The following is a 104539-nucleotide window of genomic DNA, read 5'->3' on the forward strand; positions in this document are numbered from 1 at the left end:
AGACGACTGGGTTGATAGGCCGGATATGGAAGCCCTGTGAGGGGTGGAGTTGACCGGTACTAATAGGCCGAGGGCTTGTCCTCAGACGCTCGCGTTCACTGTGTGGTTCCCGGGTAGCGAACAGCTATCGCCGGCGAACAAGTAACACCACTTTCAACTGAAAAGTGTGTTCGCTGAATACCCGATAGGGTTTCGGTGGTCATAGCATGAGGGAAACGCCCGGTTACATTCCGAACCCGGAAGCTAAGCCTCATAGCGCCGATGGTACTGCAGGGGGGACCCTGTGGGAGAGTAGGACGCCGCCGAACAATTCTTCAATAGGCCGAGGCCCCAGCGATTCGCTGGGGCCTCGGCCTTTTTTGTTGAGCATCAGGCGGACACGCTACGGCCGGCGGACGGCGCGGTCGGACACCCGGACGCGGTGTTCTGCCGCATGCCGGACAATGGACATGGACAAGGCGGACGTTCCGGACCCCGATGGGGGCGGAGGCGTCCGGATCTCGCGCGCTGGTGTCGGTGGAACGGCAGTGGCGCCTCTCGAACTCGCAGTGTGCAGAAGCAGAAGGAGTCACCAGCATGTCGAACCCGCCCCAGGACCGTCCCGAGCGCCGTAACGACGGCGGCCGGGGGTACGAGCCCAGGTCGCGCGGGGGCTGGTCGAACGACCGCGGCCCGCGTCGTGACGACCGTGGCGAAGGCGGCGGCTACCGGGGTCGTGACGACCGCGGTGACCGCGGTGGTGACCGTGGAGGGTTCCGTTCGCGCGACGACCGGCCTTCGTACGGTGGTGGCGGCGGCGGTGGTTACCGCGGCCGTGACGACCGTCCGCAGGGCGGCAGTGGCGGTGGCGGTGGCTACCGTTCGCGCGACGACCGGCCTTCGTACGGTGGTGGTGGCGGTGGTGGTTACCGCGGCCGTGACGACCGTCCTCAGGGTGGGGACCGTGGCGGCTTCCGTGGCCGTGACGACCGTCCGCAGAGCAGCGGCGGTGGCTACCGCGGCCGTGACGACCGTCCGCAGGGCGGCGGCGGTGGCTACCGTGGGCGGGACGACCGTCCGCAGGGTGGCGGCTACCGTCCGCGCGAGGAGCGGTCGTTCGATGACCGTCCGCAGCGCAGTGGTGGCTTCGAGCGTCGCGACGACCGTCCGCAGGGTGGGGACCGTGGCGGCTTCCGTGGCCGCGACGACCGTCCGCAGCGCAGTGGCGGGTACGAGCGTCGGGATGACCGTCCGCAGCGCAGTGGTGGCTTCGAGCGTCGGGATGACCGTCCGCAGGGCGGTGGGTTCCGTCCGCGTGAGGACCGGCCGTCCTACGGTCGGGACCGCGACGAGCGTTCGCAGGGCGGCTACGACCGTCCGCAGCGCAGTGGCGGGTACGAGCGCCGCGATGACCGTCCGCAGCGCAGTGGTGGCTTCGAGCGGCGGGACGACCGTCCGCAGGGCGGGGACCGTGGCGGCTTCCGTGGCCGGGACGACCGTCCGCAGCGCAGTGGCGGCTTCGAGCGGCGGGATGACCGTCCGCAGGGCGGTGGGTTCCGTCCGCGTGAGGACCGGCCGTCCTACGGTCGGGACCGCGACGAGCGGGGCGGCTACGACCGTCCGCAGCGCAGTGGCGGGTACGAGCGCCGTGACGACCGTCCGCAGGGTGGGGACCGTGGCGGCTTCCGTCCGCGCGAGGACCGGCCGTCGTACGGTCGGGACCGCGACGACCGCCCGCAGGGCTTCCGTGGGCGGGACGACCGTCCGCAGCGCAGTGGTGGCTTCGAGCGCCGCGACGACCGTCCGCAGGGCGGGGGCTTCCGTGGTGGGCGGGACGACCGGGGTGGGTTCCGTGGCGGGCGGGACGACCGTGGTGGCTTCCGTGGTGGGCGGGACGACCGGCCGCGCGGGGGCGGGTACGACCGGGACCGTGGTGGGTACGACGAGCGGCGGCAGGAGCCGGTGAAGCGGCTGCCGATCCCGGACGACGTGACCGGGTTCGAGATCGACGCGGACGTCAAGCAGGACCTGAAGAGCCTGCCGAAGACGCTGGCGGACGACGTGGCGCGCAACCTGGTGATGGTGGCGCGGCTGCTCGACAGCGAGCCGGAGGAGGCCTACAACTACTCGCGGGTCGCGCTGCGGCTGGCCTCGCGAGTGGCGAGCGTGCGCGAGGCGGCCGGGTTCGCCTCGTACATGACGCAGCGGTACGCGGAGGCGCTGACCGAGTTCCGGGCGGCGAAGCGGATGACCGGGCGGGTCGACCTGTGGCCGGTGATGGCGGACTGCGAGCGCGGTCTGGGCCGGCCGGAGCGGGCGCTGGCGATGGCCGGTGAGCCCGAGGTGAAGCAGCTGGACAAGGCCGGTCAGGTCGAGATGCGGCTGGTCGCGGCCGGTGCCCGGGCGGACCTGGAGCAGTTCGACGCGGCCGTGGTGACGCTGCAGAGCCCGGAGCTGGCGTCCTCGGCGATCCACCCGTGGACGGCGCGGCTGCGCTACGCGTACGCCGACGCGCTGATCGCGGCGGGTCGGGCGGACGAGGCCCGGGAGTGGTTCGTGAAGGCCGTGGAGGCGGACACGGACGGGTCGACCAACGCGGCCGAGCGGCTGGCGGAGATCGACGGCGTGGAGTTCACCGACGCGCTGGACGAGGAGTCCGAGGACGGGGACGGGGACGGGGGCGCGGAGGCCGTGGAGCCCGTGCGCCGTCAGATCGACAAGGACGACGTCGGCGACGACCGGATGATCTTCGAGGACGAGGAGGACGTCGAGGAGTTCTACGACGAGGACGACCTCGAGATCGACGAGGACTACGACGAGGACTCGTTCGAGGAGCAGCCGAAGCAGGGCTGACGAACAGGTCTGACGAGCAGGTCTGACGAGTAGCTGAGGAAGGCCCCCGTTCCGGGTAGGAGCGGGGGCCTTCTTTCGTGGGTCGGCGGGTGGTTCAGCCGAGTTCGAGGGAGCGCAGGACCAGTCCGGTGGCCGGTTTCGGGCCGAAGGAGGTGGACTTGCGGGGCATGGTGACGCCCTGTTCGGCGAGGCGGCGCACGACGCGCTCCTCGACGGGGTGGAGCAGGACGGCGGTGCCGCCGGTGCGGGCGGCTTCGCGGACGGCGGCCTCGGCGGAGTGCAGGTAGCCGATGTGCTCGGGGCTGTCGGGGACGTGCCAGGTGCGGTCGAGCAGGACGGAGTGCAGGACGGTGGCGTCCAGGCGGCGCCACTCCTCGGGACGGTCGGTGCGGACGGCGGCGGCGAGGGTGGCCTCGTCGGGGCCGGTGAGGAGGTGGAAGCGGCCGTCCCCGGCGGTGAGGACGAAGGAGTTGCCGGGGGCGCGGTGGGCCTCGGCGAGGGCGTGCAGGGCGTCGGGGAGGGCGCCGGGCAGCTCGGTGACCCGCCAGGCGGCGGGGTCGAGGGCGGCGAGCGCGGCGGCCGGCGGGAGGCGCTGCAGGACGCGGTGGATGGCGCGGACCCGCAGCGGGTAGCGGTCGGTGTCGACGAGCAGGACCAGGCCGCGGTCCCAGGGGCTGCGGGGCAGGTGGCGGTGCTCGCGCTGCAGCCGCAGGTACATCTCCCAGCGGTGGTGGCCGTCGGCGATCAGGGCGCGGCAGGTGGCGAGGTCACGGGTGACGGTGGCCAGGTCGGCGGGGTCGGTGAGGGCCCACAGGCGGTGGTGGGTGCCGTCGCTGGTGGTGGTGGCGAGCAGCGGGTCGGTGGCGGCGGCGCGTTCGATGACTTCGGCGGCGGGGCCTTGGCCGCGGTAGGTGAGCAGCAGCGGTTCGAGGTTGGCCCGGGTGGTGCGCATCAGGCCGACCCGGTCCGCGACGGGCTTGGGCATGACGTCCTCGTGCGGGAGGACGACGCCCGCTTCGGGGCCGCTGACGGCGAGGGCGCCGATCAGGCCGCGCTGGAGGGTGCCGGAGGGGGTGCGCTGCTCGTAGACGTACAGGGCGGGGCGCGGGTCGGCGGCCAGGACGCCCTGCTGGCGCCAGTCGCGGAGCAGGCGGGCGGCGTGCCGGTAGCGGGTGTCGCGGTCGGGGCGGTCGCCGGCGTCCTCGGGTTCGGGGCGGGGGAGGATCAGCCGGACGATGTTGTGCGGGTCCGCGGTCTCCAGGTCCAGGCGCCGCCCGGGGTCGACCACGTCGTACGGCGGGGAGGTGACCGCGGCCAGGTCGCCGACCCGGTGCGGGTCGTAGCGCAGGCCGCGGAACGGGGACAGGGAGAGCCCTGCGGTGGCGACGTGCCCGGGGTCTCCGGGGCCGCCCGAGGGCTCGTTGCCGGTTTCGGCACGAGGGGCGCTCATTCTGGGCATGTTAGCCGGGTAGTCCTTGTTGGGAGATCGCGACGAGGACGGACGGCCGGGCCAGGGGCGCCGGGCGGGGCGAGCAGGGAAGCGGGGTAGCGGCGATGGGCGACCGGGCGTACGAGGGCGGCGGTGCGGGCGGGACCGGGGGCGGCGGGGCGCCGGGCGGCGGTGTGTACGACTGGTACCGGCGCGGGGTGCGGCTGCTGGAGGAGAAGCACCCGGCGGCGGCGGTGCAGCTGCTGGCGCGGGCCGCGGAGGCGGAGCCGGGGTCGGGCTCGATCCGGGAGGCGCTGGCGCGGGCGCAGTTCGACGCGGGGCAGTACGGGCAGGCGCTGGAGAGCTTCCGGGCGGTGGCGGAGGCCGACCCGTCGGACGACTACGCGCAGTTCGGGTGGGGGGTGTCGGCGGCCCGGCTGGGCGACTTCGAGACCTCGGCGGAGCACCTGGCGCTGGCGGTGGCGATGCAGCCGGGCAACCGGCACTACCAGGCGGCGCTGCGGCAGACCAGGGCGACGCTGGCGGCCCGGGCGGGGGCGTACGGCCCGCTGCTGCCGGGGGCGCCCGGGTACCTGGCGCCGCCGGAGGACCCGGCGCCATAGGGTGGCGGTGTCCGTGCGGTGCGGGGTGACCCGGGCCGGGGACTTCGAGACTTCGAGGTGACGAGGGTGGAGCAGCGATGACGGAGAACGCCGCGGCGGTGCGGAAGGTGCCGGGGGCCAGTGCGGTGGCGCTGACGGAGGCGTACGACACGGCGCTGCTGGACCTGGACGGGGTGGTGTACGCCGGGCCGCACGCGATCGTCCACGCGGTGGAGTCGCTGGAGCGGGCGCGGGCGGCCGGGATGCGGCTGGCGTACGTCACGAACAACGCGTCGCGGCCGCCGCGGGTGGTGGCGGAGCACCTGACGGAGCTGGGCGTGCCCGCCGAGCCCGCGGACGTGATCAACTCGGCGCAGGCGGCGGCGCGGCTGGTGGCGGAGAAGGTGCCGGCCGGGTCGCGGGTGCTGGTGGTCGGCGGGGCGGGGTTGGTGGAGGCGCTGGAGGAGCGCGGGCTGGTGCCGGTGCGCTCGCTGGAGGACGACCCGGCGGCGGTGGCCCAGGGCTACGACCCGTCGGTGGGCTGGACGGACCTGGCGGAGGCCGCGTACGCGGTGGGCCGGGGGCTGCCGTGGGTGGCGTCGAACACCGACCTGTCGATCCCGACGGCGCGCGGCGTCGCGCCGGGCAACGGGACGCTGGTGGCGGCGGTGCAGGCGGCGACCGGCGTGGTGCCGGAGGTGGCGGGCAAGCCGCTGCCGCCGATGCACCGGGAGACGGTGCTGCGGACGGGCGCGAAGCGTCCGCTGGTGGTCGGGGACCGGCTGGACACCGACATCGAGGGCGCGTTCAACGGCGGGGTGGACTCGCTGCTGGTGTTCACCGGCATCGCCACGCCCGAGCAGGTACTGGCCGCCGCGCCGGAGCACCGCCCGACGTACCTGGCGGAGGACCTGCGGGGCCTGCTGGAGGCGCAGCCCGAGGTGGCGGCGCTGGGCGGCGGCCGGTTCGGCTGCGGCGGCTGGACGGCGGCCGCGGACGGCGGTGTGCTGGCGCTGGACGGCGCGGGCACCCGGATCGACGCGCTGCGGGCGCTGTGCGCGGCGGCCTGGACGTGGGCGGACGCGCACGACGGCGCCGCGGACTCGGCGAAGGCGCTGGCGGGGCTGCCCGCGGCGGGCTGAGGGCCAGCGGTCGGTTGACGGGTGGGGCGGGGCGGGGCGGGTAACCCCCGGAGCGACTCGAATGCGGTGCGGGGGCTTCGTCGCTCTCGGCGGACGATGCCGTGCGGCTGATGGCGGGGGAGTTGGCGGGTCGGCCGGTGCCGCCGGATTCGGTGCACCAGGCCGGTCTGCTGAGCGGCGCCCGGCTCTTCGCCTGGACGCGGACGGACGGTCGGCGCTGCCTGGGCGCGTCCGGGCCGGGGGCGTTCGGCTGCCTGGGCGCGTCCGGGCCGGGGGCGTTCGGCTGCCTGCACGCGGCTGCCAACCCGGCCGGGCGAGGGGCTCAGAGCAGGGTGCGCAGGCGCAGCAGGTCGCGGAAGCTCGCGTCGAGCTTGAGGCGGCCGGTGGCCCAGGCGGTGGGGAAGGCGAGTCGGCCGTCGACCAGGGCGACCAGGTCGTCGCCGGTGGTGGTGAGCCTGATGTCGGCCTTGGCGGCGGGCGGGCCGGGGGCGTCGGTGATGCCGGTGAGCCGCCCGTCGGTGAGGCGGCCGGTGAAGGTCAGGTCGAGGTCGGTGAGGTGGCAGCTGAGGGAGCGGTCGAGGGCGGCCGCCTTGCGGACGTCGCCGCCCGCGGCCGCGAGGTTGCGGCTGAGCTGTTCCAGCGCGGTGCGGCACTCCTCGGTGGTGGCCATGTGTGCGGCTTGCTCCCGTCGGTGGTCGTTCGACGCTCCACGCTAGCGCAGCACCGTACGGTGGCGGCCGGGAACGGGTAGCGTCGGTGCGGGAAGCCGTGCGGACGACCGGTCGGAGCGCCGGTCGCAGAGGAGGCAGACGGATGCTGCAGGACGCGGTGCGGGGCGTGCGGGGCGTGCTGGTGGCGGCGGCGGAGATCGCCGAGGAGGCGGGCCGCCGGGTGCTGGACACGGCCGGGGGGCTGATCCAGCAGGGCGGTGAACTGCCGCCCGGCGTCGAGCAGTTGCGCGTCCTCGCCGGGGAGGTGGTGACGGCCGGACGGGCCGGGGTCGACCTGGTGGCCGGGGTGGCCCGGGGCGAGGTGGAGCGGGTGTTCGAGAAGGTCGGCGACCAGGTGGTGAAGGTCGGCGTCGTCCTGAGCTTCCTGGAGTCGAAGCTCCGGGAGGTCGAGGAGCCGGTCCTCGCCGAGGAGCCCGAGGAGGAGCCGGAGGAGCGCCCCGTGGTGCGTCCGGCGGCCCGGGCCCAGGGCCTGTTCGACGCGGGCTGGGACGCGGAACCGGACAGCCCGGAGGAGGGCCTGGCGGAGGGCTTGGTGGAGCCGGAGAGCCTCCTGCGGCCGGAGGACGCCTCGGCGGCCCGGGGGCGGAAGGCGGCGACGGCCCGCAGGACGGCGGCCCGCAAGCAGGCGGCCGGTTCGGCGTCGGACGTGCAGAAGGCCGCAGCGCGACAGGCCCCGGCGGCGGACGGCGAGAGCGCGGCGGACGGTGCGCCCGCGGGCCCGCGACGGGCCCCGGCCCGCAAGGCGGCGGCCCGCAAGGGCGCGGCGGCCAAGCAGGCGACGGCGAAGCGTTCGGTGCCGCGGAAGTCCGTTGCCGGGGCGGCGGCGCCCTCGCCGCGGGCGGTGGCGAAGAAGGTGGCTGAGAAGAAGGCGGCCGGGGAGGAGCTCCCCGTGCAGTCGTCGGCTCCGGCCGGGGCGTCCCCCAGCGCGCCGCTGCCCGCCAAGAAGGCGCCCGCGAAGAAGGCGACGGCGAAGCGTTCGGTGCCGCGGAAGTCCGTTGCCGGGGCGGCGGCGCCCTCGCCGCGGGCGGTGGCGAAGAAGGTGGCTGAGAAGAAGGCGGCCGGGGAGGAGCTCCCCGTGCAGCCGTCGGCCCCGGCCGAGGCGTTCCCGAGCGCGCCGCTGCCCGCCAAGAAGTCGGCCGCGAAGAAGGCGACCGCGAGGAAGGCGACCGCGAGGAAGGCGACCGCGCGCAAGGCGACCGCGGAGGGCGCGGCGGAGCCCGGGGCGGGTGGTGGCGGTGAGTGAGGGGGCCGAGGGGGTCGTCCGTACGGGCGTGGCCGAGGTGGACGGGGCGCTGGACCGGCTGGGGGAGGCGGACGGGGTAGGGGCGGAGCGGTGCGTCGAGGTGTACGAAGATGTCCATGCGCGGCTCGCCGCGACGCTCGCGGCGTTGGACCGCGGGTGAGGTCCGTCCGATGTGGGAGCTGACGTAGCAGTGGCAGTGGCACGACGCCGTCTGGACGCGGAGCTGGTGCGCCGCAAGTTGGCCCGTTCGCGGGAGCACGCGAGCGAGTTGATCGCGGCGGGCCGGGTGACGGTGGGCGGGGCGGTGGCGACGAAGCCCGCGACGCAGGTGGAGACCGCGGCGGCGGTGGTGGTCGCCAAGGACGACGCGGACCCGGAGTACGTGTCGCGCGGCGGGCACAAGCTGGCGGGCGCGTTCGCGGCGTTCGTGCCGCAGGGCCTGGTGGTGGAGGGCCGCCGGGCGCTGGACGCGGGCGCGTCGACCGGCGGGTTCACCGACGTGCTGCTGCGCGCCGGGGCGGCGCACGTGCTGGCGGTGGACGTCGGCTACGGGCAGTTGGCCTGGTCGTTGCAGAGCGACGAGCGGGTGACGGTGATGGACCGCACCAACGTGCGGGAGCTGACGCCGGAGCTGATCGGCGGGGAGCCGGTCGACCTGGTGGTGGGCGACCTGTCGTTCATCTCGCTGGGCCTGGTGCTGCCCGCGCTGGCGGGCTGCGCGGCGCCGGACGCGGACCTGGTGCTGATGGTGAAGCCGCAGTTCGAGATCGGCAAGGAGCGGCTGGGTTCGGGCGGGGTGGTGCGCTCGCCGGAGCTGCGGGCGGAGACGATCCGGCAGGTCGCGGGGCAGGCCTGGGCGGTGGGCCTGGGGGTGCGGGCGGTGACGGCGTCGCCGCTGCCGGGGCCGTCGGGGAACGTGGAGTACTTCCTGTGGCTGCGCCGGGACGCGGAACCGCTGGATCCGGCGGCGGCGGACCGGGCCGTGGCCGAGGGCCCCAAGTAGGGTACTTGGCAGGCGTCCGGGCGTTGCGCAGACTGGCAGGTCGTGGCCGGGTCGCGGTGGCCCGGCGGGCGTAGGGAGAGGGCAGCGGGGAATGAGCGATCGTCGAACGGTCTTCCTGATCGCGCACACCGGCCGGGACGCTGCGCTGCGCAGCGTCGAGGGCCTGGTGGACGGCCTGCTGCGGGCGGGGATCCGGATCCGGCTGCTGGAGGCCGAGGCGGTGGGCCTGGACCTGCCGGACGGGGTGGAGCTGGTGCCCGGCGGGCACGGCGCGGCGGACGGCTGCGAGCTGATCCTGGTCGCGGGCGGGGACGGCACGCTGCTGCGCGGCGCCGAGCTGGCCCGCGAGTCGGGGCTGCCGATGCTCGGGATCAACCTGGGCCGGGTGGGTTTCCTCGCCGAGGCGGAGCGCGACGACCTGGCGACGGTGGTCGACCGGGTGGTGGCCGCCGACTACGAGGTCGAGGAGCGGATGACCATCGACGTGCTGGTGCGCACCAACGGTGACGTGCTGCACGAGGACTGGGCGCTGAACGAGGCCTCGGTGGAGAAGGCCTCCCGGGAGCGGATGCTGGAGGTGGTCACCGAGGTGGACGGCCGTCCGGTGTCGAACTTCGGCTGCGACGGGGTGGTGCTGTCCACGCCGACGGGCTCCACGGCGTACGCGTTCTCCGGGGGCGGGCCGGTGGTGTGGCCGGAGGTGGAGGCGCTGCTGATGGTGCCGATCAGTGCGCACGCGCTGTTCGCCCGCCCGCTGGTGACCTCGCCGGACTCGGTGCTGGCGGTGGAGGTGCAGCCGAAGACCCCGCACGGGGTGCTGTGGTGCGACGGCCGCCGCTCGGTCGAGCTCCCGGCCGGGGCGCGGGTGGAGGTGCGCCGCGGCAAGACCCCGGTGCGGCTGGCCCGGCTGCACCGGGCCCCGTTCACGGACCGGCTGGTCGCCAAGTTCGCGCTGCCGGTGACGGGTTGGCGCGGGCGCTCGGCGCACTGACGCGGTAGGAGCGGCCGGTCAGAGCGCGGCGGGGGCCGGGTCGTCGCCCGAGAGGCGTTCGGTGCGGGCCAGGGCGGCGGCCCCGGCGATCCGCCGCAGCGCGTCGGGGACGTGCGCGGCGGGCAGGGTGAGCGGCAGCCGCAGGTGCTCCTCGAAGGCGCCGTCGACGCCGAACCGGGCGCCGGAGGCGATCCGGACGCCGGTGCGCTCCCCGGCCCGGGCCAGCGCGGTGGTGGGCAGGCCGGGGGTGGCGGCCCACAGCGCGAGGCCGCCGGGCGGCGTGGTGGACCGCCAGCGGGGGAAGTGCCGGGGCAGCTCGCGGGCGAACGCCTCGGCGGTGGCCCGCAGCGCCGCGTGCCGTTCGGCCCGGATCGCGGGCAGGTGGTCGGTCAGCAGCCGGGCCGCGATTAGCTGGTCGAGGACGGGCGTGCCGAGGTCGTACAGCGCCCGGTCGGCGGCCAGCTTGCGCACCAGCGAGGGCTGGGCGCGCAGCCAGCCGATCCGCAGGCCGGGCCAGAGGATCTTGCCGGCCGAGCCGACGGTGATCACCTGGGCGTCCCGGTCGAGCGCGGCCAGCGGCCGGGGCAGGTCGCGTTCCGCGACGCCCCAGCCGAGTTCGGCGCAGGTCTCGTCGGCGATCACGGTGGTGCCCGCGGCCCGGGCGTGGGCGAGCAGGGCGCGGCGCTGCTCCTCGTCGACCAGCGCGCCGGTGGGGTTCTGGAAGTCGGGGATGACGGAGGCCAGCCGGGGCGCGGCGCCGCGCAGCACCCGCTGCCACTGGGCGAGGTCCCAGCCGGTGGGCCCGCCCCCGTCGCCGTCGTGCAGCGGGACGGGCACCAGGCGGGCCCCGGCGCGGTCCAGGGCGCGCAGCGTGTTGGCGTAGCTGGGGGCCTCGACGGCGACCCGGTCGCCGCGCGAGAGCAGCGCCTGGTGGGCCAGGTGCAGGGCGCTCATCGCCCCGGTGGTGACCAGCACCTGTTCGGGGCCGGTGGGCAGGCCGCGCTCGGTGTAGCGGCGGGCGACGGCCTCGCGCAGCACCGGCAGCCCGGTCGGGTAGTTGCCGTGCCCGCCGGTGTACGCGGGCAGCTGGGCGACGGCGTGCGCGGCGGCCTCGGCGAGCTGGGCGGGGGCGGTGGGCGCGGCCAGGCCGAGGTCGAGGACGGCGCCCTGCTCGGGGGAGACGGGGTGCAGCGCGTCGGCGGGCGGCGCGGTGCCCTCGGGCAGGGCCGTCCAGGAGCCCGCGCCGCGCCGCGAGCGCAGGTAGCCGTCGGCGCGCAGGGCCTCGTACGCGGCGGCGACGGTGGTGCGGGAGAGGTGGAGCTCGGCGGCGAGCTCGCGTTCGGCGGGCAGTCGGGTGCCGACCGGGAGGCGGCCGTCGGCGACCAGCCGGGAGAGCTGGGCGGCCAGGGCGCGGTAGGCGGGGCGGCGACCGTCGGTGGCGGGCAGTTGGCGGGCGAGGGCGTGCGGGGTGAGGGTGCTGTGCCACTCGGACATCGCGAATCGGTCCACCTGGTTCGGATTGGCCCTTTCGGGCCGCGTTTTGGACTGCCCATAGTGGCGTGCAGTGCCGGAGAACGGCAAGCACCACACGAGAAGAGGTCCACCCGATGGCGGTCAGCCTGTCCCCGTCCCCGCTCCCGACCCGCACGGCCCCCGTCGCCGACGCGCCCCGCCGACTGCCCCGCCGCCTCTCCCAGCTCGCCGTCGGCCTGGTGCTGTACGGCGTCTCGATGGGCCTGGTGCTGCGCTCCTCGCTCGGCGGCAACCCGTGGGACGTCCTCCACCAGGGCCTGGCCCGGCACGCCCACCTCAGCGTCGGCGCCTGGGTGACGCTGGTGGGCGCGCTGGTGCTGCTGCTGTGGATCCCGCTGCGGCAGAGGCCCGGCGTCGGCACGGTCGGCAACGTGCTCGTCCTCGGCGTCGCCATGGACGCCACCCTCTCCGTCGTCCCGCACCTGCACGCCCTCGCCGTCCGCGTCCCGCTGCTGGCCGCGGGCATCCTGCTCAACGCCCTCGCCACCGGCCTGTACATCGGCGCCCGGCTCGGCCCCGGCCCCCGCGACGGCCTGATGACCGGCCTGCACCGGCGCACCGGCCGCTCCGTGCGGCTGATCCGCACCTGCATCGAGTTGACCGTCCTGACCGCCGGCATCGCCCTCGGCGGCACCTTCGGCCTCGGGACGATCGCGTACGCGCTGGCCATCGGCCCGCTGGTGCAGTTCCTCCTGCCGCGGCTGACCGTGCCCGGCGGAGCGGCCCGGCACTGACCCGGAACCGGGGGCGGGGCCGCCACTCAGGTGGGAAACGGGGGCGGTCGTCGCAAAGCGACGGTGGAACCTCGTAAGGTCGTCTCCGTGTTGGACGAGATGCGGATACGGGATCTGGGTGTCATCGACGATGCGGTGGTCGAACTGGCCCCCGGCTTCACCGCCGTCACCGGCGAGACCGGCGCGGGCAAGACCATGGTGGTGACCAGCCTGGGCCTGCTGCTCGGCGGCCGGGCCGACCCGGCGCTGGTGCGCAACGGCTCCGAACGGGCCGTGGTGGAGGGGAGGTTGACGCTCGACCCGAACTCGCCGGTGGTCGCGCGGGCGCTGGAGGCGGGTGCGGAGCTGGACGACGGCGAGCTGCTGGTCAGCCGCACCGTCTCCGCCGAGGGTCGCTCCCGGGCGCACGTCGGCGGCCGGTCGGTGCCGGTCGGGCTGCTCGCCGAGCTCGGCGAGGACCTGATCGCCGTGCACGGCCAGACCGACCAGCAGCGCCTGCTGCGCCCCTCCCGGCAGCGCGCCGCGCTGGACCGGTACGCGGGCGAGGCCGTCGCCGAGCCGCTGGCCCGCTACCGCGAGGTGTACCGGCAGCTGCGCGAGGTCTCCGCGACGTTGGAGGAGCTGACCACCCGGGCCCGCGAGCGCGCCCAGGAAGCGGACCTGCTGCGCTTCGGCCTGGAGGAGATCGCCGCCGCCGAGCCGGTCGCCGGGGAGGACGCCGAGCTGGCCGTCGAGGCCGAGCGGCTCGGCCACGCCGACGCGCTCTCCTCCGCCGCCACGCTCGCGCACGCCGCCCTCGCGGGCGACCCGGCCGACCCGGAGGCCGTCGACGCGGGCACCCTGCTCGCCCAGGCCCGCCGCGCCGTCGACGCCGTCCGCCACCACGACGAGCGCCTGGCGGCCCTCGCCGACCGGCTCGGCGAGTGCGGCTACCTGCTCGCCGACGTCGCCGGGGACCTCGCCGGGTACGCCGACGACCTGGACGCCGACCCGGTCCGGCTGGCCGCCGTCGAGGACCGCCGGGCCGTGCTGGCCCACCTGGTGCGCAAGTACGGGGGCAGCGAGGGCACCCTCGCCGAGGTGATCGCCTGGGCCGAGGCCGGCTCGGTGCGGCTGCTGGAGCTCGACGGCGACGACGAGCGGATCGACGAACTCGGCGCCCGGGAGACCGAGTTGCGCGCCCAACTGGCCGACCTGGCGGCCGAGGTCTCGCAGGCCAGGCACGCCGCCGCCGACAAGTTCGCCGCCGCGGTCTCCGACGAGCTCGCCGAACTCGCCATGCCGCACGCCCGGGTGACCTTCGCGATCAGCCAGGTCGACGACCTGGCGGGCATCGAACTGGAGGGCCGCAGCGTCGCCTACGGCCCGCACGGCGTCGACGAGGTCGAGGTGCTGCTGGCCCCGCACCCCGGCGCCCAGCCCCGCCCGATCGCCAAGGGCGCCTCCGGCGGCGAACTGTCGCGCGTCATGCTGGCCGTCGAGGTGGTGTTCGCGGGCGCCGACCCCGTCCCCACCTACCTGTTCGACGAGGTCGACGCGGGCGTCGGCGGCAAGGCCGCGGTCGAGATCGGCCGCCGCCTGGCCAAACTCGCCCGCAGCGCCCAGGTGGTGGTGGTCACCCACCTCCCGCAGGTCGCCGCGTTCGCGGACCGGCACCTGGTGGTGGAGAAGACCAACGACGGCACCGTCACCCGCAGCGGCGTCAAGACCCTCGACGACGAGCAGCGGGTGCGCGAACTGTCGCGGATGCTCGCCGGGTTGGAGGACTCCGAGCTCGGCCGGGCCCACGCCGAGGAGCTGCTGGAAGCCGCCCGCACCGCCCGGGCCCGCTGACCCGCCGGACGGGTCGGCACCGTCGCGGGCGACGCGCCCGCGACGGTGCCGACTGTCCAAGAGGCGGACCGACCTGGCATCGTGGCGAGCGGACACCAGCTGACAACGAGTCGGAGCGAGATACAGACGTGGACCATTCCGCCGCCCGGGCCGCCGCGGCCCCCCAGTTGCACGTGGTGCTGGTCCTGGCCGCCGCGACCGGCGGCATCGGCGCCCACGTGCGCTCCCTGACCAGGGGCCTGGTCGCGCACGGCGTCTCGGTCACGGTCTGCGCGCCCGAGGGCACCGACCGGCTGTTCGGGTTCTCGGCGGCCGGGGCCCGCCTGCACACCGTCGACATCACCCCGACCTCCGGCGCCCGCAGCGACGCCACCGCGATCGGCGAACTGCGCCGCGCCTTCACCGGCGCCGACGTCGTGCACGCCCACGGCCTGCGGGCCGGGCTGCTGTCCGACCTGGCGCTGCGCACCGCGGGCCGCTTCCCCGGCATCCGCCCCGAGACGCCGCTGGTGGTCACCTCGCACCACGCGCTGCTCACCACCGGGCTCGACCGCCGCCTGCAGCGCCTGATGGAGCGCCGGGTGGTGCGGGCCGCCGACCTGCTCCTCGGCGCCTCCTCCGACCTGGTCGCCCGGGCCCGCGAGCTCGGCGCCACCGACGCCCGCCTCGGCCCGGTCGCCGCCCCGCCGATGCCGCCCGGCACCCTGGACCGGGAGGCCGCCCGCAAGGCGCTGCCCGGCGGCGACGACGGCCGCCCGGTGGTGCTGGCGATCGGCCGGCTCGTCCCGCAGAAGTGCTTCGGGCTGCTGCTCGACGCCGCCGGGCACTTCGCCGCGCCCGGCGCCCCCGCCCCGCGCGTCCTGCTGGCCGGGGACGGCCCCGAGCGGCAGGGCCTGCGCGAGCGGATCGCCGCCGAGCGGTTGCCCGTCGAACTCCTCGGCTACCGCTCCGACATCCCGGACCTGCTGGCCGCCGCCGACCTGGTGGTGCTCTCCTCCCGCTGGGAGGCCCGCTCGCTGGTCGCCCAGGAGGCGATGCGGGCCGGCGTCCCGGTGGTGGCCACCGCGGTGGGCGGCGTGCCCGAACTGGTCGGCGACGCCGCCGTGCTGGTGCCCTTCGCCGATCCGCGGGCGCTGGGCGGCGCCGTCCGCGAACTGCTCGCCGACCCGGCCCGGCGGGCCGAGCTCGCCGCGGCGGGCCGGGCCCAGGCCCGCACCTGGCCGGACGAGGCGGCGACCGTCGCCCAGGTGCTGTCCATCTACGACGAACTGGTGCAGCGCCGGGGCTGAGCCCCCGGGAGAGCCGGAACCCTAGGAGAGGTTGAGGCCGCCCGCCGCGGTCAGCCGCAGCGCGGTGTCGATGAGGGGGACGTGGCTGAAGGCCTGCGGGAAGTTGCCGACCTGGCGGCGGGCCCGCGGGTCCCACTCCTCGGCGAGCAGGCCCAGGTCGTTGCGGAGCGCCAGCAGCCGTTCGAACAGCTCGCGGGCCTCGCCGACCCGGCCGATCATCGCCAGGTCGTCGGCCAGCCAGAACGAGCAGGCCAGGAACGCGCCCTCGTGCCCGGAGAGGCCGTCGACGTTGTTGCCGTCCTCGTCGTGCGTCGGGTAGCGCAGCACGAAGCCGTCCTCGGTGGCGAGTTCGCGCTGGATCGCCTCGATGGTGCCGATGACCCGCTTGTCGTCCGGCGGCAGGAAGCCGACCTGGGGGATCAGCAGCAGCGAGGCGTCGAGTTCCTGGCCGCCGTAGTACTGGGTGAAGGTGTTGCGCTGCGGGTCGTAGCCGCGGGCGCACACGTCGGCGTGGATCTCGGCGCGCAGCTTCGTCCAGCGCTCGACCAGGTCGGTCGGCGGGTCCTCGCTCTGGGCCAGCAGCTTGAGGGTGCGGTCGACGGCGACCCAGGCCATCACCTTGGAGTGGACGAAGTGCCGGCGCGGTCCGCGGACCTCCCAGATGCCCTCGTCGGGGTTGCGCCAGTGGTCCTCCAGGTACTCGATCAGGCGCAGTTGCAGCTGGTGGGCGTGGTCGTGCCGGGACAGGCCGGACATGGTGGCGAGGTGGAGTGCTTCGACGACCTCGCCGTAGACGTCGAGCTGGAGCTGCCCGGCGGCGCCGTTGCCGATCCGGACCGGGCGGGAGTCCTCGTAGCCGGGCAGCCAGTCGAGTTCGGACTCGGTGAGTTCGCGCTCCCCGGCGATGCCGTACATGATCTGCAGGTTCTCCGGGTCGCCGGCCACCGCGCGCAGCAGCCACTCGCGCCAGGCGCGGGCCTCCTCGCGGTAGCCGGTGCGCAGGAGCGAGGAGAGGGTGATGGCGGCGTCGCGCAGCCAGGTGTAGCGGTAGTCCCAGTTGCGTTCGCCGCCGAGGTCCTCGGGCAGCGAGGTGGTGGGGGCGGCGACGATGCCGCCGGTGGGGGCGTAGGTGAGCGCCTTGAGGGTGATCAGCGAGCGGACCACGGCCTCCCGGTAGGGGCCCTGGTAGGTGCACTGGGCGACCCAGTCGCGCCAGAACCGCTCGGTGGAGGCGAGCGCGCCCTCGGCGTCCGGCGGGGCCGGGGCGGGTTCGTGCGAGGCCTTCCAGGTCAGCCCGAAGGCGATCCGCTCGCCGGCGGTGACGGTGAAGTCCGCGTACGTGGTCAGGTCGCGCCCGTAGGTCTCGGCCCGGCCGTCCAGCCACACCGAGTCGGGCCCGGCCACGGCGACGGTGCGGTGCCCGACCTCGGGGTGCTCGACCCGGTGCACCCAGGGGACGATCCGGCCGTAGCTGAAGCGCATCCGCACCGCCGAGCGCATCCGGACGGTGCCGGCCACGCCCTCGACGATCCGGATCATCTGCGGCACGTCGGGCGTGCCGAGCAGGTGGCGCGGCGGCATGAGGTCGATCACCCGGACGGTGCCGCCCTGGGTGTCCCACTCCTGTTCCAGGATCAGCGAGTCGCCCCGGTAGCGGCGCCGGTCGCAGGGCAGCGCGGGCGCGGCGGCGGTGACCGGCGGGACCCGCAGCTCCCCGGTGTCCAGCAGAGCCGAACGGGGCTCGGGCGCGGGCGGCGGCGGCTCGACCGGCGTGGCCGGGCCGATCCGCCAGAAGCCGTGCTCGTCGGTGCCCAGCAGCCCCGCGAACACCGCGGGGGAGTCGAACCGGGGCAGGCACAGCCAGTCGACCGCGCCGTCCCGGCTGACCAGCGCCGCGGTCTGCATGTCCCCGATCAGCGCGTAGTCCTCGATGCGACCGGCCATGGTTCTCCGTTCCGTGCGGGCCCCGCGGCGGACGGTGCGCACAGGGTCGGGCGAGGATGTCGACGTTTGAGCAGAATACGTCGATTCGGGTGGTTGGGGCGTGCGCACGCGCCCCCGGCGCCCGCCCGCGCGCGCCGGGCACCGGTCCGGGAAACCCCCGTCCGAGCAGCCCCGATGCGCCGTCCGGCCGACCCGCCCGGGGCCGGAGCACCCGGACGCGGGCGAGCAGTCGCCGGGGCACTGATACGCTGGTATCCCGTGGAACTGGTGGGAACGAGGGCCGGGAGCCCCTCCACCGGCGTCACCCTCCGACACGCGACCCACGGGAGCCCCCTCTTGGCACAGCCCCATTCCGGCAAGTCGGCCAACGGCCGTGCCGTGACGACCAAGCACCTCTTCGTCACCGGGGGTGTCGCCTCTTCGCTCGGCAAGGGCCTCACCGCCTCCAGCCTCGGCGCGCTGCTCAAGGCCCGCGGCCTGCGGGTGACGATGCAGAAGCTCGACCCGTACCTCAACGTGGACCCGGGCACCATGAACCCGTTCCAGCACGGTGAGGTCTTCGTCACCGACGACGGCGCCGAGACCGACCTCGACATCGGCCACTACGAGCGCTTCCTCGACACCAACCTGCACGGTTCGGCGAACGTCACCACCGGCCAGGTCTACTCCACCGTGATCGCCAAGGAGCGGCGCGGCGAGTACCTCGGCGACACCGTCCAGGTCATCCCGCACATCACCAACGAGATCAAGTCCCGGATCCGCCGGATGGCGACCGAGGACGTCGACGTGGTCATCACCGAGGTCGGCGGCACCGTCGGCGACATCGAGTCGCTGCCGTTCCTGGAGGCCGTCCGCCAGGTCCGCCACGAGGTCGGCCGGGACAACGTCTTCTTCGTGCACGTCTCGCTGCTGCCGTACATCGGCCCGTCCGGCGAGCTGAAGACCAAGCCCACCCAGCACTCGGTGGCCGCGCTGCGCAACATCGGCATCCAGCCCGACGCGATCGTGCTGCGCGCCGACCGCGAGGTGCCGCAGGCCATCAAGCGCAAGATCTCGCTGATGTGCGACGTCGACGAGGAGGCCGTGGTCGCCGCGATCGACGCCAAGTCGATCTACGACATCCCCAAGGTGCTGCACGGCGAGGGCCTGGACGCGTACGTGGTGCGCCGCCTGGACCTGCCGTTCCGCGACGTGGACTGGACGGTCTGGGACGACCTGCTGCGCCGCGTCCACGAGCCGCAGCACGAGGTCAAGGTCGCCCTGGTCGGCAAGTACATCGACCTGCCGGACGCCTACCTCTCGGTCACCGAGGCGCTGCGGGCCGGCGGCTTCGCCAACAACGCCCGGGTGCAGATCAAGTGGGTCACCTCGGACGACTGCGTCACCCCCGAGGGCGCGCAGGAGCAGCTCGGCGACGTGGACGCGGTCTGCATCCCCGGTGGCTTCGGCGACCGCGGCGTGGACGGCAAGGTCGCCGCGATCACCTACGCCCGCGAGAACAAGGTGCCGCTGCTGGGCCTGTGCCTGGGCCTGCAGTGCGTGGTCATCGAGGCCGCCCGCAACCTGGCCGGGCTGCCGGAGGCCAACTCCACCGAGTTCGACCCCGCCGCGAAGTACCCGGTCGTCTCGACCATGGCCGAGCAGCTGGCCATCGTCGACGGCAAGGGCGACCTGGGCGGCACCATGCGCCTGGGCCTGTACCCGGCGAAGCTCGCCGAGGGCTCCATCGTGCGCGAGGTCTACGGCGGCGAGCAGTACGTCGAGGAGCGCCACCGCCACCGCTACGAGGTCAACAACGCCTACCGCGCCGACCTGGAGAAGACCGGCCTGCAGTTCTCCGGCCTCTCCCCGAAGGGCGACCTGGTCGAGTACGTCGAGTACCCGCGCGAGGTCCACCCCTACCTGGTCGCCACCCAGGCCCACCCCGAGCTGAAGTCCCGCCCGACCCGCCCGCACCCGCTGTTCGCGGGCCTGGTCGCGGCGGCGATCGACCGCAAGGTCGGCTGAGGCCCCTTCGCAGTGACGCAGTGACCGAACGCCCGTCGGGATCCTCCCGGCGGGCGCTTCGGCGTGTCGCGGGGCGGGCGTCCGGTAGATTGTGTCTATCTGACGAGAAGGGGTGGTGCCCGGTGGCCGGGATTCACGACGTGGCCGAGGAGTGGGACGTCCGGGACGGGAGCACGCCCTTCCGGGGCAAGGTGACCGGCGTGCGCAGCGAGCAGGTCCTGATGCCGGACGGGAAGTGGGCCCAGCGCGACTACCAGCTGCACCCCGGGTCGGTCGCGGTGCTCGCCCTCGACGGGGAGGGCCGGGTGCTGACCCTGCGCCAGTACCGGCACCCCGTCCGGCACCGGCTCTGGGAGCTCCCGGCGGGGCTGCTCGACGTTCCCGGCGAGAACCCGCTGCACGCGGCGCAGCGGGAGCTCTTCGAGGAGGCCCACTGCAAGGCCGGGCAGTGGCGCGTGCTGGTCGACTTCTACACCTCGCCCGGCGGGAGCGACGAGGCGGTGCGGATCTTCCTGGCGACGGACCTGTCGGAGGCGGACGGCGAACGCTACGCGGCGCACGGCGAGGAGCTGGAGCTGGAGGCGGCCTGGGTGCCGCGGGAGGAACTGGTCCGGCTGATCCTGGCGGGTGACCTCCACAACCCGACCCTGGTCACCGGGGTCCTGGCCCTCAGCGCGGCCGGGGGGGAGCTGGACGCGCTGCGGCCCGCGGACGCGGAGTGGCCGGCCCGGCCGTACTGAGAGGGCTGCGCGCTTCGGGAGTCGCACGTCAGCGAGGTCGCGGGATAGTGCAAGACACTGTCCTGCGTCGCGATCCGGCTGCGGGGGATCGGTTGGCCGCGCCGTTCCCCGCGCCCCCGTCTGCGCCATCCCGGTTGGGCCGGCAAGGTGATTCGGCCGTTGGTCATACCGGGGCGTCTCGGCGGGGCGGGGTGGGCGAACTACGCTTCGCGGACAGGGCCCGGTGGGCGGGTCCGGGGCGCTGGGCGACGGGTCGGGAGTGGCGCTGGTGGCGAGGAAGACGGCGGCGGTGGCCGAGGCGGCCGGGATCTTCGACGCGCTGCCCGCGGGTGCCCGGCCGTTCGCGGGGCGGGGCGGGGAGCTGGCGGCGCTGACCGTCGCGGCGGGGCGGCCCGCGCAGGGGCGCGGGCGGTTGCTGGTGCTGGCGGGGCGGCCGGGTTCGGGCCGCACCGCGCTGGCGGTGCGCTGGGCGCGGTCGGTGGCCGGGGACTACCCGGACGGGCTGCTGTACGCGCGGCTGTCGGCGCCCGACGGCGGCCGGGTGGGGGCCGGGCGGGCGGCGCGGGTGCTGCTGGACCAGCTGGGGGAGCGGCCGGGGGCGGCGCTGCTGCCGGGCGCGGCGGAGGAGGACCCGGCGTGCGAGGCGCTGCGGGAGGCGCTGGGGCAGCGCAGGGCGCTGGTGCTGCTGGACGACGTCAAGGACGCCGGGCAGGTGTGGCCGCTGCTGGCGGAGAAGAGCTCCTCGCTGCTGCTGGCGACCACCTCGGGGCCGCTGATGGGCATCGACGGGATCGACCCGGTCATCCTCGGCGGGATGGACCACCGGGCGGCGGTGGAGCTGCTGGGCGAGCTGGTCGGCGGGACGCGGATCTCCTGCGACCCGGTCGGCGCCGCGGACCTCGCCGAGGCGTGCGCCCACCGTCCGGCCGCGCTGCGGCTGGTCGCGGGCTGGCTGCGCACCGAGCCCCGGCTGGCGGTGACCGACGCGGCGGCCCGGCTGCACGCCGTCCCGCCGCCCGCGCCGGTGGTGGTGGAGGGGCCGACGCGGCCGACCGACCCGCAGCGGGAGACGGTGCCGGTGGTGGAGGGCGACCCGCTGCGCGGGGCGTTCGAGCTGGCGTACCGGCGGCTGCCCGCGGCCCGGGCCCGGCTGCTGCGGCTGTGCACGCTGGCGCCCGGCCAGCAGGTGGACCTGCGCACCGCCTCGGCGCTGGTGGGCTGCCCGGCCCCGGAGGCGGGGGCCTCGCTGGCGGCGCTGGCCGAGCTGGAGCTGCTGGAGCGCGAACCGGACGCCGCGGACGGCACCGAGCGCTACCGCGTCCCGGGGCGGCTGTACGGGCGGCTGGTGGAGCTGCGCGGGGAGCTGGACCGGCCGTCCGAGGTGGAGCTGGCCCGGGCCCGGTTGCTGGAGCGGCTGGTGCGGCTGGTCGACTCGGCGCGGCTGCTGCTGGACCCGGCGGCCAGCCCCAACCCGGACCCGCTGCCGGGGCCGCTGCGGCTGCGCACCGCCGCGCACGCCGAGGGCTGGCTGCTGGGGGAGCGCGAGCAGCTGCTGGCCGCGGTCGCCGACGCGGTCGGGCAGGGCGACCTGGACGGGTCGGCGGGCCGCCTGGTGGCCGCCCTGCTGCGCGCGCTGCCGCTGACCGGCGAGGCCGCGCCCGCGGACCTGCACGCCCTGCACGAGTCGGTGCTGAAGGTCGCCGAGCGGCAGGGCAACCCGCGCCGGGCCGCGGCCGCGCTGCTGAACCTGGGCGACCTGCAGGCCGCCGCCGGGCGGTGGGAGCAGGCGGGCGAGCGCTACCGCCGCGCGGTGGACCTGGCCCGGCGGGCGGGCGACGAGGCGGGCTGCGCCCGGGCGCTGGAGGGCGTGGGGCACGGCCACCGGGCGCTCGGCGACCCGCTGCGCGCCGCCGACGCGTACGGGCGGGCGCTGGCGCTGCGGCAGGGGCTGGGCGACCAGGCGGCCGAGGCCCGGCTGCTGGTGCGGCTGGCCGAGGCGCACGCCGGGCTGCGGCGCTTCGAGGAGGCGCTGCGGGAGTACCGCTCGGCGGCCGCGGTGCTGCGCCGGGCGGGCGACGCGGCGGGCGAGCGGGAGGTCGCGGCGCTGGCGGCGAGGCTGCAGCGGCACCTCGGCCGGGAGGGCCTGCGTCCGCTTTCGGAGTAGTGTCGTATCTGCGGAGTTCGCCCAGCAATGTGGCCTCGGAGCGCGTGCAAGCCTACGAACCTGCCAATGGGCCCGAGTGATTTGGTCACTTTGGAAGGCTGACACGCCGACTTGGCTTCATTACACTCGAACTCAGTCGCGCATAGATCTATGCACCGGCATGTCCGTTGTGCCCTCCGTGTGCGTCGCCGCCGGTCTTCCCCGGTAGGTATTCCCCATGGCAAGAGGACGTGTTAGCCGTGAAGGTCGGCATCCCCCGCGAGGTCAAGAACCACGAGTACCGCGTGGCCATCACGCCCGCCGGCGTGCATGAGCTGGTCCGCAACGGACACGAGGTCGTCATCGAGGACAACGCCGGTGTCGGCTCCTCGATCCCCAACGAGGAGTACGTGGCCGCCGGTGCGACCATCCTCCCCACCGCCGACGAGGTGTGGGCCGCGGCCGACATGATCCTCAAGGTGAAGGAGCCCATCGCCTCCGAGTACCACCGGCTGCGCAAGGGCCAGACCCTCTTCACCTACCTGCACCTGGCCGCCGACCGGGCCGGCACCGACGCGCTGCTGGCCTCCGGCACCACCGCCATCGCCTACGAGACGGTCCAGCTGTCCAACGGCGCGCTGCCGCTGCTGGCCCCGATGTCCGAGGTCGCGGGCCGGCTGGCCCCGCAGGTCGGCTCCTACCACCTGATGCGCCCGGCCGGCGGCCGCGGCGTGCTGCCCGGCGGCGTGCCCGGCACCCACCCGGCCAAGGCGGTCGTCATCGGCGGCGGCGTCTCCGGCTGGCACGCGGCCACCATCGCCATCGGCATGGGCTACGACGTGACCCTGCTCGACCGCGACATCAACAAGCTGCGCGAGGCCGACAAGATCTTCGGCACCAAGGTCAAGGCGATCGTCTCCAACTCCTTCGAGCTGGAGAAGGCCGTCGTCGAGGCCGACCTGGTGATCGGCGCCGTGCTGATCCCGGGCGCCAAGGCCCCCAAGCTGGTCACCAACGAGCTGGTCGCCAAGATGAAGCCGGGCTCCGTGCTCGTCGACATCGCCATCGACCAGGGCGGCTGCTTCGAGGACTCGCACCCGACCACGCACGCCGAGCCGACCTTCCAGGTCCACAACTCGGTCTTCTACTGCGTGGCCAACATGCCGGGCGCCGTCCCGAACACCTCCACCTACGCGCTCACCAACGCGACCCTGCCGTACGTGGTCGAGCTGGCGAACCGGGGCTGGAAGGAGGCGCTGCGCCGCGACGCCGCGCTCGCCAAGGGCCTGAACGTGCACGAGGGCCAGATCACCTTCCCGGCCGTCGCCGAGGCCTTCGGCCTGGAGTCGGTCTCCCTGGAGAGCGTGCTCGCCTGACACCTCCTCACCGCTGTCGCCCCCGGCCGTCCTTCCCCTTCGCGCCGGGGGCTTCGGCATGCCCGCGCGGGCGGGCGGGTACCGCCCGGGTGACCTCCGCCGGTCAATTCCGGTGCGGTTTGTCACCCGCTCTGTCGACAAGGACACCTGACGGGCCCTCACGGCCCGCTGCCCGCGCGGAAACGTTAGGGTCGTGTCTTGACACGGGGTGGGTGAACGGCCGACACAAGCGGCCCACTACCGTGGATTGTGTTGCTGCCAATGCCCGAAACGGCCTAGAGTCGCAAAACGTTGGCATGCTGCCACGCTGACGAATCGACATAGAGTCCTGGATGTCCAAGGAGGTAAGACGACTTGTGAATGAGTCGACATTTGCTCCCGGGGGTGGTCAGCCAGGACTGGCGGAGCTCTCCGCCGGGCAGCCGAACGAGGAGGCCCGGCAGGCCACGGTGGGCGCGCAGGAGGTCGGCTCGGTCGCGGTCCGCACCTTCGAGGCGCGCCAGAGCGCGGCAGCCGCCGCCACCGACTACGACGCCGACTTCGCGGCGTACGGACTGGCCTACAACGAACTCGGCTACGGGCCCTACGACGACCCGGACGCCGAGTACGAGCCCGACCCCGAGTACGCCGCCACCCTGGCCCCCGACGCGGCCCGCCAGCGCCGCGAGCGGGTCGGCCCGACCGGCCGCCCGCTGCCGTACTTCCCGATCCCCGCGCCGCTCGCCGAGCACGGCCCCGCGCAGATCATCGCGATGTGCAACCAGAAGGGCGGCGTCGGCAAGACCACCTCCACCATCAACCTGGGCGCGGCGCTCGCCGAGTACGGCCGCCGGGTGCTGCTGGTGGACTTCGACCCGCAGGGCGCGCTCTCGGTCGGCCTCGGCGTCAACCCGATGGAGCTGGACGTCACCGTCTACAACCTGCTCATGGAGCGGGGCCTGACGGCCGACGAGGTGCTGCTGAAGACCGCCGTCCCCGGCATGGACCTGCTGCCCTCCAACATCGACCTGTCGGCCGCCGAGGTGCAGCTGGTCAGCGAGGTCGCCCGCGAGTCGGCGCTGGCCCGCGCGCTCAAGCCGCTGCTGCCCGACTACGACTACGTCATCATCGACTGCCAGCCCTCGCTGGGCCTGCTCACCGTCAACGCGCTGACCGCCGCGCACAGCGTGATCGTCCCGCTGGAGTGCGAGTTCTTCGCGCTGCGCGGCGTCGCGCTGCTCACCGAGACCATCGAGAAGGTCTGCGAGCGGCTCAACCCCGACCTGCGGCTGGACGGCATCCTGGCCACCATGTACGACTCGCGCACGGTGCACTCGCGCGAGGTGCTGGCCCGGGTCGTCGAGGCGTTCGGCGAGCACGTCTTCCACACCGTCATCGGCCGGACCGTCCGGTTCCCGGAGACCACGGTGGCCGGTGAGCCGATCACCACCTACGCCACCAACTCGGTCGGCGCCGCCGCCTACCGCCAGCTCGCCAGGGAGGTGCTCGACCGGTGCCGCCCCGCCGAGTGAGCCTTCCGGGGGCCGACGAACTGTTCCGGGCAACCGGCGGAATGGCCCTGTCGCCCTCGCTCGCGCGCAACGGCAACGGCAACGGCTCCGGCAGCGCCCCCGGCCCCGCCCCCACCGGGCAGGAGCCCTCCGGGGACGGCCCGGGAGCCGCCCCCGCGCCGCGCACCGCCGACGTGCCGGCCGCCAGGCCGGAGGCCGCCCCGGCGGCCCCTGCGGGGCGCGCGGAGGACCCCGCAGAGGCCCGCCGACCGGCCGCGGCCACGGTGCGCGGCCGCGGACGGGCCCGGCGGCCCTCCGGGCGGGAGCGGCACGACGAGAAGATCACCGTGTACGTGTCCGCCGAGGAGCTGATGGACCTGGAGCACGCCCGCCTGGTGCTGCGCGGCGAGCACGGCCTGGCCGTCGACCGCGGGCGGGTCGTCCGCGAGGCGATCTCGGTGGTCCTGGCGGACCTCGAGCAGCGCGGCGAGGCGTCGATCCTCGTGCGGAGGCTGCGGGGCCGCTGAGCGGACGGGGCCCGGGCGCGCGTTTCCCCGCGATCCCGGCCGCGCCGGTCTGCCAGAATGGTCCGTCATGGCGTTCCAGGTCCGGTTGGAGAACTTCGAGGGGCCGTTCGACCTGCTGCTGGGGCTGATCGCCAAGCACAAGCTGGACGTCACCGAGGTGGCGCTGTCCAAGGTCACCGACGAGTTCGTCGCGCACATCAGGGCGATGGGCCCGGAGTGGGACCTGGACGCGGCGACCGAGTTCCTGGTGGTCGCGGCCACCCTGCTGGACCTCAAGGCGGCCCGGCTGCTGCCGGTCGCCGAGGTCGAGGACGAGGAGGACCTGGCGCTGCTGGAGGCGCGCGACCTGCTGTTCGCGCGGCTGCTGCAGTACCGGGCGTACAAGAAGGTCGCGGCGCTGTTCGCGGAGCGCTGGGAGGCCGAGGCGCTGCGGCGGCCGCGGACCGTCGCGCTGGAGCCGCAGCACGCGCTGCTGCTGCCCGAGGTGGTGCTGTCGATCGGCCCGGAGCGGTTCGCGCAGCTCGCCGCCCGGGCGTTCGCGCCCAAACCGAAGCCGGTGGTGTACGTGGACCACATCCACACGCCGCCGGTGAGCGTGCGCGAGCAGGCCGAGCTGGTGGCGCGGCGGCTGGGCGAGCTCGGCGAGGCCACCTTCGGGCAGCTGGTCGCGGACGCCGAGAACGCGCTGGTGGTGGTGGCCCGGTTCCTGGCGCTGCTGGAGCTGTACCGGGAGAGGGCGCTGGACTTCGAGCAGCCGCGGGCCCTGGAGGAGCTGGTGGTGCGCTGGACCGCCGCCTCGGGGCAGCGGGTCGAGGTGACCGACGAGTTCGACCGCCCGGCGGGCGGGGAAGGCGGTGCGCGATGACGGAGCGGCCCGCGCGCAGGGCCCTGGGCCTGCCGGGAGCCCCCCGGCCCGGCGAGTGGCAGGAGTCGGCGTACCCGGACGGGGAGCGCGTCGAACCGGTGGAGCGGGTCCTGGCGCTGCCCGACGGCCCTCCGGGCGAACCGTCCGGCGGGCTGCCGCTGCGGGCGGCGCTGGAGGCGGTGCTGATGGTCGCCGACGAGCCGGTCGCGGAGGCCGGGCTGGCCGGGGTGCTGGACGCCTCCAAGGACGAAGTGGCGGCCGTGCTAAGGGAGTTGGCGGACGAGTACACCGCGCAGGGGCGCGGTTTCGAGCTCCGGCAGGTGGCCGGGGGGTGGCGGTTCTACAGCCGCGCGGAGTGCGCGGAGGCGGTCGAGCGCTTCGTCCTGGACGGCCAGCAGGCCCGGCTGACGCAGGCCGCGCTGGAGACGCTGGCGGTGGTCGCGTACCGGCAGCCGGTGTCGCGTGGGAGGGTTTCCGCGGTCCGTGGTGTGAACTGCGACGGCGTGATGCGTACCCTGGTACAGCGAGGACTGGTCGAAGAAGCCGGCACCGAGCCCGAGACCGGAGCGATCCTGTATCGGACGACGAACTACTTCCTGGAACGGATGGGGCTGCGCGGCCTGGACGAGCTGCCGGAGCTCGCGCCCTTCCTGCCCGAGGTCGACGACGTGGAAGCGGAGTCCCTGGAGGGCACGATGATCGCGCAGGCGGTCGCCGCCGCACAGGAAGGGCCGAGGCCGAACCAGGCCGACCAGACGGATATCGACGTACGGACATTTTGATGCGTAGCAGTGGCAACGGTGGCAACGGCAGGAACAGCGGCGGCCAGGGCCGGGGCGGGCAGGGCGGCCGAGGCGGTCAGCAGGGCGGGGGCCGGGGCGGATCGTCGTCCTACGGCAGCGGCAGCGGCGGCGGCCAGGGCGGCCGGGGCGGGCAGTCCTCGCGCGGCGGCTCGGGCTCGTACGGCGGCGGCCAGGGCGGCCGCGGCGGCTCGGGCTCCTCGTACGGCGGCGGGCAGTCCTCGCGCGGCGGGACGGGCTCCGGCTCGGGCTCGTTCGGGCGCGGTGGCGAGCGGCGCGAGGAGCGGCGGCCGCTGCGTCCGGAGGAGCGCCGGTACGACCGTCCCGAGTACGGCGGCGGGCCGAACGCGACGCCCGGGCGCGGGGCGTACGACTCCCGCAAGCCCGGGGCGGCGCCCCGGCCGCGGCGGGAGGGGCAGGGCGCGCCCGGCGACCCGCGGCGCCAGCCGCAGCGCTCCCGGGAGCTGCAGGGCCGGATCGAGGACCGGGTGCTGGCCCGGCACGAGGGCCCCGGCAAGGAGGTCGGCGAGGACGGCGAGCGCCTGCAGAAGGTGCTGGCGCGGGCCGGCATGGGCAGCCGCCGGGCCTGCGAGGAGCTGATCGCGCAGGGCCGGGTCGACGTCAACGGCGAGACCGTGATGGAGCAGGGCCGCCGGGTCGACCCGGTGAAGGACGAGATCAAGGTCGACGGCCTGACCGTCGCCACCCAGTCGTACCTGTTCTTCGCGCTGAACAAGCCGGCCGGCGTGGTCTCCACCATGGAGGACCCCGAGGGCCGGCAGTGCCTGGGCGACTACGTGACCAACCGGGAGACCCGGCTGTTCCACGTCGGCCGCCTGGACACCGAGACCGAGGGCATCATCCTGCTCACCAACCACGGCGAGCTGGCCCACCGCCTCACCCACCCCCGGTACGGCGTCACCAAGACCTACCTGGCCGCGATCCAGGGCCCGCTGCCGCGCGACCTCGGCCGGACGCTCGCCAAGGGCGTCGAGCTGGAGGACGGCTGGGCCCGCGCCGACAGCTTCAAGGTGGTCTCCAACCTCGGCAAGAACTACCTGGTCGAGGTGACCCTGCACGAGGGCCGCAAGCACATCGTGCGCCGCCTGATGGCCGAGGTCGGCTTCCCGGTCGACAAGCTGGTGCGCACCGCGTTCGGCCCGATCACGCTGGGCGACCAGAAGTCGGGCTGGCTGCGCCGCCTGACCAACCCCGAGGTCGGCACCCTGATGCGCGAGGTCGGCCTGTAGCAGCCGCCCCCCGGAGCCCGTCCGCCGCACCCCGGCGGGCGGGCTCCGGTGCGTGTACGGACGGGCCGCCGCCGGGGCTTGACATGTGAGGCGCACCGCACGGCCTTGCTATCGTTCCGCCCGGTGGCAGAAGATTGCCACCGAAGTTCGCCCCGGCGCGTGGCGGAAGTGCGCCACCGCGTCAGGTCACAGGGCGGCGGCGGGGGAAGGAACCACCACCATGCTGGACGCATTCACCGTGCTGGGCCTCGGGCTGCCCGACGGCCAGGTGTACGCCGCGCTGGTCGTCGCGCCGCAGTCCACCGCCGAGGAGCTGGCGGAGCACTGCGGGCTGACCCTGGAGCAGTGCCGCGCGGCCCTGGACCGGCTCGCCGAGCAGGGCATGGCCACTCGCGCCCCGGTCGACCGGGAGCGCTACCTGTCGGTCGCCCCCGACGTCGCCATCGGCACCCTGATCGGCCACCGCGAGGCCGAGCTGCGCTCCGCCCGCGCCGAGATGCACCGGCTGATGGACGCCTTCCGCGAGGCCTCCCGCTACACCGACCCGGCGCACTCGGTCGAGGTCCTCACCGGCGGCGAGGCCATCGCCCAGCGGCTGGAGCACCTGATCGAGTCCAGCCAGTACCAGATCCGCGGCTTCGACTGCCCGCCCTACGTGCAGGACCCCACGGTCGAGCAGCCCCGGCAGCGGGCCAAGCTCAAGTCCGGGGTGCGGATCCGCACCGTCTTCGACAAGGAGGCGATCGCCTGGCCCGGGCGGCTGGAGCAGGAGATCCTCACCGGCGTCGAGGACGGCGAGGAGGCCCGGGTCCGCCCGGTGCTGCCGATGAAGATGATGATGGCCGACGACAAGATGGCGATCATCCCGATCAGCGTCGGCGACAGCGTCCTGGACGCCGCCTACGTGATCCACCCCTCCGCGCTGCTGCAGGCCCTGGACGCGCTGTTCGAGGCCGAGTGGGAGCGCGCCGTGCCGCTGCAGACCGTTCTCGGCGACGGCGAGGGCCCCGGGCCGGACGCCGACCACCTCAAGCTGATCGGCCTGCTCGCCGCCGGGCTCACCGACGAGTCGATCGCCCGCTCGCTCGGCTGGAGCGCCCGCACCACCCAGCGCCGCCTGCAGGGCCTGATGCGCGAACTCGGCGCCACCACCCGCTTCCAGGCCGGTATGGCCGCCCGCGAGCGCGGCTGGCTCTGAGCGGTGCCCCCGGGCCCCGGCCCTGACGTGCCGTCACGGGGCCCGGGGGCACCACCAGGGCCCCGCCGTCAGCTCCAGGGCCGCAGGGCCGCCCAGCGCCCGTCCGGGCCGCGCTCCACCTTCTCCAGGCCCAGCACGGCCGTCCGGTTCAGCCGCCCGTAGATGTGCGGGAACAGCACCCCCTCGGTGGCGCCCGGGGGCGGCCCGCCGGTGGCCGCCTCCCACTTCACCATCGGCTCGACCAGCCGCTCCTCGATCAGCAGTGCCATCAGCGGCTCCGGCGCGTCCCGGAAGAACAGGTTGGCCACCGCCAGCGCCGTCCGCTCGTCCGGCGAGCAGTGCAGGAAGCCCTCGGTCAGCAGGGACGCGGCGGTGTACGGCCGGCCCGGGTCGCGCAGCCAGTCGTCCAGCGGGGCGAGATGGTAGATCATGGCTCCTTTGTACCCTCCGTGGGTCGGGCGGCGGGGCCAAGGGCGCGGCTCACAGGCCCGCCACCTTCGCCGTCGCCGCGATCTCGTACACCAGCGTCACCGTCCGGCGGCCGCCCGGTGGCAGCGGGACCTCCCAGCGGGCGATGCCCTCCGCGTCGAGCTCGTCCGGGGGCGGGGAGCAGTGTTCCTTGCGCAGCCGGACCTGGACCGCCGACACCTCCGAGACCGGGATGCGCTCGCGGACCGTCACGACCCGGTCGGCGTCCTCGCCCGGGGCGGAGAAGCGCGACAGGTGCAGGCGCACCGTGCGGGTCACCAGCGTCCGCTGGCCGGCCAGGCCCGCGCCCTCGCGGCGCTCGTCCGACTCCCGGACCACCCGCAGGCCGTCCGAGGAGCCGAAGGCCAGCCGCACCGGGGCGCCCGCCGCGGTGAACTCCAGGGTGCCCCGGCCGGTGTAGCCCGAGCCGCGGACCAGGTCCACCGGGCCCGCCAGCAGGACGTGGCCCGCCGCGTTGCGGAAGTGCACCACCTCCGTCACCGCCTCGGACAGCTCCGGCGCCGCCGCGAACTCGCTGCGCGCCGCCGTCTCGAACGCGCTCACCGGCACCCGGTGCGCCCGGCCGTCCGCGGCCACCGACACCGGGCCGTCCACCCGTAGCACCCGCACCTCGCCGCCGTCGTCCACGCCCGGCAGGCCCGGCTCCAGCGGGCCGACGTCGGACACCGCCTGCTCGCGCAGCTCCACCTCCACCGTCCGCTTCTCCTGCGCCGAGCGCTCCCGCAGCACCAGCCGGTCCTCGACCAGCGCCGGGGGCTCGCCCGCCAGCGCCGACCGCGCCGTCGACAGCGTCAGCCGCACCCCCGACCAGTCCTCGCCGGTGCGCTGCCACACCACCGCGTCGCTCTCCAGCCGCAGCGTGCCGCCGACCAGCTCCGCCCGGTACGCCGGACGCCACAGCGCGCACGCCGTCAGGTGGCCCACCCGGGCCAGGAACCGGCCCGCGCGGGCGCACTCCACCGACAGCTCCACGAACGCCAGCAGCTCGGCCGGCTCCCGCTCCGCGAGGTCCAGCGCCTCCTCGGCCCGCGCCAGCTCCTCCGCCAGCTCCGCCGAACGCCGCCGCGAGGCCCGCAGCCGCTCGCCGCACGACTCGCGCTCCGCGTCCACCCGGTCCAGCTCGCGCGACCAGCGGGCCTGCTCCAGCTCGCCGCAGCCCGCGCCCTCGCCGATCTCCCGCAGCAGGTCCGCCGCCAACTGGCCCAGCAGCGCCAGCCTGGCCTGCAGCCGCTCCTGGCGGGCCGACTCGGCCAGGTGCTCGCGCTCCAGGCCGTGCACCCGGCGGCGCAGCTCCGAATCGTCCGGCCCCGGCGGCAGCGGCGCGGCCGGCTGCCAGGACCGCACCAGCCGCACGTCCAGCACCTTCGCCGCGTCCGTCGGCGCGCCCTCCCCGTCCAGCACCGCCGCGTGCAGCGTGCGGTCCACCGCCAGCGCCGTCACCGGGCCCAGCCGCAGCCGGTGCACGCCCGGCGCCAGCTCCAGCTCCGCCGTCCGCTCCAGCTGCGCCCGGTCCTCCAGGCACGTCACCGCGGTCACCGGGAGGGGGAAAGTCTCCTCGTACACGTTCAACTCCTCCGATTCCCGCCGACCACGGCCTTGGCGGCCGGGATCCGGATCACGTAACCGCCCGTCAGCTCCACCGAACCACCCGGCGGCACCACCACCCGCCGCAGCCGCGCCGAGGACGGCACCGCCTCGGACGGCTCCGCGGGCGGCGACCAGCCCGGCCGCTCCTCGATCCGCACCTCCGGGTCGCCCGAGACCGGGACCCGCTCGCGGACCTCCACCGACGCCTCGTGCGGCAGCCGGTTCACCAGCTCGATCCGCACCGCGTGCTCCAGCACCGTCGTCGAGTTCAGCACCCCCGACGTCGACTCCCGCACCTCGACGTGCCGCGCCACCCGCAGCTCCTCCGCCCGGCCCAGGCCCAACTCCCGCACCCCGCCCGGCGCCAGCGTCGGCAGCCCCGCCGTCAGCAGGAAGTCACCGTCCACCGACACCTCCACCGGGCCGGCCAGCAGCGCGTGCGCCGTCGCGTTCGACAGCTCCAGCACCGCGTACACCGCCTCCTCCACCGACGGCACGCACACGTAGCTCGTGCGCACCCCCACCGGCAGCTCCGCCACCGTCACCGTGTGCCACACCCCGTCCGAGGGCACGTCCGCGGGCGCCCGGGCGTCGAAGCGGTGGTCGAACGAACCCGCCGACGCCCGCGGCCAGGACCCGTACCGCGGCAGCGGCAACCGGCCCACCTCCTCCGCCCCGCGCAGCGCACCGTCCGGGCGGGACGGCGACGGCTCCGGGAACAGCCGGCCCCGGCGCGGCGGCTCCTGCTCCGGGCCCGCCAGCACCAGCGCCGCGTAGTCCAACTGGTCGGACGACGGGCGCGGGTCCGCCGCGGGCGGGGGCGGTACGGCGCCCGGCGGTGGGGCGAACCCCGGCGGCGGGGCGAACCCCGGCGGGGCGAACGCCGCGCCGCGCGGCGCGGCCGAACCGTACGCGGCTCCCGGCGGCACCGAGCCCGGCGGCGGGGGAGCGGCGGCGGCCGCCGGCATCGGCGCGGCGGCCATCGGCGGGGCCTGCGGGACGAAGGGCGCGGCCGGGGATCCCGGAGCGCCGCCCGCGCGGGCCGCGCGCGCGACGGGCCGCGCCGGGCCCGCGGCCACCGCCACCGGCAGCGGCGGCGGCTCCGGTTTCGACCGCTGCGCGTCCTCCCAGCCGTCGAACAGCCCCGCCAGGCCCGCCGGTTGCGCCCGCCACCCCGACGGCGCGGGCGCCGGCTGGCGGCGGCCGATCCGCAGCGAGGTCAGCTCCGGCAGCCCGCCCCGGCCCACCAGGCTCGCCGTCGACAGCGCCAACCGCACCCCCGACCAGTCCTCGCCCGTGCGCTGCGCCACCGACGCCCGCAGCACCAGCCGCGCCGAACGCTCGCCCCGGCGGTGCGCCAACTGGTACGTCGGCACCCACACCGCGCCCGGCACCGCGTACTCCACCTCCAGCTCCACCGGGCCCTCGCCGCGCACCGTCAACTCCGCGCAGGCCCCCGTCTCCACCCCGCCCGGCCGCTCGGCGCTCGACCCGGCCCGCACCCGGGCCGCCGCCACCTCGAAGGCGTGCTCCGCCAGCCGCAGCTGCTGGGACAGCTCCACCGAGCGCTCCTGCAGCACCTCCAGCCGGGCGTCCACGAACTCCGCCAGCGCCAGCACCGCGTCCGCCGGAGCCCGCCGGTGCCCGTCCTCCCGGCGCCGCTGCGGCGGCACCGCGCGCAGCGCCACCACCTCGGCGATCCGGGCCCGCAGGCGGTCCCGGCGCTCCTCCAGCGCCTCGACCTCGTCCTGTAGCTCGCTCAACTCCCGATCCCAGGAAGGGCGTTCGTCAGGAGTACGGACCCGCGCCGGGTAGCCCAGCCGGGCCTCGGCGACCCGCCCCGCCCCCGACAGCACCCGCACCCGCAGCGAGCCCTCCGCGGCCAGCCGCGGCAGCCCCGCCACCCGCACCCGGCCGTCCGCCGGGAGCACGCCCGACGCCCGGCGACGGCACACCGCGCCCACCGCGTGCACCACCACCGAGTCCAACCTCGACTCCCACACCGCCCGCTGCCCCGCCACCTGGCCCCCTTCGCCACGGCCCGCTCCCCGGACCCGGGCGCCCAGTCTGCACCCAACCGCCGCCACCACACCCGGATTTCCGCTGCGCGTCGGCCCCGCGGCCCGCCCGTTCCCCGCGCCCGGGCGGTGTGCGGGGGAGCGCGCGCGTACGAGAGGATGGGCCCAGCAGTCGCGAACCGCACCCGGGAGACGAGAAGCCGCCATGCGCACAGCCGCCGTCATCGGCACCGGACTGATCGGCACCTCCGCCGCGCTCGCCCTCACCCGCCGCGGGATAAGCGTCCACCTGGAGGACGCCGACGCCGACGCCGCCCGCACCGCCGCCTCCCTCGGCGCGGGCACCACCGAACCCGCCGACGCCCCCGTCGACCTGGCCGTCATCGCCGTCCCCCCGGCCCTGGTCGGCAAGGTGCTCGCGGACTGCCAGCGGCGCGGCCTCGCCCGCTGCTACACCGACGTCGCCAGCGTCAAGGCCGGGCCGCGCAACGAGATCACCGCCCTCGGGCTCGACACCGCGCACTACATCGGCTCCCACCCGATGGCCGGACGCGAACGCTCCGGGCCGCTCGCCGCCACCGCCGACCTGTTCGAGGGGCGGCCCTGGGTGCTCACGCCCACCGCCGACACCGACACCGAGACGCTCAACGCCGCGCTCGAGCTCGTCGCGCTGTGCGGGGCCATGCCGATCGTGATGGACGCCGCCGACCACGACCGGGCCGTCGCGCTCGTCTCGCACGCCCCGCAACTGCTCTCCTCGCTCGTCGCCGCCCGGCTGGAGCACGCCGAGGAGACCGCCGTCCGGCTCTCCGGGCAGGGCGTGCGCGACGTCACCCGCATCGCCGCCTCCAACCCCGCGATGTGGATCGACATCCTCTCCGCCAACGCGGGCGTCGTCGCCGACGTCCTGGACGACCTCGCCACCGACCTCGCCGCGACCGTCGCCGCGCTGCGGGCCCTGCAGGCGGCCGACGAGAACACCCGCCGCGAGGGCGCGGCGGGCATCGAAGCGGTCATGCGCCGCGGCAACACCGGCCAGGCCCGCATCCCCGGCAAGCACGGGGCTCCGCCCACCCGCTACGAGACGGTCACCGTCGTCCTCGGCGACCAGCCCGGCGAGCTCGGCCGCCTCTTCGGCGAGGTCGGCGCGCTGGGGGTGAACATCGAGGACGTGATGATCGAGCACTCGACGGGGCAGCAGGTCGGTCACGTGCAACTCGCTGTCGCTCCGGCGGCGGCGCGGGGGTTGGCGGCGGGGTTGCGGGAGCGGGGGTGGGGGGTTCGGGAGTAGGCGGGGGGCCGCTGCGCGGGGCTCGGGGCGGGGGTGCGGGCGGGGGCGATCTTGTGGGGGATCGGGGGTGGGCGGGCGTCCATTAACCTTGAGGGTGAGTCGTTGTGCCGTGAGAGAGAGGTTCGCCCCGTGGACAGTGTCGACCGAGCGTCGAGCGGCCCGGTCGTCGTCGCCATCGACGGACCTTCGGGGTCCGGGAAGTCGACCGTGTCGCGGGCGGTGGCCGCGCGGCTGGGGTTGAGCTTCCTGGACACCGGCGCGATGTACCGGGCGATGACCTGGTGGATGCTCGCCAACGGGGTGGACGTCGAGGACGCGGAGGCGGTGGCGATCGCCTGCGGGAAGCCGGTGATCGTGTCCGGGACGGACGCCGAGGGGCCGACCATAACGGTGGACGGGCGGGACGTGTCCGGCCCGATCCGCGGGCCCGAGGTGACCGGGAAGGTGAGCGCGGTGGCGGCCGTTCCGGCGGTGCGGGCGCGGCTGGTGGAGTTGCAGCGCGGCTGCGCCTCGCACGCCGGGCGCGGCATCGTCGCCGAGGGCCGGGACATGGGCTCCGTGGTGTTCCCGGACGCCACCGTGAAGGTGTTCCTGACCGCGTCCGAGCGGGCCCGGGCCGAGCGCCGGGCCGCGGAGCTGCGGGCGAAGGGCGTCGACGAGGCGACCATCACCGCGATGGCCGCCGACCTGGCCCGCCGGGACGCCGCGGACTCCTCGCGGGAGACCGCCCCGCTGACCCAGGCCGCCGACGCGGTCCTGGTGGACACCAGCGAACTCAGCCTCGACCAGGTGATCGACACGATTGCCGCCCTGGTGGAGGAGAAGGCCGGCCTGACCGCCGTCTGAGGCGCGCAGGCGGCAACGAGAGCGACAACGCACGTCCGACCGCGCGAGATCCGCGCGGTTCGCGCTGCCCCCGGGGCAGGTACGCACGGCACGCCCCTGGGAAGGGCCGGGCCGGGAAACGGAAAACGGAACATGAGCAACGACACCACCGCCCACCACGGCGAGCTGGGTGACGCCGAGTACGCCGAGTTCATGGCGCTGGCCGCCGAGGAGGGCTTCGACGGCGCCGAGATCGACGCCGAGCTGGAGGGCCACGGCCCGCTGCCGGTGCTGGCCGTCGTCGGCCGCCCGAACGTCGGCAAGTCGACCCTGGTCAACCGCATCATCGGCCGCCGCGAGGCGGTCGTCGAGGACCGTCCGGGCGTGACCCGCGACCGGGTCAGCTACGAGGCGATGTGGGCCGGGCGCCGGTTCAAGGTCCTCGACACCGGCGGCTGGGAGATCGACGTCCTCGGCCTGGACGCGATGGTCGCCGGGCAGGCCGAGCTCGGCATCGAGCAGGCCGACGCGGTGCTGTTCGTGGTGGACGCCAAGGTCGGCGCCACCGACACCGAGGACGCCCTGGTCCGGCTGATCCGCCGCTCCGGCAAGCCCGTGGTGCTGTGCGCCAACAAGGTCGACGGCCCGTCCACCGAGGCGGAGGCCGCGTACCTGTGGTCGCTCGGCCTGGGCGAGCCGTACCCCGTCTCGGCGCTGCACGGCCGCGGCTCCGGAGACCTGCTGGACGCGGTGCTGAAGGTGCTGCCGGAGGCGCCGCCGCAGCTGTTCGGCGACGGGCAGGCGCCCGGCGGTCCGCGCCGCGTCGCGCTGATCGGCCGGCCGAACGTCGGCAAGTCGAGCCTGCTGAACAAGGTCGCCGGTGAGGACCGGGTGGTCGTCAACGAGCTGGCCGGCACCACCCGCGACCCGGTCGACGAGCTGATCGAACTCGGCGGCAAGACCTGGAAGTTCATCGACACCGCCGGTATCCGCCGCCGCGTCCACCTGACCGCGGGCGCGGACTTCTACGCCTCGCTGCGGACCTCCGCGGCGCTGGACAAGGCTGAGGTCGCGGTCGTCCTGGTCGACGCCAGCGAGCCCCTCGCCGAGCAGGACACCCGGATCATCTCGATGGCCGTCGAGGCCGGGCGCGCCGTGGTCATCGCCTACAACAAGTGGGACCAGCTGGACGAGGAGCGCCGCTTCTACCTGGAGCGCGAGATCGAGCGCGACCTGGTGCAGGTGCAGTGGGCCCCCCGGGTGAACGTCTCGGCGAAGACCGGTCGGCACATGGAGAAGCTCGTCCCGGCGATCGAGACCGCGCTGGCCGGCTGGGAGACCCGCATCCCCACCGCCCGGCTGAACGCCTTCCTGGGCGAGCTGGTGGCGGCGCACCCGCACCCGATCCGCGGCGGCAAGCAGCCGCGCATCCTGTTCGGCACCCAGGCGGGCATCCGTCCGCCGCGGTTCGTGCTGTTCGCGTCCGGCTTCCTGGAGGCGGGCTACCGCCGCTTCGTCGAGCGCCGCCTGCGCGAGGAGTTCGGCTTCGTGGGGACCCCGATCTCGATCTCGGTCCGGGTCCGCGAGAAGCGCTCCAAGAAGAAGTAGCGGGGGAAGTGACGAGGAGGGGCCGCGGACACCGTCCGCGGCCCCTCCTCGCGTCCCCGCCGTCAGGCGTCCCGGCCCGGGGGCAGCGACAGCACCGAGCGGTGCCGCCCGCCCGCGGTGCCGCCGCCCGGGGTGCCCAGGTAGCCGGTGGCGACCCAGCCCTGGCCGTTGGCCTGGGTGGTGGAGCTCTGCGCGGGCATGAACTGGGGCGCGCCCGCGGCCTGCCCGGCGTACGTCTCGAAGGACTGGTGCTGCTGCGGGTGACCGGACGCCTGGGGCTGCGGTTCGCGGACCGCGAAGCCGGTGAACTTCATCCCCTCCTCGCCGGAGCGGTCGCCGGGCAGCGCCCGGAACATCCGGCGGTACTCGGAGTACAGCGTGTCGTAGATGGGGGTGGTCGACACCGGGTGCTCGGCGTCGTACGACGGGCGCATGTTCGGGATCGACCGGCCGGCGCCGCCGGGGCCGGACTGGACGGAGGGACGGCCGGGGGACGCGAGGTCGTAGCTGTACACGTAGGAGCCAACGAGCGAGACCGGTTTGGGATGCGGGGGCGCGGCCCCCAGTCCTATGCCGGTGGTGGTGCTGGTGTCCTGGTCAACGGCCGTCCGGGCGGGCGGGACGGTGGGCGGGGCGGACGGCGGGTCGGGGGCGTGCCCGACGGTGGCGGGGTCGTTCACGGGATCGGTCATCGGCGCGTCCCCGCTCAGGTGCCGGCCAGCGGGAGCATCCCGGCGGCGAGCAGGCCGCGGGCCGCGGCCCGGTCCATGGCGATCCGCAGCAGGTCCTCGCGGGGCTGGCGGCCGATGGTGCCGGCCGGGACCGCGTACATGATCACCTCGGACTTGCGGGCCGCCGCGGCCCGCCAGCCCGGGGTGACCTGGAGCGGCTGGTGGGCCTGCCACCAGGCGGCCGAGCCGCCGGTCGCCGAGGGCTGCAGGATCGCGTGCAACTGCCCCATCGCCATCAGCACCGACCAGCCCGCCCGCGGCCGGGCCGGGGCCTGGTTGACGTCCTGGACGATCTGGAAGCCGTGCTCGGTCAGCAGCGAGAGGAACTCGTCCTCGCCGAGGGCGCTGCCCGGGCGGCCGACCGGCCCGGTCGGCTCGACCACCAGCGCGGCGTGCTGGGTGTCGCCGCACAGCACGATCCCGCAGGTCACGCCGAGCACCGCGGGCTGCGGCTGGCCGGGCGGGGCGGTCGGCGGGGCGGTGATCGGCTCCGGGATGGTCACCTCCACCGCCGGTTCCGGCACGGCCGGCACGGGTGCCGAGGCCTGGGCGGGCACCGCGGCGTCCGCGCCCTGGCTGATCGACTCGACGGCGCCGCGCAGTTGCTGCTCGTCCACCGGCACCACCTGGGACGGCACGCAGCGGGCGTGCGCGAAGGCCAGCACCGCGGTCTCCTCGCCGACGAACAGGACGGTGCTGGTGGGCTCGTGCAGCGAGTCGCCCGGTTGTCGGCAGGAGGTGCAGTCGTACGCGTCGGGCGCGTGGGCGCCCGCGAGCAGGCTCTCGGCCTCGTCGTCGCCGATCTCGGCGCGTACGTCCTCGCTCACCTCAAGCATGCGCGGCACTGATGACTCCTCGTTCGCCCTGGCGTTGCGGGCGCTCGTTCCGGTCCCCCCGGGCGGGACGTCCCGGGTGCGCGGCGCGGGGAGCGCCGACCGCCATTACCAACGGGAGGTTGTGGCTGGGGTCACGGGTGAGCGGCCGGGCGACGGGATTTGTGCGACTCCTGATCGCTTTCCGTGTGCGGAGGATCGCATTCCGTCGACGCTGTGCCCGACCTCACACGGGACAAACTGTGACCGGGGCCATATTCTCATATGGTTTGATCTTGGAAGAAGCGGATGAATCGGACATTTCTTTTCGATTCTCGTGATCGATACCGCCGGTAACGCTGCTTTGACCTGGGACGACCAGAAAGTGTTTGGCGCTGGGGAGTCCGAATCGTAGGTTTTTGCCCGGTGCATCGAGCACCTCCCGGGTTCACCCCCGACGCACGGCCCACCTCCGGCTCACCCCGGAACGCGGGCCCTGCGCCCACCGGCGCGACGGCAGCCAGCCGCCGCCGGGGATGCGGACAGGTGGCCGGGGCGGCAAGCGGCACGTCCGACACGTGCACGGCCCGCCCACCGGACTTGGCGAGCGAACACGGCCCAGCTGGGGCCTGGTTCCGCCTGCCCATCCCGGGAATGTCGAGAGGAATCTCATGACCTTCCGTAACGAGACCGCCGCTGCCACCACCGCCCCCAAGCGCAACCGCGTCCGCGCGGCTGTCGTCGGCGGCGCCCTGCTCGCCGTCCCGGTGGCCGGCCTCGTCACGGCCAACTCGGCCTCCGCCGCGGACGTCTCCACCTGGGACAAGGTCGCGATGTGCGAGTCGACCGGCAACTGGTCGATCAACACGGGCAACGGCTTCTACGGCGGCCTGCAGTTCACCTCCTCCACCTGGGCCGCCTTCGGCGGCACCGCCTACGCTCCGCAGGCCAACCTGGCCACCAAGGCGCAGCAGATCGCGGTCGCCGAGAAGGTGCTCGCCTCCCAGGGCCCCGGCGCCTGGCCCGTCTGCTCCGTCCAGGCCGGTCTGACCAAGGGCGGCGCCCCGGCGCAGGTCGACACCTCCTCGTCGTCCGGCAGCTCGACCTCCTCCTCGAAGTCGACCTCGTCCTCGAAGTCGACCACCACCTCGAAGTCGACCTCCTCGAAGTCGACCACCACCTCGGACGACACCGCCAAGGCGTCCCGCTCCGAGTCCCGCGCCCAGGCCCCCAAGGCCGCCGCGCAGGAGGCCCCGAAGCAGACCTGGAAGAACAAGTCCGCTGCGGCGACCGGCACCAACACCTCCGGTGGCAGCTACACCGTGAAGTCCGGCGACACCCTGTCCAAGATCGCGGACAGCCTGGGCGTCGACTGGCACACCCTGTACAGCAACAACTCCGGTGTCGTCGGTGGCGACCCGGACCTGATCTACCCGGGCCAGGTCCTGTCGGTCTGACCCACCCACGGAAGCACCGCTTCCCGGGATCGCCCGTCGATCCCACCCTGTCGGCGTGAAGCCGCCGCCCCCGGCCGTGGGGCGGCGGCTTCCGCCGTTCCCGGAGCGGGGCCGTTCCGGACCCGGGGCGGTCCGGGGCCCGAGGCCGTCGCGGGGGCGCCACCCGCTCGGCGGCGTCCGGAGGGTGGGGCGGCGGGCACCGTGCGTAGCGTCGGGGGATGCGGATACCTCGCTCGTACGGACGGGGGCTGGCCGTGCTCGGCCTGCTGCTCCCCGCCGCCGTCGCCCTGACCGCCGGTACGCCCGCCGCCGCCCGCCAGAGCACGTCCGACCTGGTGTGGGACCGGCTCGCCGACTGCGAGAGCGACGGCGACTGGCAGGCCGACACCGGGAACGGCTACTACGGCGGCCTGCAGATCTGGCCGCCCACCTGGCGCGAGGCCGGGGGCCTGCGCTACGCCGACCGGCCCGACCACGCGGGCCGGCGCCAGCAGATCACCGTCGGCGAGGAGATCCTGCGCCTCCAGGGCTGGCAGGCCTGGGGCGGGTGCGCGCGGGAGATCGGGATGCTGTAGTCGGGCCGCCCCGGCCACCGGTCACCAGACGCGCCCCTCCGGGAGGGCGGACAGCTCCGGGGCGGACAGGTGCGGGACGGCGAACGGGGTCGCCGCCGGGTCGTCCCGGGGGCCGTCGGCCCACAGGACGAAGCGCAGGAGCTCCCAGCGGGCCGGGTCGAGGGCCAGGACGGCGGTGTGCGCACCGGGGCGGCGGGCCAGTTCGCGCAGCTGCTCCACCTCGCCGTCCACGTGCGCGGCCAGGCCCGCCGGGTCCTGCGTCACGGGGACGGGGGTCAGGCGGCGGGTCGCGACGGGCGGGGCGGGGACGGCGGCGCGGGCCGGGCCGGAGAAGTGCGCGAGGACCGTCCAGTGGTGGACGGTCGGGCGCCCGAAGTCCCGGACGATGTTCTCGAAGCCGCCGCCGCCGACCAGGAAACGGGCCGCCGCGCCGTCCGAGCGCCACACGTAGAACGGCGCGTACTGGTTGACCGGCGAGCCGTCCGCGCCGCGCTCGCGCAGCAGCCAGGCCTTGAAGCCCAGCCCCGGGCGGTCGTCCAGGAGCGGGGCGCCCGCCTCGATCCGGCGGCGGATCACGTCGAGGTCGTAGTCGGCGGGCAGGGTGATCTCGTACTGCTTGGCGAGCACGGGCCGTCCTTCGGGGAGGTGTCGGGGGGTGTCAGCGGGTCGGGGGGAGGAGGGCGAGCAGGCCGGTGACCGCCTGGTCGAACGGGCCGGGGTCGCCCGCCGCGCGGGCCAGCACGTAGCCGCCCTGCAGGACGGCGACCACGGTCGCGGCCGTGTCGGACGGGTCGAGGGAGGGCGGCAGCTCCCCGTTCGCCCGCCCCTCCGCCAGCACCTCCGCGAGCCGCCCGCGCAGCCAGCCGAGGGTCTGCTCGACCGGGGCGCGCAGCACCGGGTCGGCCATCACCTCCGGGTCCTGGGTCAGCCGCCCGACCGGGCAGCCGCGCAGCACGTCGCGCTCGCGGCGCAGGTACGCGGCGATCCGCTCGACCGCCGTGCCCGGGCCGGACAGCAGTCCGTCGGCGCGGGCGCGCAGCTCCCCGGCGGTGCGGGTGATGGCGGCGAGGGCGAGGTCGGGCTTGCCCGCGAAGTGGTGGTACATGCTGCCCTGCCCGGCGCCCGCGCGCTGCTGGATGGCCTTCGGGCTGGTGCCGGTGTAGCCGCGCTCCCAGAGGAGTTCGCGGGTGGCTTCGACGAGGCGGTCGGCGGTGGTGGCGTTCGCGTTCGGGGTCACGGCGGCACTGTACATACCAGTAGGTACAGTCGGGAAGCGGGGTGACGGGCGGTCAGGGGGGGGTTCGGATCCGGGAGGCGCTCAGGCGGCGGCGGGTTCGCCGCGGGCGGCCCGGACGGCCGGGGCGACGGCGGAGGGCAGCGCGGCGGACGGGTAGCGGTGCAGCAGGGCGGCGGTGACCGCGTCCGGGTCGACCGGCTTGCCGAGTTCGGTGGTGAACGCCCGCAGGTAGTCGCCGGTCCAGGCGATCGGGTCGGGGGCCGCGGCGTCCTCGGGCACGGGGGTGGTCAGGTGGCGGTGGCCCGGGACGGCGAGCAGCGGCTCCAGCGCCGCCATCTCGTCCAGCAGGTCGATCCACGCCTCGCGCTGCGGGGCCAGCGGGGTCGCGGCCAGCCACGGGTGCACGTTCAGCCAGAGCAGCGGGCCGCCGAGCAGCGTCCGGCTGCGGTGCTCCCACAGGTAGTGCAGGTCGGGCAGCCCCAGGGACGCCCCGCGCAGCTCCAGCCGGTGGTCCTCCAGTTCGACGGCGCCACCCTCCAGCGGCTCCAGCGCGACCAGGCGGGACGGGAGTTCGTCCCCGAGACCGGCCCACGCGGCGCGGACCGCGAGGTGCTCGCGCTCGATCCGGTCGCGGACCGGGGCCGGGGCGAGGAAACGGGCCTCCGGGAACGCGTCGCGCAGCACCTCCGCCGCCAGCCAGCAGTCCGGCGCGTGGTGGGGCACCAGGACGGCGCTCAGCCGCCGCCCCGAACGCTCGACCTCCCGGACCAGCCGCCGCCCGTCCGAGAGCCGCAGCCCCGTACCGACCAGCACCGAGCGGTACTGCCCGAGCACCAGCACCGCGGACTTGTGCAGGGAGGACGCGGGAAGGTCGACCACGCGGAACTCCAGCGGATGCATCGGGCAACCTCCTCCGGGCGGGGACACCCCCACACCAGGGTCCGACGGGAGGGCGGTGGGCGCATGTGGGGGAGGGGAGGCGCCTGCGGCGGGCTGGGGTGTGGGAGGTGGGTGGCAGCATGGGGGGATGCGTGGTGGCGGGGTGTTCGTCGGGGAGTTGTTCGGGCGCGGGCGTGAGGAGCCCGCGGACGGTGTCGTGCTGCTGCCGGAGTGGCTGTCGGCCGGGGAGCAGCGGGAGCTGGTCGCGGCGTGCCGGGAGTGGGCGCGGCCGCCGGCGGGGATGCGGGGGGTGGTGCTGCCCGGGGGCGGGGTGATGTCGGTGCGGACGGTGTGCCTGGGGTGGCACTGGTACCCGTACGGCTACGCGCGCACCGTGGTGGACGGGGACGGGGCGCCGGTGAAGCCGTTCCCGGAGTGGTTGGGGGAGTTGGCGCGGCGGGCGGTGGCGGAGGCGTACGGGGAGCGGGTGGGCGAGGTGGCGGGGGCGGCGGGGTTCGCGCCGGACGTCGCGCTGGTGAACCACTACCCGCACGGGGCGCGGATGGGGCTGCACCAGGACCGGGAGGAGCGGGTGGACGCGCCGGTGGTGTCGCTGTCGCTGGGGGACGAGTGCGTGTTCCGGCTGGGGAACGCGGAGGGGCGGGGGCGGCCGTGGACGGACCTGCGGCTGTGCAGCGGTGACCTGCTGGTGTTCGGCGGGGAGAGCCGGTTCGCGTACCACGGGGTGGTGCGGACGCTGCCGGGCACGGCCGATCCGGAGCTGGGGCTGACCGGGCGGCTGAACGTCACCGTCCGGCAGTCGGGGCTGGGATAGTCGGGGCCCGCGTGCCGGAGGGCGGGAATGCCCGGCGGGCGCGGAGACTTGTGCTGGACGGACGAGGCGTTCGGCGGCACACCCCTGCCCGTCGGCCGTCCGCCCGGACGTTCGGAGAGGGAGCGATACATGGGAACCCCCGTCGACCAGCTCGTCGACCTGCTCGACCTGGAACGGATCGAGCTGAACATCTTCCGCGGCCGCAGTCCGGAGGAGTCGCTGCAGCGCACCTTCGGCGGGCAGGTGGCCGGGCAGGCGCTGGTCGCCGCGGGCCGGACGGTCGAGGAGGACCGGCCGGTGCACTCGCTGCACGCGTACTTCCTGCGCCCCGGCGTCCCCGGCGTGCCGATCGTCTACCAGGTCGAACGGACCAGGGACGGTCGTTCGTTCACCACCCGCCGGGTGCTCGCCATCCAGGGCGGGCGGACGATCTTCGCGCTCACCGCCGACTTCCACCGGCCCGAGCCCGGCGGCATCGAGCACCAGTTCCCGATGCCGGACGTCCCCGACCCGGAGAGCCTGCCCAGCGCGCTGGACGAGGTCGGCGCCCGGCTCGGCGAGCTGCCCCCGTTCATCAGCCGCCGCCAGCCCTTCGACATCCGCTACGTGGACCGGCTGAAGTGGACGCGCGAGGAGCTCGACGGCGTCGAGGCCCGCAGCGGCGTGTGGCTGCGCACCAACGGCGCGCTGCCCGACGACCCGCTGATCCACGTCTGCGCGCTCACCTACGCCAGCGACATGACGCTGCTGGACGCCGTCCGCGCCCCCGTCGAACCGCTGTGGGGCGAACGGAACTTCGACATGGCCTCGCTGGACCACGCGATGTGGTTCCACCGCCCGTTCCGCGCCGACGACTGGCTGCTCTACCGGCAGGAGTCGCCGATCGCGCACGGCGCGCGCGGCCTGGCCCGCGGCGAGATCTACGACCGCCAGGGGCAGTTGGTGGTCTCGGTGATGCAGGAGGGACTGTTCCGCCCGCTCGCCCGACCCTGAACGGGCCCGCGGGGCACGGGGGTGGTGACCTGACCGAGCCACCGGCGGAAGTGGCCGGAGAACAGAGCGACTTGGGAGGCAGACCGATGACCGACACCGCAGCCGAAGCCTGGCAGCGCTGGACGGAGGCCCGGAGCGCCGCGGTCGGCGCGCCGCACGGACCGCTGGCCCTGACCGGCACCCACTGGCTGGAGCCCGCCCCCGCCGAGATCCCCGGCCTGCCCGGCCGCTGGTGGGCCGAGGACGGCGCGGTCTGCGCCGAACTGCGCACCGGGGACGGCGTCCACGTCGAGGGCGAGGGGGCGGGCCGCGAGGCGACCGGCCGCCTCGCGCTGCGCCCCGACACCGACCGGCACCCGCAGAACGCCGTCCTGGGCGACAAGCGGCTGGTCCCGATCGAGCGGGAGGGCGAACTCGCCCTGCGGGTCTTCGACCCCGACGCCCCCGCCCGCGCCGCGTTCGCGGGCATCTCGGTCTACCCGTACGCCCCCGACTGGGCGGTGCCCGCCGTGTTCACCCCCTTCGCGGACGGCGCGCAGGCCCTGCTGGTGGAGAACGCCGACGGCAGGGCCCGCCCGCTCACCGTCGCCGGGCAGGTCGCGTTCACCCTGGCCGGGCGGCCGCACACGCTCACCGTCAGCGGCACCGGTGCGCCCGACGGCTCGGCCGGGCCGCTCAGCGGCGTCATCGCGGACGGCACCAGCGGCCGGGAGACGTACCGCTTCCGCTTCCTCACGCTGCCCGCGCCGGACGCCGACGGGCACACCGTGCTCGACTTCAACCGGGCGTTCCTGCCGCCCTGCGCGTTCGCCGACCACTTCATCTGCCCGTTCCCGCCGCCCGGCAACCGGCTGGAGATCGCCGTGGAGGCGGGGGAGCGGCAGGTGGTCACGGTGTGACCGAGGCCGGTGGCGCGCGGCCGTCCGGTTTCTGAGAGCGCTCTCCGGGCGGAGCGGCGGGCGGCTAGGCTGCTCGCAGCAGGAACGCGATCACGTGCGTGCGGCTGTGCGCGCGGACGGTGGAGAGGAGCCCCGGGTGACCGAGTCCGAAGCGGGAACGGGCGGGCGTCCGACCCTGGAGTCGGTGGCCGAACTGGCCGGCGTCTCCCGGGCCACCGCCTCCCGGGTGGTCAACGGCGGCGCGGGCGTACGGGCGGCGCTGCGCGAGAAGGTCGAACGGGCCGTCGCGGAACTCGGCTACGTCCCCAACCTGGCCGCCCGCACCCTGGTCACCCGGCGCAACCGGGCGATCGCCGTGGTCATCGCCGAACCGGAGGCGCGGTTCTTCTCCGACCCGTTCTTCGCCCAGCACCTGCGCGGCATCAGCCGCGAACTGGCCGCCGCCGACAACCAGATGGTGCTGCTGCTGGCCGAGGACGAGCGGGACCACGAGCGGATCGGCCGCTACCTGTCCGGCGGCCACGTCGACGGCGTCCTGCTGTTCTCGCTGCACCGCTCCGACCCCACCCCCGAGACGGTGCACCGCCTCGGCCTGCCCTTCGTCATCGGCGGCCGCCCCGGCTGGCCCGGCGCAGAGTCCGACCGCGACCTGGTCTACGTCGACAACGACAACCGCGGCGGCGCCCGGCTCGCCGTCCAGCACCTGCGCTCCATCGGCCGCGAGCGCATCGCCACCATCACCGGCCCGCTCGACCAGACCTCCTCCATCGACCGCCTCGACGGCTACCGCGACCTGCTCCCCGACGGGGACGAGGACCTGATCGCGGTCGGCGACTTCACCGCCGACGGCGGCATCCGGGGCATGAGCGAGCTCCTCGCCAGGCGACCGGACCTGGACGCGGTGTTCGTGGCCTCCGACGTGATGGCCTCCGGCGCGATCCGGGTGCTGCGGGCGGCCGGGCGGCGGGTGCCGGAGGACGTCGCGGTGGTGGGCTTCGACGACGTCGAGTCGGTCGCGGCCTGGACGGAGCCGAGGCTGACCACGATCCGGCAGGAGATCGAGGAGATGGGGCGGTTGATGACGCGGCTGCTGCTGCGACGGCTCAACGACCCGGGGGCGTCGGCGCCGTCGTCGGTGATCATTCCGACCCACCTGGTGGTGCGGGAGTCGGCCTGAGCGGCTGTCGCTCGATCGCGTTCGGTGATCGCGGGGTCGAGTCCGCCCTCCCGGTCGGGCGGGCACCGAAGCGGATGATCGGAAACGGCTCGGGTCCTTGTCGGCGGGCGAGGCCTTCACCGGGAGGGGGCTTCACCGGGGAGGGGGCTTCACCGGGCAGGCGGGGTCCTCTCCGGGGCCGCCTGATCCGCCTCGGCGGTCCTGGCCGCCTCGGCTGCCTCCCGGAAGCTGACGACCGCCTCGCCGTTCTCCCGCGCCCATGCGGTGAGCATCCTGATGGGCTCCTCCAGGGTTCGCCCGAGATCGGTCAGGCAGTACTCCACGCGCGGCGGCGCCTCGGCGTACGCGTGCCGCTCGACGAGCCCGTTCGCCTGGAGCCGGCGCAGCGTCTGGGTCAGGACCTTGCGCGAGATGCCGCCGCTCAGCTCGACCAGCTCGCCGTGGCGCAACGGGCCGTCGGTCAGCGCGAAGAGCGTGACCATGGACCACTTGCTGGCGATGATCTCCATGGCCAGGAGAGCGGGACAGTCGGCGAGGAAGACGATTCCGGGGCGCAGGCTCATGGCCCCGAAGGTTACCTGGAGGTACCTGACGGCCGCCTATCGTCGTCGAGGTGCGCACGTCTTCTGCCCGCATCTCGCATGATTGAGGTTTCAGCCGTGTTCGTCTCCCTTGTCGTCGTCACCGTGTTCATGTCGGCGCTCCTCCTGGTGTCGGCCGGGGCCAAGTCCCTGCGGACGCGCCACATCACCGAGCAGATGTCGACGCTCGGGGTGCCGCAGAGCATGATGGCCCTCCTGATCGGCGCTCAGATCGCGGGCGCGGCAGGTGCGGTCGCCGGACTCCGGTGGGCGCCCGTCGGGATCGCCGCCGCGATCGGCCTGACGCTCTACTTCGCCGGGGCGGTCGCCTCCCACCTGCGCGTCGGCGACTTCAAGGGCGCGCCCCCGGCGGCGGTCCTCACCGTGGTCTCCGTCGCCCTGATCGTGCTGCGCGCCGCCACCCTCTGACGGCGGGTGGCGCCGGGCCCGCGGGTGGGCTGCGGCTGCCGGTGGGCTGCGGCTGCCGGTGGGCGCGTTCAGCCGTCGGGGTGCCGGAAGTGGGCCAGGACGGCGTCCAGGGCGGCCCGTCCGGCCGGGCCCCAGGTGGGTTTGCCGCCCGGGAGGCCGTGCAGGCCCGCGTGGCCGATGCCGAGCAGGACCAGGGCGCGCAGGACGGCCCAGCCGCGGGCGCGGCGGACGGTGGCCGCGGTGGCGTCCCGCTGCCCGGCGGGCTGGGCGGCGCGCCAGCGGTCGAGGCAGTGGCGGTCGGCGCCGGGCGGGAGGAGCAGCCAGGCGGCGGAGAGGTCGCAGGCGGGGTCGCCGGTGCCGAGGGAGTCGAAGTCGACGATCCCGCCGAGCGCGCCGTCGACCACCACGACGTTCGCCGGGTGCAGGTCGGAGTGCAGCCACACCGGCGGGCCGCTCCAGGCGGGGGCGGCCAGCGCGTCCGTCCACACCGCCCGCAGCTCCTCGGCGCGGACGCCGGGGGCGAGGGCGTGCAGGGTCCGCTCGAACTCGGCGATCCGGCGTTCGACGTCGGCGGCGAGCGGGGCGAGCGGGCCGCAGCGCGGGGTGGTGGCGGGCGCGTCGGCGGGGGCCGGGCGGTGCAGGGCCAGCAGGAAGTCGGCGAGGGCCTCGGCGGAGCGCGGCCCGTGCTCGGGGGCGACCGGGGCGTGGTCGGCGGGCTCGCCGGGCACCCAGGAGAACACCGCCCACGGGTACGGGTACCCGGCGCCCGGCAGGCCGTCGCGCCGAGGCACCGGGACGGGCAGCGGCAGGCGCGGCGCCAACTCGGGCAACCAGCGGGTCTCGTTGGCCAGGCAGGCGGGCGTGTGCCTGTCCCGGGGGAGCCGGACGGCGTGCTCCTCGCCGAGCCGCCACATCCGGTTGCCCCAGCCGCCCTCGACCCGGCGCAGCGTCAACTCGGCGAGATCCGGGTGCTGTTCGCGGAGCAGGGCGCGCACGGTGTCGGCGTCGACGTCGAGTCGGCCGTCGGGGTGGTGGGCGGGGGCCTGGGCGGGCGGTGCCGTGTCCATCGGTGCCGACCCTACGCCCCCCGCGGCGGGCGGGCGGTTCCTAGGGCGGTTCTGTTGGTGGACAGTCGGTGACGCGGTAACTGACGGCCGGATCAGGGAAGTTCGCCCAGTGCAGGCTGCCGGGGGCGGCGCCGGGCAGCAGGGCGCCCCGGTGGCGGTGGCGGTGCGGTGGCGGTCGCGGTGGCGGTCGCGGCAGGGGTGCGGATCGACTTCCCGGCGGACCACCGGCGCTACGCGGAGGTCCACGCGGGGCGGGTCGTCTTCGTGGGCGGCCCGTGCCGCTCTGGAGCCCGGCCGCGTTGTGAGGGCGGCCCGCCCGGCCGCGCGGCGGACGTGTCGGGTTCCGCTGCGGGCCGGGCGGGCCGGTGGGAGGGGCGGGTCAGTCGAAGGGGATCCGCAGCACGGAGGCGCTGCCCTGGGACTGCGTGGCGCCGGTGCGCAGTTGGGCCGTGGCGTTGCCGAGGGCGGGCCAGACCTCGACCTTGACGGTGCCGTTGCTCAGGTTGGTGAGCGGGGCGCCGGTGCTGGCCTGCAGGCCCGCGGCGGCCGCGCCGTAGCGCTCCCAGCCGGGGACGGGGTCGGTGGCGAAGTAGCGGTAGGTCTCGGTCCGGTCGATGGTGCCGTTGCCGTCGAAGTCGTAGGAGACGCGGGCCTGTTGGGCGAGGGCGACGGTGGAGCCCGCGTCCACGTACAGGTCGAAGTCGGTGCTGCCGCCGGGGCGGAGGGTGCCGGTGAGGTGGCCGATGGTGTACGTCAGCGGCTGGTAGGGCGTGCCGTCGTGGTTGGCGCCGCCGCCGGAGGCGATGGTGCTGCTGGTCGCGCCGCTGCCGTAGGCGGTGGTGAGGGCGCCGTCGGGCTGCAGGTAGAGGGTGTTGGCGCGGGTCTGCGGGGCGGTGGAGGAGGCCGAGGGGGAGGGGGACGCGGAGGCGGACGCGGACGGGGACGGGGACGGAGAGGCGGACGGGGAGGGCGAGTTGGTGGCGCCGCCGGTGCCGCCGTCGGGCTTGGTGCCGCGTTCGGAGGCGGTGGAGCGGGCCGGGACGGTCAGGGTGTAGCCGTCGGAGAAGCGCACGGTGCGGGCGGCGGTGGTGTAGTTGTGCGCCACGTGGGTGCGGGTGGTGCCGTTGACGAAGACCGCGGCGGTGGGGGTGTCGGCGGTGGTCGCCGGGTCCAGGGTGCCGAGGGTCGCCAGGTTGTAGATCCAGTGGTAGGTGTGGGCCTTGGACTCGCCCTCCTCGGGGGTGTAGCCGCCGTTCCCGGCGTCCCAATCGGCCTTCGCCGCAGCCGGGTTGGTGAGGGCCTCGGCCTCCCACAGCAGGTCGCGCCAGTCGGTGAACGCGCCGCCGTTGTTGGCCTTCAGCTCGGCCAGGTTGGCGGCCAGGTCGTCCTTGCGGCGGGCCAGGTAGAGCGAACCCGAGGTGACGGGGAGGAAGTTGATGCCGTGGATCATGCCGGGCGCGGCCGTCCACCAGGTGGAGTAGGCGGCGCCGGAGCCCCAGACCATGCCGACGGTGGAGTGCTGGAAGGAGGACGGGAAGACCTGGTGGTCGGCGTCGAACCAGTTCTGCTGAACGGAGTTGGCCTCGGTGGTGTACAGGTAGACGCCGAGGTCGCGCAGCGAGGTGTCGCCGGTCGCGGCGCCGAACAGCAGCAGTCCGGCGCTGAAGTTCAGCGACTCCGAGGAGGACTCCTCGTTGTTGCCCGCGGCGAACCCGGCGTGGCCGGAGGCCCAGCCGTGGCCCTCGTACGGGTCGAAGTTGCGCAGCCAGGGGAATCGGGCGTCGGTGCGGTCGGTGTTGGCGGCGTCCTTGGCCAGCAGCTTGACCATGCCGCCCCACTGGCTGTCCGCCGCCCAGGCGGTGTCGTAGCGGGCGACGGTGGCGGCGGCCTGCACGAAGTAGCCGTAGTGGAAGTGGTGGTCGTTGAGTTCGGCGTCGGTGCCGTAGGAGGCCGGGTAGCCGATCAGGGTCTTCCAGGTGGAGTCGTACGCGAAGCCGGGTGAGCCGGTGCCCGCGAACCAGGTCTGCAGCTTGCCCTTCATCAGCCCGAGCAGCTTGTCGCGGGCCGCGGTGTCACCCAACTGGTCGACGATGGGCACCAGTTGGGCCATCCGGCCGAGCGCCTTGCCGACCCAGTAGGTGTCGGTGGCGCCGTTGAACGGGTCGCTCGCGTCGGAGACCTGGTGCAGGGAGGCGTCCAGCGCGGCGCGGTCGTACGCACCGGCGTCGGGCAGCGAGGGCAGCACGCCGGTGACGGTCTGCACGGTGGAGAAGGACGAGCCCTGGCGGACCTTCATGGGGCCGCGCGGCGAGACGTAGCCCAGCGTCGTGAGGGCGTCCGGGGTGGCCTGCCACTGCTGCGGGTAGAGCGCGAGCAGGGTGCCGGTGCCGGTGCCCTCCTGGGCGGTGGTGGTGGCGGTGAAGGTGGTGGTGAGCCTGCCCGCGGCCTGGTCGTAGCTCCAGCCGACCTTGGTGTCGGTGACGAAGTTGTAGGCGTAGCCGCGGAACTGCGCCAGGTCGGCGGTGGAGGGCAGCAGGGCGACCGAGTAGTAGTCCTTGCTGCCGAGGTTCGCGGTCAGGGTGGTGCCGTTGACGCTCCAGCTGCTGCCGGTGGGCGCGAACAGGCCGTAGTTGTGGCCGCCCACGGTGATGCCGAGCACGCTGCCCTGGTTGCTGAAGACGGTGGGCGCCGAGGCGGTGGTGACCTGCGCGGCGCCGCCGGTGGCGTGCGCGTACACGTACGGCAGGCCGTGGCCGACGGTGGCGCTGAAGGTGTGCGCGCCGTCCGCCCAGTACGGGGTGACCGTCCAGTCGGACCAGCCGTCGACCTTGGTGTCGGGGGAGTTCAGGCCGGCCACGCCGAGGGTGAGGTCCCGGGTGTGGGTGTAGTCGTACTGGCGGCCGTCGGAGGTGACGGTCGGCGCGGTGGGGTAGCCGACCTCCAGGCCCGCGGCCTGGGCCTTGAAGGTCATCGGGTGGGCGTAGAGGTTCTCCGAGTACGGGTTGCCCGCGTAGCGCTGGTAGATCAGCGAGGACCACCAGTCGTTGGTCGGGGCGGCCTGCCCGGCCATCCGCGCGGTGACCTTGGGGGTGACCGGCGCGCCGTCGGAGTTGCTCGGGCCGACCGTGCCGGCCGGGCGGGTGTCGGTGTAGCCGCCGAGCCCGACCCGGACGGTGGCGGCGGAGGCGCTGCCGGCGCCCAGGGCCGCCGTCAGCGTGGCCGCGGCGGCCAGCGCCAGGGTGGTCAGGGCGGTCGTGGGACCGCGCAGGGAGCGGAGCTTCATGATCGTGTCCACCTTGAGTGGGGGCGGGTGGGGCCTTATGAGAGCGCTCTCAGCCAGCGGACCGTATTGGTGGGCCCGAAGGGGTGTCAACCGCCCCGACACAGACTGATGCGTTCAGGAAACGAAAGCCCAGGTCGGCATCGCTCGGAGATTACGTTCAGGTTTCGAGGGCTTGACGGGCGAACTTCCGCCCCGGCAGTCTCTCGGCATCGGTTGAGAGCGCTCTCAGAAATTGGGCGTCCGCCGGTCGGCACCGTTTCCTCTTCTGCACTCCACCCACGCTCCCGCCCCGCCTGGAGGCATTCGCATGGCTACCCCGAGAGTCCGCCGCTCCACCGCTGTCCTGGGCAGCACCGTCCTCGCCACCGCGCTCCTGCTCAGCGCCTGCAGCTCCGGCGGCAGCGGGTCCAAGGACTCCGCCGACGGCAAGGTGACCATCACAGTGGACCTGTTCGGCACCTTCGGGTTCAAGGAGGCCGGGCTCTACGACGAGTACATGAAGCTCCACCCGAACGTCACCATCAAGCAGACCGACACCCAGGACGAGGGCCAGTACTGGCAGGCGCTGCAGACCAAGCTCGCGGGCGGCGGCGGCCTCGCCGACATCCAGGGCCTGGAGGTCGGCCGGGTGGCCAGTGTGGTGCAGAAGCAGGCCGACAAGTTCACCGACCTCAAGACCCTCGGCATCGGCGACGTCAACGACGGCCTGGTCGCCTGGAAGGGCGCCGCGGTCAAGACCGCGGACGGCAAGGTCCTCGGCGCGGGCACCGACATCGGTCCCGAGGCGATCTGCTACCGCACCGACCTGTTCAAGGCCGCCGGGCTGCCCACCGACCGCACCGAGCTCGCGCAGAAGTGGTCCACCTGGCAGGGCTACCTCGACCTCGGCAAGCAGTACGCCGCCAAGGCCGAGGCGGGCAACGCCTGGACCGACAGCGCCGCGGGCATGTTCACCGCCGAGGTCGGCCAGCAGAAGGTCCGCTACTCCGACGAGTCCGGCAAGGCCGTGTACGACAGCAGCCCGGCCGTGAAGACCGCGTGGACCGACGCCACCGCGCTCGTCGCCGACGGCCTGTCCGCCAAGCTCGCCCAGTGGACCCCCGAGTGGAACAAGGCCTTCTCCACCGGCAAGTTCGCCACCCTCTCCTGCCCCGCCTGGATGATCGGCTACATCAAGGGCCAGGCCGGCGACGCGGGCGCGGGCAAGTGGGACATCGCCCCCGGCCCCGGCAAGACCGGCAACTGGGGCGGCTCCTACCTGACCGTCCCGCGCACCGCCAAGCACCCCAAGGAGGCCGCCGAGCTGATCAAGTGGCTGACCGCCAAGGAGCAGCAGGCCACCCTCTTCACCAAGCAGGGCTCCTTCCCGTCCTCGACGGGCGCGCAGCAGACCATCAAGGACGTCACCGACCCGTACTTCAACAACGCGCCGATCGGCCAGATCTTCAGCGAGTCGGCCAACGCGATGCCCGCCCAGGTGCTCGGCACCGACGACGGCGTGATCGGCAAGGCGTTCACCGACGCCCTCGGCGAGGTCGAGCGCACCGGCACCGCGGCCGACACCGCCTGGAAGCACGCCCTGGACAACGTCAAGAAGGCCAACGGCAACTGACGGACCGTCAGCTCAGGTAGTCAACCCGGGCAGCCCGCCCCCGCCGTCCCCGTGGCGGCGGGGCCGGGCGGCCCCCGTCGAAGGACCCCGCCCATGGCCCTCAGCTCCACCGCCCGGCTGCCCGCCGCGAAGCCCGGCGGACCCGCCCGGCCCGCCGAGCGGCCCGGCCGACTGCGCCGCCGGATCGCCCCGTACGGCTTCCTCGCCCCGTTCTTCGGGCTGTTCGCCGCGTTCGGGCTCTTCCCGCTGCTGTACACCGCCTGGGTGTCGCTGCACCGGGTCGAGCTGCAGACCTCCGACCGGATGGACTGGCTCGGCCTCCAGAACTACAGCCGCCTGCTGTCCGACCCGTTCTTCTGGAACGCGCTGCGCAACACCTTCACCATCGGCGTGCTCTCCACCGTCCCGCAGCTGCTGATGGCCCTGGGCCTGGCCCACCTGCTCAACTACAAGCTCCGCGGCCGTACCTTCTTCCGCGTCGCGATGCTGATGCCGTACGCCACCTCGGTCGCCGCCGCGACCCTGGTCTTCGCCCAACTCTTCGGACGCGACTACGGGTTGATCAACTGGGTGCTCAGCAGCATCGGGTTGAACCCGGTCGACTGGCAGGCCGACACCTGGGCCTCCCAGTTCGGCGTCTCCGCGATCGTCACCTGGCGCTGGACCGGCTACAACGCCCTGATCTACCTGGCCGGAATGCAGTCCATTCCCGGCGAGCTGTACGAGTCCGCGGCCGTCGACGGTGCCTCGCGCTGGCAGCAGTTCCGGCACGTCACCATCCCCGGGCTGCGCCCCACCATCGTCTTCACCGTGGTCGTCTCCACCATCGGCGCGACCCAGCTGTTCGGCGAACCCCTGCTGTACGAGGGCAACTCCGGCGGCGGCATCTCGCACCAGTACCAGACCCTCGGCCTGTACCTGTACGAGCAGGGCTGGACGTTCTTCCACCTCGGTCGGGCCGCGGCCGTGGCCTGGGTGATGTTCCTGCTGATCGTGCTGCTCGCCCTGCTCAACGCGGCGATCGCCGCCCGCCGCAACCGTACGGACCGGTGACCCGATGACCCACGCGACCACCCAGGTACTCGACAAGTCCGTTGCGGCGCAGCGCAGTTCCCCGCGCAGTTCCCCGCGCAAGGCGCGCTCCCCGCTGCACGGCGGGCCGCTGGCCTACGCGGTGCTGATCGGCGCCACCCTGCTCGCCGTCTTCCCGTTCTACTGGACGCTGGTCGCCGCCAGCCGCTCCAACTCCGAACTCAGCGCCGCCACACCCGCGTTGACCCCCGGCCCGAACCTGTTCCACAACATCGGCGAAGCCCTGCAGCAGGCCGAGATCGGCAAGGCGCTGCTCAACTCGCTGATCGTGGCGAGCGTGGTCACCGCCGGAGTGGTGCTCTCCTCCACCCTCGCCGGGTTCGCCTTCGCCAAGCTGCGCTTCCGCGGCCGCGGCGCGCTGCTCGCGCTCACCGTGGGCACCATGATGATCCCGCCGCAGCTCGGCGTGATCCCGCTGTTCATGGTGATCGTCAAGCTCGACCTGCAGAACAAGCTGCCCTCGGTGATCCTGCCCTCGCTGGTCTCCGCGTTCGGCGTCTTCTTCATGCGCCAGTACCTGGTGCAGGCGCTGCCGGACGAACTCGTCGAAGCCGGACGGATGGACGGCGCCTCGCTGCTGCGGATCTTCCGCTCCGTCGTGCTGCCCGTCGCCCGCCCCGGCATGGCCGTGCTCGGCATGCTGACCTTCATGGCCACCTGGAACGACTTCTTCTGGCCGATCGTCGCCCTCAGCTCCCAGAACCCCACCGTCCAGGTCGCGTTGAAGTCGCTCGGCCAGGGCTACGTCCCCGACCAGTCCGTGGTGATGGCCGGCACCCTGATCGGCACCCTGCCCGTCCTGGTGGTGTTCGGCCTGCTCGGCCGGCAGATCGTCGGCGGCATCATGCAGGGCGCGGTCAAGGGCTGACGCGCCGTGGCGCCCGATGGGATGACACACCCTCAACTCGTTTGGATGGAACGCGACATGACCGTCGAGACTCTTCCCGTGACCACTTCCGCCCCCGCCCCCGCCCGCTTCCCGGCCGGATTCGTCTGGGGCGCCGCCACCGCCGCGTACCAGATCGAGGGCGCCGCCGACCAGGACGGCCGCACCCCGTCCATCTGGGACACCTTCGCCCGCCGCCCCGGCGCCGTCCGCAACGGCGACACCGGCGACATCGCCGCCGACCACTACCACCGCTACCGCGAGGACGTCGCCCTGATGTCCGAACTCGGCCTGCGCGCCTACCGGTTCTCGCTCGCCTGGCCGCGCGTCCAGCCCGGTGGCCGCGGCCCCGCCAACGAGGCCGGACTCGACTTCTACGACCGCCTGGTCGACGAACTCCTCGGCGCCGGGATCACCCCCGTCGCCACCCTCTACCACTGGGACCTGCCCCAGGAGTTGGAGGACGCGGGCGGCTGGACCGACCGCGGGACCGCGTACCGCTTCGCCGAGTACGCGGGCATCGCCGCCCGCCGCCTCGGCGACCGCATCCCCACCTGGACCACCCTCAACGAGCCCTGGTGCAGCGCCTTCCTCGGCTACGGCAACGGCGTCCACGCCCCCGGCCGCACCGACCACGCCGCCGCCCTGGCCGCCCACCACCACCTGCTGCTGGCCCACGGCCTCGGCACCGCCGCGCTGCGCGCCGAACTCCCCGACACCGCACAGGTCTCGCTCACCCTCAACCTGGCCGCCGTCCGCCCGCTGTCCACCGACCCCGCCGACCTCGACGCCGCCCGCCGGATCGACGGCCTCGCCAACCGGATCTTCCTCGACCCGGTGTTCCGCGGCAGCTACCCCGAGGACGTCCTCGCCGACACCGCTCACGTCACCGACTGGTCCTTCGTCCACGACGGCGACCTCGCCGAGATCTCCCGCCCCGTCGACTCGCTGGGCATCAACTACTACACGCCCACCGTCGTCGCCGCCGAGGAGCACGCGGAGGCCGCCGAGGACGGCCCGCGCGGCGACGGCCACCAGGGCGGCAGCCCCTGGCCCGCCGACCAGGGCATCCGCTTCCTGCCCGCCCCCGGCACCCGCACCGCCATGGGCTGGCCGGTCGACGCCGACGGCCTGTACGAACTCCTCACCCGGCTGCGCGACGACCTGCCCGGCGTCCCGCTGCTGGTCACCGAGAACGGCGCCGCCTACGAGGACTACACCGACCCCAGCGGCGCCGTCCACGACCCCGAGCGGATCGACTACCTGCACGCCCACCTCGCCGCCGTGCACCGCGCCATCGCCGACGGCGCCCCCGTCCGTGGCTACTTCCTGTGGTCGCTGCTCGACAACTACGAATGGGCGTACGGCTACAGCAAGCGCTTCGGCATCGTGCACGTGGACTTCGCCAGCCAGCGCCGCACCCCCAAGGACAGCGCGCACTGGTACGCCCGGGTGATCCGGGACGGGGCGCTGCCGCAGTAGCGGCCGGCCGCCGGGGCGGCGGGGGCGGGGGAGCGGGTGGGCGCTACGCTCTGCTCCCTGATCGAGGGGAAAAGAGGGGGCGGGCATGGGGTTCCTGGCCGAACGCAGGGCCCGGCAGGCCCGGAACAGGGCGGTGCTCGCGGTCGTCGAGGCGAGGCACCGGGCCGGACAGGAGATCGACCGGCTCATGGCCGAGGGCCGCGCCCAGCGCCGGGAGCGTGCCTGGGACGCCGCCGCCACCACCCTGGCCGGGGCCGTCCGGCTCGGCACCGAACAGCTCGGCCCGGACGACCCGAACACCCTGCTCGCCCAGGTCGAGTACGGCCGCACCCTGTCGCTGCTACGCCGCTGGGCGGAGGCCGAACGGGTGCTCCGGACGGCCGTGGACGCCGCCGCCCCGCACTCCGACCGTCTCCGGCAGGACCTCCGGCTCGACGCGCTCGCCGCCCTCGGTACCGTCCTGGTGCGGAGCGAACGGTACGCCGAAGCGGTCGCCGTCCTGGAGGAACACCGGGAACTGGCCCGGCAGTCGGACTGCGACCTGACCGGGAGCCTGACCGCCGAGGACCTGGCGGACGCCTACCTCGGTCTCGGCCGGGAGGCGGAGGCCGTCCGGCTCTACGCCGACACCGCCGCGCACCGGGAGGCGGAAGCGGGTACGAGGGCGGGCACGGGCATGGGCACGGGCACGGGGACGGGCGTTGGGCGGTCCGACGCCGCCGTCCTGCGGCTGCGCGGCAAACTGGCCCGGGCCCTGCTCCGGCTCGGACACCTGGCCCAGGCCGAGCGGGCGGCCCGCGCCGTCCTCAGGGCCGCCGCCGACAACCCGGCGGCGGTCAGCCGCTGGTCCGCCGCGGCCGTCCTCGCCCAGGCGCTCGTGCAGCAGGACCGGGCCGCCGAGGGCGAGGCCGTCGCCCGGGAGGCGATCGCCGAATGGCGGCGGGCCAGGGGGCCGGAGCGCAAGCTCCACGCCCGGCTCGGGCACGTTCTCGCGGAGGCCCTCAACGCCCAGCAACGCCACCAGGAGGCGCTGGAACTGGCCCTCGAACACCTCGCCGCCGGGGCTGCGGCTGCTGCGGCTGCGACGGGCGCGGCGGGTGGTGCGGAAGGCGCTGCGAGCGGGGAGCCCGGTGCTGCCACGGCGTTCCGGTGCGACCTGGCCGCCGCCCAGCTCGGACTGGGCCGCCCCGAGGAGGCCCTGCGGGCCGTCGAGCCGTTCCTCGCCCACTGCCGGGCCGAACGGCACCCGCACGACTACACCGCGCTCGTTGCCGAGACCCTGTACGGCCGCGTCCTGGCGGCGCTCGGTCGCACCGCCGAGGCCCGGGACGTCCTCGCCGCCGGCGCCGCCGGCTGGCGCGAGCGGTACGGACCGGAACACGTCCGGACGCGGCAGGCGGAGCGTGAACTCGCCGCCGTGACCGGGGAGTCGGCCCCCTGAACGTTCCCGCGCCCCGGAGGCTCCCGGGGTGCGGGGCGGTTCAGGCGGTGCCGGGGCGTGGGTGATTCCGGGGTGCGGGGCGGGTCAGGCTCCGGTCGGCGGGGCCTCGAACGTGGTGGCGAACTCCGCGGCGAACGCGGCGAACGAGCGTGCCGGGCGGCCGGTCAGCTTCTCCACGTCCGGGCTGACGTCCGCGGCCCGGCCCGCCGCGTAGTAGCCGTACAGCTCGACCAGGCCCTCCGCGTTCCACCGCGGGTACCCGGCGCCGACCAGCGCCTCCAGCGCCTGCTCCGGGCTCGGCGACACGTACCGCACCGGGTGGCCGACCGTCTCCGCCAGGACCTCCGCCAGCGCGGCGTGGGTCAGCGAGTCGGGGCCGGTCAGCGCGTACACCGCGCCCTGGTGGCCGTCCTCGACCAGGACCGCCACCGCGGCCGCCGCGACGTCCCGGGCGTCCACGTACGAGACCGCGCCCCGGCCGCCCGGCACCGCGAGGACGCCCGTGCGGACCGAGGCCGCCATGCCCAGGAAGTTCTGGAAGAAACCGTTCGGCGTCAGCACCGTCCACGGCAGGCCGCTGGCCCGCAGGTGCGCGAAACCGGCCACGTGCGCGTCCACGAAGCGCGCCCCGGTCGGTTCGCCGTCCGCGCCCGCCGCCGCGTGCAGCACCACCCGCGGCCGACCGCCCGAGCGCACCGCCGCGTCGATCACGTTCCGCTCGTGCTCCACCATCGCCGACTGCGCGGCCACCAGCAGGTACACCGTCTCCGCGCCCGCCAGCGCCGCGTCCAGCGAGGCCGGGTCGGCGAAGTCCGCGACCACCGCCTCGACCCCGGCGTCCCACCCGGCCGGCACCGAGGCCGCGTCCCGGACCAGCGCCCGCACCGGCACCCCGCGCTCCCGCAGGCCGCCGACCACCGCCGAGCCCACCGTCCCGGTCGCACCCGTCACCACGATCATGAACTTCTCCCTGATTCTTCCGCCCCGCCTGCTGACGCGGCGTCAGATCAAAGATCCGGTCAACCCGCCCCGTGATCAAGGCCGTTCCGGCACACAATCCAGTAGCCGTACTCATCGATTAGCCGAGGCCGGGACGGGCCGGGGCGACCGGACCGAACGAACCCGGGGGTGCAACGCCGGTGGAACTCACCGAGATCGAGACCTTCCTCGCCCTGGCCGAGGAACTCCACTTCGGGCGCACCGCCGAACGGCTGCACCTGTCCCAGTCCCGGGTCAGCCAACTCATCCGCTCCCTCGAACGGCGCATCGGCGCACCGCTGTTCACCCGCACCAGTCGCCGCGTCGCGCTCACCCCGCTCGGCGCCCACGCCCACCGCACCCTCGGCGAGGCCCACCGCGGCCTGCGCCGCAGCTACGACGAGGCCGTGGCCATCGCCCGCGGCGTCACCGGCACCCTGCGCCTGGGGTTCCTGGGCTGCCTCAACGGGCCGCCGCTCACCGACACCGTCGCCGCCTTCACCCGCCGCCACCCCGCCTGCCGGGTCGACGTCACCGAAGTGCCCTGGGCCGCCCCGTACGCCGGGCTGCTGAGCGGCGAGGTCGACCTGCTGCTCACCCTGCTGCCGGTCGACGAGCCGGGCCTCGCCGTCGGCGCCGTGCTGGTCTCCCACCCGCGGGTGCTCGCCCTGCGCGCCGACCACCCGCTCGCGGCCCGGAGCGGGATCGACGTCGAGGAACTCGCCGACTGGCCCGTCCTCGACTGCCCCGCCGAGGCCCCCGACACCCTCCGGCACGCCGCCACCCCGCCGTTCACCCCGCGCGGCCGCAGTTGGCCGACCTGTTCGACCGGGCGGTGTTCCCGGCTGCGGCGGAGCCCTGCACGGCGGCGCACCGGCTGCCCGGCGAGTGGTCCGAGTGACGTCCGACTCCCTTGCGGTGCAGCGGAGTTGGCCGGTCCGGAAAATGTGGTGACGGCGGTGGCGGGACGTCCCTAGACTCTGCTCGCTGGAGAACGCCCGGGCCGATCGGCTGACGGGCGCACCGTGATGTGGAGAGGGAGGGACCAGTCGTGCGTGGCACCGCTGCTGTCGTTCCCCCGTCGCGGTTCGAGGTGATCCTGGTGTCCCGGGCGGGCCGGTGCCCGCTGCGCGGCCGGCACCGGTAGGAGCTGCGAGCTCCCGTTCGACCCCGTGAACCTTCCCGTTCCACGCGCTGTTCCACCTGCTGCTCCACCTGCTGTTCCGTGCGCCGTTCGGTGCGCCGTTCGGTGTGCCGTTCGGTGCGTCGGGCGCCCCGGTGGTGGCGGTGCGCGTGCTGCGGGCGGGTGCGGTGAGGCCGGCGGTCGTCGCTCGTGGCGCCGTGAATCGCGCCGCCGATTCCAGGAGCGAACTCCGAAGGGCCACGGGCCATGCGTACCGACCTCGTCACCACTGCTGTCACCACGACCACCGCCACTTCCGCCGCCACCACTTCCGCGATCGGCGTGGTCCGCAACCTGGGCATCCTGGCCCACGTGGACGCCGGCAAGACCACCGTCACCGAGCGGGTCCTCTTCCTGACCGGGGAGACCCACAAGCGCGGCGAGGTCCACGACGGCACCACCGTCACCGACTTCGACCCGCAGGAGCGCGACCGCGGCATCACCATCTTCGCCGCGGCCGTCAGCTGCCAGTGGGACGGCCACCAGCTCAACCTGATCGACACCCCCGGCCACGTCGACTTCGCGGACGAGGTGGAGCGCTCGCTGCGGGTGCTGGACGGAGCGGTGGCCGTGTTCGACGCGGTCGCGGGGGTCGAGCCGCAGAGCGAGTCGGTGTGGCGGCAGGCGGACCGGCACGGCGTGCCGCGGATCGCGTTCGTCAACAAGATGGACCGGCCCGGCGCCGACCTGGACGCCGCCGTCGCCTCCATCCGGGAGAAGCTCCACCCGGCGCCGCTGGCCGTGCAGTTGCCGATCGGCCGGGAGGGCGGGTTCGCGGGCGTGGTCGACCTGGTCGAGCTGCGCGCACTGACCTGGCCGGACGGTGCCGCGCCCGGCGAAGGCGTCCAAGTCGGCGAGATTCCAGAGGAGTTGGCGGCGGAGGCGACCCGGCGGCGACAGGCCCTGGCGGAGGCGGTGGCCGAGCTGCACCCCGCCGCGCTGGAGGAGTACTGCGCCACGGGCACCCTCGCGTCCGGCACCCTCACCGCTGCGCTGCGCCAACTCACCGGCAGCGGACAGGCGGTGGTGGTGCTGTGCGGCTCGGCGTACCGCAACCGCGGCATCGAGCCGCTGCTGGACGCGGTGACCGCGTACCTGCCGTCGCCGCTGGACGTCCCGCCGGTGCGCGGGGAGTTCGACGGGGCACCGCAGGAGCGGGCCGCCGACGCGCGACAACCGTTCGCCGCCCTGGTGTTCAAGGTCTCCGCGGGCACCACCGGTCGGCTCAGCAGCCTGCGGATCTACTCCGGCACGCTACGGAAGGGGGACACCGTGCTCGACGCGCGCACCGGCCGCACCGAGCGGATCGGCCGGATCCTGCGGGTGCAGGCCGACCGGCACACCGAGACCGACACCGCGGTGGCCGGGGACATCGTCGCCGTGGTCGGCGCGAAGGGCGCCAAGGTCGGCACCACGCTGTGCGCCCCGTACGCCCCGCTGGTGCTGGAACCGGCCGTCTCCGCCGACCCGGTGGTGACCGTCGCGGTCGAGGCCCGCCGCTCGGTGGACGGCGACCGGCTGGCCGCCGCCCTGGCCCGGCTCACCGAGGAGGACCCGTCCCTGGTGGTCGGCAGCGACCCGGAGAGCGGGCAGCGGACGCTGTCCGGCATGGGCGAACTGCACCTGGAGGTCGCGGTGGAGAAGCTGCGCCGCGCCGGTCTGGAGGTCGCCGTCGGACGGCCGAAGGTCGCCTACCGGGAGACCCTCTCCACAGAGGTCACCGGGCTCGTCCTGCGGCACGTCAAGCAGGACGGCGGCTCCGGCCAGTTCGCGCACGTCGTGGTCGACGTCGCCCCGCTCGGCGAACCCGGGACGGACGGCTTCGAGTTCCGCTCCACCGTCACCGGCGGACGGGTGCCGCAGGAGTTCGTGCAGGCCGTCGAGGCGGGCTGCCGGGACGCCCTCGCGGACGGCCCGCTCGGGCACCCGGTCACCGGCGTGCGGGTCACCCTCACCGACGGGGCGACCCACGTCAAGGACTCCTCCGACCTGGCGTTCCGCACCGCCGGACGGCTCGCCCTGCGCGAGGCGCTGCGGCGCGGCGGCCCGCTGCTGCTGGAGCCCGTCGTCGAGCTGGTCGCGACGGTGCCGCCGGACGGCGTCGGCGGCGTCCTCGGTGACCTGTCCGCCCGCCGGGGCCGGGTGCACGGCTCCGAGCCGCGCGGTGGCAGCGCGGTGCTGACGGCGACCGTCCCGTTGGCCGAACTCTTCGGCTACGCGGGCACGTTGCGCAGTCGCACGCAGGGCCGGGGCACCTTCACCACCCGGCCCGCCGGGTACGCCCCGGCGCTGCGGGCGCAGCAGTAGCGGTCCGGCGCCGTTGGCGCGCAGCGGTAGCGGCTCCGGTCGGGGCCCCGTTCCGCCTCTTCGGTGGGGCGGGGTCCCGACCCCGGCCCCGGTGTTGGCTTGGTGCTGGTGCTGGTGCTGGTGCTGGTGCTGGCCCGGTGCCGGTACCAGCCCGGTGCCGGTCCGGCGCCGGGTTAGCGCAGCCAGCCGCGTTCGGCGGCGCGGGCGCCGGCCTGGAAGCGACTGCGGGCGCCGAGCACCTCCAGTGCCTCGGCGGTCAGCCGTCGGACGGTGCGTTCGGAGACGCCGAGCTTCCGGGCCGCGACCACGTCGGTGTCGCCCTGCTGGAGGATCCGCAGCAGGGCGTAGTGCTGCGCCGTCATGCCGTTCAGGTCGCGCCCCCTGGGGTGGCAGAGCGGTGCGGCGCTGTGCCACAGACCGTCGAACAGCGCGCACAGGGCGGCGACCGGCCCGCGTCCGTGCAGCACGGTGGCGGTGTCGGCGCGCTCGGGGTCGAGCGGCAGCAGGACGGTCTCCCGGTCCAGCACGACCAGGCGCAGCGGCAGGGCGGGTGCGGTGCGGACCTGTCCGCCGAGCCCGACCAGGCGGCGGGCGTACTCCACGGTGGGCGGGTGGCGGCGTACCGCGTCGACGAACAGGGTGCGCAACTCGACGCCGCGGGTCAGCAGTTCGGCGGCCAGCGACTCGTCCGGCAGGCCTGCCGCCGGTGTGTCCGGTTCATCCCGCGCGTTCGGTGCGTTCGGTGCGTTCGGTGCGTTCGTCGGCCCGGCGTCGGGGGAGAGGACCAGGGCCTGGGAGGAGGTTCCCGCGCCGAGTTCGGCCAGGCGGTCGCGGATCGCGTCCGCCCCGATCAGGTGTTCCGTCCTGGTGTGGTGGCGTTCGGCCGCGGCCTCGGCGCGCAGTTGGCCGAAGGCGGCCCGGGCCTGCTCGAACTCCTGGCGCTGGGACAGCAGTTCGGCCTCGCGGCGGGCCAGCAGGGCGGCCAGGCCGAGTTCCGGCACCACCGGGTGGAGGTGTGACGGGTCCTCCCGGGACGGCCGGAGAAGTCCGAGGCCGGTCAATTCGGTGCGGGAGGAGCGCAGTTGGTCCGGCACCAGGCCGAGGCGGGCGGTCAGTTCGGCGTCCGTGGCCCGGGGGGTGCGCAGGAGTTCACGGTACAGCCGGTCGGCCGGATCGCTCAGGCCGAACGCCTGGAGGGCGACGGGCATCTCAGCCGACGCCAGGGGTGCGGCGGCCGGAGCAGGTCACCGTGTGCATCGCCGCCGTTCCTCCGTCCGCCCGCGCCACCGTTCGACCGTTCGACCGGCCTGGGGTAGGTCTAGACCATTGAGGCGCCTGGTGTCAAAGGGTGCGGCCTGCGGCCGGTGCTCCTGGCCGGAACCGGCGGTGCAGGGTTCGGACACCGTCGGCCCTGGCGGACGGGGCGGCGAGACGTCGAAGGTGGTGGGCGCGGCCCGCCGCCGGGCGCCGGAGGGGTTGAAGTGGCTTCGCCGGAACGGGGATCGGCCTCGGACGGGGGAGTGGTGTCCCGGCCCGGACGGTGCTGGGCCGTCCGGGCCGGGACGTCGGCGGGGTGGTCAGTAGGTGAGCAGGCCCGGGTCGGAGAGCGACGGGGCGCCGGTCTCGACGTGCCCGGCCAGGCGGCGGACGAAGTCGGCGCTCTGGTCGGAGGTGACGGTCAGGTCGTACCAGCGGCGGCAGGTGGAGAGGTCGACGGTCAGGGTCGCGGTGCCGCCGCGGCGGACGGTGACGGTCTGCGGGGCCCCGGCGTAGGCGTTGGTGACGGTGAGGGCGGCGTCGGCCCCGGCCGGGTTGGTGAAGGTCAGGACGAGGTTGCCGGTGGCGGCGTCGTGCCGGGCGGTGACCTCGGGCCCGGCGGTCTTGCCCGGGTTGCGGAAGCGGCGCAGGAAGCCGTTCGGGCCGAACACGGTGAGGTCGGTGACGCCCTTGGAGTAACTGGTGTTCCAGGCGTCGGAGACCGACTTCCCGGCCTCGGCGGTGTACGTCCACGGGCCGTCGGTGCGGTTCGCCGAGGTGACCAGGAACTGGGCGCCCGCGGCCGGTCCGCCACTGAACGCGAGGGCGTACTTGCCGGTCGACACGTCGGCCGAACCGTCCACGTACGGCGCGTACTTGAGCGGACGGGTCGGCTTGGCCCCGGCCTCCTGCCGCGGCATGGTGCCGGTCGCGGGCGGGGCCGGGACGTAGTCGGGGTGCCGGTTGTGGTCGGCGGGCAGGTAGGCGGCGGTGGACGGCAGCGCGGCCGGGGCGGGGTTGCTCGCCGTGAAGTCGAAGGCGGAGGTGAGGTCGCCGCAGATGGCGCGCCGCCAGGGGGAGATGTGCGGTTCGGTGACGCCGAAGCGCTGCTCGATGAAGCGGATGATCGAGGTGTGGTCGAAGGTCTCCGAACAGGTGTAGCCGCCGGTGCTCCACGGCGAGACCACCAGCATCGGCACCCGCTGACCGAGGCCGTACGGCCCGGCCGCGTAACTCGCGTTGCCCGCGAAGCAATCGGCACCGGTGGCGACCGTGGACAGGCCCTGGGCGGCGGAGGCGGGCGGGAACGGCGGCACCACGTGGTCGAAGAAGCCGTCGTTCTCGTCGTAGGTGATGAACAGCGCGGTGCGGGCCCACACGTCCGGGTTCGCGGTGAGCGCGTCCAGCACCTGCGAGACGTACCAGGCGCCGTAGTTCGCGGGCCAGTTGGGGTGCTCGGTGTACGCCTCGGGGGCGACGATCCAGGAGACCTGCGGCAGCGTCCCGGCCGCGACGTCGCGGCGCAACTGGTCGAACAGCCCGTCGCCCGCCTTGGCGTTCGTGCCGGTGCGGGCCTTCTCGTACAGCGCGTCGCCGGGCTTGGCGTTGCGATAACTGTTGAAGTAGAGCAGGGAGTTGTCGCCGTAGTTGCCGCGGTGGGCGTCGCTGATCCAGCCCCAGGAACCGGCCGCGTCCAGGCCGTCGCCGATGTCCTGGTAGATCCGCCAGGAGACGCCGGCCGCCTCCAGCCGCTCCGGGTAGGTCGTCCAGGAGTAGCCCGCCTCCTGGTTGCCCAGCACCGGCCCGCCGCCGGTCGCGTCGTTGCCGGTGTAGCCCGTCCACATGTAGTAGCGGTTCGGGTCGGTGGAGCCGATGAACGAGCAGTGGTAGGCGTCGCACAGCGTGAACGCGTCGGCCAGCGCGTAGTGGAACGGGATGTCCTGCCGGGTCAGGTACGCCATCGTGGTCGCGGTCTTGGCCGGTACCCACTGGTCGTACCTGCCGCCGTTGAACGCCTTGTGGCCGCCCGCCCAGTCGTGGTTGAGGTCCTGGACGAACTGCATCCCGAGGTCGTTCACCTGCGGTCGGAACGGCAGGATCTCCTTCTTCGAGGCGTTGGCCTGGTACCAGACCGGCTTCCCGCTCGGCAGCGTCACCGGCCGCGGGTCGCCGAAGCCGCGCACCCCCTTCATCGCGCCGAAGTAGTGGTCGAAGGACCGGTTCTCCTGCATCAGCACCACGATGTGCTGCACGTCCTGGATGGTGCCCGTGCTGCCCTGCGGGGCGATCGACGCGGCCCGCGCGATGCTGGGCGCCAACGCCGAGAACGCCAGGCTCGCACCGGCCAGTTGGAGGAAACGACGCCGGTTCGGTTCGGCAGTAGCCATGGGTGACACGACCTCTACGGGTGAGGGGCGGACGGAGGGTGCCCCTCAGGACAGCGCGCCCGGGGTACCGCCCGTCGTCCCGCCCGTGACCGACCGGCGTACGGCGGACGAACGCATCGAGTTGTTCGGACAAGTCCACCAAGTCCACGCGGTTCGGACGCACGTGGTGCGGACGGACCGACCCGCGTCCGGGCGGCGGCGTCGACCGCGTGCGGCCCGCGGACCCGGCGCCGGGCGGGCGGTCGCCGGGCGGGCGGTCGCCGGAGCGGCCCCGGCCCGGTCACCAGTGGCGGGCCGCAGCCAGCAGGCGCTCCCGTACGGCGGCGAGGTGCGGGTTCGGCGCGGGCTCCGAGCGGTGCACCAGGTACGCGGTGTTGATCGGCGGGTCGTCCGGCAGCAGGAGCGGGACGAGCGCTCCGGAGGCCAACGCCTCCCGGCACAGGTAGGCGGGCAGGACGCTCCAGCCCGCCCCGGCCACCACCGCCGCGCGCACCGCCCGCAGGTCGGGCACCGTGACCGCCGCCCGGGCGTGCAGTCGGCGACCGAACACGTGCCGCCAGTAGCGCCGGACGATCGGCAGGTCCTCGGCGTAACTGACCAGGGGCAGCCGGGGGAGCGCGTCGGCCAGCTCCTCGGCGGAGCCCTTCGGCGTGTCCGCGGCCGTGTCCGTGGCCGTGCTCGTGGCCATGCTCGTGGTGGTGCCCGTGGTCGACGGGCGGGCCGGCCAACCGGGTGCGGCGAGCAGCACGAACTCCTCGTCGGCGAGCGGGGCGGCGGTCAACGCCCGGCCGGTCGGGCGGCGGGTGGAGATTACCAAGTCGTGGCGCCCGGAACGGAGTTCGTCCAGCAGCGGATCGGTCAGCCCGGAGGTCACCCGCAGCCGCACCCCGGCCGCGACCAGCGGTGCGAGGGCGGGCAGCACCAGCGTCCCGAGCAGTTCCGCGGGCCCGGCCAGGTGCACCGGTTCGGCCGCCGGTCGCCGCTCCGTCGCGTCCGCCAGCCGGTCCAGCGGTTCGGCGACCCGTGCGGCCAACTCGTCCGCCGCGGGCAGCGCCGTCGCCCCGCGGGCCTGCCGCTCGAACAGCTCCCGCCCGTGGCGTCGCTCCAGCGCGCGGACCTGGGCGGTCACCGTCGACTGCGACAGGCCGAGCCGCCGGGCGGCGGCGGTGAACGAGCCCAGGCGGTACACCGCGAGGAAGGTGCGCAACTGGTTGAGGTCCGGCGGCTCGGCGGCGGGCGACGTGGGTCCGGCCGCGGCACGCGGCGGGTGGGCGTTCATCGGGCGAGCGTACCGGCGGTGGGCGGATGATCGAGCCATCGGAGAACCGATGGCCGACATCGGTGCGCCCATTGGCTGCCGATGGCCCGGTCGTCCTACGGTCGGATCGCAAGCACGAAGCAGCCCGCCTCCGGAGAAGAGCGACATGTCGAAGATCCTGTTCGTGATGACCGGCGCCGACCACTGGACCCTGGCCGACGGCACCAAGCACCCCACCGGCTACTGGGCCGAGGAGGCGGTCACCCCGTACCGCATCCTGCGCGGGGCCGGCCACGACATCACCGTCGCCACGCCCGGCGGCGTCGTCCCGCCGGTCGACCGGGGCAGCCTGGAGCCCGGCGCCAACGGCGGTGCCGAGCAGGCGCGCGAGGTCGCGGACGGACTGGCCGTGATGACCGAGCTCGACCACCCGCTGGCCGTCGCCGACGTCGACCTCGACGACTACGACGCCGTCTTCTACCCCGGCGGCCACGGCCCGATGGAGGACCTCGCCCGGGACGCCGACTCCGGCCGCCTGCTCACCCGGGCCCTGGCCACCGGCAAGCCCCTCGCCGTGGTCTGCCACGGGGCCGCAGCACTGCTCGCCGCCGTCGACCCCGCCACCGGCCGCAACGCCTTCGCCGGACGTCGCGTCGCCGCCTTCACTGACGAGGAGGAGACCCTGGCCGGTCTCGCCGACCGTGCCGAGTGGCTCCTGCAGACCCGCCTGACCGAAGCGGGCCTCACCGTCGACGCCGGTGCCCCCTGGGCCCCGCACGTCGTCGTCGACGGCCGCCTGGTCACCGGGCAGAACCCGGCCTCCTCGGCCTCCCTGGCGCAGGAGCTGCTGCAGCAGCTGGGGTGAGACCGGGCCGGGGCGGCCGCCCGCCCGATCCCGGTGGTCGGCGTGCTGCCGGTGCACCACCGCCCGTTCGCCCGTTCGCCCGTTCGTCCGTTCGTCCGTTCGTCCGTCCGTCCGGTTGCCGACGCCGAGGTCTCAGGCGGCGGTGATCGGGCGGACGGTGGCGTGCGCGGCGGTGCGGGCGGCGGTGTGGGTGGTGACGAGGTGGCGCAGGGCGCGGTCGGTGGCGGGGTCGGCGGGGGTGAGGGTGAAGAGGTGGTGGGGGCCGGTGGTGAGGATGTCGTAGTGGAGGCGGAGCTCGCCCGCCTCGGGGTGGTGGACGCGCTTGGTGCCGGTGGAGCGTTCGAGCACGGTGTGGTCGTCCCACCAGAGGGTGAACTCCCGGCTGTGGGCGCGGAGTTCGTCGAGCAGGGCGGCCAGCCGGGGGTCGTCGGGGTGACGGGCGGCGGCGGTGCGGAGGTGGCCGACGGTTTCGCGGGCGACGCGGGACCAGTCGAGCTGGGCGGCGCGGGTGGCCGGGTCGCGGAAGAGCATGCGGGCGGTGTTGGCGGTGGGCCCGGTGCCGAACCCGGGGCCGAACAGGGCGCGGGCGGCCGGGTTGTGGGCCAGCACGTCGAGCCGGTGGTCGGTCAGGTAGGAGGGGAACAGCGGTATGCCGTCCAGGAGTTGGCGCAGCGACGGACGGACGTCGGCAGGCTGCCGGGAGCCGCCCGCGGGGAGGACCGGGGTCTCCCCGCGGGCGAGCAGGTGCAGGTGCCGGTGCTCGTCGGGGGTGAGGTGCAGCGCCTCGGCGATGGCGTCCAGGACGGCGGTGCCCGGGGTGCCGACCCGCCCCTGTTCCAGGCGTACGTACCACTCGACGCTCACGGCGGCGAGCTGGGCGACCTCCTGGCGGCGCAGCCCCGGGGTGCGGCGACGCGGCCCGCGCGGCAGTCCGGCCTCCTCGGGCTGCAGGCGGGCACGCTTGGCCCGGAGGAAGGCGGCCAGCTCGGCCTGGCGGGGCGGTACGTGCTCGGTCATGCTCCCGATCATCGGTGCGGGTCGGGTCGACCGTCCAGCGCCGAGACTGGTACGCCGAGTGCCAGCATCCGGAAGGTCTCCCCGGGGCGCGGGCGGCGGGCGAGGGTTGGTCTCGCACACCAGAACGCACCAGACGCACGCCAGAGTGCGCCCGATGCACGCCAGATCCGACGACCGGCTGGGAGATCCGCGCCATGTCACGTTCCGCCCGCACCACCGCCGCTTCCCCTTCCTCTTCCCCTTCCTCCGCTGTGCTGCGGTCGCGGCCGTTGCGCGCTGCGGCTGTCCTGCTGTCCGCCGCAACTGCCTTGACCCTGCTGGGAGTCGGCGATTCGAGTGCCCGAGTCCGTGGCGAGGCGCGGGACTTCGGGAGGGTCTCGGTCCGGGCCGGGATCCCGAACGGGGTGGAGCAGTTCACCGTGACCAGCCCCGATCTGGTCAACGGCCGCTTCCCGGAAGCGAACTGGGCGAACTCGTTCGGCTGCGACGGCGGCAACCAGCCGTTGCGGCTGGAGTGGCACGGCGCCCCGGCCGGGGTGAAGAGCTTCGCCGTCACCATGTTCGACCCGGACGCGCCGACCGGCTCCGGCTTCTGGCACTGGCTGGTGTGGGACGTGCCCGCCACCGCCACCGGCCTGCCGCAGGCCCCGGCGACCGGTACGGTGGTCGGCGCCAACGCCGCTGGCGCGCAAGGCTACTTGGGCCCGTGCCCGCCGGTCGGCGACCGTACCCACCGCTACCGGATCACCGTCTACGCCCTGGACACGCCGAGCCTGGCGCTGCCCGCCGCCACGCCGCCGACCGTCACCGCGTTCACGATGGGCGGCCACGTCATCGGCTACGCGCAGACCACGGCTTCGGCGGCTCGCTGAACGTGACTGGATCGGTCAACTCGTCCGGGAAGGGCCTCAGTTGATGGTGGTGAGGCGCAGGCCGCCGTCGGTCTCCAGGACGGTGCCGGTGAGGTTGCGGTTGGTCGCGGCGAGCACGACCGCCTCGGCGACGTCCTCTGCGGAGGCGATCCGGCGGGTCGGCAACTGGGCGGCGGTCTGGGCGAAGTAGGCCTCCCGGGCGTCCTGCGGCAGGCCGCTCCACCACGGGGTGTCGACCAGCCCGGGGGAGACGGCGTTGATCCGGCGCGGGGCCAGCTCCACGGCCAGCGGTCGGATCATCGCCTCCAGGGCCCCGTTCACCGCGGCCAGCCCGGCGGTGCCCGGCATGCCGGTGCGTGCCGAGATCGCGGTGACCAGGGTGACCGATCCGTCCTCGGACAGGTGCGGCAGCGCGGCCTGCACCGTGGTCAACTGCCCCCAGAACTTGGCATCGAAGGCGCCGCGCAGGACGCCGAGGTCGAGCTCGGCGAACGGCCCCGCGCCCTCGGCGCCGCTCAGTGCGACCACCAGCCAGTCCAAGGTGCCGATGGTGTCCAGGACTTCGGTGATCTGCTCGCGGTCACCGCCGTCCGCCCGGTGCCCGATCAGCTCCGGGTCGCTCACCGCGAGCGCCTCCAGGCGCTCCTTGCTGCGGCCCGCCACGTGCACCACGGCACCCTGGGCGCGCAGTTGGCGGGCGGTGGCCAGTCCGATGCCGGAAGTGCCGCCGACGACCAGTGCAGTGCGCTTGCTCATGTGTGCTTCTCTCCAAGCGGTCCATCGGTGTGCGTTCGTCGATCCGGCGAGTCGGCGGAACACAATTTCGAACCGCAACGTCTCGTCTCGAATTAAGGTAGCGTGGTCGCCGTGATCGAGCAAGCGAACCGAGGACCGGCCGAGTCGGCCGGCGAGACGCCAACTCCCGCGCGACCGGGGCGCCGGCGCAGTGAGGAGAGCCGCCGCGCGATCCTCGCCGCCGCGTACGAGCTGCTCGGTGAGGCCGGGTACGCCCGCCTCACCGTCGAGGGCATCGCCGCCCGGGCCGGCGCCGGCAAGCAGACCGTCTACCGGTGGTGGCCCGGCAAGGCCGACGTCCTGCTCGAAGCCGTCACCGTGCACGCCCGCCAGCACATACCCCTGCCCGACACCGGCGACCACGCCGCCGACCTGCACGCCTTCCTCGCCGCCACCTTCGCCGCCGCCACCCCGACCACCGGCGACGCCCTGCGCGCCCTGATGGCCGAGGCCCAGATCGACCCCGCCTTCGGCGAGCGCTTCCGCGACACCCTGCTGAACCCCCGCCGCGAAGCGCTCGGCACCCTGCTCGCCCGCGCCCACGCCGCCGACGCCCTCGCCCCCCAGCTCACCCCCGCCACCGCCGTCGACCTCGCCTTCGGCCTCCTGTGGTACCGGCTGCTCGCCACCCGCGAACCCCTCGACGAGCGGCTCGCCGCGCTCCTCACCCGCACCCTGCTGCGGGCCTGAGCCGCCGGGGTGCCGCCTGCCGCCCGCGGGGTGTCGCCCGTGGAGCGGCGGCGGGGCGTCGGGGCGGGGCCGGGCGTCGGTGCGGAGTGTTGCCGGGGGATGTCCACCCGCACCCCGCCCGCACGGGCGTCGAACGGCTGAACGAGCATGGCGGGGTGCCCACCGAAACACCCTCCCGCCCGTCCCCGCCGTCCCGACCCGCCCCGACCGGGCTGCGCCGCCTCACCCGCGGCGCCTTCGCCGACCTCACCCCGCTGCGGGAGAGCCCCGACTACCGGCGGCTCTGGTTCGGGCAGACCGTCTCCTCGATCGGCCAGCAGATGACCGCCCTCGCGGTCGGCATCCAGGTCTTCGCCCTCACCGGCTCCACCTTCCTCACCGGAGTGGTCGGCATCTGCTCGCTGGTGCCGCTGGTCGTCTTCGGCCTCTACGGCGGCGCCATCGCCGACCGCGTCGACCGCCGCCGCCTCGGCCTGATCGGCTCCGGCGGCCTCGCCGCCGTCTCCGCCCTGCTCGCCGCCCAGGCCCTGCTCGACCTCGGCTCGGTCGCCCTGCTCTACGTCGCCGTCGCCCTCCAGGGCGGCTTCTTCGCGGTCAGCTCGCCCGCCCGTTCCTCGATGATCCCGCGCCTCGTCCCGCGCGAGCAGCTGCCCGCCGCCAACGCGCTCAACACCATCGGCATGAACCTCGGCCAGACCGTCGGCCCGCTCCTCGGCGGCGTCGCCGTCGCCGCGTACGGTGCGCAGAGCGCCTACCTGATCGACACCGCCGCCTTCGCCGCCACCCTCTACGCGATGTGGCGCCTGCCCGCGATGCGTCCGCAGACCACCACCGGCAAGCGGGCCACCGTCCTCGACGGCCTGCGCTTCCTGCACGGCCAGCCCAACCTGCGGACCTCCTTCGCCGCCGACCTCGCCGCCATGATCTTCGGCCTCCCGCGCGCCCTCTTCCCCGCGATCGTCCTCCCCTTCTACGGCGGCGACGCCGGCACCGTCGGCCTGCTCGCCGCCGCCCCCGCCGTCGGCGCCCTCGCCGGCGGCCTCTTCTCCGGCTGGATCGGCCGCATCCACCGCCACGGCGTCGCCGTCCTCACCTCCGTCGCCGCCTGGGGCCTCGCCATCGCCGCCTTCGGCGTCGTCCACAACCTCCCGCTCGGCCTGCTCCTGCTCGCCGCGGCGGGCTGCGCCGACACCGTCTCGATGATCTTCCGCAACACGATGATGCAGGTCGCCGCCCCCGACGAGATGCGCGGACGCCTCCAGGGCGTCTTCATCGTCGTCGTCGCCGGCGGCCCCCGCCTCGGCGACTTCGAATCCGGCACCGTCGCGGCCCTCACCAGCCCCACCGTCTCCATCCTCACCGGCGGCCTCGCCTGCGTCGCCGCCGTCCTCTACCTCGCCGTCCGCCGCCCCGCCTTCCTCCGCTACGACGCCCGCCACCCCACCCCCTGACCGCCCCCGGCCCCGCCCACCCGCCACACCCCCGAAACCTGGCAGCGAGCACCCCCCGACGTGCTGTATTGTTTTCCACGTCGCCGAGAGATCGGGGGCAAGGTCAGAAAGCCAGGAGCCCGCCAGGGCCACCCGGCAGACGACCACGGGACGTGGCGCAGCTTGGTAGCGCACTTGACTGGGGGTCAAGGGGTCGCAGGTTCAAATCCTGTCGTCCCGACTTGCATCACTGCAGGTCAGAGGCCGTTTCCACTGGATGGTGGAGACGGCCTTCGTGGTTGGTGGTCGCAGTGTGGTCGTGAACGATCGTTCACGTCGTCCTCGGAAGGTACTGCCTGCATTTGGGAGTGTCTCAGGGCGGTCGGCCTGTCTCTCATTGGCGAGCCGCGCGGGGCTGGCAGGTCGTTCGGACGCGGTTTGGTGTCGGAGCGAGGTTGGTTTTCCTGCTGGCAGGCATGCCTGTGAGACCCGCGGCATCCGTCTGTGAGTGGTTGCTCGAGTGGGGCGTCAGCTGTGGACCGGATGACCGGTGTTCTGTGCGTCCCTGGCCTGGGACGTGGCTGTAGCGCCGTCAGGCGGCGTGACTGAAGAGCGGGTTCGCTGCCGGGCCGCTGAGGTCGAAGGGATCAAGGCCGCGCGTGCGGGCTTCGATGAGGCAGAGTCTGGCTTCGATGGTGTGAACTGCGGCCATCGCGACGTCCCAGGTCAGGTGCTGTAGATGTTCGCGGTGGTGGAGAGGGTGGAGTGCCGCAGGGTCTTGGAGATGACGGCCATGGGGACGTTACCTTCCAGGGCGAGGGTGGCGGCGAGGTGTCGCAGGTCGTGGATGGTGACGTGGGGGAGTCCGGCCTGCTTGCGCAGTTCGTGGAAGCGCCGACGGACCGCGGCCGGGTGGAGGGGCTTGCCGTCCGCGCCCTGGAAGACGTGGCCGTTGATGGTGGCGGTGCTCCGGTCCATGGCTCGCTGGAGGGCTGCGGCGACGCGCTCCGACAGGGGTACCCAGTTGCGGCTCTTCTTCGTCTTTGGTGCGGTCAGGACGAGTTCGTGGTTGTCGATCGCGGAGAGGGTGTGGCGGATGTACATGACGCGGTCGTCGATCCGGACGCAGGGACGTTGAAGCCCGAGTGCCTCGCCCAGCCGTAGCCCGGTTCCGATGATGGTCTCGAAGAGGTCGGCGAAGGCAGGGTCGACGTTGCGGCAGCGGGCGAGGAAGTCAACGGCCTGCTCCGCGCTCCAGGGCACGCGCTCGTCGGCGCGGGGCCGGCGCATGGGCAGGGGCTGAGCCGCGTTGAAGGGGAGCCGGTGGGTGCGGACGGCGGTGCCCAGGGCGCTGGAGAGCGTGGCCAGGCAGTGGTAGACGGCCTGGCGGCCGCGGCCGGATTCGAGCTGCTCGTGCGCGTAGGCGGCGATGTGGTCGTGGGCGAGTTCCTCCAGGCGCAGCTTGCCGAACACGGGGATCAACTCGCAGAGCACATAGGTGCGGTAGCGGGCGTACGTGGTGGGCTTGAGCAGGAACTCCATCGACTTCAGCCACTTGGTCAGGTAGGCGGCCACCGTCTCGTGCGGGTCGGCGTCGAAACCCAGCTGGCGGCCCTCGAGGAAGCGTCGCAGCGCGCTCTCGGCGGCGAAGCCGTCCTCGAAACCGCCGCGCCGTACCGTGCGCCTGCGACCGCCGAGCGAGGGAATGTCCACGGCGAAGGTCCACGTGCCGTGCCCCTCCTCGACCAGGTGCGGGCATCCGGCGCCGAGCTGACGCCGAGCCGCGTCACGGCATCCGCACCGACGGTAGACCCGGCCCCGCCGCCGCCCCGAACTGCGCATTTTCGCTTGCCTCCTGCGGTCCTGATTTCTCGATCAGCCCGCGAGGCTACAGATTCCACGTCTGGATGGCCGACTGCGACCACCATGCGATCACCAATGCGGAATTCGTGACCTGACCTGCGACTTCCGGTGAGTACCCGCACCTGGACTTGATGGCTGCACCTCGCGCAGCACGGCACGGTGCCTGGCAGGTCAACGCTGACGCCCTGGCCGTTTCCCGTTACGCTGCGTTGTCGGCGTTGGTACAGCGCTGCCAGGCGTCAGCGTTCCGTATGGGCCCGAGCCCATCTGGAGCCACGCCTCGATCTGGTCGAGCCATCGAACAAGCAGTCGTTGGCGGCTATGACGCCACCATCACCAGTGTGGGAATGGAGAGGAGTGGGCGAGGCAGACTCCGACGGTCAACGATTCGATATTGATATTGCCCAGTCTGAAATGGCTCGCTCGTTGTAGCGCCACGCGAGGTTGTCTACCTTCACTTCTCGCGCCAGCAATCGCACATCGGCGATCGCCGCCCACCATTGCACAGTTGTGTTCGTGATCGAGCAGCCTGTGCGACAGTGAAAGCTTCCGCGGCTCGGTCTTCGCCCTGATGGGGGACACGCTGATACTGGATCTTCTTGATCCGGAGGAAGCGAGAACACCGCCGATGGTGATGAAGGACTACTCGGACGAGTTCAGGGCCGATGTAGTGGCCCCGTACAAGTTCACGCTCGGAGCGACGTACAAGGACATTGCCGCGGCCCTCGGCATCAACAGGGCGACGCTGCGTTAGTGGGTGCTGCGGGCCTGCGAATGCCGCGGCGTCGTCTCCACCGTCCCCAGGTCGGGTGGGAAGGCGGCGGCCCTGGCAGGACAGTCGGCCGTGTCCGCCGATCCGGCCGAGCGGATCCGGTAGCTGGAGGCCCGTGTGGCCGAGCTCGAGGCTAACGAGCGGAAGCTGGCCACCGAGCGGGGCGTCCTGCGCAGGGCGGCCAAGTATTTCGCCGGCGAGACGAACTGGTGAGCCCCTAGTCAGCCGTGGGCCGTCTCGGCCTCGTCGTCCGGCGTCGTGGATAGTCCGGCCGCGTCGGCGAGGTCTGGGTCCTCCCCGATCTGGTCTCCGGCAGATGTGTCCGACTCCTCGTTCAAAGTCCGGTCGCCGTCGGCGAGTGTCGGGAGGACGTATGCCTGGGCCAGCCCCGCGAGGTGGAGGGGGAGGGGGAGAGACAGAGCGGCGGCGTAATCCGGGGCCTGGCGGAGCTGGTGCATGGCAAGGGCCAGCGCCTCGGGGTCGTCGGACTTTTCCAGTACGGGGGCCGCGGAATCGTCGTCCTCGTGGCAGCCCAGTACCGCGATCTCCACCAGCGTCGGGTTCCAGGCGCTGGTGCCCGCCTGCGAGGTGAGGTTGCCTGCCGCGTTGACCCGGGTGGCAAGGCGGTCGAGTGCGGGGGAGATCGCATGGGTTCCGGGACGTTCGGTGGTGCTGTAGAAGACCCGCTCTCGCGACGAAGCCCTTTCCCCGTAACGCTGTTGGGGATTCTGTGCCCAGAAGCCGGCTGGCTGCCCATGAGGCTTGCCCGGGTCGGCCAGGCCCCACCACTGGGCGCTCTCGCGACCGCCGCACCCGCGCACGCGTACGAGGCGGAGTTCGTCGTCCAGTCGGCCTGCCGGGGCGTGGCCGGGCTTGATCAGGTCACGTTCGGTCTGGCCGTCTTGGAGCCATGGCCAGTGCAGTCGGCTGTTCTGAGCATGGGTGATCAGTGCGGTGGGTTGCCCGCGGAGGGAGTGCAGCACGCGTTGGAGGAATGCCGCAGTCTCCCTGCGCTGTTGGGCGAGGTTACTGCGCCACTGCTTGCCGGTGATCCGAGGGGCATCGGCACGTGTGTCATCGTCTGAAGTCTCGGGTTCCGTGAACGTTTCGGGGCCGATCTCCGCCTGTTTCACCAGACCGAGGAGGAACTGCGGGTAGGGCACCCATTCCCCCGCGGTGTCATCCCAGCCGCGTACGGCTGCAAGGCCTTCCCCTGCCGGGAGCGGGGTGACGAGGACGGCCACAGGCAGGTGCTTGGGCAACCGGGTCGGGCCGTCCTTGCGACGTTTCACCATCCACACTGCCGCGTATTGCAGTGAGTCCGGAAGATCCTCACCGAGAGTGTGCTGGGGCAGGACGCGGACACCGAGCTGGCGCAGTCCGTCGAGCCACGAGCTGTACGTGCGGTGGTCGAGGCTTTCCGCATTGTCGATCTGCCGATCGGTGGACGGGGTGACGACGAACTGAGTCAGCAGGCCTGCGTCGGCACACCCGAGGCGGATGGCGAACTTGGGGTCCGTCGACGCCGGGCGGAATGTACTGCGGTGCGCGACTTCCACGAGGGCGAGTTCGGGGCGGGAGGGTTCCGCGCCGTCCGCGCGGAGCCAGGCGCGCAGGGCACGGCGCCGTTCGGCGACTGCAGTCGCGAGCGCCGCGCCTTTGCCCTTGACCGCCGGGTCGGGCACGAGTCGGTCGCCCAGTCCGTCGGCGAGGGGCAGGCAGCGCAGCCGGAGTGTGACCTCCGCCGTCCGCCACTCCAGGACGACCGGTGCTCCGGGTGTGGCCTCGTCGAAGTCCCGGTCCGTGACGTGGGCGGCACTGGCGCCGCCGTCGCCGTCGAGGCCCAAGGCCTTGGCGAACTGTTCCACCGCCTCGCCGCGTACCTCGGGCGACTGCCACAGCAGCCGGGCCTCCACCACGGGCGGGCCGGCCTGCTCCGCGCCGGGGGAGGCGATCCGGGCCTGCGCCGCGAGTGCCACGCGCCGTGCCTGGGTCTCGCGGAGCAGCTCGGCCTTCTTGGCCTCGTCGGTCCTGGGCTTGGGCCGCCGGTTCTCCGGCGCGCCGATGCCCTTGCCGCGTCCGCGCGTGAGGTCGGGTACCCGGGCCAGTGTTTCAGGAAGGGCCTGCTCGGCCCATTCGGTGAGCTGTGCCCGCTGGTTGGGCATGAAGCCGCTGCCGATCTCGTGCTTGCCCATCCTGGTGCTGTGGACCACGGCTGCGCGGACGCCGCGGCCCTCGCCGATCCAGGAGACCGGTTCGGTGAGTAGCTGTTCGGGGTCGGGGAAGTTGCCAGCGAGGCTGAGTCCGCGCAGGATGCCGGCGGTGTCGTTCTCCGACCATACGAAGGTGTCGGCGGCCCGGTCGCGGCGCAGGCGTGCCAGCGCGTAGCGCTCGGTGGCCGGTGCGCCGGGCAGCCAGGGGATGGTGGGCCGCAGGTAGACGGTAGTGGCCTCTCGGTAGGGCAGGTTGAGGTGTTTGGTGGTGGTCCGAGGGTGGGTCGCCCAGCGGCGTACACCCCAGTGCAGGTGGAGGCGCGGCCTAGGGTCGAACGGCGTGGTGTGCAGGGAGATGTTCAGAAGGACGGAGAACCACCACTCCTTGCGTTTGACGGTCCGGCACAGGGGCTGCGACATGAGTTCCGCGCCTTGGTCGCGAGGCCCGCGGGGCAGTGCCCGGAACCGCAGCTCCCCGCCCTCGAACGGGAAGGGGTCGAGGGTCAGGATGCGGCGTGCCAGGGCGTCGGTGGCGAGTTGGAACTGGCGCGGTTCCGGGGCGGCAGTGCCGCCCCGGGTGGTCGGGGTGGTGAGCAGTTCGACGCCGCTGACCGGCTGCCACTTGGGCAGGTTCTGCTTCAGCTCGGTGCTGCTCGCGAGCAACAGCGAGCGGAATCGGGGATCCTGTGCGGAGTCCTTGGGACCGAGGGTACGCAGCCAGGCGTCGAGGAGTTGCTGCATGGAACGGCCCGGGAGGGGGTCGGGCGCCGAGGCCGGTACATACATCCAGAAGTCCTCGGTGGCCCGCGGCCCCGGTTCCACGGGGATCCGCGGCCGGGGGCGGACGATCACGTCGGGGGCGAGGGTCTGGAGCACACCGTCGAGTCGGCGGGTGGGCAGCGTCGGCTGCCGCTTCTCCTCGTCCCGCCCGTGGTTGTGCAGTTCGAGGAGTCCGGCGTGCCAGTGTTCGGGGAAAGGGAGTGCGTGGAAGTCCTCGGTCCAGGGGGTGCCCTCCTCGGCCAGGTGGTACGCGGATCGGCGGATGTTCTTGTACATGTAGGTTCTCCCTGCGATGTCCGTACGTGGCGGGTGCGGTTGCCCGCTAAAGTGCTGCCCAGGGCGGTGGTTGGCGTGCTTCAGTCGACCGATCGCGGGCCGGGTGACGTCCCCATGGCGCACAGTGCTTCGTACAGCGGGTGGTAGAGCAGCTTGACGAGTGCGGCGTCGGCGGGATCGGTGCGCGCGCCGTACCCGACGGTGCCAGTGTCCGTGTCGGTGTGCGCGAAGTACGGCGCCAGAACGTCCCGTAGCCTAACCAGCAGCCCGGGGTCGCCTGCGCGGCGTGGACGCCGGTTCTGGCCGGTGAAGGGCGCCTGTGCCTCGGCGAGTCGCGGTGCGAAGGCCGCGTCGACGAACACGACGCGGGCGGGTACGCCACCGCGGACGAGGCGCCCGATGACCTGCCAGATGGTGACGAGCTGGTCCCAGACGAAGGACTTCTTCTCGTCATCGGAGAGCGAGGAGTAGATGTAGGGCCGTGACAGCACGTGCCGCCACACGCCGCGCGCGGTGGTCCTGAAAGCACTGCCTGCCGCGTTCAGGTCCCCGGCCTGGGTGACCATGTCGCTGAACGTCCTTTCGCCCGGTAGCTTCAGCTGACCGCGTACGAACCGCGTCGCCCAGTCGTTGATGGCGAAGACCGCCAGGGAGAGGTCGTCAGGGCGGGGGTGCGGACGGACCAGGAAGAACACCGTTCCGAACGCCGCGACCTTCTCCTCGCCGGGCCGTTGGGGGGCGGTGAGGATGTTGTGTCCTCGTTCCACGGCGAGGAGGGGCGCCACGAGCAGTTCGGCGTCCAGGTCGTCGGCGAAGGACGCGAGGTCCCCACGTCGGACCGCTCCCGCCCCTGATCCCGTGCCCGGCGCCTGGCTCCCCGTCGGCGCCGCCCCGTCGACGGCGGCCTCCAGTTCGGCGTCGTCGGCGACCAGAACGCGTACCCGGCCATGCCAGCGCGGGATCTCGTTCAGGGCTGTGGCGGCCACCTTGGCTTCCGTGTAGCTGCCCACCAGAAGCAGAGCACGCTTGCGGCGCTGGTCGGGGATTCGGGCGAGTTCGCTCTGGAGAGGGGAGGAGTTGCCGTCGCTCCGGGACCGAGCGAGCCGGTCGATCATCAGGCGCAGGACATCCTCGCGCTGGTCGGGGTCCTGGCCGGAGAGCCGGATCGGCTGTCCGGCGGCGTCGTAGAGGAACTCGGTGCGGAACACGGTCTCCCGGATGGCGGCGAGAGCCTTGCGCTGCGGTTTCAGTACGGCACGGACGGGGGCGAGGACATGGGCCCGGGTAGAGGTGCCGGCCCAACTGGTGCCCGACATCAGCAGCACGTGTGGGCCTGCCTTGCCAAGGCCTGGGTCGGCGCCGAGCTGGGGAAGACCCAGGAGCAGTTCCCGGCCCACGCCCGCGCAACGGAAGAAGCGCAGGGTGCCGGTGCGGTGCCCGTCCTTGTCGCGGGCGGCGGCCCGTTCGTCCACCAGGTACTGGAAGCCCAGGACGTTACCCATGGGCGCTTCGGGCAGCAGTGGCGCGTAGTCGAGGGGCGGGCGGCGGGTCAGTTCGTGGGCCGCGGAGTCCAGCCGTAGCGCTGCCTCCACCTGGGGCCACAAGAACGTCACCCGGTCCAGGCGTTGGTGCAGGGCGGCGAGGACGAGGGTGAACTCCAGGCGCCGTGCGTTGATTTCCCGCCACTCCGCGGTGAGTGGTACGTCCTCGGGGGCCGGCTTCTTGCCTCGCTCGGCGGCGGGCACGGGGCGCTGTTCCGGGCCCGGCGCTCCGACGAGGAAGGAGTCGAGGAGCGCGCGGACACGGCGCCGTGTCTGTTTCTCGTCGAGGGTGTGCAGGACGTCGTGGGCGAGGGCAGTGAGCTCGTCGGCGGGTGTTCCATAGGGGCCGCGTCCGCCGAGCGGATCGTCGCGGAACGTGTCGAAGAACCCGGTGATCTCCGTGCGTCGCTGCGCCCAAGGAGCGTCGGGGACAGGGGAGTCGCCATCGGCCCCCAGCCCTTCCTCATCCTCGTAGAGTGCGCTCTCGTCCTCGATGTCCCCTTCGCTCGTGCTGTCCGGTCGCCCGGAGGCCTGGCCTCGCGTCAGCGGGTACCAGGCGTGCAGCAGCTTCTCCTGGAGTGTCCATGCACTGAAGTAGTCGATCTGCGCCCAGTCCCGCATTGCTCCGTCGTCGATGAGCATGGCGTACAGCCGGTCCGCGGCGGAACCAACGACGTCCAGGGCGGCGGACCACCGTTCCACGTCCTGGTCGGAGAGCTGCAGCCGTCCCTGCCGGGCGAGTTCGGCGATCTCGTGGGTCTGCAACTGGTCGAGCCAGGAGTCGGAGACACCGGTGGTGACGAGGGTGGCCGACGGGGCGAACATCTGGTCGAGCTGCATCTGTACGCGGTCGGCCTCGTCGACGACGACGATGTCGCTGCGCAGGCAGGCCAGCTCCAGATAGCGCAGGCGCTCGGCGTTGAGCTGACGCGGAACTGCGGTCTGGACGAGACTGGCCGGGTTGGCCACCCAGATCAGCGCGTCCACGAGGTCACGCGCGGCGGAGTGTCGGGGGCAGACGCTCCACAGCGGGCAGGCGTGCGGGATGCCCAGGTCCTCTTCGTCGGCCTCCGTGTTGTCCGTGGCGCCCTCCCTGTCGACGGCGCCTCGGGCTCGTTCGAGCTCGCGTACCGCCCGCTCGGCTGCGGGCTCCTCTGCGGTCTCCTGGCGCCGAGCGGGGTGAAGGGCACCGCACGGCGCGTCGGTGTAGCGCAGCGGCTCGGACGTGTCGAGTGCGCGCAGGGCGTCCAGCGGGCAGGCGGTGCTGAGGTGGGCGAAGACGGGTTCGGTGTGAGCCAGCAGGGAGTGTTCTCCCCGTGCGGCGAGTCTGCGGTGCAGCCGCTGGGTATGCTGGGGCCGCGTCGTGCCCCCCTGTACCAGGGCGGCGCTCAGGCCGAGCGTGCGGAACAGCTCGGTTAGCGTCAGCTGTTCGGCCACATCGCCGACGACGAGAGTGATGCGCAGACCGTTGTGGTAGGCCCAGACAGCGAGCAGGGTCATCAAGGTCGACTTGCCGGCGCCGACCATACCGACGAGGTGGGTGAGCCGGTCGAGCGGTAGCGCGGACGCGGCTTCGAAGGCTGTCCCGTCCGGGGTACGGGTGTCGAGGTCGAGCTGGGCGAGACGCTGCTCCCAGTTCCCCGCCTTCAGCCCCCGCCGCTGCTCCTCCGCGTCCATCCACCGTGCGAGGTCAGCCAGTTCGTCGAGTGGCACGTCGAGGAGGCCAGCGGTGGCCGGGCGTTCGGCGGTGAGGGGGTGGCCGGGGAAGGGGTCCCGCACGAGATCGGCGGGGACCGTGACGGAAGTGCGCCGGTGGCGGCGGTCCATGAAGCGGTGTTCGCCCGCCTCCGCCGGGGGAAGGACCTTCGTGGCGAAGCCGGGGAGGTTCGCGAGCGCGTCGTCGTAGGTGGTGAAGCGGTCGGCCGCCACCTTGAGGGGGACCCGATGGGCGGGCTCCCCGGCCGCCGGGACGCGGTACGCACGCAGCCGTTCGGGCAGTTCCAGGTAGGCGTCCAGGCTCTGCTGCCACATCCGGCCGCGGCGCATCGGCCAGAGCAGGTGTCGGGCCGCGGCCAGCGCGACCTGTTCGGTGGTGCCAGTGGGGAGCTTCGAGGCCCGCGCGAAGGCGAGACCGTAGCCGCCGAGGAGCGTCCACGCCCCGTCGGCAGCGTGACCGGGCGCCACGGTCTCCATCAGCCGCAGAGCGAGCTCGACCTGGCAGAGCAGAGCGGGCCGGGTCCCGGCGTGTTCTTCGGGCCAAGGCCTCAGTGCGGCGACGACCGGCTGGTACCAGCTGCTGCGGTCACGCATGGTCTGCTCCCTTCTTCCCGGCGCCGTCGGTCGCCGCCGTCTGACTTTCGGACCGGGACGACGCCGTGCGGGCCCGGTCGTGCTCCCTTGCTGGAGGCACGGTGTGCAGGGGCGCGATGGACGCGTCCGGCCCGCGTTCTCCGGATAGCCGCAGCCGCGCGGTCCGTTTCAGCTGTTCGTCCGTCAGCAGCCGCAGACCGCACGCCCCCGGGCCCCGCTCCCTGGCATACATGGCCAGGTAGTCGCGGCGGGCACGCACCCGGAATGCGGGCACCACCCAACAGGCTTCGTCGTACGGAGGCTCCGGGCGGACGGCCGTAGCGGCGCGTCCGAGGAAGGCGGGGTTTGCCCAGTCCTTGACGTCGACGGCCCACACGTGACCGTCGGGGAAGGTGATGCGAAGGTCGTAGGCGTCGAAGCCGGGCCACATCTCGACGGTGAGGCCCAAGGCGCGTAGCTCGTCCTCCAGGGAGACCTCGGCGCGTCCGGGCCCGGTGACGAACTGCCTCAGAGGTTTCCGCAGTTGACGCAGCTCGCCCACGTCCGACGCGACGAGTTCCCGGCCGTGCGGCGGGGGACCCTGGTGCCGGCACTGGTCGCGCTCACACCACCACTCGGTGTCGGACACCGGATGGAGCAGGGTCAGGCAGCGGTGACAGCACAGGTACGCGCCGTCCCGGCGGAACCCGAGGGGGACGGGGGCGTAGATCTCCTCGATGAGGAAGCGCACGGGATCGAGGAAGAGGTCGGTGCTCACCTCGGCCCAGTCCGCTTCGGTGAGGACGGGCCGATTCACCAGGAGGCGACGGAAGGCCGTGTACGACTCGGGTGACGACACAGTCCGGCAGGCGCGCAGGGCCTCATGGATCACCAGGCGGTCGTACTGCCGTCCGGTGCTGTCCCCATATCCCCGCACGGCGAGCTCGTGGCAGAGCTGCGTGGGCTCTCCGGAATCCTCGTCGATCATCCGGTCTGCGGTGTCGAACAGGTCCGCGGGCAGCTGGTCGAGGGGCCAGCTACCCAAGGGGCGGGCGCGGGCCCAGCGCATCATCTCGGGCACCCCAGCCGGGGGCTTGGCGCCGCTGCGCAAGCACTGGAGTACCAGGGCATCCAGGGCCCGCTGCGCGCCGGCGGGGTAGGGCAGGGTGAAGGAGTCAAGGCGGTCGACGGCCGCCAGGTGCAGGACGGCGGTGGCCACGTCCCGCAGGAGGACGACATCGGGGTTGGACAGCCAGTCCGGTACGAGCTGTCGGTCAGGCATGGGGCGGGGCGTCTCCTCGCGGCGAGGTCTGCGTGTCGGGGCTCGACGGGCGCGGATGGTCAATGACGTAGGCGGTGCCGGGCCGACACCACGTCCGGGCCTGACAACCGTGGCAGTGGCGTCCGGTCCTCGGTTCGTAGGTGGTGTCGTCCAGGAGTGGCTGGGCGAGTTCGGCGATGACGGCCCGGGCTTCGTCGACGATCTCGGCGCGGCCGGGGTCGATGGGTTCGAGTCGACTCTCCCCACGGACCTCACGCAGATGCTCCAGTTCGACCCAGGTGCGGCGCGGGTCGTCGCCTAGCGCGCCCGCGTGGAACAGCAGGACACCGAGGGCGAGTTGGGGATAGGTGCGGAGCAGGGAATCGCGTTCCCACAGCGGCCGGGCCGACGTCTTGGTCTCGCGCCAGATCCACCGGCCGCGGTGGGTGTACACCAGGTCGGGTACAGCAAGGACGACGATGTCGAGTTCTGGCACGTAGGCCGTGACCCGATGCTGTACGAGCACCTGCTCGTCGGCGTCAAGTCCGTTGAGGGGGCACAGCACCCGATGTTCCGCGAGCATCCCGGCAGCCTCGCGTGCGGAGGTGTTGTCGAGTCCGGCCCTGGCCCGTACCGCCGTCGGGTCGGGGATCTCGCGGTCCCGGCAGCCGCGTACCGGGCGTTCGGCGTGCTCTGCGTCGAGCCAGGCGTCGACGGCTCTGCCGCGCCGTGCCCCCCGGTCCTCGGCCGAGAGGTCGTTGAGGTGCAGTCGTCGTACCAGGTGGTACTGGGCGGGGCACTCGGCGTGCAGCCGCAGGTCCCAGACGGAGACGGAGCGGCGCTCGCGTGCGAGAGCCGGAGGGCGCCCGCCCCACAACCGCGGGGTGCGCTTCAGATCCGTGCAGCCGGCGATGGCCTTGCAGTCGACACAGCTCTCCCCGGGCCGCACGCCGGGTTCGGTGGCAGCCGTGACGAAGGCAGGCGCAGCGTCGGTCCTGAACCGCTGTCTCGCCTCGTCGGGGCCTTCGGAGAGCAGCTCCTCCACGGACCCGTCGGCGCACCCGACGTCGAAGACACGGACCAATTCGGGCAGGCAGGTGCTCTCGGTCGCGGTGGGCGGGGGCTGGGCGCGTTGTTTGCGGCGAGGCGTGGGTGCGCCGAAGGCCATCACCTGTGCCACAGCCCCGAGTTCCGCATCGGGACGGTCGGTCTTGGCTCGGCCGATGGAAGGCAGCCACAGGTCGCGCACCCTTCCGTCGGAGGAGGCGTACATGCGGCCCCAGAGGGTGTGCTCGTACTGCCGGGCGCCACGCGCATCGGGAGCGTCCGTGCGGTAAGTGCGCCACGTCCATGGCTGCTTCACCGGCTTGGTCGGAGGCAGCCCGGCCTCGACGGCGGCTGCCTGTTCGCGGGTACGGGCGGCAACGTAGCGCTCCAGGGCGTGGGCGGTCCAGGCCAGGTGAGCGGGGTGGACTGGGGCGCCCCATCCCCGGAAGGGACCGCGGGTGCCCCGGAGTTCCTCGCGCACCCGCTCCACGGACCACCCGTCGTGTTCCAGTAGGTCGAGGGCGGTGAAGAGCGGGCCGAACCCGAACCCCTCGCGGGGTGGCCGCCGGAACGGCACGGCCGGATCGGCGATAAGCAGGGGCCGCATCGCGGTGCGTCGGTGGGTGGGACAGGCCGCGTCGTCGGGTCGGGCCATCCGGGGGCTCGCCCTGATCAACCAGTCGTGGCCGATGACGCCGGGTGGGTTCTGCATGGTTACCCCGTGGCAGGCGGTGTGGGCAGAAGGGGGCCCAGAGCAACGGGAGTCCGGGGACATCCGGGCACCACTCGAGCATGGCACAAAATTGTGAACTGAGTCAATGGACGGATCGTTCCTAGAGGCTTTCACGATACGATGGTGGGTCATATGCGCAGTGCGAAGGGGCGCGGTGGTGGACGCGGATACGTACAAGCCCGGCGTGGGTGATCTGGTTGACGAGCGCTACGAGTTGAAGGACTCCCTGGGCAAGGGAGGGATGGCCCAGGTCTGGCGGGCCCGAGAGGTGTCCGGGGGGCGGGAGGTGGCGGTGAAGTTCCTGCGCCACGACTCCGAGGCCCTGTACTGCCTCGACCCGTATGAGCGTGAGGTCGAACTCGTTGTCAGGAATGCCCGGTTCCGGCGCGAGGCCAACCTCCTGGGCACGCTCGACCACCCGGGCATCACCGAACTGTACGGGAGCGGATCGCACCGGGGTGTCCCCTACATCGCCATGCGCCTGGTGACCGGAGTGAGTGTGCGGACCTTCCTCGACGAGCACAGCCCGCTCCCTCTGGCCACGGCGGTCGCCGTCGCGATTCAGGTGGCAGGGGCATTGGCCTGTGCACACACGCTCCCGGTCGTGCACCGAGACCTCAAGCCCGCGAACATCATGATCGATGAAGAGGGGTGGGCCGTCCTCATCGACTTTGGCATCGCCAAGCCGTTGCACGCTGACGCCACCCGTTACACGGCACACGGTTCGACACTTGGCACCCGCGGCTATCTGGCACCGGAGCAACTCCTGGAACGCGAGCCCACCACGCGAACGGATGTCTACTGCTTCGGCTGCATCTTCTACGAACTCCTCACCGGGCGGCCCCCGTTCCCGCTCGGCGCGGAGTCCGGCCTGACCGACAAACACCTCCACGAGGAGCCGCTGCCACCGAGCACGTACGCCGCGGGCATCCCGGAGCCGATCGACGATCTGGTGCTGCGCATGCTCGCCAAGAAGCCCGAGCAGCGCCCGGCTGTTGACGAGGTCCTGGAAGTCCTTGACCCGTTCGCCCCAGGGGTTGGCGATCCCGAGCCCCGGCCCCGCACACACCCCGACCCCACCGCCCCCATGCGTCGGCCGCGGGACCGGGCTGCTCGTCCGCGCCCGGTCGCTCTCACGCTGCCTGTCGCGTCCGCACCAGCAGATGAGTGGCTGGACGCCCGCGTCGTGGAACAGCTCTGCGCGCAGGCCGAATCGGAGATCGCGACCGGCGAGCCGGGCGACGCGATCAACCGCTTGCACGGTCTGACAGAACGGGTCCGTGAGGAGTGGGGTGAGCGGCGGCCTCTGGTGCGTCGCGTGTGGCAGGGGGCTGCGGACGGATTCCGCCTCTCCGGAAATTTCGGCGCTGCGGCCCGCCTCTACCGGGCCGTCGACGACGGTCTCATTCATGGGGACGGCCCGGCCGAGCGGGCCAATCGCGCGCTGATTCGGCTGCGCATGGCTGAGTGTCGACTCGCCTTCGGGGAACTGGAGGCGGTCATCGCGGCGGTCGACACGGCGGGCCGCACCGCCGCTGGCCTGCCACCGGAACTCGCGGCTCGTGTTGAGGCCGTACGCCGCGCGGTCGACACCCAGCTCACGGCGCGCCTAGCCGAGCCCAGGTGAAGGGATGCGTGACGCCGACTGGTGTGGGCGAGCCGATGTGCTACGCCTTGTTGGCTAGCCGTCCCGCCGCCAGCTCGTCGCCGAGGTCGCGGACGAGGTTCGTGCCGAGGTCGGCTGCGCGACGCAAGAGCCGTTCGAAGGCGGTGAGTTCGCGGAACGCCTCTCCGTAGCGCCGCTGTTCTTCGAGGGGGATCTGGCGAATCTGGAGACGGCGGACGTCGATGCGGGAGGAACTCGTGGTGTGGGTGCCGGCCTGCCGGGCATTGGCGGGAGCCCGCAGCGAACCGGCGAGGAACCAAGCGTCGAGCTGTTCGGGCTGTACTCGCACGGCATGCAGTTGGGGGCCGAGGGCGGTCGGGGGCCCCTCGTGGACCCAGGCGGAGAAGGCACGGGCGACGCCTACCACCACGATGTCCCCGGGTTCGGCGATGACGGCCTCGCTGGCCGCCGCGGTGCCGGGAGCGAGCCAGCTGCGGGGTTCGCCGTCCACCAGAAGATCGGGGACGGTGAGGAGGGGGATGCCGTCGTCGGACGGCGGGCCGGCGTGGATCGACTCCTCCGGCGGCTGCTGGCCGCCGCGCAGGGTGAGCGCCCCGGCCCGGGCGAGCTCGGCGACTGTGGTTGCCGTCGGTGTGTCCGCGTCGGCCGTGGCGAGGTCGAGCGCCGCGAGCAGCCTGGCCGACTTGTTCAGGTTCGCGGTGAGCCCGGTGAAATCCCGCCAGGATTCGGCCAGTCGGAGTGCCGTGTCTGCCGGGGGTGGAGCAATGTGGCGTCCAGGGGTGAGGTCGACCTCGTCGTTGAGGAGTTCGATGACGGGCACCTGTCGTACGTAGGCAGGGGCCTGTGGGGAGTCCGCCTCTTCGACGGCCTCGCGCACAAAAGCGCTGATCGCCGCCCAGTCGGGTGTCCACTTCTCCTCCGGGTCCCGGGGGAAGCGCGAGGCTGCGTCGGCGACCAGCAGCCGATCGCCCACCGGTGTGCCTTCCCCGTGGACGGGCATCCGCAGCACCCACAGATGCAAGGAGACGCTGTGCGGTGCGGCGCAGCCCGGCGGCAACGCGACGACGGCCCGCAGTTGCCCGGTGCGCAGCAGCGAGGCGCGGATGCGGCGGCCGGCTTTCCTGGCCGCGACGGCGGGCGGCAGCAGCAGTACCGCGGCGCCGCCGGGCCGCAGCTGGGCCAGGCAATGTTGGACCCAGGCGAGTTCGGGCTCGGTGCGCGGCGGAAGGCCGTGACTCCAGCGGGCGTCGGTGGCCAACTCCTCGTATCCCCAGTCCCGTTCGTTGAAGGGCGGGTTGCACAGGACGATGTCGGCGGGGGTGCCGGAGAACGGGTCGTCGCGTAGGGAGTCAGCAGCCCGTACGGAGACCTGCGCGCACTCCTTCTCCCTGTGGCCGTCGATTTCGGCGAGGGCCATGCGGGAGTCCGCCAGCGAAGCGAGGACGGCGTCCCGATCACTGCCGAGCAGGGTGAGCGCCTCGGCGCCGGATGCCCTCGCGGCGTCGGCCGCGGCTAGGAGGAGATGCCCGGGGCCGCAAGCAGGATCCATGGCCGTGGTGCCACCGGAGCCGCCTAGGCTGTCGCCCGCCAGGCCGTTGGCCGCCCTGAGGGCGAGTTGCGCCATGAGGGATGCCAGCGGTTCCGGGGTCGTGGCGATCTGGCGCACATGGACGTCGAGCCAGCGGCGCAGCAGAAACGCGAATGTTTCCGTGCCTCCCTCACGCTGGCCGAGATCCACGGCCCGTTCGATCAGCTCCCGTGTGTCGGCACGGTTCTCTTCGCCTGCGTCGCTCACGCGCCCGGAGAGGAGCCGTCCTACCTCGGCGATCGCGGCCCCGGTCTCATCCCGCCCGCCGAGCGCCTCGAAACCGGGCCAGAGCCATTCCCTCTCGGCGGACTTCTTCAACTTCTTGTTGTCGCGCAGCCAGTCCTCGATGTCGGTCAAGGAGAACTGCGGATTGGTGTCGGTGCCGGCGATCCGCTCGGGGAAAGACGGGTGCCGCCGCCGCCAGTTGCTCACCGCGGCTCGTCCCACACCCGCAAGGCGGGCGATTTCGGCCAAGGTCACCGGTACGGCGCGCGACGTGGGCATCTTTACTCCCAGGGCCTTTCTGGTGGAGGGAGGGCTTTCCCCGGTCATGGGTGTGTGATCAAGCCACCCTTCCTTCGAACTGCATCGGCCAGCGTACATGACCATTGACTTTGTTCACAGATGTGCCATTGCGGGTTTGGCGGCCTATGTTGCGTTCTGGCCAGCCAGGTGTGCGGGTCAGCGCGGCGGCTGGCTGTGCTGCCCTGGTGTTGCCTCCGTCTGCCCAGGTCGGCCGCTCCGCCCCGATGTTGCCCATGCCCGCACAGGCCGGGCCTCGGGTCCCATCGGGTGGGTGAACGGCCGCAGCGGGTCCACTTCGGCCCACGGGACGAGTGCCTGTTCGGGGGCGCGGTGCTCGGGTAGCCACGCGGCGAGACGCCGCCACACCTCGCCGGCGTGGGCGGGGCGCTCGTCGGGGTTCTTGGCCAACAATTGGAGCACCAGGTTCTCCAGGTCGGAGGGGATGCCTGCACGGAGCCTGCCGGGCGGTACGGGCGGCTGCTCAAGGATCATGCCGGGCAACATCAGTTCGGACTCGTGCGTGAAGACCGGTTCGCCCGTCAGCATCGCGTACAGCAGACAGCCCAGCGCGTACAGATCGGTGCGAGGGTCGACTGGCTTGCCCTGCACCTGTTCCGGTGCCATGCACTCCAGGCTGCCGGGGCGCTCGCCGGTCGTGGTGAGGCCTGTGGTGCTCGGGTCGAGGAAGGCGGCGACGCCGAAGTCCAGGACCTTGACCACGCCGTCCGTGCGGATCACGACGTTGCTGCCCTTGAGGTCGCGGTGCACGACCTCGCGAGCGTGCACCGAGCCGAGGACGGAGGCGATCTGGACGCCGACCGACGCGATCTCCTCGATGGGGAGCGGGCCCTCCTCGGCGATCCGGTCGTCGAGCGGTGGTCCGATCACGTACTGCATGACGAGAAAACGGGTACCGTTCTCCTCGCCGAGGTCGTAGACGGTGGCGAGGCCCGCATGGTCGAGTCGCGCGACGGCCTGCGCCTCCCTGCGGAACCTTTCGGCGTCGCGGGCGCGCTGCTCCATCGTGAGTCCCGGATCGACGTTCATGGTCTTCAACGCCACGTCGCGACCAAGGTTTTCGTCGTGGGCTAGCCAGACGACTCCCATGCCGCCCCGGCCGATGAGGCGCTTGATCCGGTAGCGACCGGCGATCAGTGTTCCGGTGTCCATTCGCGCTGCGGCCCGTCCCCTCCGTGCCCTGCCGTGCCCTGCCCGGGCTGATGTCGAGAAGAGTGTGACACGGTGGTGCTTCGAATTGCCGCCCGCGCGCTGTTTTATTCGTTGACTTAGTTCACAATCTCTTGCTCTAATGGGATCAAGGCGGGGCGGTCCGTCCAATGCGCCTCACCCGCTACGGTGATGCGTGGATTAGGTCGGGAGCTAGTGAGGATCACGTGGACGTCTTCGAGGTGCATCGTCGGCTCATCCGGGACTACAAGGAATACACATCCGGATCGGTAGTGATCGACGACCCGCGGATCGGCGAGAAGGTGTCCAAGTCCCTTGCCGACGGCGACCAGTGGCCCGACCCCTGGCTCTCGCTCAACCCGAGCTTCGCGAGCGGCGGCACCGTCGACCACCTCGCCGACGACCTCGGCCTCCTCCATCCCGAGTGCAAGCGGATCTTCCGCACCGGCAAGGACAAGCGGGACGCGACGATCCGTCCCATCCGCTTCCACCAGCACCAGCGCGACGCCATCGAGGCCGCCGACTCGAAGGACTCGTACGTCCTGACGACCGGCACCGGCTCCGGAAAGAGCCTCGGCTACATCGTGCCCATCGTCAGCCGGATCCTGAGCGAGAAGCGGCCTGGAGACCCCCCGAGCATCAAGGCGATCATTGTCTACCCGATGAACGCGCTGGCCAACAGCCAGCGGGGCGAGCTGAGGAAGTTTCTCACCGACGGATACGGCGCGGGCAACGAGCCCGTCACGTACGCCCGTTACACCGGCCAGGAGAAGCAGTCCGAGAAGGACGCGGTCCTCGACACCCCCCCGGACATCCTGCTCACCAACTACGTGATGCTGGAGCTCATGCTCACCCGCCCCGAGGAGCGCAAGCGTCTCATCGGCCGGGCCAAGGGCCTGCGCTTCCTCGTCCTGGACGAACTGCACACCTACCGCGGCCGTCAGGGCGCCGATGTCGCCCTGCTGGTCCGGCGCGTGCGCGAGGCCTGCGAGTCGCCCGCCCTGCAGTGCGTCGGCACCTCCGCCACCATGTCCACCAAAGGCACCCCCGCCGCCCGCCGCCGTGAGGTCGCCGAGGTTGCTTCCACCCTGTTCGACACGGAGATCTCCCCAGACCGGGTGGTGGGCGAGACCCTGGTCCGCGCGACCGGCGACACGACCCCCACATGTGCCGAACTCGCCGCCCGCGTAATGGAGAACAACCCTCCGCTGGAGTACGACGCACTCAAGGCCGACCCTCTGGCCCACTGGGTCGAGACCGCCTTCGGCCTCACCGAGACCACCGACGAGGACGGCACCCGCTTGCTGGTGCGCGCCAAGCCCACCACCGTGGAGCTCGCCGCGCGCGTCCTACGCGAGGACGCCTTCGACATCCCGCGCGACGCGCCCGAGGACGAGCTGTACACCGCCTGCGCCAAGGCCATCCGGTCCACCCTCCGGGCCGGCACACAGGTCCGCGACGCCGACGACCGCGCGCTGTTCGCGTTCCGTCTCCACCAGTTCCTCTCCAAGGGTGGCTCGGCGTACGTCTCCCTGGAGCCGGCGGACAGCCGCCACATCACCCGCACCTACCAGCAGCGGGTGCCCGGAGAGCCGGAGAAGCTCCTGCTGCCGCTGTCCTTCTGCCGCGAGTGCGGCCAGGAGTACCTCACCGTGGCCCGCGAGCAGAGCAACGACGGCACGGTCTCCTTCCGCACCCGTGAGGACGCGGACGACGAGCAGGGCTACCTCTACCTCTCGGCCGCCAACCCCTGGCCCGAGCGTGTCGCCGACGCGATCGACCAGCGCCGCTTCCCCGACAGCTGGCTCACCCTCGACCCGAAGAAGGGCACGCCCGTCCTCACCGCGAGCCGCAAGAAGCGCGCCCCACAGCCCGTGTGGGTGAGGCCCGACGGCACGGCGGTGAACAAGGACGGGGACGGCCTCTACGCCGCCTACGTGCCCGCCCCGTTCCTGTTCTGCCTTGAATGCGGGGTCAGCTACGAGGAGGTGCGGGAGCGGGATTTCGCCAAGCTGATGACGCTCGACCAAGAGGGCCGGTCTACAGCCACGTCTGTCGTCAGCGCTTCCATCGTGCGCCACCTGAAGAGCCTGCCGGAGAAGGAACTCGACGAAGACGCGCGCAAGTTGCTCACCTTCGTCGACAACCGGCAGGACGCCAGCCTGCAGTCCGGTCACTTCAACGACTTCGTGATGGTCACCCAGCTGCGGGGTGCGCTGTACCGCGCGATGCTGAAGGCGGGGGATAAGGGACTGCGCTGGAAGCGGCTGGGCGAGGAGGTCGTCGAGGCCATGGGGCTGGCCTCGCACGAGTACGCCAACAACCCCACCGAAGTCGAGGCGCTCGCCGAGGAGACGCGGGACGCGCTGGCCCAGGTGGTCGAGTACCGGCTCTTCCTGGATCTGGAGCGCGGTTGGCGGGTGACCATGCCCAACCTGGAGCAGACCGGTCTGCTCGGGCTGGAGTACGCGGGGCTTGACCAGATCGCCGAGGACGAGGAGCGCTGGCAGCGGGCGGCAGGGCCGCTGCGCACCGCCACTCCCGCCACCCGGCTCGATCTCGCCCGGGTCCTCATGGACGAGCTGCGCCGCCAGCGGGCCGTGGACACCCCGTACTTCACCGAGGCGAAGTTCAACGAGCTGCGAAAGGAGTCGGCGAAGCTCAACGACGCCTGGGGGATCGCCGACACCGAGGCGGCCCCTCCCACACCGACCGTCGCCCTGCCGCGCGTGGGGCGGCCTGATCGCAGCCGCAGCGAGAAGAACCTCACCGGCCGCGGCGCTTTCGGCCGCCACGTCCGCAAGCCGGAGACCTTCCCGCACTGGAGCTACGACCTCTCCCTCGACGACGCCCAGGACGTGATCCGCGACCTGTTGGAGGTCCTCGCCGACGGAGGTGTCCTTAGCCGTATCACCCAGGGTCGGGGCGAGGACCCCGGCTACCAGATCCACCACCCGGTGATCCGCTGGCACGCCCGCGACGACGACCACGGCGCGGTGGACCGGCTGCGCCGCACCTACCGCACCGGCCGGGGCCCCCGCGTCAACGCCTTCTTCAAGGGGCTCTACAAGGAGGTCGCGTCCACCTTCGCCGGATTGCACGCCGCCGAGCACACCGCCCAGGTCCACCCCGACGTCCGCGAGGAACGGGAGAAAATGTTCAGCAAGGGGCTGCCGCTGCCCCTGCTGTATTGCTCGCCCACGATGGAACTCGGCGTCGATATTGCCAGCCTCAACGCCGTCAACCTCCGCAACGTCCCGCCGACCCCCGCGAACTACGCCCAGCGCTCGGGCCGCGCGGGCCGCTCGGGCCAGCCCGCGCTGGTCACCACGTATTGCGCGACCGGCAACAGCCATGACCAGTACTACTTCACCCGCTCCGACCAGATGGTCGCGGGCACCGTCGCCGCGCCCCGCCTCGACCTGGCCAACGAGGACCTGCTCGCCTCGCACGTGCACGCCATCTGGCTCGCCGAGACCCGCCTGGAACTCGGCCGCACCATGACCAAGATCCTCGACACCGACGGCAAGACCCCCTCGCTGGAGCTGCTGCCCGGGGTGCGAGCGCAGATCGGCGGCCCGGCCGCCCAGCAGCGCGCCCTCCTGCGGGCCCGCACCGTACTTGCGGGTTGCGTCGACGCCCTGCGCGAGACGTCCTGGTGGTACGAGCAGTGGCTGGAGGACACCGTTGCCAAGGCCCCCGGCCGTTTCGACGAGAAGTGCGGACGCTGGCGGAACCTCTACCGCAAGGCCCTGGAGGAGCGGGAGATCCAGCACAACAACATCCGCAACCGCACGGCGACCGGCCGCTCCCAGGCTCAAGCCGTCCGCCGCCGCGCCCAGGCGGAGAACCAGATCGCCCTTCTGGAGAACAGGCAGGGAGGCGAGCGCACGGTGCTGTCCGACTTCTACCCGTACCGCTACTTCGCCTCCGAGGGCTTCCTGCCCGGCTACTCCTTCCCCCGGCTGCCGCTCGCCGCGTACATCCCTGGCACCGGCCGCACCAGCCGCGGTTACGATGGCGACTACCTCCAGCGGTCCCGGTTCATCGCTATCCGCGAGTTCGGGCCGGGCGCGCTGATCTACCACGAGGGCAGCCGGTTCAAGGTGGACCGGGTGCAGCTGCCGCCGGACACCAGCGGCGAACTGACCACCGAGAGTGCCAAGGTGTGCCAGGGCTGCGGCTATCTGTCCCCCGAGGAGCGGCGCGAGGACACCTGCCTGGGCTGCGGCACATCGTACGGCGACCCCCGGACCGGGCTGCTGCACCTGCACACCGTCTTCACCCACCGGCGCGACCGGATCTCCTCCGACGAGGAGGAGCGCCAGCGCACGGGCTACGCGGTGGAGATCTCCTACCGTTTCAAGCAGCACGAGGACGGCCGGGACGGTTCGCTGCGCGCCGAGGCGAAGGCCGCGACCGACCGCCTCCTCGCCGAACTGGTCTACGGCGACAGCGCCACCGTCCGGCTCACCAACCTGGGCTACCGTCGCTCGGTCGCCAAGGGCGACATCGGCTTCTGGCTCGACCCGGTCACCGGCCAGTGGCTGGCCGGCTCCACCGGCAGGCCGAGCGCGAGCACGCCCGGCCGGGAGAGCCCGGTGGAAGACGAGGGCCTCGCCGACGCGGAGAAGGTCGTGCGCAAGATCCCCGTCATCCCGTACGTCCAGGACACCCGCAACATCCTCGTCCTTAAGCTCGCAGCCCCCGTCGACAAGGACACCGCGATCACTCTCCAGTACGCGCTGGAGCGGGGCATCGAGGCCGAGTTCCAGCTGGAGGACTCCGAGCTGGACACCGAGGAGCTGCCGCCGCATGACGGGCCCCGCGAGCGGCTGCTGTTCATCGAGAGCGCCGAGGGTGGCGCGGGCGTCCTGCGCCGCCTCCAGGCCGAACCCGACGCGCTCGCCCGCGCCGCCCGCCGGGCCCTGAAGATCGCGCACTTCGACCAGGTCGGACGCGACCGGGGAGCCGAGAAGCGCAATGGCGACCCGTGCGAGAAGGGCTGCTACGACTGCCTGCTTTCCTTCGGCAACCAGCGCCACCACCGGATGATCGACCGCCACCTGGTGAAGCAGCTGCTGATGGACTTCGCGGGTGGCGAGGTCGGCTCCAGCCATGCGGGCCGCAGCCGCGACGAGCAGGCCGACGCGCTCATCGAGGGCGCCGACTCCTCCCTGGAGGAGCGGTTCGTCGCCTACCTCAGGACCCACGGCCACCGCCTGCCCGACCACCAGCAGGTCAGGCTGAGCGCGGCCCTGTCCAAGCCGGACTTCGTCTACGACACCTCCTTCGGCCCCGTCGCGGTCTTCGTCGACGGCCCGCACCATGACCACGCGGAGACAACCCTCCGCGACGAGGAGGCCGCGGAACGGCTGAAGGAGATCGGCTGGGAGGTCATCCGCATCCGCTACGACGACGACTGGTCGAAGGTCGTCGCCGACTACCCTTCTGTGTTCGGTGAAGCACGCCGCTGACTTCGGGGAGGGGCAGACCCCATCGGCCTGCCCCTCCCACGGCCCGCCGACGAGCGGTCCGGCCACCGCCCCGGCCGACCCGCCCGAACGTCCCCTCCACTGCCCCGACCCCGGAAGGCCCGCATGACCACCGCCGCCCAGCCGACCCGGCAGTACGCCGTCGGCTCCCTCGTCCACGCCCGGGGCCGCGAGTGGGTCGTGCTACCGGACTCCACTCCCGACCTCCTCGTCTTGCGCCCGCTCGGCGGCGCCGACGACGACATCGCGGGCGTTCTGCCCGGCCTGGAGACCGTCGTTCCCGCCACCTTTGCCCCGCCCACTCCCTCCGACCTCGGCGACCAGCAGGCGGCCGGGTTGCTGCGCACCGCCCTGCGCATCGGCTTTCGCTCCGGCGCGGGCCCCTTCCGGTCGCTCGCCTCGATCGCCGTCGACCCCCGCCCGTACCAGCTTGTGCCGCTGTTGATGGCGCTGCGCCAGGACACCGTACGGCTGCTGATCGCCGACGACGTCGGCATCGGCAAGACGGTGGAGGCCGGGCTGATCGCCGCCGAGCTGCTGGCGCAGGGTGATGCCCGAGGCCTGGTCGTGTTGTGCTCGCCCGCCCTGGCCGAGCAGTGGCGGGCCGAGCTGTACGGCAAGTTCGGCGTCGACGCCCGTCTCGTGCTGCCCTCCACGATCGGCCGTCTGGAGCGCGAGACCCCGTACGGCCAGTCGGTGTTCCGCCCCGACGGCGCGTACGTCGTCTCCACCGACTTCATCAAGTCCCCCCGCCACCGGGAGGACTTCCTGCGGAACTGCCCCGACCTGGTGATCGTCGACGAGGCGCACTCCTGCGTCTCCGACACTACGGTCGGCGCGTCCGCCCGCTCCTCCCAGCAGCGGTACGCGCTGCTGCGGGCCCTCGCCGACCGGACCGACCGCCACCTCCTCCTCGTGACGGCCACTCCGCACAGCGGCAAGGAAGAGCCCTTCCGCCGCCTGATCGGTCTGCTCGACGACCGTCTGGCCGCCGCTCCCCTCGACACCGACGCGGGCCGCAGGCTGCTCGCCGAGTTCTTCGTGCAGCGCCGCCGCGCCGACATCCGTGAGGACTTCCAGGACGGCGCGCACTTCCCGTCCTCCCGGGACACCGCCGAGACCGCCTACACCCTGCACCGCGACTACAAGAAGCTCCTCGACGAGGTCCTGTCCTACGCCCGCGAGACCGTACGCGCGGCCGACGGCGCCCTCCAGCAGCGTCAGCGCTGGTGGTCGACCCTCGCCCTGCTGCGCACGCTGTCCTCCTCCCCGGCCGCTGCCGTGCAGTCTCTGAACACGCGCGCCGGCGTCGAGGAGGCGGACACCCCCGCCGAGGCGGACCGCACCGGAGAGCGCACCGTCTCGGACCCGGCCGACAGCTCGACCCCCGAGTCCGCGGACGCCGTACCGGGCACCCGCCTCCCCGCGGACACCGGTGCCGAGGTCGACGGCGAGGCCGACAACGGGGAGAAGGCCCGTCTGGTCTCGATGGCCGAATCGGCCAAGAAGCTCTACGGCCCGACCCGCGACGCCAAACTGAAGAAGCTGATCACCACCGTCTCCGACCTCCTCGACAAGGACTACCGGCCCATCGTCTTCTGCCGCTACATCGCGACCGCCGACTACGTGGCCGACCACCTCAAAAAAATCCTCAACAAGAAGGGCACCGAACACCCGGTCGCGGTCGCCTCCGTCACCGGCGAACTCTCGCCCGACCAGCGCGTCACCCGCATCGCCGAGCTGACCGGCGCCGACGAGGAGGGCAACCTCGCGCCGGAGCGCCGCGTGCTGGTCGCCACCGACTGCCTGTCCGAGGGCGTCAACCTCCAGGAGTCCTTCGACGCCGTCGTCCACTACGACCTCGCGTGGAACCCGACCCGCCACGAACAGCGCGAGGGTCGCGTGGACCGCTTCGGCCAGCGCACCGACGTCGTCAAGGCGCTCACTCTCTACGGCGCCGACAACCCCGTCGACGGCATCGTCCTCAACGTCCTGCTTCGCAAGCACGAGCGGATCCGCCGCGTCACCGGCATCTCCGTGCCCGTGCCGCAGGAGTCCGAGAGCGCCATGCAGGCCGTGTTCGAGGGCCTGATCCTGCGCGGCGAGCGGCCAGCGTACGAGCAGGAGGGGCTGTTCGCGCAGGAGGAGGTGGCCGAGCAGCTGGAGATCGCCTGGCAGTCCTCCGCCGAGCGGGAGAAGCGCTACCGCTCCCGGTACGCCCAGCTCACCATCAAGAAGGCCGAGGTGGCGGCCGAGGTCGACGAGGTCCGTGCCGCGCTCGGCACCGGCGAGGAGGTGCGGGACTTCACACGCCGCGCCCTGGGAGCCCTGCGCGGCATGCCCGCACCCACGAAGCAGGGCGGCTTCACCGTGCACACCGACGCCCTCCCGCAGGGCCTGCGCGACACCGTCTCGCACGCGCTCGGCCCCCGCCACCCCCGCCCGGTCGTCTTCCACGACGCCCCCAGCGCCCCGCGTGGCGAGGCCGCCCTCACCCGCACGGACCCGGTGGTCGCCGCCGTCGCCCGCTTCGTCCTGGACGCGGCCCTAGACGACGCCGGCAAGGTCCCGGAGTGGCAGCGCCCGGCGCGCCGTTGCGGAGTCATCCGTACGAAGGCCGTGGAGCGGAACACCACGCTCCTACTGGTGCGCCATCGCTTCCAGCTGAACCTGCCCGCCCGCGACGGCTCGGTGCGCGAGCAGCTCGCCGAGGACGCCCGAGTGGTCGCTTACCGCGGCAGGCCCGACGCCCCCGAGTGGCTTCCGGAGGATGAGGCCGTGGCCCTCCTCGAAGCCCGCGCCACACAGAACACCGACCCGAAGTTCGCCACCGAGCACATCGCCGAGATCCTGACCGCCCTCTCCGCGATCATGCCCGAACTGCGAGACCAGTCGGCCGAGTTGGGTCGCAACCTGGAGGCCTCGCACCGCAGGGTCCGCACCGCCTCCCGCGCCCGTCTCGCCGGCCTGAAGGTCGTCCCCCAGGGCGACCCGGACATCCTGGGCGTGTACCACTACCGCCCGGCCCCGACGTTCTCCCAGGGAGTGGGCGCATGAGCACCGCCAGAACCCTCGTCACCGACACCGTCGCCACCGTCGGCGGCCTCCTGCCATACGACCTCCTGGTCCGGATCAAGGAGGGCAAGGAGCAGACCGGCTCCAAGCCCGCCGACTACCGCCTGTACGCCAAGGGCGACTCGGTACGGGACGCCGCCGAGCGCTCCTGGGGCTATCTGCGCGGCGTGTGGGCCGCCTACCAGGACGCCCTGGCCCGCGACGGCGCCGACGCCGACCCCGGCGTGCACGCGGCCGGGGTCACCACCGAGCGCTGGCTGCTGCCCCTCTTCGAGCAGCTCGGCTTCGGCGCCCTCGCCCCCGTCCCCGCGCCCGGCCTGCCCTCCCACGACGGCGAGAAGGACTTCGAGGTCAGCCACCGCTGGGCGTACGTCCCCGTCCATCTCACCGGCTGGAACGTTCCCCTCGACACGCGTACCACTGAACTGGCCAAGCAGGCCCCCCAGTCGATGGTGCAGGAGTACCTCAACCGCTCGGCGGACTCCACCCTCTGGGGCGTCCTCTCCAACGGCCGCCAGCTGCGCCTGCTGCGGGAGTCCGCCTCCCTCACCGGTGCCGCCTTCATCGAGTTCGACCTCCAGGCGATCTTCGACGGCGACCGCTCCGACGACTTCGTCCTCCTGTGGCGCCTGCTGCACCGCACCCGCTTCGAGCCCCGCGCCGAGGGCGAGCCGGCCGCGACCTGCCCCCTGGAGAAGTGGCGTACCGAGGCCATCGACAGCGGCACCCGCGCCCTGAAGGAACTCCGCAAGGGCGTCGAGAAGGCCCTGACCGTGATCGGCACGGGCCTCATCGCCCACCCCGACAACGCCGGCCTACGCGACGCCCTGCGCACCCGCGACAAGAACGTCCGCGACGACCTCCACCCGGCCCTGCTGCGCCTCGCCTACCGCCTGCTGTTCCTCTTCGTCACCGAGGACCGCGACCTGCTCCTGCACCCCGACGCCACCGAGAAGGCACGCGAGACGTACGAGAAGTACTTCTCTACGGCCCGCCTGCGCCGCGTCGCCCGCCGCACCGGCACCCTTCACGGCGACCAGTGGCAGGCGCTGCGGCTGGTCATCAAGGGCCTCGGTACCCCCGGTGGCCGCCCCGAACTCGGACTCCCGGCGCTGGGCGGCCTTTTCGAGCCCACGGCCACGGACGCGATCCTGGACGGCCTTAGCCTGTCCAACCAGTCCCTGTACGAGGCCGTACATGCCCTGTCCGAGGTGTACGACGCCAAGCTGGGCCGCCCTCGCAAGGTCGACTACCGCCACCTCGGCGCCGACGAGCTCGGCTCGGTGTACGAGTCCCTGCTCGAACTGGAGCCGCGCCTCGGCGAGGGCAACGAGTACGTACTGGCCAAGCTGGACGGCAACGACCGCAAGACCTCCGGCTCCTACTACACCCCGTCCCCCCTCATCGACTGCCTCCTCGACTCCGCGCTCGACCCGGTCATCGAGCAGGCCGTCCGCTCCGGTACGACGAAGAAGGAGCGCGAGGACGCGCTGCTCGCTCTGACGGTGTGCGACCCAGCCTGCGGTTCCGGCCACTTCCTGGTCGCCGCCGCTCGCCGTATCGCCCGCCGCCTCGCCGAGATCCGCACGGACGATCCCGAACCGAACGCTGAGGACGTACGGCACGCGCTGCGTGATGTCATCGCGCGGTGCGTGTACGGCGTCGACCTCAACAAGATGGCCGTGGAGCTGGCCAAGGTGTCCCTGTGGATCGAGGCGATGGAGCCGGGCCGGCCCCTCACCTTCCTCGACGCCCACATCAAGCACGGCAACGGGTTGCTGGGCACGACCCCGAAGTTGCTGGCTGAGGGCCTGCCGGACGACGCGTTCAAGCCGCTGGAGGGCGACGAGCCAAAGCACGTCACCGATCTGAGGAAGCGCAACACCGCGGAGCGGACGGCGTGGAAGGTCGCGCTGCGCCACGGGGTGAACCAGGACGCGCTGTTCGCGGAGGAGGAAGTGCTGGCCGAGTCCAACGTGGAGTTCGGTGAGAAGGTCTCGGCAATCACGGGCACGAACTCGCAGGAGCTGGAGGACGTCCGGAACCAGGCCAAGGCGTATCGGGAGCTGACCACCTCCCCGGACTACATCCGGGCACTTGAGCTGGCCGACGCGTGGTGCGCGGCGTTCGTCTGGAAGAAGACGAAGACAGCGACGCCGCCCGCGCTGACCACGAAGTCCCTGCTGACTCTGCACTCCGAGGACGGCGGCGCGAGCCTGCCGGACGGCACGGTGGAGGAGGTCGTCCGGCTGCGGGAGGAGTACCACTTCTTCCACTGGCACCTGGAGTTCCCAGAGGTGTTCCGGGTTCCGGCAGATGCGAAGGCGCCGGGAGTGGACGAGCGGACCGGGTGGAAAGGCGGGTTCAGCTGTGTGCTGGGGAATCCGCCGTGGGAGACCCTTGAGTTCAAGACGGAGGAGTACTTCGCCACTGTCGCCCCGGAGATTGCCAAGGCCGCGAACCAGGCGGCACGGCAGACCCTGATTGGCAAGCTCGCCGAGAGCGAGGACGAGGCGGACCGGGAGCTGCACGCCGAGTACATCGCCGACAAGCGGCTGTCCGACGGCTTCGCTCATCTCGCGCGCTGGTCGGGTCGGTTCCCGCTGGCCGCGCGGGGCAAGCTGAACACGTATCCGCTGTTCGCGGAGGCGGCGTCGCACGGAATCGCCCTGCGAGGGCGGTTCGGGCTGGTCCTGCAGACGGGCATCGCCACGGACGCAACGACGGCACCGTTCTTCTCCGACCTGGTGCGCTCGAAGCGGCTGGTGTCGTTCCTGGACTTTAAGAACGAGGCGTGGGTGCTGAGTCGGGACGTGCACCACTCGACGCGCTTCTGTCTGCTCACGGTCACTGGCCGGGAGGAGCAGGTCCGGGAGGCTTCTTTCGCGTTCGGGACCTGGTACATGGAGGACCTGCCTGCGCGCCAGTTCACCATGCCGCTGGAGGAGATCCTGCTGGTTAACCCGAACACCGGGAACCTCCCGGTCTTCGAATCCCGGCGCGACGCGGAGATCACCTTCGGTGTCTACAGCCGAGTCCCGGTTCTACTCAAGGAGCCGGACGAATACGGCAGGGGCGGCAGCAACCCCTGGGGGCTGACCTTCCGGCAGGGCCTGTTCAATATGGCCTCCGACTCCCACCTGTTCCGGGGCAGGCAGGAACTGGCGGACGCTGGCTGGCAGTTGACGGGCAACGTCTTCACGCGCGTCGACGAAGAGGGAAAGACGCGCCGCTATCTCCCGCTGTACGAGGCGAAGATGCTCCACCATTTCGACCACCGCCTCGGCACGTACGAGGGCCAGACTCAGGCCCAGGCCAACGTCGGCACGCTCCCGCGCGTGACGCCGGAACAGCACGACGATCCTGACTTCGCCCCGATGCCCCGGTACTGGGCGCCGGAGCAGGATGTGGACTCCGGCAAGCGGAACAAGAAGGGTAACCGGATCATGTGGGCGGGGGTGGAGACGCGGCTGGCGGACAAGGAGTGGTACGAGGACTGGCTGTTGGGGTGGCGTGATATCTGCCGAACCTCGGATCGCCGAACCATGATCAACACTGCTCTGCGTCGCACTGCCGTTCCTGACGGCACGTTGCTGATGTTGCCTTTCTTCGGCAATCCTGCACTGCTCCAGGCGGCGCTGTCCTCGTACGTGCTCGACTTCGTGGCGCGTCAGAAGTTCAGCGGTACACACCTGAAGTTCTTCACTGCCTACCAGCTTCCAGTGCCCAGCCCTGAGACGGGTGACCAGCCGTGTCCATGGAGCAGCGGCGAAACGGTGGCGGAGTGGGTTGCTTCAAGAGTGGCTGAACTTGCCTATACCGCTTGTGACATGGCGGCCTTCGCCAGGGCGGTCGGCGTGGCAGGACGCCCGTTCCGGTGGGATGAGGAGCGGCGCGGATTGCTGCGTGCAGAGCTGGACGCGGCCTTCTTCCACCTCTATGGACTGGCTCGCGATGACGCGGAGTACGTCATGGATGCGTTCTCCCGCCTCAAGAGCGACGAGGAGGCCACCCACGGTAGATACCGCACCAAGGACCTCATCCTTGACGTCTATGACCGCATGGATGAGTCCCGGGCAACCGGCGACGAGTACCGAACCGTTCTGGACCCGCCGCCGGGCAAGGGCCCGCGTCATGAAGTCTGAGAGGGCGTTAAGTCCTGTTTTTAATGGTTCGGCATCGCTCGATCGTGGGGTCGGCTGCAGTTCCGGGGCGGCTGCCGGATCGGGGGTGGTGCCA

At 73.2% G+C, this 104539-nt stretch carries 75 protein-coding genes, 1 tRNA gene and 2 rRNA genes; 50 read left to right on the forward strand and 28 right to left on the reverse strand.

Annotated features, from left to right (window positions below; genetic code table 11):
* The 4 genes from ACFY00_RS27895 to ACFY00_RS27910 form a co-directional block, all read left to right on the forward strand.
* Positions 1–83 (forward strand): 23S ribosomal RNA (locus tag ACFY00_RS27895); the annotation flags it as partial.
* A 108-nt stretch (positions 84–191) separates the two neighbouring features.
* A 5S ribosomal RNA gene (gene rrf, locus ACFY00_RS27900) occupies positions 192–308 on the forward strand.
* Positions 309–679: 371 nt separating this feature from the next.
* Complete coding sequence (locus tag ACFY00_RS27905) at positions 680–1945, forward strand: hypothetical protein (RefSeq protein WP_388034290.1); 1266 nt, start codon at positions 680–682, stop codon at positions 1943–1945.
* On the forward strand, positions 1942–2832 hold the full coding sequence (locus ACFY00_RS27910) for a tetratricopeptide repeat protein (RefSeq protein ID WP_388034291.1): 891 nt from the start codon (positions 1942–1944) through the stop codon (positions 2830–2832). Before ACFY00_RS27905 ends, ACFY00_RS27910 begins: the two co-directional genes overlap by 4 nt.
* A 94-nt stretch (positions 2833–2926) precedes the next feature.
* On the opposite strand, the gene ACFY00_RS27915 is transcribed toward ACFY00_RS27910, so the two are convergent.
* Positions 2927–4282, reverse strand: coding sequence for a DUF1015 family protein (locus ACFY00_RS27915; RefSeq protein WP_388034292.1), 1356 nt, complete (start codon positions 4280–4282; stop codon positions 2927–2929).
* A 104-nt stretch (positions 4283–4386) separates the two neighbouring features.
* On the opposite strand from ACFY00_RS27915, the gene ACFY00_RS27920 reads away from it, so the two are divergent.
* Positions 4387–4884, forward strand: coding sequence for a tetratricopeptide repeat protein (locus ACFY00_RS27920; RefSeq protein WP_388034293.1), 498 nt, complete (start codon positions 4387–4389; stop codon positions 4882–4884).
* A gap of 77 nt (positions 4885–4961) precedes the next feature.
* Positions 4962–6005, forward strand: a complete 1044-nt coding sequence (locus tag ACFY00_RS27925; protein ID WP_388034294.1) for an HAD-IIA family hydrolase — start codon at positions 4962–4964, stop codon at positions 6003–6005.
* 322 nt (positions 6006–6327) lie between these two features.
* Here ACFY00_RS27925 and ACFY00_RS27930 read toward each other — a convergent pair whose 3' ends face one another.
* Positions 6328–6675, reverse strand: coding sequence for an SCP2 sterol-binding domain-containing protein (locus ACFY00_RS27930; RefSeq protein WP_388034295.1), 348 nt, complete (start codon positions 6673–6675; stop codon positions 6328–6330).
* A gap of 143 nt (positions 6676–6818) precedes the next feature.
* Here ACFY00_RS27930 and ACFY00_RS27935 point away from each other — a divergent pair, with 143 nt between their 5' ends.
* The 4 genes from ACFY00_RS27935 (at position 6819) to ACFY00_RS27950 (ending at position 9973) form a co-directional block, all read left to right on the forward strand.
* Entirely contained in the window at positions 6819–7979 is a 1161-nt protein-coding gene (locus tag ACFY00_RS27935; RefSeq protein ID WP_388034296.1) for a hypothetical protein, read from the forward strand.
* A gap of 28 nt (positions 7980–8007) precedes the next feature.
* Positions 8008–8139, forward strand: coding sequence for a hypothetical protein (locus ACFY00_RS27940; protein ID WP_388034297.1), 132 nt, complete (start codon positions 8008–8010; stop codon positions 8137–8139).
* 36 nt (positions 8140–8175) lie between these two features.
* Positions 8176–8982, forward strand: coding sequence for a TlyA family RNA methyltransferase (locus ACFY00_RS27945; protein ID WP_388034298.1), 807 nt, complete (start codon positions 8176–8178; stop codon positions 8980–8982).
* 91 nt (positions 8983–9073) lie between these two features.
* On the forward strand, positions 9074–9973 hold the full coding sequence (locus ACFY00_RS27950; protein WP_388034299.1) for an NAD kinase: 900 nt from the start codon (positions 9074–9076) through the stop codon (positions 9971–9973).
* An 18-nt stretch (positions 9974–9991) separates the two neighbouring features.
* On the opposite strand, the gene ACFY00_RS27955 is transcribed toward ACFY00_RS27950, so the two are convergent.
* Positions 9992–11467: a PLP-dependent aminotransferase family protein gene (locus ACFY00_RS27955; protein ID WP_388034300.1), complete on the reverse strand. Its 1476-nt coding sequence runs from the start codon at positions 11465–11467 to the stop codon at positions 9992–9994.
* A 113-nt stretch (positions 11468–11580) separates the two neighbouring features.
* Here ACFY00_RS27955 and ACFY00_RS27960 point away from each other — a divergent pair, with 113 nt between their 5' ends.
* The 3 genes from ACFY00_RS27960 (at position 11581) to ACFY00_RS27970 (ending at position 15362) form a co-directional block, all read left to right on the forward strand.
* The gene (locus ACFY00_RS27960; protein ID WP_388034302.1) at positions 11581–12240 is read left to right on the forward strand and encodes a YitT family protein; all 660 of its coding nucleotides are present in this window, start codon (positions 11581–11583) and stop codon (positions 12238–12240) included.
* 99 nt (positions 12241–12339) lie between these two features.
* Entirely contained in the window at positions 12340–14073 is a 1734-nt protein-coding gene (gene recN, locus ACFY00_RS27965; RefSeq protein WP_388034407.1) for a DNA repair protein RecN, read from the forward strand.
* Positions 14074–14201: 128 nt separating this feature from the next.
* Entirely contained in the window at positions 14202–15362 is a 1161-nt protein-coding gene (locus tag ACFY00_RS27970; protein WP_388034304.1) for a glycosyltransferase family 4 protein, read from the forward strand.
* A gap of 21 nt (positions 15363–15383) precedes the next feature.
* Here ACFY00_RS27970 and ACFY00_RS27975 read toward each other — a convergent pair whose 3' ends face one another.
* Positions 15384–17306 carry a glycoside hydrolase family 15 protein gene (locus tag ACFY00_RS27975; protein ID WP_388034305.1) on the reverse strand — a complete coding sequence of 641 codons (1923 nt, stop codon included), beginning with the start codon at positions 17304–17306 and terminating at the stop codon, positions 15384–15386.
* Between the two features lie 336 nt (positions 17307–17642).
* Here ACFY00_RS27975 and ACFY00_RS27980 point away from each other — a divergent pair, with 336 nt between their 5' ends.
* The 10 genes from ACFY00_RS27980 to ACFY00_RS28025 all read left to right on the forward strand — a co-directional run bounded on the left by ACFY00_RS27980 (position 17643) and on the right by ACFY00_RS28025 (position 29702).
* Positions 17643–19313: a CTP synthase gene (locus ACFY00_RS27980; protein WP_388034307.1), complete on the forward strand. Its 1671-nt coding sequence runs from the start codon at positions 17643–17645 to the stop codon at positions 19311–19313.
* Between the two features lie 122 nt (positions 19314–19435).
* A complete protein-coding gene (locus ACFY00_RS27985; RefSeq protein WP_388034309.1) occupies positions 19436–20053 on the forward strand; it encodes an NUDIX domain-containing protein in 618 nt (205 codons plus the stop codon).
* Positions 20054–20321: 268 nt separating this feature from the next.
* The gene (locus ACFY00_RS27990) at positions 20322–22217 is read left to right on the forward strand and encodes a tetratricopeptide repeat protein (RefSeq protein ID WP_388034311.1); all 1896 of its coding nucleotides are present in this window, start codon (positions 20322–20324) and stop codon (positions 22215–22217) included.
* A 239-nt stretch (positions 22218–22456) separates the two neighbouring features.
* Entirely contained in the window at positions 22457–23572 is a 1116-nt protein-coding gene (gene ald, locus ACFY00_RS27995) for an alanine dehydrogenase (RefSeq protein ID WP_388034313.1), read from the forward strand.
* Positions 23573–24021: 449 nt separating this feature from the next.
* Positions 24022–25083 (forward strand): ParA family protein, encoded by a 1062-nt coding sequence (locus tag ACFY00_RS28000; RefSeq protein WP_388034409.1) that lies wholly within the window; start codon positions 24022–24024, stop codon positions 25081–25083.
* 41 nt (positions 25084–25124) lie between these two features.
* Positions 25125–25589: a hypothetical protein gene (locus tag ACFY00_RS28005; protein ID WP_388034315.1), complete on the forward strand. Its 465-nt coding sequence runs from the start codon at positions 25125–25127 to the stop codon at positions 25587–25589.
* 67 nt (positions 25590–25656) lie between these two features.
* Positions 25657–26454, forward strand: a complete 798-nt coding sequence (locus ACFY00_RS28010; RefSeq protein WP_388034317.1) for a segregation and condensation protein A — start codon at positions 25657–25659, stop codon at positions 26452–26454.
* Positions 26455–26639: 185 nt separating this feature from the next.
* Complete coding sequence (gene scpB, locus ACFY00_RS28015; RefSeq protein ID WP_388034411.1) at positions 26640–27236, forward strand: SMC-Scp complex subunit ScpB; 597 nt, start codon at positions 26640–26642, stop codon at positions 27234–27236.
* Positions 27236–28504 (forward strand): pseudouridine synthase, encoded by a 1269-nt coding sequence (locus tag ACFY00_RS28020; RefSeq protein ID WP_388034319.1) that lies wholly within the window; start codon positions 27236–27238, stop codon positions 28502–28504. Before scpB ends, ACFY00_RS28020 begins: the two co-directional genes overlap by 1 nt.
* 220 nt (positions 28505–28724) lie before the next feature.
* Entirely contained in the window at positions 28725–29702 is a 978-nt protein-coding gene (locus tag ACFY00_RS28025) for a helix-turn-helix domain-containing protein (RefSeq protein ID WP_388034321.1), read from the forward strand.
* Between the two features lie 68 nt (positions 29703–29770).
* On the opposite strand, the gene ACFY00_RS28030 is transcribed toward ACFY00_RS28025, so the two are convergent.
* Genes ACFY00_RS28030 through ACFY00_RS28040 form a run of 3 tightly spaced genes read right to left on the reverse strand, consistent with a single transcriptional unit; the run spans position 29771 to position 33799 of the window.
* Positions 29771–30133, reverse strand: a complete 363-nt coding sequence (locus ACFY00_RS28030) for a DUF952 domain-containing protein (RefSeq protein WP_388034323.1) — start codon at positions 30131–30133, stop codon at positions 29771–29773.
* A gap of 49 nt (positions 30134–30182) precedes the next feature.
* A complete protein-coding gene (locus ACFY00_RS28035) occupies positions 30183–31760 on the reverse strand; it encodes a DUF4139 domain-containing protein (protein ID WP_388034325.1) in 1578 nt (525 codons plus the stop codon).
* Positions 31757–33799 (reverse strand): DUF4139 domain-containing protein, encoded by a 2043-nt coding sequence (locus ACFY00_RS28040; RefSeq protein ID WP_388034326.1) that lies wholly within the window; start codon positions 33797–33799, stop codon positions 31757–31759. The genes ACFY00_RS28035 and ACFY00_RS28040 overlap by 4 nt, the downstream gene beginning before the upstream one ends.
* 202 nt (positions 33800–34001) lie before the next feature.
* Here ACFY00_RS28040 and ACFY00_RS28045 point away from each other — a divergent pair, with 202 nt between their 5' ends.
* The 3 genes from ACFY00_RS28045 (at position 34002) to der (ending at position 37520) form a co-directional block, all read left to right on the forward strand.
* Complete coding sequence (locus ACFY00_RS28045) at positions 34002–35087, forward strand: prephenate dehydrogenase (protein ID WP_388034328.1); 1086 nt, start codon at positions 34002–34004, stop codon at positions 35085–35087.
* A 129-nt stretch (positions 35088–35216) separates the two neighbouring features.
* Positions 35217–35933, forward strand: coding sequence for a (d)CMP kinase (gene cmk, locus ACFY00_RS28050; RefSeq protein ID WP_388034330.1), 717 nt, complete (start codon positions 35217–35219; stop codon positions 35931–35933).
* Positions 35934–36065: 132 nt separating this feature from the next.
* Positions 36066–37520 carry a ribosome biogenesis GTPase Der gene (der, locus tag ACFY00_RS28055; protein WP_388034332.1) on the forward strand — a complete coding sequence of 485 codons (1455 nt, stop codon included), beginning with the start codon at positions 36066–36068 and terminating at the stop codon, positions 37518–37520.
* Between the two features lie 62 nt (positions 37521–37582).
* On the opposite strand, the gene ACFY00_RS28060 is transcribed toward der, so the two are convergent.
* Both ACFY00_RS28060 and ACFY00_RS28065 read right to left on the reverse strand, forming a co-directional pair.
* Positions 37583–38212: a hypothetical protein gene (locus ACFY00_RS28060; RefSeq protein WP_388034334.1), complete on the reverse strand. Its 630-nt coding sequence runs from the start codon at positions 38210–38212 to the stop codon at positions 37583–37585.
* A gap of 14 nt (positions 38213–38226) precedes the next feature.
* On the reverse strand, positions 38227–39087 hold the full coding sequence (locus ACFY00_RS28065; protein ID WP_388034412.1) for a hypothetical protein: 861 nt from the start codon (positions 39085–39087) through the stop codon (positions 38227–38229).
* Between the two features lie 647 nt (positions 39088–39734).
* Between ACFY00_RS28065 and ACFY00_RS28070 the strand changes: the two genes are divergently transcribed.
* Both ACFY00_RS28070 and ACFY00_RS28075 read left to right on the forward strand, forming a co-directional pair.
* Complete coding sequence (locus tag ACFY00_RS28070) at positions 39735–40520, forward strand: transglycosylase family protein (RefSeq protein WP_388034335.1); 786 nt, start codon at positions 39735–39737, stop codon at positions 40518–40520.
* 218 nt (positions 40521–40738) lie between these two features.
* Complete coding sequence (locus tag ACFY00_RS28075) at positions 40739–41095, forward strand: transglycosylase family protein (protein ID WP_388034337.1); 357 nt, start codon at positions 40739–40741, stop codon at positions 41093–41095.
* A gap of 21 nt (positions 41096–41116) precedes the next feature.
* On the opposite strand, the gene ACFY00_RS28080 is transcribed toward ACFY00_RS28075, so the two are convergent.
* From ACFY00_RS28080 to ACFY00_RS28090, 3 genes are all read right to left on the reverse strand, one after another.
* On the reverse strand, positions 41117–41722 hold the full coding sequence (locus ACFY00_RS28080) for a DUF4865 family protein (protein WP_388034338.1): 606 nt from the start codon (positions 41720–41722) through the stop codon (positions 41117–41119).
* Between the two features lie 31 nt (positions 41723–41753).
* On the reverse strand, positions 41754–42347 hold the full coding sequence (locus ACFY00_RS28085) for a TetR/AcrR family transcriptional regulator (RefSeq protein ID WP_388034340.1): 594 nt from the start codon (positions 42345–42347) through the stop codon (positions 41754–41756).
* Between the two features lie 66 nt (positions 42348–42413).
* On the reverse strand, positions 42414–43232 hold the full coding sequence (locus ACFY00_RS28090; protein ID WP_388034342.1) for an MBL fold metallo-hydrolase: 819 nt from the start codon (positions 43230–43232) through the stop codon (positions 42414–42416).
* A 127-nt stretch (positions 43233–43359) separates the two neighbouring features.
* On the opposite strand from ACFY00_RS28090, the gene ACFY00_RS28095 reads away from it, so the two are divergent.
* The 4 genes from ACFY00_RS28095 to ACFY00_RS28110 all read left to right on the forward strand — a co-directional run bounded on the left by ACFY00_RS28095 (position 43360) and on the right by ACFY00_RS28110 (position 47115).
* Positions 43360–44046 (forward strand): alpha-ketoglutarate-dependent dioxygenase AlkB family protein, encoded by a 687-nt coding sequence (locus ACFY00_RS28095; protein WP_388034344.1) that lies wholly within the window; start codon positions 43360–43362, stop codon positions 44044–44046.
* Positions 44047–44175: 129 nt separating this feature from the next.
* Positions 44176–45039: an acyl-CoA thioesterase gene (locus tag ACFY00_RS28100; RefSeq protein WP_388034345.1), complete on the forward strand. Its 864-nt coding sequence runs from the start codon at positions 44176–44178 to the stop codon at positions 45037–45039.
* Between the two features lie 86 nt (positions 45040–45125).
* Positions 45126–45938: a DUF1684 domain-containing protein gene (locus ACFY00_RS28105; protein ID WP_388034347.1), complete on the forward strand. Its 813-nt coding sequence runs from the start codon at positions 45126–45128 to the stop codon at positions 45936–45938.
* A gap of 136 nt (positions 45939–46074) precedes the next feature.
* The gene (locus ACFY00_RS28110) at positions 46075–47115 is read left to right on the forward strand and encodes a LacI family DNA-binding transcriptional regulator (RefSeq protein WP_388034349.1); all 1041 of its coding nucleotides are present in this window, start codon (positions 46075–46077) and stop codon (positions 47113–47115) included.
* Positions 47116–47264: 149 nt separating this feature from the next.
* On the opposite strand, the gene ACFY00_RS28115 is transcribed toward ACFY00_RS28110, so the two are convergent.
* Positions 47265–47678 (reverse strand): winged helix-turn-helix transcriptional regulator, encoded by a 414-nt coding sequence (locus tag ACFY00_RS28115; RefSeq protein WP_388034351.1) that lies wholly within the window; start codon positions 47676–47678, stop codon positions 47265–47267.
* A 96-nt stretch (positions 47679–47774) separates the two neighbouring features.
* On the opposite strand from ACFY00_RS28115, the gene ACFY00_RS28120 reads away from it, so the two are divergent.
* Positions 47775–48125, forward strand: coding sequence for a DoxX family protein (locus ACFY00_RS28120; protein ID WP_388034353.1), 351 nt, complete (start codon positions 47775–47777; stop codon positions 48123–48125).
* A 68-nt stretch (positions 48126–48193) separates the two neighbouring features.
* Here the strand turns inward: ACFY00_RS28120 and ACFY00_RS28125 are convergent, their stop codons facing one another.
* Both ACFY00_RS28125 and ACFY00_RS28130 read right to left on the reverse strand, forming a co-directional pair.
* The gene (locus ACFY00_RS28125) at positions 48194–49192 is read right to left on the reverse strand and encodes an aminoglycoside phosphotransferase family protein (RefSeq protein WP_388034355.1); all 999 of its coding nucleotides are present in this window, start codon (positions 49190–49192) and stop codon (positions 48194–48196) included.
* 379 nt (positions 49193–49571) lie between these two features.
* Positions 49572–52475 (reverse strand): glycosyl hydrolase, encoded by a 2904-nt coding sequence (locus ACFY00_RS28130; RefSeq protein WP_388034357.1) that lies wholly within the window; start codon positions 52473–52475, stop codon positions 49572–49574.
* Between the two features lie 307 nt (positions 52476–52782).
* On the opposite strand from ACFY00_RS28130, the gene ACFY00_RS28135 reads away from it, so the two are divergent.
* The 5 genes from ACFY00_RS28135 (at position 52783) to ACFY00_RS28155 (ending at position 58988) form a co-directional block, all read left to right on the forward strand.
* On the forward strand, positions 52783–54087 hold the full coding sequence (locus ACFY00_RS28135) for an extracellular solute-binding protein (protein WP_388034359.1): 1305 nt from the start codon (positions 52783–52785) through the stop codon (positions 54085–54087).
* Between the two features lie 93 nt (positions 54088–54180).
* The gene (locus ACFY00_RS28140; protein ID WP_388034361.1) at positions 54181–55140 is read left to right on the forward strand and encodes a carbohydrate ABC transporter permease; all 960 of its coding nucleotides are present in this window, start codon (positions 54181–54183) and stop codon (positions 55138–55140) included.
* Between the two features lie 4 nt (positions 55141–55144).
* On the forward strand, positions 55145–56047 hold the full coding sequence (locus ACFY00_RS28145) for a carbohydrate ABC transporter permease (protein WP_388034363.1): 903 nt from the start codon (positions 55145–55147) through the stop codon (positions 56045–56047).
* Positions 56048–56104: 57 nt separating this feature from the next.
* On the forward strand, positions 56105–57547 hold the full coding sequence (locus ACFY00_RS28150; protein WP_388034365.1) for a GH1 family beta-glucosidase: 1443 nt from the start codon (positions 56105–56107) through the stop codon (positions 57545–57547).
* A gap of 85 nt (positions 57548–57632) precedes the next feature.
* The gene (locus ACFY00_RS28155) at positions 57633–58988 is read left to right on the forward strand and encodes a hypothetical protein (protein ID WP_388034367.1); all 1356 of its coding nucleotides are present in this window, start codon (positions 57633–57635) and stop codon (positions 58986–58988) included.
* Between the two features lie 84 nt (positions 58989–59072).
* On the opposite strand, the gene ACFY00_RS28160 is transcribed toward ACFY00_RS28155, so the two are convergent.
* Positions 59073–59948, reverse strand: a complete 876-nt coding sequence (locus tag ACFY00_RS28160) for an NmrA family NAD(P)-binding protein (RefSeq protein ID WP_388034369.1) — start codon at positions 59946–59948, stop codon at positions 59073–59075.
* Between the two features lie 179 nt (positions 59949–60127).
* Here ACFY00_RS28160 and ACFY00_RS28165 point away from each other — a divergent pair, with 179 nt between their 5' ends.
* Both ACFY00_RS28165 and fusA read left to right on the forward strand, forming a co-directional pair.
* A complete protein-coding gene (locus tag ACFY00_RS28165) occupies positions 60128–60943 on the forward strand; it encodes a LysR family transcriptional regulator (RefSeq protein WP_388034371.1) in 816 nt (271 codons plus the stop codon).
* 413 nt (positions 60944–61356) lie between these two features.
* Positions 61357–63456, forward strand: a complete 2100-nt coding sequence (gene fusA, locus ACFY00_RS28170) for an elongation factor G (RefSeq protein WP_388034373.1) — start codon at positions 61357–61359, stop codon at positions 63454–63456.
* A gap of 173 nt (positions 63457–63629) precedes the next feature.
* Here fusA and ACFY00_RS28175 read toward each other — a convergent pair whose 3' ends face one another.
* From ACFY00_RS28175 to ACFY00_RS28185, 3 genes are all read right to left on the reverse strand, one after another.
* Entirely contained in the window at positions 63630–64664 is a 1035-nt protein-coding gene (locus ACFY00_RS28175) for a helix-turn-helix transcriptional regulator (RefSeq protein ID WP_388034375.1), read from the reverse strand.
* 369 nt (positions 64665–65033) lie between these two features.
* Positions 65034–67100 (reverse strand): phosphocholine-specific phospholipase C, encoded by a 2067-nt coding sequence (locus tag ACFY00_RS28180; protein WP_388034377.1) that lies wholly within the window; start codon positions 67098–67100, stop codon positions 65034–65036.
* A 280-nt stretch (positions 67101–67380) separates the two neighbouring features.
* Positions 67381–68379 carry a LysR family transcriptional regulator gene (locus ACFY00_RS28185; RefSeq protein ID WP_388034379.1) on the reverse strand — a complete coding sequence of 333 codons (999 nt, stop codon included), beginning with the start codon at positions 68377–68379 and terminating at the stop codon, positions 67381–67383.
* 145 nt (positions 68380–68524) lie between these two features.
* Here ACFY00_RS28185 and ACFY00_RS28190 point away from each other — a divergent pair, with 145 nt between their 5' ends.
* Positions 68525–69223: a type 1 glutamine amidotransferase domain-containing protein gene (locus ACFY00_RS28190; protein ID WP_388034381.1), complete on the forward strand. Its 699-nt coding sequence runs from the start codon at positions 68525–68527 to the stop codon at positions 69221–69223.
* A gap of 132 nt (positions 69224–69355) precedes the next feature.
* Here ACFY00_RS28190 and ACFY00_RS28195 read toward each other — a convergent pair whose 3' ends face one another.
* Positions 69356–70240: a helix-turn-helix domain-containing protein gene (locus ACFY00_RS28195; protein ID WP_388034382.1), complete on the reverse strand. Its 885-nt coding sequence runs from the start codon at positions 70238–70240 to the stop codon at positions 69356–69358.
* Positions 70241–70659: 419 nt separating this feature from the next.
* On the opposite strand from ACFY00_RS28195, the gene ACFY00_RS28200 reads away from it, so the two are divergent.
* The gene (locus ACFY00_RS28200; protein ID WP_388034383.1) at positions 70660–71112 is read left to right on the forward strand and encodes a YbhB/YbcL family Raf kinase inhibitor-like protein; all 453 of its coding nucleotides are present in this window, start codon (positions 70660–70662) and stop codon (positions 71110–71112) included.
* A gap of 36 nt (positions 71113–71148) precedes the next feature.
* On the opposite strand, the gene ACFY00_RS28205 is transcribed toward ACFY00_RS28200, so the two are convergent.
* Entirely contained in the window at positions 71149–71868 is a 720-nt protein-coding gene (locus tag ACFY00_RS28205) for an SDR family oxidoreductase (protein WP_388034384.1), read from the reverse strand.
* A 111-nt stretch (positions 71869–71979) separates the two neighbouring features.
* Between ACFY00_RS28205 and ACFY00_RS28210 the strand changes: the two genes are divergently transcribed.
* From ACFY00_RS28210 to ACFY00_RS28220, 3 genes are all read left to right on the forward strand, one after another.
* Positions 71980–72597, forward strand: a complete 618-nt coding sequence (locus tag ACFY00_RS28210; RefSeq protein ID WP_388034385.1) for a TetR/AcrR family transcriptional regulator — start codon at positions 71980–71982, stop codon at positions 72595–72597.
* A gap of 155 nt (positions 72598–72752) precedes the next feature.
* A complete protein-coding gene (locus ACFY00_RS28215) occupies positions 72753–74048 on the forward strand; it encodes an MFS transporter (RefSeq protein ID WP_388034387.1) in 1296 nt (431 codons plus the stop codon).
* A gap of 146 nt (positions 74049–74194) precedes the next feature.
* Positions 74195–74268 (forward strand) — tRNA-Pro (locus tag ACFY00_RS28220).
* Positions 74269–74753: 485 nt separating this feature from the next.
* Here the strand turns inward: ACFY00_RS28220 and ACFY00_RS28225 are convergent.
* Positions 74754–75740, reverse strand: a complete 987-nt coding sequence (locus ACFY00_RS28225; protein WP_388034389.1) for a tyrosine-type recombinase/integrase — start codon at positions 75738–75740, stop codon at positions 74754–74756.
* Positions 75741–76461: 721 nt separating this feature from the next.
* On the opposite strand from ACFY00_RS28225, the gene ACFY00_RS28230 reads away from it, so the two are divergent.
* The gene (locus ACFY00_RS28230; RefSeq protein WP_388034391.1) at positions 76462–76644 is read left to right on the forward strand and encodes a hypothetical protein; all 183 of its coding nucleotides are present in this window, start codon (positions 76462–76464) and stop codon (positions 76642–76644) included.
* 239 nt (positions 76645–76883) lie between these two features.
* Here the strand turns inward: ACFY00_RS28230 and ACFY00_RS28235 are convergent, their stop codons facing one another.
* The 4 genes from ACFY00_RS28235 to ACFY00_RS28250 form a co-directional block, all read right to left on the reverse strand.
* A complete protein-coding gene (locus ACFY00_RS28235) occupies positions 76884–79931 on the reverse strand; it encodes a pPIWI_RE module domain-containing protein (RefSeq protein WP_388034393.1) in 3048 nt (1015 codons plus the stop codon).
* A gap of 80 nt (positions 79932–80011) precedes the next feature.
* Entirely contained in the window at positions 80012–83782 is a 3771-nt protein-coding gene (locus ACFY00_RS28240; RefSeq protein WP_388034395.1) for a hypothetical protein, read from the reverse strand.
* A complete protein-coding gene (locus tag ACFY00_RS28245; protein WP_388034397.1) occupies positions 83775–85043 on the reverse strand; it encodes a hypothetical protein in 1269 nt (422 codons plus the stop codon). The genes ACFY00_RS28240 and ACFY00_RS28245 overlap by 8 nt, the downstream gene beginning before the upstream one ends.
* Positions 85036–86781 (reverse strand): PD-(D/E)XK nuclease family protein, encoded by a 1746-nt coding sequence (locus ACFY00_RS28250; protein WP_388034398.1) that lies wholly within the window; start codon positions 86779–86781, stop codon positions 85036–85038. Before ACFY00_RS28250 ends, ACFY00_RS28245 begins: the two co-directional genes overlap by 8 nt.
* 178 nt (positions 86782–86959) lie before the next feature.
* On the opposite strand from ACFY00_RS28250, the gene ACFY00_RS28255 reads away from it, so the two are divergent.
* Entirely contained in the window at positions 86960–88429 is a 1470-nt protein-coding gene (locus ACFY00_RS28255; protein ID WP_388034399.1) for a serine/threonine-protein kinase, read from the forward strand.
* Between the two features lie 40 nt (positions 88430–88469).
* Here the strand turns inward: ACFY00_RS28255 and ACFY00_RS28260 are convergent, their stop codons facing one another.
* On the reverse strand, positions 88470–90521 hold the full coding sequence (locus ACFY00_RS28260; RefSeq protein ID WP_388034400.1) for an N-6 DNA methylase: 2052 nt from the start codon (positions 90519–90521) through the stop codon (positions 88470–88472).
* Positions 90522–90698: 177 nt separating this feature from the next.
* Positions 90699–91712 (reverse strand): serine/threonine-protein kinase, encoded by a 1014-nt coding sequence (locus ACFY00_RS28265; protein WP_388034402.1) that lies wholly within the window; start codon positions 91710–91712, stop codon positions 90699–90701.
* A gap of 290 nt (positions 91713–92002) precedes the next feature.
* Here ACFY00_RS28265 and ACFY00_RS28270 point away from each other — a divergent pair, with 290 nt between their 5' ends.
* The 3 genes from ACFY00_RS28270 to ACFY00_RS28280 all read left to right on the forward strand — a co-directional run bounded on the left by ACFY00_RS28270 (position 92003) and on the right by ACFY00_RS28280 (position 104445).
* Positions 92003–97207: a DEAD/DEAH box helicase gene (locus ACFY00_RS28270; RefSeq protein WP_388034404.1), complete on the forward strand. Its 5205-nt coding sequence runs from the start codon at positions 92003–92005 to the stop codon at positions 97205–97207.
* 123 nt (positions 97208–97330) lie between these two features.
* Positions 97331–100282, forward strand: coding sequence for a helicase-related protein (locus tag ACFY00_RS28275; RefSeq protein WP_388034405.1), 2952 nt, complete (start codon positions 97331–97333; stop codon positions 100280–100282).
* Positions 100279–104445, forward strand: coding sequence for an Eco57I restriction-modification methylase domain-containing protein (locus ACFY00_RS28280; protein WP_388034406.1), 4167 nt, complete (start codon positions 100279–100281; stop codon positions 104443–104445). Before ACFY00_RS28275 ends, ACFY00_RS28280 begins: the two co-directional genes overlap by 4 nt.
* The last annotated feature ends 94 nt before the right edge of the window (positions 104446–104539 follow it).

The sequence above is a fragment of the Kitasatospora sp. NPDC001540 genome (assembly GCF_042894345.1).
In the GTDB taxonomy this organism is placed as follows: domain Bacteria; phylum Actinomycetota; class Actinomycetes; order Streptomycetales; family Streptomycetaceae; genus Kitasatospora; species Kitasatospora phosalacinea_C.

Coding starts and splice junctions, on each gene's coding strand:
- ACFY00_RS27915 (WP_388034292.1), bottom strand. CDS start 4,282: ATGAGCGCCCCTCGTGCCGAAACCGGCAACGAGCCCTCGGGCGGCCCC.
- ACFY00_RS27920 (WP_388034293.1), top strand. CDS start 4,387: ATGGGCGACCGGGCGTACGAGGGCGGCGGTGCGGGCGGGACCGGGGGC.
- ACFY00_RS27925 (WP_388034294.1), top strand. CDS start 4,962: ATGACGGAGAACGCCGCGGCGGTGCGGAAGGTGCCGGGGGCCAGTGCG.
- ACFY00_RS27930 (WP_388034295.1), bottom strand. CDS start 6,675: ATGGCCACCACCGAGGAGTGCCGCACCGCGCTGGAACAGCTCAGCCGC.
- ACFY00_RS27935 (WP_388034296.1), top strand. CDS start 6,819: ATGCTGCAGGACGCGGTGCGGGGCGTGCGGGGCGTGCTGGTGGCGGCG.
- ACFY00_RS27950 (WP_388034299.1), top strand. CDS start 9,074: ATGAGCGATCGTCGAACGGTCTTCCTGATCGCGCACACCGGCCGGGAC.
- ACFY00_RS27955 (WP_388034300.1), bottom strand. CDS start 11,467: ATGTCCGAGTGGCACAGCACCCTCACCCCGCACGCCCTCGCCCGCCAA.
- ACFY00_RS27960 (WP_388034302.1), top strand. CDS start 11,581: ATGGCGGTCAGCCTGTCCCCGTCCCCGCTCCCGACCCGCACGGCCCCC.
- recN (WP_388034407.1), top strand. CDS start 12,340: ATGCGGATACGGGATCTGGGTGTCATCGACGATGCGGTGGTCGAACTG.
- ACFY00_RS27975 (WP_388034305.1), bottom strand. CDS start 17,306: ATGGCCGGTCGCATCGAGGACTACGCGCTGATCGGGGACATGCAGACC.
- ACFY00_RS28005 (WP_388034315.1), top strand. CDS start 25,125: ATGGCCCTGTCGCCCTCGCTCGCGCGCAACGGCAACGGCAACGGCTCC.
- ACFY00_RS28010 (WP_388034317.1), top strand. CDS start 25,657: ATGGCGTTCCAGGTCCGGTTGGAGAACTTCGAGGGGCCGTTCGACCTG.
- scpB (WP_388034411.1), top strand. CDS start 26,640: ATGGTCGCCGACGAGCCGGTCGCGGAGGCCGGGCTGGCCGGGGTGCTG.
- ACFY00_RS28020 (WP_388034319.1), top strand. CDS start 27,236: ATGCGTAGCAGTGGCAACGGTGGCAACGGCAGGAACAGCGGCGGCCAG.
- ACFY00_RS28025 (WP_388034321.1), top strand. CDS start 28,725: ATGCTGGACGCATTCACCGTGCTGGGCCTCGGGCTGCCCGACGGCCAG.
- ACFY00_RS28030 (WP_388034323.1), bottom strand. CDS start 30,133: ATGATCTACCATCTCGCCCCGCTGGACGACTGGCTGCGCGACCCGGGC.
- ACFY00_RS28045 (WP_388034328.1), top strand. CDS start 34,002: ATGCGCACAGCCGCCGTCATCGGCACCGGACTGATCGGCACCTCCGCC.
- der (WP_388034332.1), top strand. CDS start 36,066: ATGAGCAACGACACCACCGCCCACCACGGCGAGCTGGGTGACGCCGAG.
- ACFY00_RS28060 (WP_388034334.1), bottom strand. CDS start 38,212: ATGACCGATCCCGTGAACGACCCCGCCACCGTCGGGCACGCCCCCGAC.
- ACFY00_RS28065 (WP_388034412.1), bottom strand. CDS start 39,087: ATGCTTGAGGTGAGCGAGGACGTACGCGCCGAGATCGGCGACGACGAG.
- ACFY00_RS28070 (WP_388034335.1), top strand. CDS start 39,735: ATGACCTTCCGTAACGAGACCGCCGCTGCCACCACCGCCCCCAAGCGC.
- ACFY00_RS28075 (WP_388034337.1), top strand. CDS start 40,739: ATGCGGATACCTCGCTCGTACGGACGGGGGCTGGCCGTGCTCGGCCTG.
- ACFY00_RS28085 (WP_388034340.1), bottom strand. CDS start 42,347: ATGTACAGTGCCGCCGTGACCCCGAACGCGAACGCCACCACCGCCGAC.
- ACFY00_RS28090 (WP_388034342.1), bottom strand. CDS start 43,232: ATGCATCCGCTGGAGTTCCGCGTGGTCGACCTTCCCGCGTCCTCCCTG.
- ACFY00_RS28095 (WP_388034344.1), top strand. CDS start 43,360: ATGCGTGGTGGCGGGGTGTTCGTCGGGGAGTTGTTCGGGCGCGGGCGT.
- ACFY00_RS28100 (WP_388034345.1), top strand. CDS start 44,176: ATGGGAACCCCCGTCGACCAGCTCGTCGACCTGCTCGACCTGGAACGG.
- ACFY00_RS28105 (WP_388034347.1), top strand. CDS start 45,126: ATGACCGACACCGCAGCCGAAGCCTGGCAGCGCTGGACGGAGGCCCGG.
- ACFY00_RS28115 (WP_388034351.1), bottom strand. CDS start 47,678: ATGAGCCTGCGCCCCGGAATCGTCTTCCTCGCCGACTGTCCCGCTCTC.
- ACFY00_RS28125 (WP_388034355.1), bottom strand. CDS start 49,192: ATGGACACGGCACCGCCCGCCCAGGCCCCCGCCCACCACCCCGACGGC.
- ACFY00_RS28130 (WP_388034357.1), bottom strand. CDS start 52,475: ATGAAGCTCCGCTCCCTGCGCGGTCCCACGACCGCCCTGACCACCCTG.
- ACFY00_RS28135 (WP_388034359.1), top strand. CDS start 52,783: ATGGCTACCCCGAGAGTCCGCCGCTCCACCGCTGTCCTGGGCAGCACC.
- ACFY00_RS28140 (WP_388034361.1), top strand. CDS start 54,181: ATGGCCCTCAGCTCCACCGCCCGGCTGCCCGCCGCGAAGCCCGGCGGA.
- ACFY00_RS28145 (WP_388034363.1), top strand. CDS start 55,145: ATGACCCACGCGACCACCCAGGTACTCGACAAGTCCGTTGCGGCGCAG.
- ACFY00_RS28150 (WP_388034365.1), top strand. CDS start 56,105: ATGACCGTCGAGACTCTTCCCGTGACCACTTCCGCCCCCGCCCCCGCC.
- ACFY00_RS28155 (WP_388034367.1), top strand. CDS start 57,633: ATGGGGTTCCTGGCCGAACGCAGGGCCCGGCAGGCCCGGAACAGGGCG.
- ACFY00_RS28160 (WP_388034369.1), bottom strand. CDS start 59,948: ATGATCGTGGTGACGGGTGCGACCGGGACGGTGGGCTCGGCGGTGGTC.
- fusA (WP_388034373.1), top strand. CDS start 61,357: ATGCGTACCGACCTCGTCACCACTGCTGTCACCACGACCACCGCCACT.
- ACFY00_RS28175 (WP_388034375.1), bottom strand. CDS start 64,664: ATGCCCGTCGCCCTCCAGGCGTTCGGCCTGAGCGATCCGGCCGACCGG.
- ACFY00_RS28180 (WP_388034377.1), bottom strand. CDS start 67,100: ATGGCTACTGCCGAACCGAACCGGCGTCGTTTCCTCCAACTGGCCGGT.
- ACFY00_RS28185 (WP_388034379.1), bottom strand. CDS start 68,379: ATGAACGCCCACCCGCCGCGTGCCGCGGCCGGACCCACGTCGCCCGCC.
- ACFY00_RS28190 (WP_388034381.1), top strand. CDS start 68,525: ATGTCGAAGATCCTGTTCGTGATGACCGGCGCCGACCACTGGACCCTG.
- ACFY00_RS28195 (WP_388034382.1), bottom strand. CDS start 70,240: ATGACCGAGCACGTACCGCCCCGCCAGGCCGAGCTGGCCGCCTTCCTC.
- ACFY00_RS28205 (WP_388034384.1), bottom strand. CDS start 71,868: ATGAGCAAGCGCACTGCACTGGTCGTCGGCGGCACTTCCGGCATCGGA.
- ACFY00_RS28230 (WP_388034391.1), top strand. CDS start 76,462: ATGGGGGACACGCTGATACTGGATCTTCTTGATCCGGAGGAAGCGAGA.
- ACFY00_RS28235 (WP_388034393.1), bottom strand. CDS start 79,931: ATGTACAAGAACATCCGCCGATCCGCGTACCACCTGGCCGAGGAGGGC.
- ACFY00_RS28240 (WP_388034395.1), bottom strand. CDS start 83,782: ATGCGTGACCGCAGCAGCTGGTACCAGCCGGTCGTCGCCGCACTGAGG.
- ACFY00_RS28245 (WP_388034397.1), bottom strand. CDS start 85,043: ATGCCTGACCGACAGCTCGTACCGGACTGGCTGTCCAACCCCGATGTC.
- ACFY00_RS28250 (WP_388034398.1), bottom strand. CDS start 86,781: ATGCAGAACCCACCCGGCGTCATCGGCCACGACTGGTTGATCAGGGCG.
- ACFY00_RS28260 (WP_388034400.1), bottom strand. CDS start 90,521: ATGCCCACGTCGCGCGCCGTACCGGTGACCTTGGCCGAAATCGCCCGC.
- ACFY00_RS28265 (WP_388034402.1), bottom strand. CDS start 91,712: ATGGACACCGGAACACTGATCGCCGGTCGCTACCGGATCAAGCGCCTC.
- ACFY00_RS28275 (WP_388034405.1), top strand. CDS start 97,331: ATGACCACCGCCGCCCAGCCGACCCGGCAGTACGCCGTCGGCTCCCTC.
- ACFY00_RS28280 (WP_388034406.1), top strand. CDS start 100,279: ATGAGCACCGCCAGAACCCTCGTCACCGACACCGTCGCCACCGTCGGC.